Source organism: Gracilibacillus sp. HCP3S3_G5_2, from assembly GCF_052063305.1.
Taxonomy (GTDB): Bacteria; Bacillota; Bacilli; order Bacillales; family Amphibacillaceae; genus Gracilibacillus.
Genome location: NZ_JBQHXU010000008.1, coordinates 115,343 through 230,685, shown reverse-complemented (window position 1 = coordinate 230,685; position 115,343 = coordinate 115,343). Strand labels below are relative to the sequence as shown.

At 35.1% G+C, this 115,343-nt stretch carries 132 protein-coding genes, 1 other RNA gene and 1 riboswitch (1 of these 134 cut by a window edge); of the genes, 118 read left to right on the top strand and 15 right to left on the bottom strand.

The window, feature by feature from the left end:
• Positions 1-286 precede the first annotated feature (286 nt).
• The 3 genes from ACTNEP_RS13725 (at position 287) to ACTNEP_RS13715 (ending at position 3,616) form a co-directional block, all read left to right on the top strand.
• Positions 287-1,270 carry a BMP family ABC transporter substrate-binding protein gene (locus tag ACTNEP_RS13725; protein ID WP_441162584.1) on the top strand — a complete coding sequence of 328 codons (984 nt, stop codon included), beginning with the start codon at positions 287-289 and terminating at the stop codon, positions 1,268-1,270.
• 151 nt (positions 1,271-1,421) lie between these two features.
• Positions 1,422-3,119, top strand: a complete 1,698-nt coding sequence (locus tag ACTNEP_RS13720; protein WP_441162583.1) for an ATP-binding protein — start codon at positions 1,422-1,424, stop codon at positions 3,117-3,119.
• Positions 3,120-3,184: 65 nt separating this feature from the next.
• Positions 3,185-3,616, top strand: a complete 432-nt coding sequence (locus tag ACTNEP_RS13715) for a BrxA/BrxB family bacilliredoxin (protein ID WP_441162582.1) — start codon at positions 3,185-3,187, stop codon at positions 3,614-3,616.
• Positions 3,617-3,748: 132 nt separating this feature from the next.
• Here the strand turns inward: ACTNEP_RS13715 and prli42 are convergent, their stop codons facing one another.
• Positions 3,749-3,853, bottom strand: a complete 105-nt coding sequence (gene prli42 / locus ACTNEP_RS13710; RefSeq protein WP_441162581.1) for a stressosome-associated protein Prli42 — start codon at positions 3,851-3,853, stop codon at positions 3,749-3,751.
• A 91-nt stretch (positions 3,854-3,944) separates the two neighbouring features.
• Here prli42 and ACTNEP_RS13705 point away from each other — a divergent pair, with 91 nt between their 5' ends.
• Together ACTNEP_RS13705 and ACTNEP_RS13700 are read left to right on the top strand one after the other, a co-directional pair.
• The gene (locus ACTNEP_RS13705; RefSeq protein ID WP_441162580.1) at positions 3,945-5,063 is read left to right on the top strand and encodes a M20/M25/M40 family metallo-hydrolase; all 1,119 of its coding nucleotides are present in this window, start codon (positions 3,945-3,947) and stop codon (positions 5,061-5,063) included.
• Between the two features lie 10 nt (positions 5,064-5,073).
• Positions 5,074-6,180: a DNA polymerase IV gene (locus ACTNEP_RS13700; RefSeq protein WP_441162579.1), complete on the top strand. Its 1,107-nt coding sequence runs from the start codon at positions 5,074-5,076 to the stop codon at positions 6,178-6,180.
• Positions 6,181-6,510: 330 nt separating this feature from the next.
• Here ACTNEP_RS13700 and rnz read toward each other — a convergent pair whose 3' ends face one another.
• Both rnz and ACTNEP_RS13690 read right to left on the bottom strand, forming a co-directional pair.
• Positions 6,511-7,428 (bottom strand): ribonuclease Z, encoded by a 918-nt coding sequence (gene rnz, locus ACTNEP_RS13695; RefSeq protein ID WP_441162578.1) that lies wholly within the window; start codon positions 7,426-7,428, stop codon positions 6,511-6,513.
• Positions 7,429-7,431: 3 nt separating this feature from the next.
• The gene (locus ACTNEP_RS13690; RefSeq protein WP_441162577.1) at positions 7,432-8,175 is read right to left on the bottom strand and encodes a glycerophosphodiester phosphodiesterase; all 744 of its coding nucleotides are present in this window, start codon (positions 8,173-8,175) and stop codon (positions 7,432-7,434) included.
• A gap of 180 nt (positions 8,176-8,355) precedes the next feature.
• Here ACTNEP_RS13690 and ACTNEP_RS13685 point away from each other — a divergent pair, with 180 nt between their 5' ends.
• Positions 8,356-9,144 carry an SDR family NAD(P)-dependent oxidoreductase gene (locus tag ACTNEP_RS13685; protein WP_441162576.1) on the top strand — a complete coding sequence of 263 codons (789 nt, stop codon included), beginning with the start codon at positions 8,356-8,358 and terminating at the stop codon, positions 9,142-9,144.
• Between the two features lie 20 nt (positions 9,145-9,164).
• A complete protein-coding gene (locus ACTNEP_RS13680) occupies positions 9,165-9,503 on the top strand; it encodes an iron-sulfur cluster biosynthesis family protein (protein ID WP_441162575.1) in 339 nt (112 codons plus the stop codon).
• Between the two features lie 318 nt (positions 9,504-9,821).
• Here ACTNEP_RS13680 and ACTNEP_RS13675 read toward each other — a convergent pair whose 3' ends face one another.
• Positions 9,822-10,736, bottom strand: a complete 915-nt coding sequence (locus ACTNEP_RS13675; RefSeq protein WP_441162574.1) for an aldo/keto reductase — start codon at positions 10,734-10,736, stop codon at positions 9,822-9,824.
• A gap of 98 nt (positions 10,737-10,834) precedes the next feature.
• Here ACTNEP_RS13675 and ACTNEP_RS13670 point away from each other — a divergent pair, with 98 nt between their 5' ends.
• The 16 genes from ACTNEP_RS13670 to ACTNEP_RS13595 all read left to right on the top strand — a co-directional run bounded on the left by ACTNEP_RS13670 (position 10,835) and on the right by ACTNEP_RS13595 (position 23,528).
• A complete protein-coding gene (locus ACTNEP_RS13670; protein ID WP_441162573.1) occupies positions 10,835-11,380 on the top strand; it encodes an NUDIX hydrolase in 546 nt (181 codons plus the stop codon).
• Positions 11,381-11,382: 2 nt separating this feature from the next.
• On the top strand, positions 11,383-12,543 hold the full coding sequence (locus ACTNEP_RS13665; protein ID WP_441162572.1) for an endonuclease Q family protein: 1,161 nt from the start codon (positions 11,383-11,385) through the stop codon (positions 12,541-12,543).
• Positions 12,544-12,648: 105 nt separating this feature from the next.
• Entirely contained in the window at positions 12,649-13,293 is a 645-nt protein-coding gene (gene spoIIM / locus ACTNEP_RS13660; protein ID WP_441162571.1) for a stage II sporulation protein M, read from the top strand.
• Between the two features lie 106 nt (positions 13,294-13,399).
• Positions 13,400-13,879, top strand: a complete 480-nt coding sequence (gene fur, locus ACTNEP_RS13655; RefSeq protein WP_441162570.1) for a ferric iron uptake transcriptional regulator — start codon at positions 13,400-13,402, stop codon at positions 13,877-13,879.
• Positions 13,880-13,946: 67 nt separating this feature from the next.
• On the top strand, positions 13,947-14,165 hold the full coding sequence (locus tag ACTNEP_RS13650) for a DUF4227 family protein (RefSeq protein WP_441162569.1): 219 nt from the start codon (positions 13,947-13,949) through the stop codon (positions 14,163-14,165).
• Between the two features lie 12 nt (positions 14,166-14,177).
• Positions 14,178-15,065 carry a site-specific tyrosine recombinase XerD gene (gene xerD, locus ACTNEP_RS13645; RefSeq protein ID WP_441162606.1) on the top strand — a complete coding sequence of 296 codons (888 nt, stop codon included), beginning with the start codon at positions 14,178-14,180 and terminating at the stop codon, positions 15,063-15,065.
• Between the two features lie 191 nt (positions 15,066-15,256).
• Positions 15,257-16,447 (top strand): D-alanyl-D-alanine carboxypeptidase family protein, encoded by a 1,191-nt coding sequence (locus ACTNEP_RS13640; RefSeq protein WP_441162568.1) that lies wholly within the window; start codon positions 15,257-15,259, stop codon positions 16,445-16,447.
• 122 nt (positions 16,448-16,569) lie between these two features.
• Positions 16,570-16,923: an anti-sigma F factor antagonist gene (spoIIAA, locus tag ACTNEP_RS13635; RefSeq protein WP_441162567.1), complete on the top strand. Its 354-nt coding sequence runs from the start codon at positions 16,570-16,572 to the stop codon at positions 16,921-16,923.
• Entirely contained in the window at positions 16,920-17,360 is a 441-nt protein-coding gene (spoIIAB, locus tag ACTNEP_RS13630) for an anti-sigma F factor (protein WP_441162566.1), read from the top strand. The genes spoIIAA and spoIIAB overlap by 4 nt, the downstream gene beginning before the upstream one ends.
• Before the next feature lie 3 nt (positions 17,361-17,363).
• A complete protein-coding gene (gene sigF / locus ACTNEP_RS13625; protein WP_441162565.1) occupies positions 17,364-18,116 on the top strand; it encodes an RNA polymerase sporulation sigma factor SigF in 753 nt (250 codons plus the stop codon).
• 304 nt (positions 18,117-18,420) lie between these two features.
• On the top strand, positions 18,421-19,038 hold the full coding sequence (locus tag ACTNEP_RS13620; protein ID WP_441162564.1) for a stage V sporulation protein AA: 618 nt from the start codon (positions 18,421-18,423) through the stop codon (positions 19,036-19,038).
• Positions 19,028-19,462, top strand: a complete 435-nt coding sequence (locus ACTNEP_RS13615; RefSeq protein WP_441162563.1) for a stage V sporulation protein AB — start codon at positions 19,028-19,030, stop codon at positions 19,460-19,462. Before ACTNEP_RS13620 ends, ACTNEP_RS13615 begins: the two co-directional genes overlap by 11 nt.
• 13 nt (positions 19,463-19,475) lie before the next feature.
• Complete coding sequence (locus ACTNEP_RS13610) at positions 19,476-20,948, top strand: spore germination protein (RefSeq protein WP_441162562.1); 1,473 nt, start codon at positions 19,476-19,478, stop codon at positions 20,946-20,948.
• Between the two features lie 178 nt (positions 20,949-21,126).
• The gene (gene lysA / locus ACTNEP_RS13605; protein ID WP_441162561.1) at positions 21,127-22,425 is read left to right on the top strand and encodes a diaminopimelate decarboxylase; all 1,299 of its coding nucleotides are present in this window, start codon (positions 21,127-21,129) and stop codon (positions 22,423-22,425) included.
• A gap of 11 nt (positions 22,426-22,436) precedes the next feature.
• A complete protein-coding gene (locus tag ACTNEP_RS13600; RefSeq protein ID WP_441162560.1) occupies positions 22,437-22,871 on the top strand; it encodes a peptidylprolyl isomerase in 435 nt (144 codons plus the stop codon).
• A 291-nt stretch (positions 22,872-23,162) separates the two neighbouring features.
• Positions 23,163-23,528 (top strand): GNAT family N-acetyltransferase, encoded by a 366-nt coding sequence (locus ACTNEP_RS13595; RefSeq protein WP_441162559.1) that lies wholly within the window; start codon positions 23,163-23,165, stop codon positions 23,526-23,528.
• A gap of 109 nt (positions 23,529-23,637) precedes the next feature.
• Here the strand turns inward: ACTNEP_RS13595 and ACTNEP_RS13590 are convergent, their stop codons facing one another.
• The gene (locus ACTNEP_RS13590; RefSeq protein WP_100360315.1) at positions 23,638-23,721 is read right to left on the bottom strand and encodes a YjcZ family sporulation protein; all 84 of its coding nucleotides are present in this window, start codon (positions 23,719-23,721) and stop codon (positions 23,638-23,640) included.
• Between the two features lie 136 nt (positions 23,722-23,857).
• Between ACTNEP_RS13590 and ACTNEP_RS13585 the strand changes: the two genes are divergently transcribed.
• From ACTNEP_RS13585 to ACTNEP_RS13520, 14 genes are all read left to right on the top strand, one after another.
• Positions 23,858-24,586 carry a segregation/condensation protein A gene (locus ACTNEP_RS13585; RefSeq protein WP_441162558.1) on the top strand — a complete coding sequence of 243 codons (729 nt, stop codon included), beginning with the start codon at positions 23,858-23,860 and terminating at the stop codon, positions 24,584-24,586.
• 21 nt (positions 24,587-24,607) lie between these two features.
• On the top strand, positions 24,608-25,189 hold the full coding sequence (gene scpB / locus ACTNEP_RS13580) for an SMC-Scp complex subunit ScpB (protein WP_441162557.1): 582 nt from the start codon (positions 24,608-24,610) through the stop codon (positions 25,187-25,189).
• Between the two features lie 179 nt (positions 25,190-25,368).
• Complete coding sequence (locus ACTNEP_RS13575; RefSeq protein WP_441162556.1) at positions 25,369-26,472, top strand: D-alanyl-D-alanine carboxypeptidase family protein; 1,104 nt, start codon at positions 25,369-25,371, stop codon at positions 26,470-26,472.
• Positions 26,465-27,043 (top strand): nucleoside recognition domain-containing protein, encoded by a 579-nt coding sequence (locus tag ACTNEP_RS13570; RefSeq protein WP_441162555.1) that lies wholly within the window; start codon positions 26,465-26,467, stop codon positions 27,041-27,043. The genes ACTNEP_RS13575 and ACTNEP_RS13570 overlap by 8 nt, the downstream gene beginning before the upstream one ends.
• A 36-nt stretch (positions 27,044-27,079) precedes the next feature.
• On the top strand, positions 27,080-27,613 hold the full coding sequence (locus ACTNEP_RS13565; RefSeq protein WP_441162554.1) for a spore maturation protein: 534 nt from the start codon (positions 27,080-27,082) through the stop codon (positions 27,611-27,613).
• 102 nt (positions 27,614-27,715) lie between these two features.
• Positions 27,716-28,432 (top strand): pseudouridine synthase, encoded by a 717-nt coding sequence (locus tag ACTNEP_RS13560; RefSeq protein WP_441162553.1) that lies wholly within the window; start codon positions 27,716-27,718, stop codon positions 28,430-28,432.
• A gap of 68 nt (positions 28,433-28,500) precedes the next feature.
• Positions 28,501-29,091, top strand: a complete 591-nt coding sequence (resA, locus tag ACTNEP_RS13555) for a thiol-disulfide oxidoreductase ResA (RefSeq protein WP_441162552.1) — start codon at positions 28,501-28,503, stop codon at positions 29,089-29,091.
• Positions 29,092-29,101: 10 nt separating this feature from the next.
• Positions 29,102-30,724: a cytochrome c biogenesis protein ResB gene (gene resB, locus ACTNEP_RS13550; RefSeq protein WP_441162551.1), complete on the top strand. Its 1,623-nt coding sequence runs from the start codon at positions 29,102-29,104 to the stop codon at positions 30,722-30,724.
• 46 nt (positions 30,725-30,770) lie between these two features.
• Positions 30,771-31,958 carry a c-type cytochrome biogenesis protein CcsB gene (ccsB, locus tag ACTNEP_RS13545; RefSeq protein ID WP_441162550.1) on the top strand — a complete coding sequence of 396 codons (1,188 nt, stop codon included), beginning with the start codon at positions 30,771-30,773 and terminating at the stop codon, positions 31,956-31,958.
• Between the two features lie 81 nt (positions 31,959-32,039).
• Entirely contained in the window at positions 32,040-32,759 is a 720-nt protein-coding gene (locus ACTNEP_RS13540) for a response regulator transcription factor (protein WP_441162549.1), read from the top strand.
• 3 nt (positions 32,760-32,762) lie between these two features.
• Positions 32,763-32,941: riboswitch (cobalamin riboswitch) on the top strand.
• 94 nt (positions 32,942-33,035) lie between these two features.
• Positions 33,036-33,410, top strand: a complete 375-nt coding sequence (locus ACTNEP_RS13535; protein ID WP_441162548.1) for a DUF4430 domain-containing protein — start codon at positions 33,036-33,038, stop codon at positions 33,408-33,410.
• A 4-nt stretch (positions 33,411-33,414) separates the two neighbouring features.
• Positions 33,415-33,909: an ECF transporter S component gene (locus ACTNEP_RS13530; RefSeq protein WP_441162547.1), complete on the top strand. Its 495-nt coding sequence runs from the start codon at positions 33,415-33,417 to the stop codon at positions 33,907-33,909.
• Positions 33,910-34,026: 117 nt separating this feature from the next.
• Positions 34,027-34,572 carry a sigma-70 family RNA polymerase sigma factor gene (locus ACTNEP_RS13525; protein ID WP_441162546.1) on the top strand — a complete coding sequence of 182 codons (546 nt, stop codon included), beginning with the start codon at positions 34,027-34,029 and terminating at the stop codon, positions 34,570-34,572.
• Positions 34,559-35,698, top strand: a complete 1,140-nt coding sequence (locus ACTNEP_RS13520) for a hypothetical protein (RefSeq protein ID WP_441162545.1) — start codon at positions 34,559-34,561, stop codon at positions 35,696-35,698. Before ACTNEP_RS13525 ends, ACTNEP_RS13520 begins: the two co-directional genes overlap by 14 nt.
• Positions 35,699-35,776: 78 nt before the next feature.
• On the opposite strand, the gene ACTNEP_RS13515 is transcribed toward ACTNEP_RS13520, so the two are convergent.
• The gene (locus ACTNEP_RS13515; RefSeq protein ID WP_441162544.1) at positions 35,777-36,028 is read right to left on the bottom strand and encodes a ferredoxin; all 252 of its coding nucleotides are present in this window, start codon (positions 36,026-36,028) and stop codon (positions 35,777-35,779) included.
• Positions 36,029-36,160: 132 nt separating this feature from the next.
• Between ACTNEP_RS13515 and ACTNEP_RS13510 the strand changes: the two genes are divergently transcribed.
• From ACTNEP_RS13510 to ACTNEP_RS13495, 4 genes are all read left to right on the top strand, one after another.
• The gene (locus tag ACTNEP_RS13510; protein WP_441162543.1) at positions 36,161-37,234 is read left to right on the top strand and encodes a helix-turn-helix domain-containing protein; all 1,074 of its coding nucleotides are present in this window, start codon (positions 36,161-36,163) and stop codon (positions 37,232-37,234) included.
• Entirely contained in the window at positions 37,227-38,738 is a 1,512-nt protein-coding gene (locus tag ACTNEP_RS13505) for a RecQ family ATP-dependent DNA helicase (RefSeq protein WP_441162542.1), read from the top strand. The genes ACTNEP_RS13510 and ACTNEP_RS13505 overlap by 8 nt, the downstream gene beginning before the upstream one ends.
• 1 nt (position 38,739) lies before the next feature.
• Positions 38,740-39,327, top strand: a complete 588-nt coding sequence (locus ACTNEP_RS13500; RefSeq protein WP_441162541.1) for a lysostaphin resistance A-like protein — start codon at positions 38,740-38,742, stop codon at positions 39,325-39,327.
• A 585-nt stretch (positions 39,328-39,912) separates the two neighbouring features.
• Complete coding sequence (locus ACTNEP_RS13495; RefSeq protein ID WP_441162540.1) at positions 39,913-40,896, top strand: YpdA family putative bacillithiol disulfide reductase; 984 nt, start codon at positions 39,913-39,915, stop codon at positions 40,894-40,896.
• 47 nt (positions 40,897-40,943) lie between these two features.
• Here the strand turns inward: ACTNEP_RS13495 and ACTNEP_RS13490 are convergent, their stop codons facing one another.
• Positions 40,944-41,906 (bottom strand): asparaginase, encoded by a 963-nt coding sequence (locus ACTNEP_RS13490; RefSeq protein ID WP_441162539.1) that lies wholly within the window; start codon positions 41,904-41,906, stop codon positions 40,944-40,946.
• A 103-nt stretch (positions 41,907-42,009) separates the two neighbouring features.
• Here ACTNEP_RS13490 and prsW point away from each other — a divergent pair, with 103 nt between their 5' ends.
• The 54 genes from prsW to nth all read left to right on the top strand — a co-directional run bounded on the left by prsW (position 42,010) and on the right by nth (position 90,060).
• Positions 42,010-42,666, top strand: a complete 657-nt coding sequence (prsW, locus tag ACTNEP_RS13485; protein ID WP_441162538.1) for a glutamic-type intramembrane protease PrsW — start codon at positions 42,010-42,012, stop codon at positions 42,664-42,666.
• Positions 42,667-42,899: 233 nt separating this feature from the next.
• On the top strand, positions 42,900-43,772 hold the full coding sequence (sleB, locus tag ACTNEP_RS13480; RefSeq protein WP_441162605.1) for a spore cortex-lytic enzyme: 873 nt from the start codon (positions 42,900-42,902) through the stop codon (positions 43,770-43,772).
• Positions 43,773-43,790: 18 nt separating this feature from the next.
• Entirely contained in the window at positions 43,791-45,125 is a 1,335-nt protein-coding gene (gene ypeB / locus ACTNEP_RS13475) for a germination protein YpeB (protein ID WP_441162537.1), read from the top strand.
• A gap of 109 nt (positions 45,126-45,234) precedes the next feature.
• The gene (locus ACTNEP_RS13470; protein WP_441162536.1) at positions 45,235-45,882 is read left to right on the top strand and encodes a flagellar brake protein; all 648 of its coding nucleotides are present in this window, start codon (positions 45,235-45,237) and stop codon (positions 45,880-45,882) included.
• 21 nt (positions 45,883-45,903) lie between these two features.
• On the top strand, positions 45,904-46,575 hold the full coding sequence (gene cmk / locus ACTNEP_RS13465; RefSeq protein WP_441162535.1) for a (d)CMP kinase: 672 nt from the start codon (positions 45,904-45,906) through the stop codon (positions 46,573-46,575).
• 4 nt (positions 46,576-46,579) lie between these two features.
• Positions 46,580-47,173 carry a lysophospholipid acyltransferase family protein gene (locus ACTNEP_RS13460; RefSeq protein WP_441162534.1) on the top strand — a complete coding sequence of 198 codons (594 nt, stop codon included), beginning with the start codon at positions 46,580-46,582 and terminating at the stop codon, positions 47,171-47,173.
• An 83-nt stretch (positions 47,174-47,256) separates the two neighbouring features.
• Positions 47,257-48,402, top strand: coding sequence for a 30S ribosomal protein S1 (rpsA, locus tag ACTNEP_RS13455; protein ID WP_441162533.1), 1,146 nt, complete (start codon positions 47,257-47,259; stop codon positions 48,400-48,402).
• Positions 48,403-48,566: 164 nt separating this feature from the next.
• The gene (locus tag ACTNEP_RS13450) at positions 48,567-49,166 is read left to right on the top strand and encodes a YphA family membrane protein (protein ID WP_441162532.1); all 600 of its coding nucleotides are present in this window, start codon (positions 48,567-48,569) and stop codon (positions 49,164-49,166) included.
• A complete protein-coding gene (locus tag ACTNEP_RS13445; protein WP_441162531.1) occupies positions 49,163-50,047 on the top strand; it encodes a YIEGIA family protein in 885 nt (294 codons plus the stop codon). Before ACTNEP_RS13450 ends, ACTNEP_RS13445 begins: the two co-directional genes overlap by 4 nt.
• 5 nt (positions 50,048-50,052) lie before the next feature.
• Positions 50,053-50,238: a capping complex subunit for YIEGIA gene (locus ACTNEP_RS13440; protein WP_441162530.1), complete on the top strand. Its 186-nt coding sequence runs from the start codon at positions 50,053-50,055 to the stop codon at positions 50,236-50,238.
• A gap of 133 nt (positions 50,239-50,371) precedes the next feature.
• Positions 50,372-51,682 (top strand): ribosome biogenesis GTPase Der, encoded by a 1,311-nt coding sequence (gene der / locus ACTNEP_RS13435; RefSeq protein ID WP_441162529.1) that lies wholly within the window; start codon positions 50,372-50,374, stop codon positions 51,680-51,682.
• Positions 51,683-51,693: 11 nt separating this feature from the next.
• The gene (locus ACTNEP_RS13430) at positions 51,694-52,734 is read left to right on the top strand and encodes an NAD(P)H-dependent glycerol-3-phosphate dehydrogenase (protein WP_441162528.1); all 1,041 of its coding nucleotides are present in this window, start codon (positions 51,694-51,696) and stop codon (positions 52,732-52,734) included.
• Between the two features lie 58 nt (positions 52,735-52,792).
• Positions 52,793-53,053 carry a stage VI sporulation protein F gene (locus ACTNEP_RS13425; protein ID WP_441162527.1) on the top strand — a complete coding sequence of 87 codons (261 nt, stop codon included), beginning with the start codon at positions 52,793-52,795 and terminating at the stop codon, positions 53,051-53,053.
• A gap of 356 nt (positions 53,054-53,409) precedes the next feature.
• Positions 53,410-53,610 (top strand): DUF2768 domain-containing protein, encoded by a 201-nt coding sequence (locus tag ACTNEP_RS13420; protein WP_441162526.1) that lies wholly within the window; start codon positions 53,410-53,412, stop codon positions 53,608-53,610.
• A gap of 22 nt (positions 53,611-53,632) precedes the next feature.
• Positions 53,633-54,361, top strand: coding sequence for a hypothetical protein (locus ACTNEP_RS13415; protein WP_441162525.1), 729 nt, complete (start codon positions 53,633-53,635; stop codon positions 54,359-54,361).
• A 373-nt stretch (positions 54,362-54,734) separates the two neighbouring features.
• The gene (spoIVA, locus tag ACTNEP_RS13410; protein ID WP_441162524.1) at positions 54,735-56,213 is read left to right on the top strand and encodes a stage IV sporulation protein A; all 1,479 of its coding nucleotides are present in this window, start codon (positions 54,735-54,737) and stop codon (positions 56,211-56,213) included.
• Positions 56,214-56,568: 355 nt separating this feature from the next.
• Positions 56,569-56,841, top strand: coding sequence for an HU family DNA-binding protein (locus ACTNEP_RS13405; RefSeq protein ID WP_033405291.1), 273 nt, complete (start codon positions 56,569-56,571; stop codon positions 56,839-56,841).
• Between the two features lie 181 nt (positions 56,842-57,022).
• Positions 57,023-57,805 (top strand): heptaprenyl diphosphate synthase component 1, encoded by a 783-nt coding sequence (locus ACTNEP_RS13400; protein ID WP_441162523.1) that lies wholly within the window; start codon positions 57,023-57,025, stop codon positions 57,803-57,805.
• A complete protein-coding gene (locus ACTNEP_RS13395) occupies positions 57,802-58,518 on the top strand; it encodes a demethylmenaquinone methyltransferase (RefSeq protein WP_441162522.1) in 717 nt (238 codons plus the stop codon). Before ACTNEP_RS13400 ends, ACTNEP_RS13395 begins: the two co-directional genes overlap by 4 nt.
• Before the next feature lie 12 nt (positions 58,519-58,530).
• On the top strand, positions 58,531-59,502 hold the full coding sequence (gene hepT, locus ACTNEP_RS13390) for a heptaprenyl diphosphate synthase component II (protein WP_441162521.1): 972 nt from the start codon (positions 58,531-58,533) through the stop codon (positions 59,500-59,502).
• Positions 59,503-59,516: 14 nt separating this feature from the next.
• A complete protein-coding gene (gene ndk / locus ACTNEP_RS13385; protein WP_441162520.1) occupies positions 59,517-59,963 on the top strand; it encodes a nucleoside-diphosphate kinase in 447 nt (148 codons plus the stop codon).
• Positions 59,964-60,001: 38 nt separating this feature from the next.
• Positions 60,002-60,772, top strand: a complete 771-nt coding sequence (locus ACTNEP_RS13380; RefSeq protein ID WP_441162519.1) for a CheR family methyltransferase — start codon at positions 60,002-60,004, stop codon at positions 60,770-60,772.
• Positions 60,773-60,858: 86 nt separating this feature from the next.
• The gene (gene aroC / locus ACTNEP_RS13375; protein ID WP_441162518.1) at positions 60,859-62,025 is read left to right on the top strand and encodes a chorismate synthase; all 1,167 of its coding nucleotides are present in this window, start codon (positions 60,859-60,861) and stop codon (positions 62,023-62,025) included.
• A gap of 1 nt (position 62,026) precedes the next feature.
• Entirely contained in the window at positions 62,027-63,103 is a 1,077-nt protein-coding gene (gene aroB / locus ACTNEP_RS13370; protein WP_441162517.1) for a 3-dehydroquinate synthase, read from the top strand.
• The gene (gene aroH, locus ACTNEP_RS13365) at positions 63,103-63,477 is read left to right on the top strand and encodes a chorismate mutase (protein ID WP_441162516.1); all 375 of its coding nucleotides are present in this window, start codon (positions 63,103-63,105) and stop codon (positions 63,475-63,477) included. The genes aroB and aroH overlap by 1 nt, the downstream gene beginning before the upstream one ends.
• A 19-nt stretch (positions 63,478-63,496) precedes the next feature.
• Positions 63,497-64,585: a histidinol-phosphate transaminase gene (gene hisC, locus ACTNEP_RS13360; protein ID WP_441162515.1), complete on the top strand. Its 1,089-nt coding sequence runs from the start codon at positions 63,497-63,499 to the stop codon at positions 64,583-64,585.
• A gap of 14 nt (positions 64,586-64,599) precedes the next feature.
• Positions 64,600-65,700, top strand: a complete 1,101-nt coding sequence (locus tag ACTNEP_RS13355; RefSeq protein WP_441162514.1) for a prephenate dehydrogenase — start codon at positions 64,600-64,602, stop codon at positions 65,698-65,700.
• 12 nt (positions 65,701-65,712) lie between these two features.
• Positions 65,713-67,002, top strand: a complete 1,290-nt coding sequence (gene aroA, locus ACTNEP_RS13350; RefSeq protein ID WP_441162513.1) for a 3-phosphoshikimate 1-carboxyvinyltransferase — start codon at positions 65,713-65,715, stop codon at positions 67,000-67,002.
• A gap of 302 nt (positions 67,003-67,304) precedes the next feature.
• On the top strand, positions 67,305-68,576 hold the full coding sequence (locus ACTNEP_RS13345) for a tetratricopeptide repeat protein (protein ID WP_441162512.1): 1,272 nt from the start codon (positions 67,305-67,307) through the stop codon (positions 68,574-68,576).
• Between the two features lie 17 nt (positions 68,577-68,593).
• A complete protein-coding gene (locus ACTNEP_RS13340) occupies positions 68,594-69,157 on the top strand; it encodes a ReoY family proteolytic degradation factor (RefSeq protein ID WP_441162511.1) in 564 nt (187 codons plus the stop codon).
• 114 nt (positions 69,158-69,271) lie between these two features.
• Positions 69,272-69,730 carry a DUF2487 family protein gene (locus tag ACTNEP_RS13335; protein WP_441162510.1) on the top strand — a complete coding sequence of 153 codons (459 nt, stop codon included), beginning with the start codon at positions 69,272-69,274 and terminating at the stop codon, positions 69,728-69,730.
• A gap of 142 nt (positions 69,731-69,872) precedes the next feature.
• Entirely contained in the window at positions 69,873-70,394 is a 522-nt protein-coding gene (locus ACTNEP_RS13330) for a ubiquinol-cytochrome c reductase iron-sulfur subunit (RefSeq protein WP_441162509.1), read from the top strand.
• A 3-nt stretch (positions 70,395-70,397) separates the two neighbouring features.
• Positions 70,398-71,072: a menaquinol-cytochrome c reductase cytochrome b subunit gene (gene qcrB / locus ACTNEP_RS13325; RefSeq protein WP_441162508.1), complete on the top strand. Its 675-nt coding sequence runs from the start codon at positions 70,398-70,400 to the stop codon at positions 71,070-71,072.
• A 27-nt stretch (positions 71,073-71,099) separates the two neighbouring features.
• Positions 71,100-71,897: a c-type cytochrome gene (locus tag ACTNEP_RS13320; RefSeq protein WP_441162507.1), complete on the top strand. Its 798-nt coding sequence runs from the start codon at positions 71,100-71,102 to the stop codon at positions 71,895-71,897.
• Between the two features lie 173 nt (positions 71,898-72,070).
• Positions 72,071-72,649, top strand: a complete 579-nt coding sequence (locus ACTNEP_RS13315) for a DUF1405 domain-containing protein (RefSeq protein ID WP_441162506.1) — start codon at positions 72,071-72,073, stop codon at positions 72,647-72,649.
• Between the two features lie 92 nt (positions 72,650-72,741).
• Positions 72,742-73,458, top strand: a complete 717-nt coding sequence (locus ACTNEP_RS13310; protein WP_441162505.1) for a sporulation protein YpjB — start codon at positions 72,742-72,744, stop codon at positions 73,456-73,458.
• A 77-nt stretch (positions 73,459-73,535) separates the two neighbouring features.
• Positions 73,536-74,213 carry a zinc metallopeptidase gene (locus tag ACTNEP_RS13305; RefSeq protein ID WP_441162504.1) on the top strand — a complete coding sequence of 226 codons (678 nt, stop codon included), beginning with the start codon at positions 73,536-73,538 and terminating at the stop codon, positions 74,211-74,213.
• A gap of 70 nt (positions 74,214-74,283) precedes the next feature.
• Entirely contained in the window at positions 74,284-74,634 is a 351-nt protein-coding gene (locus ACTNEP_RS13300; protein ID WP_441162503.1) for a nucleotide pyrophosphohydrolase, read from the top strand.
• Positions 74,627-75,427: a 4-hydroxy-tetrahydrodipicolinate reductase gene (gene dapB / locus ACTNEP_RS13295; RefSeq protein ID WP_441162502.1), complete on the top strand. Its 801-nt coding sequence runs from the start codon at positions 74,627-74,629 to the stop codon at positions 75,425-75,427. Before ACTNEP_RS13300 ends, dapB begins: the two co-directional genes overlap by 8 nt.
• A gap of 12 nt (positions 75,428-75,439) precedes the next feature.
• Positions 75,440-75,829 carry a methylglyoxal synthase gene (mgsA, locus tag ACTNEP_RS13290; RefSeq protein ID WP_441162501.1) on the top strand — a complete coding sequence of 130 codons (390 nt, stop codon included), beginning with the start codon at positions 75,440-75,442 and terminating at the stop codon, positions 75,827-75,829.
• A gap of 31 nt (positions 75,830-75,860) precedes the next feature.
• Complete coding sequence (bshA, locus tag ACTNEP_RS13285) at positions 75,861-76,985, top strand: N-acetyl-alpha-D-glucosaminyl L-malate synthase BshA (RefSeq protein ID WP_441162500.1); 1,125 nt, start codon at positions 75,861-75,863, stop codon at positions 76,983-76,985.
• A gap of 1 nt (position 76,986) precedes the next feature.
• A complete protein-coding gene (locus ACTNEP_RS13280; RefSeq protein WP_441162604.1) occupies positions 76,987-78,174 on the top strand; it encodes a CCA tRNA nucleotidyltransferase in 1,188 nt (395 codons plus the stop codon).
• Entirely contained in the window at positions 78,161-79,138 is a 978-nt protein-coding gene (locus ACTNEP_RS13275) for a biotin--[acetyl-CoA-carboxylase] ligase (protein ID WP_441162499.1), read from the top strand. The genes ACTNEP_RS13280 and ACTNEP_RS13275 overlap by 14 nt, the downstream gene beginning before the upstream one ends.
• Before the next feature lie 12 nt (positions 79,139-79,150).
• Positions 79,151-79,987, top strand: a complete 837-nt coding sequence (gene panB / locus ACTNEP_RS13270) for a 3-methyl-2-oxobutanoate hydroxymethyltransferase (protein WP_441162498.1) — start codon at positions 79,151-79,153, stop codon at positions 79,985-79,987.
• Between the two features lie 2 nt (positions 79,988-79,989).
• On the top strand, positions 79,990-80,862 hold the full coding sequence (panC, locus tag ACTNEP_RS13265) for a pantoate--beta-alanine ligase (protein WP_441162497.1): 873 nt from the start codon (positions 79,990-79,992) through the stop codon (positions 80,860-80,862).
• 11 nt (positions 80,863-80,873) lie between these two features.
• Positions 80,874-81,260, top strand: a complete 387-nt coding sequence (panD, locus tag ACTNEP_RS13260; protein ID WP_441162496.1) for an aspartate 1-decarboxylase — start codon at positions 80,874-80,876, stop codon at positions 81,258-81,260.
• A 172-nt stretch (positions 81,261-81,432) separates the two neighbouring features.
• On the top strand, positions 81,433-84,075 hold the full coding sequence (gene dinG, locus ACTNEP_RS13255) for an ATP-dependent DNA helicase DinG (protein WP_441162495.1): 2,643 nt from the start codon (positions 81,433-81,435) through the stop codon (positions 84,073-84,075).
• Between the two features lie 70 nt (positions 84,076-84,145).
• Positions 84,146-84,940, top strand: a complete 795-nt coding sequence (locus ACTNEP_RS13250) for a ComEC/Rec2 family competence protein (protein ID WP_441162494.1) — start codon at positions 84,146-84,148, stop codon at positions 84,938-84,940.
• Positions 84,941-85,051: 111 nt separating this feature from the next.
• Positions 85,052-85,267: a YpmA family protein gene (locus ACTNEP_RS13245; protein ID WP_441162493.1), complete on the top strand. Its 216-nt coding sequence runs from the start codon at positions 85,052-85,054 to the stop codon at positions 85,265-85,267.
• Positions 85,230-85,760, top strand: a complete 531-nt coding sequence (locus tag ACTNEP_RS13240; protein WP_441162492.1) for a cell wall elongation regulator TseB-like domain-containing protein — start codon at positions 85,230-85,232, stop codon at positions 85,758-85,760. Before ACTNEP_RS13245 ends, ACTNEP_RS13240 begins: the two co-directional genes overlap by 38 nt.
• An 18-nt stretch (positions 85,761-85,778) precedes the next feature.
• On the top strand, positions 85,779-86,960 hold the full coding sequence (locus tag ACTNEP_RS13235; RefSeq protein ID WP_441162491.1) for a pyridoxal phosphate-dependent aminotransferase: 1,182 nt from the start codon (positions 85,779-85,781) through the stop codon (positions 86,958-86,960).
• A 27-nt stretch (positions 86,961-86,987) separates the two neighbouring features.
• Positions 86,988-88,280, top strand: coding sequence for an asparagine--tRNA ligase (gene asnS, locus ACTNEP_RS13230; RefSeq protein ID WP_441162490.1), 1,293 nt, complete (start codon positions 86,988-86,990; stop codon positions 88,278-88,280).
• 439 nt (positions 88,281-88,719) lie between these two features.
• A complete protein-coding gene (locus ACTNEP_RS13225; RefSeq protein ID WP_441162489.1) occupies positions 88,720-89,394 on the top strand; it encodes a DnaD domain protein in 675 nt (224 codons plus the stop codon).
• Positions 89,395-89,403: 9 nt separating this feature from the next.
• The gene (gene nth / locus ACTNEP_RS13220) at positions 89,404-90,060 is read left to right on the top strand and encodes an endonuclease III (RefSeq protein ID WP_441162488.1); all 657 of its coding nucleotides are present in this window, start codon (positions 89,404-89,406) and stop codon (positions 90,058-90,060) included.
• 146 nt (positions 90,061-90,206) lie between these two features.
• Here the strand turns inward: nth and ACTNEP_RS13215 are convergent, their stop codons facing one another.
• Positions 90,207-92,933 (bottom strand): PBP1A family penicillin-binding protein, encoded by a 2,727-nt coding sequence (locus tag ACTNEP_RS13215; RefSeq protein ID WP_441162487.1) that lies wholly within the window; start codon positions 92,931-92,933, stop codon positions 90,207-90,209.
• Positions 92,923-93,537: a Holliday junction resolvase RecU gene (recU, locus tag ACTNEP_RS13210; RefSeq protein ID WP_441162486.1), complete on the bottom strand. Its 615-nt coding sequence runs from the start codon at positions 93,535-93,537 to the stop codon at positions 92,923-92,925. The genes ACTNEP_RS13215 and recU overlap by 11 nt, the downstream gene beginning before the upstream one ends.
• Positions 93,538-94,039: 502 nt before the next feature.
• Between recU and ACTNEP_RS13205 the strand changes: the two genes are divergently transcribed.
• The 8 genes from ACTNEP_RS13205 (at position 94,040) to ACTNEP_RS13170 (ending at position 99,421) form a co-directional block, all read left to right on the top strand.
• Positions 94,040-94,207, top strand: a complete 168-nt coding sequence (locus tag ACTNEP_RS13205; protein ID WP_441162485.1) for a hypothetical protein — start codon at positions 94,040-94,042, stop codon at positions 94,205-94,207.
• 67 nt (positions 94,208-94,274) lie between these two features.
• Positions 94,275-94,640: a DUF1798 family protein gene (locus tag ACTNEP_RS13200; RefSeq protein ID WP_441162484.1), complete on the top strand. Its 366-nt coding sequence runs from the start codon at positions 94,275-94,277 to the stop codon at positions 94,638-94,640.
• An 83-nt stretch (positions 94,641-94,723) separates the two neighbouring features.
• The gene (locus ACTNEP_RS13195; RefSeq protein ID WP_441162483.1) at positions 94,724-94,999 is read left to right on the top strand and encodes a CotD family spore coat protein; all 276 of its coding nucleotides are present in this window, start codon (positions 94,724-94,726) and stop codon (positions 94,997-94,999) included.
• 325 nt (positions 95,000-95,324) lie between these two features.
• Entirely contained in the window at positions 95,325-95,690 is a 366-nt protein-coding gene (locus tag ACTNEP_RS13190) for a DUF1360 domain-containing protein (protein WP_441162482.1), read from the top strand.
• 47 nt (positions 95,691-95,737) lie between these two features.
• Positions 95,738-96,352, top strand: coding sequence for a TVP38/TMEM64 family protein (locus ACTNEP_RS13185; protein WP_441162481.1), 615 nt, complete (start codon positions 95,738-95,740; stop codon positions 96,350-96,352).
• A 42-nt stretch (positions 96,353-96,394) separates the two neighbouring features.
• Positions 96,395-97,978 (top strand): alkaline phosphatase family protein, encoded by a 1,584-nt coding sequence (locus ACTNEP_RS13180; protein WP_441162480.1) that lies wholly within the window; start codon positions 96,395-96,397, stop codon positions 97,976-97,978.
• 45 nt (positions 97,979-98,023) lie between these two features.
• A complete protein-coding gene (locus ACTNEP_RS13175; protein WP_441162479.1) occupies positions 98,024-98,740 on the top strand; it encodes an endonuclease/exonuclease/phosphatase family protein in 717 nt (238 codons plus the stop codon).
• A gap of 108 nt (positions 98,741-98,848) precedes the next feature.
• Positions 98,849-99,421, top strand: a complete 573-nt coding sequence (locus ACTNEP_RS13170; protein ID WP_441162478.1) for a YkoP family protein — start codon at positions 98,849-98,851, stop codon at positions 99,419-99,421.
• 137 nt (positions 99,422-99,558) lie between these two features.
• Here ACTNEP_RS13170 and ACTNEP_RS13165 read toward each other — a convergent pair whose 3' ends face one another.
• Positions 99,559-100,410 carry a metallophosphoesterase gene (locus ACTNEP_RS13165; protein WP_441162477.1) on the bottom strand — a complete coding sequence of 284 codons (852 nt, stop codon included), beginning with the start codon at positions 100,408-100,410 and terminating at the stop codon, positions 99,559-99,561.
• A 101-nt stretch (positions 100,411-100,511) separates the two neighbouring features.
• Between ACTNEP_RS13165 and ACTNEP_RS13160 the strand changes: the two genes are divergently transcribed.
• The 6 genes from ACTNEP_RS13160 to ACTNEP_RS13135 all read left to right on the top strand — a co-directional run bounded on the left by ACTNEP_RS13160 (position 100,512) and on the right by ACTNEP_RS13135 (position 105,276).
• On the top strand, positions 100,512-101,624 hold the full coding sequence (locus ACTNEP_RS13160) for an MGDG synthase family glycosyltransferase (RefSeq protein ID WP_441162603.1): 1,113 nt from the start codon (positions 100,512-100,514) through the stop codon (positions 101,622-101,624).
• A gap of 428 nt (positions 101,625-102,052) precedes the next feature.
• Positions 102,053-102,598, top strand: coding sequence for an SLOG family protein (locus ACTNEP_RS13155; protein WP_441162476.1), 546 nt, complete (start codon positions 102,053-102,055; stop codon positions 102,596-102,598).
• Between the two features lie 76 nt (positions 102,599-102,674).
• Complete coding sequence (gene gpsB, locus ACTNEP_RS13150; RefSeq protein ID WP_441162475.1) at positions 102,675-102,962, top strand: cell division regulator GpsB; 288 nt, start codon at positions 102,675-102,677, stop codon at positions 102,960-102,962.
• An 81-nt stretch (positions 102,963-103,043) separates the two neighbouring features.
• Positions 103,044-103,431: RNase P RNA component class B (gene rnpB, locus ACTNEP_RS13145), an RNA gene on the top strand.
• Positions 103,432-103,653: 222 nt separating this feature from the next.
• Complete coding sequence (locus tag ACTNEP_RS13140; protein WP_441162474.1) at positions 103,654-104,787, top strand: THUMP domain-containing class I SAM-dependent RNA methyltransferase; 1,134 nt, start codon at positions 103,654-103,656, stop codon at positions 104,785-104,787.
• 213 nt (positions 104,788-105,000) lie between these two features.
• A complete protein-coding gene (locus ACTNEP_RS13135) occupies positions 105,001-105,276 on the top strand; it encodes a DUF6123 family protein (protein ID WP_441162473.1) in 276 nt (91 codons plus the stop codon).
• Here ACTNEP_RS13135 and ACTNEP_RS13130 read toward each other — a convergent pair whose 3' ends face one another.
• The 3 genes from ACTNEP_RS13130 to ACTNEP_RS13120 all read right to left on the bottom strand — a co-directional run bounded on the left by ACTNEP_RS13130 (position 105,277) and on the right by ACTNEP_RS13120 (position 106,709).
• Positions 105,277-105,669 carry a ribonuclease HI family protein gene (locus tag ACTNEP_RS13130; protein ID WP_441162472.1) on the bottom strand — a complete coding sequence of 131 codons (393 nt, stop codon included), beginning with the start codon at positions 105,667-105,669 and terminating at the stop codon, positions 105,277-105,279.
• 18 nt (positions 105,670-105,687) lie between these two features.
• A complete protein-coding gene (locus tag ACTNEP_RS13125; RefSeq protein WP_441162471.1) occupies positions 105,688-106,377 on the bottom strand; it encodes a queuosine precursor transporter in 690 nt (229 codons plus the stop codon).
• A 131-nt stretch (positions 106,378-106,508) separates the two neighbouring features.
• Complete coding sequence (locus ACTNEP_RS13120) at positions 106,509-106,709, bottom strand: cold-shock protein (protein ID WP_058307618.1); 201 nt, start codon at positions 106,707-106,709, stop codon at positions 106,509-106,511.
• Positions 106,710-107,045: 336 nt separating this feature from the next.
• On the opposite strand from ACTNEP_RS13120, the gene ACTNEP_RS13115 reads away from it, so the two are divergent.
• Positions 107,046-107,897: a DUF72 domain-containing protein gene (locus ACTNEP_RS13115; RefSeq protein ID WP_441162470.1), complete on the top strand. Its 852-nt coding sequence runs from the start codon at positions 107,046-107,048 to the stop codon at positions 107,895-107,897.
• On the opposite strand, the gene ACTNEP_RS13110 is transcribed toward ACTNEP_RS13115, so the two are convergent.
• On the bottom strand, positions 107,889-108,938 hold the full coding sequence (locus ACTNEP_RS13110; RefSeq protein WP_441162469.1) for a C40 family peptidase: 1,050 nt from the start codon (positions 108,936-108,938) through the stop codon (positions 107,889-107,891). The two genes, ACTNEP_RS13115 and ACTNEP_RS13110, sit on opposite strands and share 9 nt — an antisense overlap.
• A 121-nt stretch (positions 108,939-109,059) precedes the next feature.
• Between ACTNEP_RS13110 and ACTNEP_RS13105 the strand changes: the two genes are divergently transcribed.
• The 6 genes from ACTNEP_RS13105 (at position 109,060) to ACTNEP_RS13080 (ending at position 112,072) form a co-directional block, all read left to right on the top strand.
• Positions 109,060-110,013: a thymidylate synthase gene (locus ACTNEP_RS13105; protein WP_441162468.1), complete on the top strand. Its 954-nt coding sequence runs from the start codon at positions 109,060-109,062 to the stop codon at positions 110,011-110,013.
• Between the two features lie 13 nt (positions 110,014-110,026).
• Positions 110,027-110,521, top strand: a complete 495-nt coding sequence (locus tag ACTNEP_RS13100) for a dihydrofolate reductase (protein WP_441162467.1) — start codon at positions 110,027-110,029, stop codon at positions 110,519-110,521.
• A 90-nt stretch (positions 110,522-110,611) separates the two neighbouring features.
• Positions 110,612-110,791: a twin-arginine translocase TatA/TatE family subunit gene (gene tatA / locus ACTNEP_RS13095; RefSeq protein ID WP_441162466.1), complete on the top strand. Its 180-nt coding sequence runs from the start codon at positions 110,612-110,614 to the stop codon at positions 110,789-110,791.
• Between the two features lie 34 nt (positions 110,792-110,825).
• A complete protein-coding gene (gene tatA / locus ACTNEP_RS13090) occupies positions 110,826-110,999 on the top strand; it encodes a twin-arginine translocase TatA/TatE family subunit (RefSeq protein WP_441162465.1) in 174 nt (57 codons plus the stop codon).
• A gap of 79 nt (positions 111,000-111,078) precedes the next feature.
• Positions 111,079-111,831 (top strand): twin-arginine translocase subunit TatC, encoded by a 753-nt coding sequence (tatC, locus tag ACTNEP_RS13085; RefSeq protein WP_441162464.1) that lies wholly within the window; start codon positions 111,079-111,081, stop codon positions 111,829-111,831.
• Positions 111,832-111,850: 19 nt separating this feature from the next.
• Positions 111,851-112,072: a YozE family protein gene (locus tag ACTNEP_RS13080; RefSeq protein WP_441162463.1), complete on the top strand. Its 222-nt coding sequence runs from the start codon at positions 111,851-111,853 to the stop codon at positions 112,070-112,072.
• Between the two features lie 31 nt (positions 112,073-112,103).
• Here ACTNEP_RS13080 and ACTNEP_RS13075 read toward each other — a convergent pair whose 3' ends face one another.
• Complete coding sequence (locus ACTNEP_RS13075; protein WP_441162462.1) at positions 112,104-112,439, bottom strand: YolD-like family protein; 336 nt, start codon at positions 112,437-112,439, stop codon at positions 112,104-112,106.
• Between the two features lie 113 nt (positions 112,440-112,552).
• Here ACTNEP_RS13075 and ACTNEP_RS13070 point away from each other — a divergent pair, with 113 nt between their 5' ends.
• The gene (locus tag ACTNEP_RS13070; protein ID WP_441162461.1) at positions 112,553-113,704 is read left to right on the top strand and encodes an exonuclease SbcCD subunit D; all 1,152 of its coding nucleotides are present in this window, start codon (positions 112,553-112,555) and stop codon (positions 113,702-113,704) included.
• Between the two features lies 1 nt (position 113,705).
• Positions 113,706-115,343, top strand: the 5' portion of a protein-coding gene (locus tag ACTNEP_RS13065) for an AAA family ATPase (protein ID WP_441162460.1). The gene runs 1,467 nt beyond the window's last position; 1,638 of the gene's 3,105 nt are visible here — the first part of the coding sequence; it begins with the start codon at positions 113,706-113,708; its stop codon lies beyond the right edge, outside the window.

The following is a 115,343-nucleotide window of genomic DNA, read 5'->3' as shown; positions in this document are numbered from 1 at the left end:
AGAAAAGCAGTAGACCACAAGACAAAAGATAGGGAAAAATCTAATGAATGATTGTGGTCTTCAAGAAAAAGTTACTATTCACTATTTTTAGTAGGTGGGCACTGTATTGCGAGAAGCAAAATAGATGGTTTTATATAGAAATAATGGAAAATTATCTATTTCCACTGGAATACTTGGGTTATAATGAAAAAAATGTCGAAAATAGCTGAAAAATGTAAAAGTGTGTTCAAAACTTGTCTTTTTATGTATAATAGTATTTGTTACTATCAATTAAGGGAGAAGGCGTATGGAAACAAAAAGGCAAGTTAAATACATATTGGGAATTACATTGATTGTTGTATCTATCCTTGTTGTTTTCTTAGTTGTCAAGTCTAATCAAATTTTAAGTAATATGAATACGCCTGCAACAGAACCTGTAAAAGTATTAATCCTAACTACCGATGAATTGACTGATCAAAGCTGGGGAAGTTTGGCTTACAAAGGGAAGCTTCTTATAGAAGAAGAGTATAATGTGATTGCAGAAGTTAATGGGCATGTTAATATAGAAGATGATATGTCTTCGATTGTGTACGATTATGTTAATCAAGGATATGAACTAATTATTGGACATGGTAGAGAATTTTCTGAACCATTCTACCGTATTAGCAATAATTATGCGAATGTTCAGTTTGTAACAGTACATGGCGACTATATGGCTAATAATCTTGCTGTTTACACGTTCAATCAAAATGAAATAGAAGTTGTCGCAGGTGTAGCAGCTGGATTAAAAACAAAATCCAAAAAAGTAGGATTAATTGATGCTGTTGACAACAAAGATAAGGACTGGGGATTTCAGCAAGGTATTCAATTAATTGATGAAACAATTGAATTAATATATAAGGTAGTCCCTGAGAGAACGAGTAAAACAGAAGCGAGATCAGTTGCTAGTAATTTGATTGAGCAAGGCGTAGATGTTATCTATACGAAAGGAAATAGTTACAATCAAGAAGTGATAAATTATGCAAAAGAACAAGATATATATACGATAGGATACTTGGAGGATCAGTCCTATATGGCTAATGATAAAGTACTAACTAGTGTTTTAAATGACGTACCAATGGCTTACAATGCTATTTTAAAAGATTATTTAAGTAAAGATGGAATTAATTTTCGAAAAAAATACTTAAATGACAACGATGGTGTGTATGGGGTAGCACCGTTTGGCTCTATGTTCTCTCAAGAAGAATTAAAAACAATCGAAGAATTGACAAATCACTATATACAGCATTAATTTTATTGGATGATAGGAGAAATGCCGGATGATTTCCTTTTTTCATAAGTTCTCATTGCGTAATAAATTATTATGCATTCTCCTTGTAGTTATGGTTATATTTAGTGGCTTTTCTCTATTACTAATTCAATATATAGAGGAAGTAAGTAAAGTGACAAATACCATCAAGGATCGTAATATCCCTGAAATAGTATGGTTGAACCAGTGGGAGAAAGAGTTAGAAGTAAAAAAACAACTAGTACAGCACCATTCGATAACTGACTTTGAAAACAACTTTCAACAAGAATTTGAAGAGAATAGTCATACAACCAGTAGCCTTGATTTAAAAGAGGAAATTCCGATACCTGAAAGTATTGAAAGTATTTACAATCAGTTAATGTTATTAGATTTTACTGTAACTAATAAAGTTTTTGGTTTACTTAAATATGATGAAGTAGATGCGGCAAGAAATATTATTGAAACAGAATACTTGCCTGAATTGGACTCGATACAACAAACAATTGTAAGGAATAGAAATGAAGAGATTCAATCTTTACGACAAAACACCAATATATATCCTGAAATAATTGAAAATTCATTATTTTTTTTACTTATGATAACCGTCGTAGGGATGTTAATTTCTTTATATTTTTCATTTAAAATGAGTAAAAGTATTACAAAACCTATTGAGTCTATGGTGACGAAAGTAAACAAGATTGCAAATGGCCAATATGGAGAAACGGTACCTAGTACTAGCCAGCTAGAACTGGAAAGTTTGGCTAAATCAATTAATCAAATGTCCATTCGTTTACAGCAATCTTTTCAACAAATTATTTCAGATAAATTGAAGCATGAGCAGATTTTGAACTCTTTACCTGTTGGAATTATCACGTATGACAATCATTCCAAGTTATATTTGGCAAATTCTTATGTTCGTGACTTATTAGAATTACGTAATGAAATGATTACAGCTAGCGATATTTCGTCAAAGCAAGAAAAATATCCTCTTTTAAAATTACTTATCTCTAACAAGTCTTTCCAAAATAAAAAACTGATTTTTACGATTGATTATAGAGAATATGTCTTACTAGTTTCGCAGGCAGAACTAAAAGATCACGATCAAATCACAACAGGAAAAATCCTTTTCTTTGTTGATATAACAGAATCTGCTAAACTTGAAAACCGTATTATTCAATCGGAGAAGCTAGCTCTAGTTGGTGAAATGGCTGCAAGTTCAGCTCATGAAATAAGAAATCCGTTATCAGTTATACATGGATTTTTATCTTTAATGAAAGAATCGATGACAAAAGAGGAAATGGAGAAATATAATTTTCATTTAATCATGAAAGAACTAGATCGCCTGTACTCGATTGTAGAACAAATGTTATTGATGTCCAATCATAAAAAACCTGAGAAAGATATCGTTTCATTAAAGGATATGTTAAATGACTTGCTGCCACTTATGTATAGTTCTTTGGATGCGAAAAATATTGATGTTGTTACCGATATTAGTGAACAAGCCATTCTGGCTGATCAAAAACAGTTAAAACAGGTCTTTTTAAATCTTTTGCGTAATAGTAAAGATGCTATTGGAGATAATGGTACAATAAAAATTGAGAGCAAGGTTAAAAATGACAAATATATCATTTATTTCAGTGATACGGGAGCTGGTATACCAGCTAACATTAAAGACGTATTATTTGAACCTTTCTCAACATCCAAACCTACTGGAACAGGCTTAGGTTTAAATGTTGTTTCGAGAATTATTAAAAATCATGATGGTGAAATCAAACTAGCTGCTAGTGATCACTCCGGTACAACATTTAAGATAACATTACCTCTTGTACAAAAGAAAAGTGCAGTTAATTGAAAAAATTACGTTGAATTGTTACTATTTAAGAAGATACTTATCATGTAGAGAGAGGGTCATTTAACATGGAATTTAATTTGTTTATGGGAGATATAGTGGAATCTGCAAGAAAAGAAATTACACAAGCTGGTTTTGAAGAATTAAGAACTCCTGAAGAAGTAAAAGAAGCACTTTCTAAAAGTGGCACCACATTAGTAATGGTAAACTCCACATGCGGTTGTGCGGGTGGTGTTGCAAGACCTGCAGCAGCTAGCGCTATTCATTATGATAAAAGGCCTGATCAATTAGTTACCGTTTTTGCAGGTCAAGATCGTGAAGCTACTGAAGTAGCACGTCAATATTTTGAAGGATATGAGCCTTCCTCACCTTCTTTTGCTTTATTAAAAGATGGGCAAATTCTCCAAATGGTAGAAAGACATGAAATTGAAGGACATAGCCCTGTAGAAGTCGTAAATAAACTGCAAGGATTATTTGATCAATATTGTGATGAAGTATAATTATTTAGATTGCTTCTATAATCTGATAAGTTTTAAACCCGTTTCAATGACTATGAAACGGGTTTAAATTTGTATCATCTGATAAAATAAGATGGATTGTATATGGAATATTTTTGTACCGTATAGACAAACTTAGTTCACAAACATTGCTAATCCTGCTGTTAGAGTAGATAATACCATTGCAATGATCATTATATATATAACAAGTTTCATTCGTTTTTCTCGCTTAGATGCCATTTTAAATCCTCCTTTGTGAACAATACTAAAATATATTTTACAACTAAATAAAAAATTGGACAAGTAAATATCAAGAAAAGGGGTATCCACAATGATTAATCAAGAACGTGTCATTAACCAATTTATCGAACTAATTAAAATTGATTCAGAAACAGGAAAGGAAAGAAAAATAGCTGATTATTTAATGAAACTTTTTCAGGAGCTAGCGTTAGAAGTGAAGGAAGACCGTACTAACCAAATAACAGGGCATGAGGCAGGCAATATCGTTGCACGACTTAAAGGAACAAATCCTAACATACCGGCAATTTATTTCACTGCACACATGGATACGGTTGTTCCTGGTGAAGGGATTCAACCAGAAATCCGGGATGGTGTTATCTATTCGAACGGGACAACTATTTTAGGTGCAGATGATAAAGCTGGAATATCAGCGATATTGGAGCTTATCCATATTCTAAAGGAGAATCCGATACAATATGGTGATATTTATTTTGCGATTATGAGTGGAGAAGAAGCTGGATTAGTAGGTTCTCAACAGTTTGATATTACACAATTACCCGTTAAATACGGTTATGCACTTGATAGTGATGGAGATGTCGGAACTATAATTACAGCAGCTCCTGCTCAGGCAAAGCTATATGCGACGATCTATGGAAAAGCTGCACATGCAGGAGTAAGTCCTGAAAAGGGTATTTCTGCAATAAGTCTAACAGCAAAAGCTATTACGAAAATGCCATTAGGTAGGATTGATGAGGAAACGACTGCTAACATCGGCAGCTTCGAAGGTAAGGGACCTACAAATGTAGTATGTGAAAGAGTACTATTAGTAGCAGAAGCAAGATCATTAGTAAAAGAAAAATTAGATCGACAAGTACAAGCAATGTGTGATGCACTGGAACAAACTGCTTCCCAAATGGGAGGATCTGTTGATATAGAGGTTAAACACACCTATCCTAATTACAAATTTTCGGAGAATGATCTAGTAGTTCAAGTGGCACAAAATGCCATCAAAGCACTAGGAAAAACGCCAAGATTAAAGGTTAGTGGTGGAGGAAGTGATGCTAACCACCTATCTGGTAAAGGTATTCCGACCGTTAACTTAGCGGTTGGATATGAACATATTCATACAAAAAATGAGCAAATAAAAATAGCTGATTTAACAGAACTCCCTGTTTTATTATATAAAATTGTAGAAGAATCAGCCAAATGAGCGTGGTTAAATGAAGGCATGGTATCCAAAAAATGGGCGAGTAATATTACATGTAGATATGAATAGTTTTTATGCCTCGGTCGAAATTGCTGATAATCCAGAATTAAAAGGGAAGCCACTAGCGATTGCGGGTAATCCAGATGAACGGAAGGGCATCATTGTAACAAGTAGTTACGAAGCAAGGCGTAAAGGGGTACAAACAACGATGTCCCTGTGGGAAGCAAAAAGATTATGTCCCGAATTGATAGTGAAAAGACCCAATTTCGAACGGTATCGTGAAGTTTCCAATCAAATCTTTCGTATATTTGAAGACTATACACCGTATGTGGAGCCTGTATCGATTGATGAAGCGTTCCTTGATATAACGGAAAGTTATGATTTAGGTAAACCAGTTGATATTGCAGTCGCGATTCAACAACATGTGGCAAGTGATTTGCATTTACCTTGCAGTATCGGAATTGCACCAAATAAGTTTTTAGCAAAAATGGCTTCAGACATGAAAAAGCCTAATGGTATTACAATTTTAAGAAAAAGAGATGTCGCTTCAAAGCTATGGCCATTACCGATAGAGGAAATGTACGGTATAGGTAGAAAAACTGCAGATAAATTAAAGAAATATCAGATTGAAACAATTGAGGATTTAGTGGAAACAGATACGATCTTTCTTAAGGGATTGTTAGGCGTAAATGGAGAAAGGTTAAAAACTAGAGCGTTAGGGGAAGACCCACGTCCTGTTGATCCAGAAAGAGCAAGTAGTTTTAAAAGTATTGGAAGCTCGCAGACTTTTCCAGTTGATGTCGCTGACTATGACCAATTACTGGCACAATTACGTGTTCTTTCCGAGAGTGTCGAAAAGCGGCTGCAACGAAAAGCAGCTGTAGGGGATACCCTTCAATTGACAATTCGATACAGTGATAGAAAGACAATCACTAGGAGAATGAAGCTAGACAATTATATTGATAAAGCATCTGATATTTATTTTTACAGCGAGCAGTTATTAGAAGAGCATTGGAACACAGATCCAGTCCGATTATTAGGAATTACTGTTCAAAACGCGGTGAAGAAGAACGATATTACCTATCAGTTAGATCTGTTTCAATATTTAAAGGAGCAATAATAGGGGATTGGACAAAACGAAATAGGGAGAAGGAGGGTCCGAACAATTTCATTCAGGGTAGGCAATATAGGAAGACTCCCTGTGGGTCGAGTAACAACGGTCACCTCTGTGGCCAACGCCGGACCTTGCTCATCCTGATCGAAAATCACACGAGCTTAAAATCCACTTTGCAATGTGAGCTTAAGCAGTTCTCGACGGCTTAGAAAAAACAGTGTGACAGCGTTGTGCACTTGTATCCTGAGGTGAAAGCGAAGTATTTTACCAAAGCGGTAAGAGTGTACAAATATAGTTCGGATTTTTCCTTTTTCACAACTCTGTTGTCTCAACCTTCTAGTTCACCTCTGCTGAATAAAAGTCTTGTGCAATAACCGTATTTTCAAAATGTTGTTTTGCTTCAATTAACAATTGATCGACCTGATCTGGTTGATATCGTGACGATAAATGTGTGAGTATTAATTTCTTCACATTTGCCTTATTAGCGATCTTTGCAGCCTGTGTCGTTGTGGAGTGAAAATAATCATATGCTAGCTGCTCCTGCTCATGGCTAAAAGTAGCTTCGTGAATTAACAAATTCACGTCTTTAACGAAAGCTACATGTTCTTTCTTAAACCGCGTATCACCAAGAATAGCAATGCTTTTACCTTGCTTTGGTTCGCCAATATAGTCCTTAGATTGGACTATTCTTCCATTAGGTAGCTCGACGGTTTCATTCTCCTTAAATTGCTTGTAAATAGGACCAGGCGCAATACCTTCCGCTTTTAGTTTATCTACCAGTAATGGTCCTGGACTGTCTTTTTCATCAATTCGAAAGCCAAAGCTGTCAATTGCATGATCTAATTTTTTGACCGAGACGATAAAGCGATCATCACTAAAAAGTACCCCTTCCTTTAGTTCTTTCACAATAATAGGGTAGGATAATTTCGATTCACTAATACTTAGTGTAATTTCAATAAACTGTTTGATACCGGTAGGTCCATAAATGATAACTGGATTTTTTCCTCCTTGAAATGACCTGCTACTTAACAAACCTGGCAAACCAAAAATATGGTCTCCATGCAAATGGGTAATGAATATTTTTTCTATTTTTCTTGGTTTGATAGAAGTATGTAATATCTGGTGTTGTGTTGCCTCACCACAGTCAAACATCCAAAGTTCATTTCGCTCCTGTAATAGCTCCAATATAACGGATGTAACGTTGCGGTTTTTACTCGGCAAACCTGCACCAGTTCCTAAAAAGTGTACTTGCATCGATTATTTCCTTTCCATTGACCTTCTTTTTTTTATGTCAACCGCTAGTTTTGGTATGTCGGTAAAAAGTGCATGGCATCCCATCCGAATCGCATTGTTAATAGTAATGGGTGAATTAACTGTATATACTGCTACATATAATCCATGATCATTTGCCTGTCTGATAAGTATGTGTGATAGCAGACGATACCTGATATGGATACCTTTTGCTTTAATTTTTTTACTGTAAGGTATTAATTTCTTATTTCGTCTGCCGGTTAATAATGCATAGTCAATATCTTCTTTCCTCTTACTAATCCTTGCTATACTTTCATGGTTAAAACTAGAGATAACCGTGTGTGCTGTCATATTATATTCATGTAACTTTTGGCAGACAATATCCTCTATTTGCTGATATGGAATAATATTATTTTTTAGTTCTATATTTAATTGTAATTGCTTATCCGCATTCCATGCAAGTAAGTCATCTAAGGTTGGAATTTTGGTGTCCTTATAAAAGGGAGATTTCCAACTTCCTGCATCTAATTGTTTTATCTCTTCATAGGTGAAGTCCTTTACATATCCGATCCCATTTGTTGTTCTATTCAATTGTTCATCATGGATTAAAATCGGAATATTGTCTTTCGTTAACTGTACATCTGTTTCAATACCATCTGCTCCGTGTTCAAAAGCAAGTTCAAATGCCGGCATTGTATTTTCGGGTGCATGCTTACTTGCACCTCGATGTGCATAAATAATTGTAGACATCTTTTCACCTCTATAAATATAAGTTTGACTTCTTGATTGTCTGTAATTTAGGAAGAAAAGTCAATGCTTTCATTATTTGATTGATTCATTTTAACAAAAATTAACATTCATTCCAAGCTCAGTTCATATTACTCTATTCCTCTTTATTGAATATGATATGATAGAAGTGGAGTTGATAGAATGAAGAAGTTAAAAGGAAAACATGTTCTCGTAACGGGTGCATCAAGTGGTATTGGTGAAGCTCTAGCTTTTCAGTTGGCAGAGCAACAAGCAATTCCAGTACTTGTCGCCAGAACAGAAAGTAAATTAATAGAAATTGCTAAACAAATAGATGAATTGTATGCTGTCAAACCGATTGTCTTTCCAGTTGATATAACGGATCGGGAAAAGTGGCAAAAGGGAATAGATAATATACTTCGAGAAGCCGGGAAAATAGATGTTCTTATTAATAATGCTGGTGTAGGATATTTTGAAAGATTTGATCAAACAAATTGGGAAAGTATCGAAAGAATGGTCCGATTAAATCTGGATAGTTTGTTTTTTACTACTTACTATTTATTACCTGTACTTTTAAAACAGCCAGCTGCTCATATTGTGAATATCGGGTCGCAAGCAGGAAAAATAGCAACACCTAAATCTGCTGTATACAGTGCTACAAAATCAGGTGTTATCAGTTTTTCGAATGCTTTACGAATGGAATTGGAAGGAAAGCTCCCTGTTACTACAGTAAATATAGGACCAGTCAAAACTTCCTTTTTTGATATAGCGGATCCAAAAGGTCACTATCAAAAAAATATGGGAAAATACATGTTAGACCCACAAAGTCTAGCGAAACAAATTGTAAAATCACTATTCACCAATAAGCGAGAAATAAATTTACCATATTGGATGCATATAGGAAGTAAGATGTATCAAAATTTTCCGCGTATAATGGAATCAATTTTGAAACCGGCATTCAGGAAAAAATAGTAATAGTGGAGGGGATCATAGTGGAACTAATTATAACGAATAATGCTTTAGAGAAGATTAAGTCGTTAACAGAAAATAGGTCAGGTATTTTGGCTTTAACTTATGATACAGATGGGTGTGGGTGTGGCGTAAATGGTATGCCCACTATTTCGCTTATTGCTACAGTAGAAGAATATCATAAAAGGATAGAATGTCATCAATATGATGTAGTCGTTCATAAACAAGAGGCTGTATTTTTTAGTGAGAAAATGACACTAGACTATAATGGTAGTACTTTTCGATTAACAAGTCCTAATGAAATGTTAAATCCGTTTATCCATGTAAGCACGGTAACATCCCCGTTAACAAACAATCGATAAACTGCGATATAACTTCCTTATTGGTTGTGATAGTAAGAGAATTGAGTAGTTTTCTGATAAAATCAATAGATCCTCTGATAATAATTTCCATGCGTTTTGAATCTATATTATCAGTATAATAGTATATCTTGCTCCTTTTTGATTTAAAATAAGTATCGGGTGTGTTTCACCCGTTTTTTCTTTTTGTTGAAGGAAAATTAAATTTGACCTTCGACAATAAAATGAAGGGTTTTGAGCCACGTCCAGGACTCGCTCAAAACCCTCACTGATGGAAGTCTCACCTGACTCTTCGTATTTAACCTGCTTTATCTTTTGGTCTTAGCGGTGTTGCTGATACGTATTTGCTTTCGTTATTTTTTTAACTTTTGCAAATTGCTCTGGCTCAAAATCTTGGTTTAATGCATAGACATTTTCCTTTATTTGATCAATCGAACTTGCGCCAGTAACAACAGATGCAACAGCTTTTTCTTCTAACACGTATTGTAATGCCAGACCATTTAATGTTTGGTCATCCCGTAGAATGTCTTGTAACTGTTTCACCGTATTTGTTAACGTGTTTGCATCATAATCTAAATAACCTTTTTCGCCTTTTTTAGCTACAACTTCTACTCCCTTGGAACTTAACATTCCCTTTGCAAGCGATCCTCGCGTAACGACACTTATTTCGTAAGTTGCAAGTTGTTTTAGCGTTTCTTCTTCAGGTCGACGGTCGAGCATACTATATTGCATCATGACACTTGTGATATTAGATTTACCAATATATTCTCTAATTACATTTGGTCTAATCGAAGAAATACCGTAATACCGAATTACTCCTTCCTCGATTAATTCTTCAAATGCTTCAATTGTTTCATCAATCGGGTCTTCGATTGTCCCACCATGTAATTGATATAAATCAATATAATCAGTTTTCATTCTTCTTAAACTTTCTTTTATCTGTTGTTTAATATAAGCTTTGCTTGGATCCCAAAACCAGCTACCATCTTTTTTTAAATGATTACCTACTTTAGTTGCTAAAACAATTTGATCACGTTTGTGTTTAATCGCTTGACCGACGATTTCTTCATTCATCCCTTGATCATATAAATCTGCTGTATCTAAATAATTAATGCCGAGTTCCAATGCTTCATCAATAATTTCAATAGCTTTTGCTGATTTAGTACCTAAAGACATACAACCAAGTGAAATTTGAGAAACTTCTAAATCAGACTTTCCAAGCTTTGTTTTTTTCATATAATTCATCCTTTCTCCTTTATCTAGATAAATTCATTGTACAAACCGTAAGAAAGAAATACAATGAAAGGGACTTTGAGAAGAAAGGATGTTATTTTATGAGCAATTTTGAAGAAAAAACAATACAAGTAAAATCTATTTTTGATGGTAAAGTAATAAGCGTTCAGGTGGATGATGTCACTTTACCAAATGGTAAAACATCCAAACGAGAAATTGTAAAGCATCCAGGAGCTGTTGCCATTATTCCGATAACTGAGGATAATAAAATAGTTTTTGTTAAACAATATCGAAAACCGCTAGAAAAAACGTTAGTGGAGATTCCGGCAGGTAAGTTAGAAAAAGGAGAAAAACCTGAAGTTACAGCTTTAAGAGAATTGGAAGAAGAAACAGGATATACAACAGATCAATTAACATATGTAACTTCTTTTTACACATCTCCAGGTTTTGCTAATGAAATAATGTATATTTACAAAACCAATGCGTTAAAAAGAGTAGATCAACCAAAAGCATTGGACGAAGATGAATTTGTCGAATTAATCGAATTGTCTCTAGAAGAGGCAGAACAATTAATTGTTGAAGAAGAGATTCATGATGCAAAAACAATTTACGCGATTCTTTACTTAAAATATAAAGGTTTGAATTAAACATGCTAAACAAATATTTTGCGGACTTACATATTCACATCGGGCGTAATTCAAAAGGGAAGCCAGTGAAAATCACTGCTTCTAAAGATTTAACTTTATTAAATATTTTACAAGAGGCAAGTGAACGAAAAGGAATTGACATTGTTGGTATTATTGATTGCCACGCGCCTACAGTGATAAATGAGTTAGAGAAAGCAATCAATCAGGGTGCTGCTTTTGAACTTGCAGACGGAGGTATTCAATTTAAGCAAACGACTTTAATCTTGGGCAGTGAAATAGAAGTATATGATCAAAATTGCAAAGGTCCAATACATGTATTATGTTTCTTTCCGTATCTTCACAATATGAAGGTGTTTTCCGGATGGCTTACTACCCATATGAAAAACGTTGAATTAAGTTCACAACGTTATTATGGAGATGCGCTAACTCTTCAAACAAAAACGCATGAACTTGGAGGCTTATTTATTCCTGCTCATGTGTTTACACCATTTAAAAGTCTGTTTGGAAAAGGAGTATCCCGTTCGTTAACAGAAGTACTTGACGCTGAACAAGTAGATGCTATTGAACTTGGGTTAAGTTCTGATACTAGGATGGCCGATCAGATTCAGGAGTTACACCAGTTTCCGTTCTTAACTAACTCAGACGCCCATTCGTTGGCAAAAATCGCAAGAGAATACCAACAAATCCTATTAGCAGAACCTAACTTTCAGGAGTTGAAAATGGCATTAAATAATGAAGAAGAACGTAAAATAATCCGAAATTTCGGAATGAATCCCAAATTAGGAAAGTACTATGCAACAGTTTGTGCAAATTGTTTAGCTCCATTCCTGGGAAATATCTGTACAAATTGCGGTTCTGCCAAATATATTAAGGGAGTGTCAGAGCGAATACAAGAATTAGCTTGCGATCAAGATAGCAGGGTGAAGAGGCCAGATTATATTTATCAAGTTCCGCTTGAATATCTACCTAAGCTCGGTCCCAAAACGTTGGACAAGTTATTAGCTCATTACGGTACGGAAATGAATATTATTCATTATGTATCTAAGGAAGACTTGACAAAAATTGTAGGAGAGAACCTTGCGAATATGATTATTCAATTACGTGAAGGTAAGCTGCAATTTGATGAGGGAGGAGGAGGTCGTTATGGCAGAATCAAAAGTTAACCATTTAAATATTATGTAACGTATAAAACCTTTTCTAGTTATGTTCTATTTCTATCAATTCATTCATAGATTGAAACGAGAACATAATTAGAGGGTGTGAATAAATTGAAGTTAGCAAAAAATAGAAAGCCAATTTCCAATCATTTTTCAAAATATCATACTATTTATATATTTACCATTATCCTTTTTATTACAGGGATTATTTTTGGTGCGATCATTGTTAATAGTATTACGTTTGTGCAAAAACAGGATTTATTTTTCTATTTAGAACGTTTCTTTCTTGGTTATTTACAAGATGAAGATATATCCAAACAAGCTTTATTTACAAATGCTACATTTTATCATATCCAATTTTTGGCATTGCTTTTTTTTCTAGGATTAGCTGTTATTGGACTACCTATTATTTGGGTCCTGTTATTTGTTAAAGGAATAGCTATCGGATTTACAGTAGGATTTTTTGTTAATCAGTTAGGTTTTTCGGGTTTATTGTTTTCATTTTCAGCTATTGCTCCACAAAACCTGATTATCATTCCAATTTATATAATGGCTAGCTGCTTTGCGATGATATTCTCATTAACATTATTGCAAAGTATCTTTTCCAAACGTTATAAGCAACCGATTTTACAAATTTTCTATCGGTATACAGTAGTTTTTATCGGCTTAATGATCGTAGTAGGCTTAGCTGCTTTATTAGAATCTGTCGTTTCCTTTGAAATGATGCGCTTAATATCAGATAGAGTTATTAAATAATAATTATTATTAATAAAAAATGTATTTTTACTGTTTTTTATAATTATTTTAATTGACACCTTACATAGGACTATTTATAATAAAACTATGTAAGGAGGTCTATGTTATGGAACTTCGTTTAGACCGTATTAAGAAGGAACTTCACGCACAAAGTTATAAATTAACACCGCAGCGTGAAGCAACTGTTCGTGTATTATTGGAAAGAGAAGAAGACCATCTTAGTGCGGAAGATGTTTATTTATTAGTAAAAGATAAAGCACCCGAAATCGGATTAGCAACAGTATATAGAACATTGGAATTATTAACGGAACTAGAAATAGTGGATAAAATTAATTTTGGTGATGGAGTTTCTCGCTACGATCTCAGAAAAGAAGGAGCAAAGCATTTCCATCATCATTTAGTTTGTACGGAATGTGGTTCTGTTGAGGAGATAATGGATGATTTATTAGAAGAGGTTGAACAAATTGTTCAGAGTGACTGGGGATTTATTGTGAAAGATCATCGATTAACGTTCCATGGAATATGTCAAAAATGCCAAGATCGGATTTGCCAAAATTGTGAAGCAAAAAAATTATCTGTTAAATAGGTATATTTTTAAATATTATCGGTATAAATTCTAATAGAGTATATCTATTCTATTAGGAGAATGCCAAATGTCATCCGTTATAAAGATTTTTTTGGAAATGATGAAGTTTTTTATTATTTTTGTACTATGTACCATTTTATTTTACTATGTGATAAAAGCATTGCATCAAGAATATGAAAAATTAGATCGTTACGAATATCCTCAAGGTAATGCAGTGAAAGTATTTCAACAGGAAGAAGCAGATGTTTGGGAGCGGTTAAGTATCTTTTTTCGATTGGGAGAATAAAAAATGGATGAAATGCAATATCCAATAGAAGAGTTTTTTCACTTTTTGAAAATAGAAAGAGGATTGTCAGATAATACATTACAAGCATACAAACGCGATTTGTTAAAGTATTATCAATTTCTTCAAGGTGAAAGGCATTTAACAGAATGGAAACAAGCTGGTCGTCATGATATTATGCAATTTCTATATTTTATGAACGACCAGGGTAAATCATCCGCCACCATAGCAAGAATGCTGTCTACTTTAAGATTATTTCATCAATTTTTAATAAGAGAATATCAATTGAAAGAAGACCCTAGTCTACATATTGAAACCCCTAAAGCTAACAGAAAATTGCCGAAAGTATTATCTACAAAGGATATTGATAAGTTATTGGATATCCCGACTAAAGATAAATACTCAATTCGCAATAAAGCAATGTTAGAAACACTTTATGCGACAGGATTGCGTGTATCTGAATTAATTAATTTGAAAATGAGTGATTTGCATTTAGCTATGGGGTTTGTACGCTGTTTTGGAAAAGGCTCGAAAGAACGGATTGTTCCATTAGGCGAGATTGCTAAAGATGCTCTTGAGTTATATATCCAATCTGCCAGAAATGAATTAGTGAAAAAGAAACAAACGGAAACCGTATTTGTCAACCATCATGGTAATCCATTATCACGTCAAGGTTTTTGGAAAATCATTAAAGATATTGCTAAATCAGCAGGAATTGAAAAGGAACTGTCTCCACATACGTTGAGACATTCTTTTGCAACCCATCTGTTAGAAAATGGTGCTGACCTAAGGGCTGTTCAAGAAATGCTCGGGCACGCTGATATATCTACCACTCAAATTTACACGCACGTTTCTAAAACGAGATTAAAAGATATTTATAAAACTAGTCATCCGAGAGCATAAGACGTCACGATTATTATCGTGACGTTTTTTAAATTACTACTAATATTTCTTCAAGCTTTTCCTCTTATATCACGCCGCCATATTCCAGTTAGTAAGCTACATCTAGTTGTTTGAAAGAAATTTCATTTACTAGTTATACTTTTAGTTTATTTTGGAAAAAATAGAAATGTTATTAATCGGAGGTGACCGTGTTGAAAAAAATAGGCTTAACTTTATTCGCTGTTATAATGATGTTGGGGATTAACCAAGGTAGTGTATTTGCTCATCATGAAGAAAATCATGTTGCAATCGAAGTAAATGAAGCTGAATCATTGGAATTAGCTCCAAATTCAGAGTCAGCAATACTCATTGAGCGTGATACAGGGAATATATTATTTGATAAAAATTCTAATGAGAAATTACCACCAGCAAGTATGACGAAAATTATGACGATGTTATTAATTATGGAAGCAATAGAAAAAGGAGAATTATCTCTTAATGAACAAGTCAGAGTCAGCGAGACTGCAGCATCAATGGGGGGATCGCAAATCTTTTTAGAAGCCGGAGAAGAGATGACAGTTGATGATTTGATGAAGGGAATTGCTATTGCATCCGCTAATGATGCAAGTGTGGCTTTAGCTGAAAGAATTGCTGGCAGTGAGCAGGCCTTTGTGAAAATGATGAACAATAAAGTGGAAGAATTAGGACTTAAATCTACTAATTTCCAAAATTCCACTGGATTACCTGCAAAAGACCATTATAGCACAGCACATGATATGGCGTTGATGGCAAAGGAGTTACTGAAACACGAGGATATTACAAAATACACAAGCATTTACGAAGATTATTTGCGCAAAGGTTCAAAGAATGAATTTTGGTTAGTTAATACCAATAAACTAGTTCGATTCTATGATGGTGTAGATGGGCTAAAAACTGGATACACAAGTGAAGCTAAATATTGCTTAACTGCAACTGCAGAAAAAGCTGGGATGAGAACAATAGCTGTTGTGATGGGAGCAGAAAATACAAAAGCTCGTAATAGTGATGTGACACAGCTATTAGATTATGCATATACAAAATTTGAGACAAAACCATTATACGATAAAAATCAGTCCGTAACTTCGTTTGAATGGTTAAAAGCGGATAAACAAAAGGTAGATGTGGTCACAAGTGATTCTGTTTCTGTTCTTTATCCTAAAGGAACTGATACAAGTCAATTTGATACTAAAATAACTATTAATCAGGATATTACCTTACCACTTGAAAAAGGGACAATGGTTGGTAAGCTGCAAGTGGTAGAAGGAGAAGATATTATTAGCGAGACTGATTTAATTGTGTTAGAGGATATTAATCATGCTAATATATTTCAACTATTTAAAAGGACATTTCAATCTTTCTTTTAGGCCATAGTATTGGTCGAATAAGTGTTTTTTTTAACGATTTAGTTCTAGTTTTGTCAACAAGCAGGATTTAGTAGATGAGATATAGAAAAATGTATTACAGAAATTAACTGGGAGGGATCGATATGCAATTACAGACACAATTTACTGTTGTCGAAGATGTATTAATTGTCCGGTTGGATGGTGAATTGGATCACCATTCTGCTGCCAGATTAAAGATAGAATGGCAGGAAAAACTCCAACAAAAAGGAATCAAACATGTCATTTTAAACCTCGATGCCTTACATTTTATGGATAGTTCTGGTCTCGGGGTTGTCTTAGGAAGGTATAAAGAAGTGAAACAACTAGGTGGAGAAATGATTGTTTGTTCCGTAAACCCTGCCGTTAAAAGGCTGTTTAATATGTCGGGATTATTTAAAATTGTTAGATTAGAGTTAAATGAGGATTATGCGCTATCTAGTTTGGGGGTGGCATCATGAATAATGCAATGGAGTTAAAATTCAAAAGTGTTAGTGAAAATGAAGCTTTTGCTAGAGTAGCAGTTGCGTCATTTGTATCTCAAATTGATCCGAACATGGATGAATTGACAGAAATAAAAACAGTTGTTTCGGAAGCAGTAACGAATGCTATTATTCATGGTTATGAGGAAGATCCCAACCACTACGTCTATATCTCTTGTACATTAACCGATCAAACCTTATCGATTTTAATTGAAGATGAAGGAATGGGAATTGATAATATTGATTTAGCGAAAGAACCACTATATACCTCGAAGCCTGAACTTGAACGATCAGGAATGGGATTTACCATAATGGAAAATTTCATGGACAAAGTTGAAATTATTTCCTATCCAGGAGAAGGCACTAAGGTGAAAATGACAAAAGATTTTCAAACTAGCAAGACCATGTGTAATTAGGTGATGTCTATGAAAACAAAAATGACTCAAGCATCGCCATTAGATGATAAAGATGTAAAGAGGTATATTCGGTTAAGCCAGCAAGGTGATGAAGAAGCAAGATCGTTATTAGTAGAGAAAAACATTCGTCTCGTCTGGTCTGTAGTCCAGCGTTTTCTGAATAGAGGCTATGATCAAGATGATTTGTTTCAGATTGGTTGTATTGGATTATTAAAATCGATTGACAAGTTTGATTTAGAGTACGATGTAAAATTCTCTACTTATGCAGTCCCGATGATAATCGGTGAAATACAACGGTTTATACGGGATGACGGTACGGTAAAAGTTAGCAGATCATTAAAAGAAACAGGTAATAAAATTAGACGAGTAACAGATGAACTGACAAAAGAACTTGCAAGAGCACCAACTGTACAAGAAATTGCCGATAAACTGGATCTAACTCCAGAGGACATTATCCATGCTCAGGAAGCAACGAAGAAACCACAGTCGATCCATGAAACAGTTTATGAAAATGATGGTGATCCTATTACATTATTGGATCAAATTGCAGACGTTAATGATAATTGGTTTGACAAATTAACCATGGAACAAGTTATTAAAGATTTGGATGAAAGAGAACGATTGATTGTTTACTTAAGATATTATAAGGATAAAACACAAACAGAGGTTGCAAACCGACTGGGAATTTCACAAGTGCAAGTTTCTCGAATTGAAAAGAAAATACTAGAGAAAATAAAAGAAGAAATCACCAATTAAGATTATCCTGTGGGGTAGTCTTTTTTTTTATGCTATGTAACTTGGGCTTCGACTGTTCTTAATTGTAGAGAGGCAGTAATACCCTTTTCGGCAGAATAAAATGCTTGGAATAATGGAAATGTTGATTCGTCAACGCTGATTTATCCTCCACTACATCTGTTAGAGTAAAAGTCCACTTCACACTAAGCAATCGATATTTGTTCAGCTTTAAGCGGGTTTTTCGATCTTATGAATGAATATATAAAATCAACTAATACTAAGAACACTATTTTCCTCACAAGTTAATAATAAAGGATGATGTAATGTGCAGGAAGAAAAAGTATATATTCGTCTTAAAAAGAAAATTGCTGTGGAAAAAAATCACTTGATAACGCTCCAAGACATTGCGTTTGTCACAGGGAATATTGATTATTTGAAACAATTAGAAACTTTAAAAATTTATCAAATCAAAGAGGAAGATAATAATGTTTCTGTTATTGACGGTTTCCATTTGTTAGATAAGTTAGTAGCCGCTTATCCCTTTTTGTCTGTTGAATTATTAGGAGGAAATCAAGTTATTGTCGAAATAAAAAAAGATAACAAAAAAGCAAACATATTTTTAATTCTACTCATTTGGCTACTTCTCTGTATCGGCTCGGCAATGGCAATCATGAATTTCCATTATGATGTCAGCATGGAAGAAGTACACCAGGGATTGTATTATCTGTTAACAGGGGAACGAGTGAATAAGCCTCTTTGGATTCAAATCCCGTATTCGATCGGTTTAGGATTAGGGATGATCCTGTTTTTTAATCATATTTTCAAAAAACGTTTTAATGAAGAGCCTAGCCCATTAGAAGTTGAAATGTTTAACTATCAGCAGGACCTTGATCAATATTTAATCTATCATGAGAATGTTTTAAATAAACCGAATGATTCGTGAATTAACATATATCGTAACGGAGGTAGCAATTGGATTCGGATCAGGGTTAATGGTAGGGGCAGGTTTTGTTGCTTTCTTAACCGTATTAGGAATCATCCCGAGATTGGTTCAGTTAAGTAAATCGATTGAATCGATGAACCATTATCAAGCAAGTGTTATTGTAGGTGCCTTGCTTGGAACATATCTAACTTTCACAGACTGGACAGTATACTTGCCTGCTTTAATACTTGGTTTTTGGGGCTTATTGCATGGGATTTTTGTCGGGATGTTAGCAGCCGCATTAACAGAAGTATTGAATGTATTTCCGATATTGATGAAAAGATTAGGGATCGATAAAGAACTACTATGGTTACTAATGGCAATAGTTATTGGCAAAATAGCTGGATCATTATTTCAATGGATTATCTTTGTAGATATTATATAAGAAGGAGTTCATTATGGTTAAAAAAAAGAAGAAAAAAACCCCCGTTAACCGCATATTATTGAAAAATCAACAATACATGGAAACAAAATTAGGTATCGATGTATCTTTCGATGTTGGCTTTCGTGAATTAACGATTTTTGAGAAAAAAATCCAGTTATATTATGTGACAGGATTAGTCGATACAGATTTCGTTATTGAAGTAATAAAAAAATTAATTTCGATCAATGATGAAGAAAAACCAAATCATCAAATATATGATGTGATCAATAACCGCATCGTTCATCAGCAAGTAGAAAAGGCAAAAACAATGGATGAAGCGGTTGATCAGATGTTATCGGGCCTTCTCGTTATTTTTGTAGATGGCAAAGAAGAGTGTTTTATTATTGATGTTCGTAACTATCCTGGAAGAGCACCTGAAGAGCCAGATACTGAGAAGGTTATCAGAGGTTCAAGAGATGGTTATACGGAAAATATTATTGAAAATACAGCTCTTACAAGAAGACGAATTAGAGATGAAAGATTACGCCATGAAATGATTCAAGTTGGCGAGCGTTCTAAAACAGATATATGTATATCTTATTTACAAGATGTCGCAGATACAGGACTTGTAGAGCTAATAAAAGATGAGTTGGACCAAATAGAAGTAGATGGACTTTCAATGGCTGATAAGACGATTGAAGAATACCTGGTTCATCAAGGAATCAATCCCTATCCACTAGTTAGATATACAGAAAGGCCAGATGTAGCCGCGACACATCTATTTGAAGGGCATGTTCTCATCATGGTTGATACTTCACCAAGCATGATTATTATGCCAACTACCTATTTTCATCATGTTCAACATGCGGAGGAATACAGAGAATCTCCAGCCGTAGGTACATTTGTCCGATGGGTAAGGTTTATCGGCATTGTTGCTTCTTTATTTCTATTACCATTATGGTTACTTTTTGTAATTGAGCCTGAATTATTACCTGAAAATCTACAATTTATTGGACCAAATGAAACAGGAAATGTTCCGATAATCGTCCAAATTTTATTAGCAGATATCGGAATTGAATTTCTACGGATGGCTGCCATTCATACACCTACACCACTTTCCACTGCTATGGGGTTAATTGCTGCTGTGTTAATTGGGGAAATAGCTATTGAAGTCGGATTGTTTAGTGCAGAAGTAATTCTCTATGTTGCTATTAGCGCTGTTGGATCATTTGCTACACCTAGTTATGAGTTAAGTGTGGCTAATAAGATCGCTAGGATTGCTCTGATCATTGTAACTTTCTTATTTCAAGTAAAAGGGCTAGTAATCGGAATGACTGTTCTGCTGTTACTATTACTAGCAACAAGGTCCTTGCAAACTCCGTATTTGTGGCCATTAATACCATTTAATGAGAAAGCACTATGGCAAATTTTATTCCGTTTATCCATGCCGTTGTCTAAGACAAGACCTAGTATTGTTAAACCTAAAAATAATCAAAATCAAGGATAATCCGATATAAACACTTGAACTGGAGATTAGCCTGTGATAAATTATCTTTATACTTTGTTAGAGCTTGAGAAATGGGAAATCAATTATCCCTTGTCTGCCCTTCTAATTAAAAATGAAGGGGATAAGGGATTTTTGTTTGATGAATTGCAGCAATAAGGGAGAAGGTGAGGGTCAATAGATGTTACATCCGTATGTGGTAAATAAGGATGGCCATTTAACGATTGGTGGTATGGATGCGGTTGATTTAGCGCAAAAATACGGTACCCCATTATTCGTTTATGACGTCAACAAAATTCGCGAAAATGCTCGAGCATTTGTCGACACTTTTAGAGAGCATGGTATACAAGCACAAGTTGCATATGCAAGTAAAGCATTTTCTTCGATCGCTATGTTACAAGTTGCCAAACAAGAAAAATTAAGCTTGGATGTTGTTTCTCAAGGTGAATTATATACAGCGTTACAGGCAAATTTTCCTGTCGATAAAATTCACATGCACGGCAATAATAAAAGTATGGAAGAAATATCCATGGCAGTAGAGCATGATATCGGCTGTATTGTGGTGGATAACTTTTATGAGATAGATTTATTAGCGCATGTATTAGAAGAGCAGAAGAAAGAAATGGATGTCTTAATAAGAGTGACTCCTGGAATTGAAGCACATACACATGATTATATTTTAACAGGTAATGAGGATTCGAAATTTGGTTTCGATCTAGCTAACGGACAAGCGGAAGAAGCTTTACAGAAACTGATGAAGTATGATCAGATTCATGTAAAAGGCCTGCATTGTCATATCGGTTCTCAAATATTTGAAACCGGGGGATTCATATTAGCAATTGAAAGGCTTTTTCAAACATTGAACGTTTGGGCAGATCGCTATCAATTTGAGTCCGAAGTGTTAAATGTTGGTGGCGGATTTGGAATCCGGTATACTAAGGAAGACGAACCCTTACCATTGTCAGCTTATGTAAAAGCTTTAATTGACAAAATCAGTGAGCAGGTAAAGCAATATGAGATGACATTTCCTGAAATATGGGTGGAGCCTGGCAGGTCGATTGTCGGGGATGCAGGAATAACTTTATATTCGATTGGTTCTATAAAGGAAATACCAAATGTGAGAAAGTATGTATCAATAGACGGTGGGATGACGGATAATATCCGTCCAGCATTATATAATGCCAAGTATGATGCCGTCATTGCAAATAATGTGCATGGAGGCGATAATGAAGAAATATCACTTGCTGGTAAATGTTGTGAGTCAGGTGATATGCTGATTTGGGATATTAAGTTGCCAAAAGTTCGTCATAACGATATTATAGCTGTGTTCTCTACAGGGGCTTACGGTTACTCTATGTCTAATCATTATAATCGATTCCCTAAAGCTGCTGTTGTATTTGTTGAAGACGGGCAAGATAAATTGGTTATAAAACGAGAATCATTTGAAGATATGGTTAAAAATGACTTATCTTATGAATAGGAGGAATAAAAATGAAACAAGCAGTAATCGAATTTGAAAATGGAGAAAGAATTGTTTTGGAGTTATTTGAAGATGCAGCTCCTAACACGGTTGCTAACTTTGAAAAATTAGCTAATGATCAATTTTATGATGGTGTTATCTTTCATCGTGTAATCCCTGGATTTGTTGCACAAGGTGGAGATCCAACAGGTACTGGAATGGGAGGACCTGGTTATACGATAAAATGCGAAACAGAAGGAAATCCGCATAAGCATGTTGCTGGATCACTATCCATGGCACATGCGGGTAAAGACACTGGTGGCAGCCAATTTTTCTTAGTACATGAACCACAACCACATCTTGATGGCGTTCATACTGTTTTTGGTCAAGTGATTGAAGGAATGGATACGGTGCTTCGTATTCGTCAAGGTGATGCAATGAAAACTGTACGAGTATCTGAAGTTTAAAAACGATGTAAATAGCTATGGTTAGATAGGGATTGACATCGAAAAGGGAATATAATATTGTAAGTGAAGGAAAGCTCATATTCTATGAACGCGAAGGAACGATAGAGATGCGCAAAAAAAATAGTTTATTATTTCTTGTTTTATTAGTGTTAGGAATTGTATGGGGTTGTTATTATTGGTTTGGAATTGTATTTTCTTCCTAGTAATTGGAAATAATTAAATAGTAACGACTTTTGGATGAAAACATAACATATCAATATATGAATTGTTATGAATAATGAGGGGTTCAATATGTTAATTCGCTTTAAGAAAAGATTTGAAAAAATAGCTATGGGATTACTTTCCTTTATGCCCGATGAAAAAGAAGTAACAAAGCTTCAAGATACAATAAAAGAATATGAAACGAATGAGGACTGGCAATTATTTCTATGGAAAGAAGAGGAAGATGTGCTAGGAGCGATTGGCGTTTATCTGGATAAATTATCTCAATCTGCTGTTGTCCAGCATATATCAGTTAATCCATCACATCGAAATATGGGAATTGGAAAGAAAATGGTTAATGCTCTGAAAAATCATTATGGTACATCTTATAAAGTGATTGCAAATAAACAGACGGAAAAATTTCTAGAAAAATGCACTGAAAATACGGATGAATAAAAGCGTAAAGAACCTTTGCTAATCATGAAATAGCAAAGGTTCTTTTAAGTAACCATTTACTGAATAAGCTTATCGTCATAAAGTAGCGATAAGCTATGTTGCATTTATTCTAGCACCAAGCAGCACCAACAATGATTAAAAGAATGAACAACACAACGATTAAAGCAAAGCCACCGCCGTATGAGTAACCCATTTTCAAACCTCCTAAAAATTTTTTATCGATTATAAATTGACTTCTCGAGATTAATGTATGCATTTTTAAACATATGGTATAGGCATTTGTATTAATTAGCCTATAAATCTGTTATTTTATTGTGGGAGGTATCTGTATGCCTGATCATTATCAAGTTAAGTTAGATACATTTGAAGGACCTCTAGACTTGTTACTACACCTAATCAATAAGTACGAAATCGATATTTACGATATTCCGGTAAAAGAAATAACTGCACAGTATATGGCATATATCCATACGATGCAACAATTAGAACTTAATATAGCAAGTGAGTACTTGGTGATGGCAGCTACATTATTGGAAATTAAGAGTAAGCTGTTATTACCAAATCCTACTGTTGAAATAGAAGAGGAATATGAAGAAGATCCACGTGAAGAATTGATGCGTCGACTGATAGAATACCGAAAGTATAAAGAAGCGGCAGAGCATCTTAAAGAAAGAGAAGTGGAACAGAGCCAAGTTCATACTAGGCCACCTGTGCAGATGGAGGAAGAAGATCGATACCATTTACCTGAAGGGGCCGCAAACATTTATGATATGATCGAGGCAATTGGAAAAGTGATGGAAAGAAAAAAATGGAACCGTCCTATGGAGACTTCTGTTCAACGTCAAGAAATACCTATAGATCAGCGTATGGATGAAATTATGGAGACTGTCTCTCAAATAGATAAACCAATTTCTTTTTATCAGCTTTTTCCGGTGACATCCAGAACATATATAGTAGCTACATTTATTGCAATATTGGAATTAATGAAACAGAAAAAGATTGATTGTAAACAGGAAAAACAGTTGGATGAATTAATTGTATTTCGTTACCAGTCTTAATGATTGATGGAGGTTATCAAGTTGGATATTAATGATATTAAAGCAATCATGGAAGGTTTAATATTTGCTGCAGGAGATGAAGGGATACATAAAAAAGATTTACGTAAAGTGCTGGATTTAGAGAAAGATATGGCGGATCATTTAATCAGCGAATTAAAATTTGAATATGAACACGCCAAGCGAGGCATTATGCTAGTGGAATCACAACAAGTACTATTTTTAACTACAAAGCCTGAGCATAGTGAATATTTTACCAAATTCAAAGAAGCTAAAGTTCATGCTAAGTTATCTCAAGCTGCATTAGAAACATTAGCAATAATCGCCTATTTACAGCCAATCACCAGAACGGAAATTGAGCAGATTAGAGGTGTCAAAAGTGAACGCCCTTTGCAGACTCTTATTTCCAGAGCTTTAATCGAGGAAGTAGGACGAAAAGAAGGAGTTGGAAGACCGATTTTGTTTGGCACTACTGTGGAGTTCTTAACATACTTTGGCTTAAGTTCAATTGAAGATTTACCACCACTACCTGAAGATATTAACGAAATCGATGTAGAACAAGAAGCTGATCTATTTTTCGATCGATTACAACATATTGAGGACTGACCCTGTAGCTTAGCCAAGTTACAGGGTTTTTACTTGGTACACAAAATCTTCCATCATAAACTGCGATATGATTGGAAAAGTGAGCAACACATATTGGTTTTACATGTTTTCTAGTCATATGCACTGCTTGTCTGCATAGAATGGTACAAACGTATCTGTAAAGTGAGATGAGGTGTGTCATGCGACCGGTTATTTACAGTATTTGTCTTGTTATTATATTTGTCTTCATACCACAGACAGAGATAAAAGCAAACGTAGAGGTTTCGGCAGAGAGTGCCATTTTAATGGATCAAGAGACAGGCAGAGTATTATACGAAAAAAATGCAGATAATCCAACACTTATTGCGAGTATAACGAAAATTTTAACCGCAATAATCGCTATTGAGTCAGGTGAATTGGATGAGTATGTGAAAATTTCCGATAATGCTATATCAGTCGAAGGATCGTCCATTTATTTGAAAAAAGAAGATAAAATAACTTTAGAAGACCTGGTCTATGGGTTAATGTTGAGATCAGGAAATGATGCAGCAATAGCTATCAGTGAACATATTGCTGGTAGTCAGGAAGGTTTTTCCTACTTGATGAATGAAAAAGCGAGGTGGATCGGTATGACAAATAGTCATTTTGATAACCCTCACGGATTAGACTCTGAAACGCATTACTCGACTGCGTATGACATGGCACTTTTAATGAAATATGCGATGGAGAATGAAACGTTTCGGAAAATTTCGGCTACCTCATCCTATCAATCATCAGCTCGTGATTATGCTTGGATAAATAAAAATAAATTACTTACTCAATTATATAAGTACAGTAATGGAGGTAAAACTGGTTATACAAGAGCGGCTGGTAGAACACTTGTATCAACAGCTGAAAAGAATGGACAAACCTTAATAGTTGTGACTCTAAACGCACCTAGTGATTGGCAAGATCATATGCAGTTATTTGAATGGGGATTTGAACAGTTTCCATTAAAGAAATTACAGGATAAAGCGAAACTAACCTTACAAACAGATGAGCAGGTAACAATAACTGCAGAGATCAAGCAACCCGTTTATTATCCCTTAGCAGAAAATGAACAGAGAAATGTTAGCTTTAAAAATTATGTAAGTTCAACTCCGTCAAACTATGACATTATTGGAAAACGAGTTTATTACCTAGGTGATGAAGCAATTACTGCTGCTTCACTTTACCTCTTTTCCGGTAAAGAAACGGAAGATAAAACGTTCTGGGCTACTTTTTGGGAACAAGTGAAACGATTGTTTGGTGATACGCGTGATTAATATTATATGGGCATTAATGGCTATAATAGGCATTGTTTATGCAATGTTTAATGGAACTATGGAACAGGTAAATGAAGCCCTGTTTAACGGAGCTAGTGATGCTGTAACGTTGGTGATCAGTTTATCTAGTGTATTAGTATTTTGGCTTGGGATGATGAGGATTGCCGAGCAAGCAGGAATATTAAGAGGATTCGCTAAACTTTTCAGACCAATTGTGAGGCGCTTATTCCCTGAAATTCCGGATGGACATCCTGCAATGGGCTACATTCTTGCTAATTTTTCTGCCAATTTATTTGGCTTAGGTAATGCAGCTACACCGATGGGGATTAAAGCGATGGAAGAGATGAAAAAAATAAACAAATCTGATCGTGCAAGTAATTCCATGATTACCTTTCTAGTCATTAATACATCTAGCATAACGCTCGTACCAACAACAGTAATTGCCATTCGGATGGAATATGGATCAGCTGCACCGACAGAAATTGTCGCAAGTACGATACTAGCTACAGTTATCACAACCATTACAGCTATAACCATTGATCGCATATTTCAAAAAACTCGACAACAATGAACATCTCCGTGCTATTAGCAGGAAAGGAGTCTAAGAATGGTCGAATGGATGACGGTTATTAGTATTTGGTTAGTTCCAGTTACGGTGATGTTGATACTATTAGTAGCTCTGATAAAGAAAGTTCCAGCATATGAGGTGTTTGTGGAAGGCGGGAAAGAAGGGTTGAAAATGTCTATTTCTCTTCTTCCTTTTTTATTAGGTATGCTGGTTGCTATCGCAATCTTAAGAAGCTCAGGAGCTTTAGATGCTTTTATCGGTTTATTACAACCAATACTTTCGAAGGTTGGATTTCCTGCAGAGATTGCTCCATTAGCGATATTACGACCAATCTCCGGAACAGCTGCTTTAAGTGTAACATCCGAAATCATACAAACGTATGGACCGGATTCGTTCTTAGGTAGACTGGCATCTACCATGCAAGGGAGCACAGATACTACTCTCTATATATTAACAGTATATTTTGGAGCAGTTGGAATTAAAAAAATGGGGGCGGCTTTAAAAGTTGGACTGATTGCAGATTTTATTGGTATAATAGTTTCAGTAATAATTGTTTCCTGGTTATTTTTGTAGTAGCGCTTTAGATAAAGCGCTACTGCTTTTCATGTATAGGAAATAAAAGACATGGTAAACAATGATAACATAAATCTGTAAAGAAAGTGTGTGGGGTATAATATGGAAAGGCTGCAAAAAGTAATTGCAAAAAGTGGTATCACTTCTAGAAGAAAAGCAGAGAAATTAATCGTGGATGGCCTCGTCGAAGTAAATGGGAAAGTTGTTACGGAATTAGGAACTAAAGTAACCGAACAAGACGAAGTAAAGGTAGAGGGAGTGCCTATCGAAAAAGAGAGATTACGTTACTTTCTTTTTTATAAACCACGTGGTGTAATTACGAGTGTTTCCGATGAAAAAAACCGAAAGACTGTAACGGATTTTTTTGAAGGATATGATGAAAGACTATATCCTGTTGGAAGACTTGACTATGATACTTCAGGTATATTAATTGTGACGAATGATGGGGAGTTTACCAATTTATTATTACACCCAAGTCACCAGATTAATAAAGAATACATCGTCAAAACGGAAGGAATCCCATCTAAAGAAAGATTACAGTTATTCAAGAAGGGTATCCGTTCTGAAGGGGATATACTTAAAGCAAAACAAGTAAAAATAATGTCAACTGACCCAAAGAAAAAAACCGCCATTGTTAAAATCGTTTTACATCAAGGAAAGAACCGTCAAATAAGAAGAATGTTTGAAGCAATTGGCACACCAGTTCAGAAGTTGAAAAGGGAAAAATTTGGCTTTTTAACGTTAGATGGGTTAAATGCAGGAGAACATCGAGAATTAACACCATTAGAAGTTGCCGAACTAAAAAAGATAGCCAAGTAATTGTTAAATAACTGTCACAATTTTTGCTCATCGTAAATGGTACAATGTTCGAAGGGAGTGGGGAAGCTATGAATAAGATTGAACAGGCAAAACAGCAGAAACAAGTTAAAAAGCGAAATCGCTTTATTTTTCGGTCTGTAATATTAATCATACTTTTTGGAGCTTTGGTGTTTGCAATAGTTTCTAATTTAACAGCTGAAGAAGACGCTACGGTAGATATAGATGACAAAGCACCAGATTTTCAACTAAACTCTGTTGCGAACTATGATGTTGGTGGTGAATCATCCTTACAATTATCAGATCTTGAGGGAAAAGGTGTCATGTTAAACTTCTGGGCTACATACTGTGAGCCGTGTGAAAGAGAAATGCCTTATATGGAGGAATTATATCCAAAGTATAAAGAACAGGGAGTGGAAATGGTAGCTGTTAGTGTTGATGCAACAGAATTAGTAATTGATAAGTTTGTAGATCACTATAATTTGTCATTCCCGATACTTCATGATAAAAATAGTCAAGTTTTGGATGCTTATGGTATAAGACCATTACCTACTACGTATTTTATTGACGAAAATGGAGTAGTCGTTGAACGAGTATTAGGCGAACTTTCACTAGAACGATTAGAAGGCTATTTACAACAGATAGTACCAAAGGGAACGTGAGGGGTTTTTTATGAACACAATAAAATGTAGTACATGTGCTCATCAGAACAAAGAAGGGACTACCATTTGCGAAAAATGTGGAAAACCGTTAGATAATGACAAGCAAGGTACTTTATTGAATATGCGATATGACGGAAGTGCTATTCGCTCAAAAACAAGAAACCGTTCGATCGTGGATAAAATTTGGAATTTCTTTTCTTCGGTAAGAGTTGGCGTAACACTAATTGCTATCGCGTTAATTGCATCTGCCATTGGAACTATTTATCCTCAGCAAATGTATATACCACAAAATGTTGATCCGGCTATACACTATCGGGATCAATACGGAATAACTGGGCAAATCTATTATCAATTAGGATTTCACAATTTATACAGCTCATGGTGGTATATGGTGTTGATTGCCTTAATCGGAATATCGATTTTTATTGTCAGCATTGACAGGGGAGTCCCACTATATAAAGCATTAAAAAATCAACCTGTTAAGAGACATGCAAATTTTATAAAAAGGCAAAAATTTTTTGGAGAATATACAGATTATCAGGTAGAAGATAAAAATAAATTGATTGAAAATCTAAAAAAACAACGATATAAAATAACAGAGAGTGATGGACATATTCTAGCGGAAAAAGGCAGATTTTCCCGATGGGGCCCATATGTGAATCATTTAGGATTGATTATTTTCTTATTAGGTACATTATGTCGATTTATTCCATTTATGTACGTCGATGACTTTGTTTGGGTTCGAGAAGGTGAGACGGAAGTTATACCAAGCACTAATCAACAGTATTACATAAAAAATGAAGAGTTTATCTTCGAAACGTATGGAAATGATGACGAAGATGCCATCTTTGAAGCAGCATTACAAAATACAAGTGGACCAGTACCGAAACATTTTGAAACACGGGCAGTAATTTATGAAGATGTATCAAGAGATGTTGTAGGTGCAGAGCCAGAATTAACAGAAGTTAAAAGTGGTGAAATCATTGTAAATAATCCAATGAAAATAGATGGCTTATCTCTCTACCAAGATAGTTATCAATTAAATGAATTTCAGACGATGTCCTTTAAGTTACACGAGGTGGATGATGAAAGCGAAGAAGCAATTGTGGAATTTACCGTAGATTTAACCGATCCAGAAAGTGAATATGTATTTGATAATGGCTATCGTATTGAGCTTAATAGATATTATCCAGATTATGAATTGAGTGATGGTCAGCCAAGGTCGATATCTAATTATCCTCGTAATCCAGGCTTTGTCTTCTTTGTTCATGCACCTGACATAGAAGAAAGTGAAGCAAGCTTTTTAGCGATTGGTCAAAACATACCTTCAGGTGATAATCAGTACAAGCTTGGTTTAACAGATTTTAGCGTAAGAGATGTAAGTGGATTAAAGGTTAGGAAAGATCTTACGCTACCGATAATTGGCTTAGGTGCTTTTATTTTTATGATCGGCGTCGTACAAGGTATGTACTGGCAACATCGTAGAATATGGCTTCACCAGGGTGAAAAAAGTATTCTTATTGCATGTCATACGAATAAGAATTGGTATGGACTAACAAGAGAATTCGAAAGAGTAATAGATGGTACTTCTTTCACGATGGTGCAAGATCAGGAAAAAAAGAATGATCTATAATGAGTTATTGTTGCCCCGCTGATGGCAAGGAGGAGGAGATAGAAAGATGGATATATTAGCGTTAAGTAATGGCTTATTGTATACTGCTTTTGTCATTTATTTAATTGCTGTCATCTTGTTTGCTGCCACAATTAAAGACAAACGACATGAAAAGCAGTTTACATTATTGAATAAATTAGCAATTGGTACCACTATACTAGGTTTTATTGCACAAGTTGGTTACTTTATTACAAGGTGGATGGTGAGTGGACATGCACCTGTAAGTAATATGTTTGAATTTGTAACCTTTTTCGGTATGATGCTTATATTAGCGTTTATCATTTTATATTTTATCTACCGAATTGAATTATTAGGGTTATTTGCTTTACCAGTAGCACTGCTAATCATTGGATATGCAAGTATGTTTCCGACAGAAGTATCGCCACTAGTACCTTCATTAAAAAGCCACTGGTTATATATCCATGTTACAACAGTTGCTTTAGGAGAAGCGATATTAGCAGTAAGTTTTGTAGCAGGAATGATCTACTTAATCCATCAAATTGATCAATCCAAATCAACTGCTAGAACGAGATGGTTGGAAGTTATTATGTATTCCATTTTTGCGACACTAGGTTTTGTGATCATTACCACGATTTTCTCAGCAATGGATTATAACGCTTCTTTTTCTTATGTTGTAGATGAAGAAGAAGCGACTTTAGACTATCATTTACCTGCACTATTTGGACCTGAAAATGGTGAATTACTGTCAGAAGATAAAATGGATGCTATTTTTACTGCGCCAGGATGGATGCATGGAGCAGAAGCACCACGAAAGTTTAATACATTAATGTGGTCACTAACAGTTGGTTTAATATTATATTTGCTGGCTAGAGTAATCTTAAGAAAGAGAGTGGCTGCGTCTATCCAGCCTTTATTAAAAAAGGCCAACCCGGAATTATTAGATGAAGTATGTTATCGTGCCGTTGCTATCGGATTTCCGATATTTACTTTAGGGGGATTAATCTTTGCAGCGATTTGGGCACAGGAAGCATGGAATCGATATTGGGGCTGGGACCCGAAGGAAGTTTGGGCACTGATCACATGGTTCTTTTATGCAATTTTCTTACATCTTCGCCTGTCTCGAGGTTGGCATGGTGAAAGATCAGCGTGGTTAGCAGTAATAGGATTTGCTATCATAATGTTTAATTTAATTGTAGTTAACTTAGTATTAGCTGGGTTACACTCTTATGCGTAAACATCTTGACAGAAAGTACAAGTGATATTTGTCTCTTGTGCTTTTTGCCTATATACTATAAAGAGATAAGGGGGGAGAAGAATGGAGCAAGAAAGCAAGAAAATTCTTGTTGTAGATGATGAAGAAAGAATTCGACGTCTATTAAAAATGTATCTTGAACGTGAAGGCTTTGAGATTGAGGAAGCTGCTGACGGTGAAGAGGCTCTGAAATTAGCTCTTACAGAAGATTATGAAGTAATCTTACTTGATTTAATGATGCCAGAAAAAGATGGATTGGAAGTTTGTAAAGAGCTGAGAACTAAAAAGACAACACCTGTGATTATGCTTACAGCTAAAGGTGAAGAGTTAAATAGAATTCATGGATTTGAAGCTGGGACAGATGACTATATCGTCAAACCATTTAGTCCAAGAGAAGTAGTTTTGCGGGTGAAAGCCTTATTAAGAAGATCCTCCAGTGCTAACTCGGCAAACACATCCAATAGGTCAAAAGATTTGATCGAATTTCCACATCTATTGATTGATAATGATGCACATCGTGTGTTAGCGGATAACAAGGAAGTTAATTTAACACCTAAAGAATACGAGTTGCTTTTATTTTTGGCAAAATCACCTGATAAAGTTTTTGAAAGAGAAGAATTACTTAAAGAGGTTTGGAAATATGAATTTTTTGGTGATTTACGAACTGTAGATACGCATGTGAAGCGATTAAGAGAAAAACTTAGCAAAGTCTCACCAGAGGCAGCGAAAATGATCGTAACCGTATGGGGTGTAGGTTATAAATTTGAAGTAACACAAAACTAAAAACATTATTATGTGTTTAATGGTGTTTTGCTTAATAGGGAATCTGGTGAAAGTCCAGGACTGTCCTCGCAACTGTAAGTGCAACGAAATAGCTAATGTCACTGTACGGATAAACGTATGGGAAGGCGCTAAAGTAGATGAATGCACAAAGTCAGGAGACCTGCCATTAAACATCCATTCATGCTTCGGGGATTAAGCATGTAGAGTAGTATCACCATTATACATACTTTAACTAGCTTTTTTCCTCAGGCCAAATTAAATTGAGGAGAATGAAAGATGAAACAATTACAACAGTTTTTTATTATGATAACTTTAGCGATAATAATCGCTGGTTGCGGAAATACGTCGACTACAAATGAGGAAATCTCGATCATGTTAACTATCACAGACCATACATCACAGACAACGATCAGTGAAGATGAAATAACGTTGCAAGCAGGAACAACTTTATTATCTGTTTTAGAGGATAATTACAATGTGGAAGTAACGGATGAAGGATTTCTTACCGCTATTGAGGAATATGAACAAGATCCGGGAGCAAATATGTATTGGACATATGAAGTGAATGGTGAAATGGTAAATGAAGGAATCGCTAATTATCAAGTAGAAGATGAAGATCATATAACATTTGATCTTCAAGTAATTGAGTGAGACTTTGAATACCTATAAACTTACACTCATATCATTGTTGGCAGCTGTATGTATTGTAGGAAGGTTAGCATTTCAATTTTTACCGAATATACAACCTGTTACTGCAATTATTATTATTTCTGGAGCTATGCTAGGCGTTTTACCAGCTATATGCATTGCCATCATCACAACCTATATCACAAATCTTTTTTTGGGAATGGGGATTTGGACTATCTGGCAAATGATAGGTTGGGTAGTAATAGGTATTTTCGCTGGAATTATCGGTAAATATACAAGAGAAAAGCAAATGATGTATTTAACTATTTTTGCGTTTGTTGCAGCCTTTATTTATGGCTTGATTGTTAATCTAGGTACTTTTACTTTTGCAGGAAATTTTATTGCCTATTACTTAGCAGGTTTATCGTTTGATCTGATCCATGCCGTAGGAAATGTCATTTTTATGCTCCTTTTGTACCCGGTATTAAATAGAATATTCCAACAGACGAATCGTTTGTTTTAATACAATTACTACCACAGTATTACATACTGTGGTATTTTAGTTTTAATGATTTCGTTAGTATGTAACTTTTTCGATCATCATTTCGACAAATAGTATATAGGGTGAGGGGGTCTTGAAGTGAAGACCACTTTTGAAGATTTTTATCAGAAATATCATCAGGATTTATTTCAGTTTATATTTTATATGGTAAAAGATAAACAACAAACAGAGGATATCATTCAAGAAGTCTATATTAAAGTGCTTAAATCTTATGAGCATTTCAAGGGAGAAAGTTCAGAAAAGACATGGCTTTTCTCTATTGCAAGGCACGTCACATTTGATCATTTTCGCAAATTAAAAAGAAGAAGAAATAAGTTCTTAGATTTTTTTAATTGGGAAGAAGAAGGAGAACTTATTAAATCCAAACAAAAAAAGCCCGAAGAATATGTCGTGTTAGATGACCAATTGAAACAGCTCTATCATTGCTTGGATCATTGTACAAAAGATCAAAAACAAGTCATTATTTTACGTTTTATGCAAGATTTTAATTTGAAAGAAACAGCTGAAATTTTAAATTGGTCGATAAGTAAAGTGAAGACTACTCAACACCGTGCACTGAAAGTTCTACAACAATGTATGATGGCCTCATATAGAGAGGAGGAAGATTCACATGAAGAAAAATAATCAACATCAAGAGCATTTAAAAGAACAACTACGAAAATTACCTAAAATAGAAGATACGCGTAGTAAAGAGGAAATTTATCAGCAGATTGAAACAAAAATGCATGAAGACAGATTACCTTCTCGTAAAAAAAGGTTCCCTGTGTGGATTCCAGTTATTGCTTCAGCTTGTGCCGCTTTAGTAATTTTCATTGTTATACAAGGCCAAGATTTCTCTAATAATTTTGAGCAATCTGCTTCCGAAACGGCGGAGGATTCTGACATGGAGCCCTTACAAAAATTTGATAGTAATGATGATAGCTTTGCTACAAAAGAAGCAGAAATGTATCCTGAAAATGAAATACACAACAAATCTATCGATGAATTCCATTATCTAATTGATATTGAAAATATACATCCAGCAAGTTATATGGCATTTTTAACTGAGAAAGCTCAACATATTGTCCCCATTACCGTTTTGGATAGTACATTTACGTATAGTAAAATGAACGAAGTTATTAACTTAGAGGAAAACGGCTTATATGATATTGGAATACGTGATATACATTTTGAAAGAGAAAATCAAGAGGTTGCTGCGACTTTTTCTGACTCATTTGAATTGCCACCTAGTGAAAGAAATAGTAGGAATTTTGATAACATATTGTCTTTTATGTTTCAACCATTAGGTATTGAAGAGATAAAGTTTGAAAATCATGCTCCGATTTTGAACGAAGTTACGACTAGTGATAACTTATATCCAATAAGTCAATATGAGCAGATTCCTTATAAATTATATTACAACAATGGAGAAGAATGGTTTGCTGCAAAAATGGATGGTACCTTTAAAACCTTCACTGAAGCTTTGGAGGAGATGAAAAAAGCAGAGGTTAACTTTCATGTTCAGCCTTCGATACCTGAAGACGCGGAGATTGGAATAGAAGATCTTACGGAAGGTCAAGTACTTGTTTCCTTAGCTTCTGATCAAATTGGTGAAAATCAAATAACCATTCAAATGATTGAGGCAATTCTTGCCACTGCTTTCACATATGGATATCAAGAAGTAAATTTTGATATCGGCATCGATCAAGTTGGCAGATATGATTTAACAGAGCCACTTCCAACTACCGACCGAATTAATATCGTCCAATAGATTAATTGTAGACAAGAAAATCCGGGTGAGTCACCCGGTTTCCTTCAAAAAGTGAAAGAATTGAAAGGATAGGACACTTTACAAAGAAAAGGGTGTGCATGATGAAGACCTTGCTTTGTAAAGTATCTTGACTGATTCTGTAGGACAGCCTTCATGTGCATCCAAAAGATCTTCTTCCCATTCTGTTGGCACTTCTCTTTCACCTTTATTATTATCGAGCTTACTGTAGGCAACTCCTTCGTCGTCATAATCGAATAGATCTGGAGCAGTTGCGCCACAGACTCCGCATGCAATACAAGTTTCCTTATCTATCCACGTATAATATGGCATTAATAGCTACTTCCTTTTCATTCTTATTATATAGCTATTACATTATCAAATACTTTCTTAAGTTACAATAATCTTGTATTCAAATTCCACAATAATTGTTAAAATATGAATATCATAAATTGAGGTGTTTGTATGTTTGAATATATATTATTGGATAGTATTATAAAGTTAAATGGTGAACGTACAATTTATAATATATTTCATCTTTTATCTGCTAAAAAATCAACGCAAACGATCCAAGACAGCAACTTATTTGGTTTAACTAACTATTTCGGGGTGTATAAATCTTTACACAGACAAGAATTCACGATAGAAATTCACCGATTAAGGGAAAATCAATTAGTTAGCTTCCATCATGATCAACAAATTGTAGTTGTGACAGACAAAGGAAAAGCGTATTATAACGAACTTCATGAAAAGTATGGTACTTATTTTTATCTGAATGGTGCGGATTATCATCACACTGCAGAGCATTTTCAAAAACATCTGTTGCTATTTATTCAAACCTTGACACACTTACATATAAAAGAGCATCGTTTTATACCTATTATAGAGGACGTTGAAAGCCAGAAGTTTGTAAAGAGATTATGGAAAAACATACAACAGCATGGTACTGAAAAATTATTGAAATATGTATATCAAGATTTGCATTTCATTTTAAGGAATTTTCCGGACACTCATGCAGGTGTATTTGTTGATAGTTTAACAACGTATAAAAAAGTAGGTCTAAGTAGATATCAACTTGCTAATAAATATCACAAATCATATCACGATATGTATTTGATATTCACGAATATGATTCATGCAATATGTAAAACAATTGAATTAAAACAACCATTAACAATTCTTTCGCAATTATATCCAGTTCATAAAAAGAATCCGTTATTAAGTGATTCGGCAAATCAAACCTATTACTATATACAACAAGGTCTAACAATTGAGGAAATAGCCAATCTTCGTCATTTAAAAGAAAATACCATCAAAGACCATATTGTGGAGATCGCCTATTTAGATAAGACTCTAGATTGGTCGCCATATATGACAAGACAACAGTATGTATTAATTAAAGAGATCTTTACAAAGCTAAAATCCAAAAAATTAAAGGATATTAAAAAGCAATTACCAGATGCGATTAGTTACTTTCAAATTAAACTTGTTATGGCCTTAGGTCAACGAGAGAGTACGGGAGAGCATTATTATGTCTGAAAAACAATTAGAACACTATTTACAAGCCTATTTTGGTTATTCGACCTTCCGACAAGGGCAAAAGAATATAATCGAAGCAGTGCTGAAAAAACGAAATGTCTTTGCTGTCCTGCCTACTGGTACTGGGAAATCTATTTGCTACCAATTGCCTGCTATGCTATTAACAGGAACTGTTCTAGTTATATCACCTTTACTCTCATTAATGACAGATCAGGTAAAACAGTTAAGAGCTACCGGTTTTAAGAAAGTAGCTGCATTAAATAGTATGCTTTCTTACCAGGAGCGTGAAACGTTAGTACAAGAGCTGGCTTCCTATAAATTAATCTATTTATCACCTGAAATGCTTCAAAATAAACGAATTTTAGATCGAATAACATCATTGAAAATAAGTTTGTTTGTAGTAGATGAAGCACATTGTATATCACAATGGGGACACGAATTCCGCCCTGATTACCTAAGGATAAAGGATATTCATCAGCTAGTAGATAAGCCTCCATTATTAGCATTGACAGCAACAGCTACTCCAGACGTCCAAGAAGATATTATAGAAGCATTACAATTATCTAAAGTTGAAAAATATATCTATCCAATGGATCGCCCTAACATTTCGCTCGTAATGGAACAAGTGAATCATATGAAGGAAAAGGAAGAGAAGCTTTTAGAGCTAACCCAAAATTATCCGGTACCAACCTTGATTTACTTTTCCAGCAGAGAAGAAGCAGAGAGGGTAGCACTCATATTACAATCCAAAGTACGTCATCGTCATATTGCCTATTATCATGGTGGTTTAGATAATCAGGATCGATTGTTGATTCAACAACAATTCATGAATCAACAATTGGATGTAATTTGTTGTACAAATGCTTTTGGTATGGGGATTAATAAAAAAGACATCCAATTAATTATTCATTATCATTTACCATCACAAATTGAATCATTTATCCAAGAAATCGGAAGGGCAGGAAGAAATGGCCAAGAATCTGTTAGTGTCACACTTTATCATGAGCACGATCGGATTATTCCACAACGGCTAATAGAAATGGAATTACCTGATATGGAAGTTATTAAGCAAACACTCCAGCTCATTTACAATAATGGTAAATCTATTGAAGAAATAAAAGAAGAATTTTTAATCAAATCAAATGGTGTGGAATCTCACTGGAGATTTCTAAGGTATCAGTTAGAAAAACTTCAACTATTAAAACATGACTTAATAAGCATTTCCTATGAGGAGGCTATTCATACCATTAAAAAAACGATAGAACAGCGTTATCAATACAAATTTAATAAATTAACTGAAATGTTAAAGTGGGTTCATACAAAAGAGTGTAGAAGAAGAGGGTTATTTACGCATTTTCAGGATACTATTCAAAAACCTACACATATGTGCTGTGATATTTGTGATTTTAAATGGGAGAACTGGCAACCAGTTTTTGATAAAAACAATAACATCGAGCAAAACTGGCAAACAACGTTGAAAGAAATACTATATCAAGGAGAATGACATGCAAAAAAGCCAAGCAGAAATCATCCAATACCTATCCAGTAAACAATTGAAACAACAAGTATGGATCTCTCAATCGATACTTGCAGTAATTACTGTCATTTTAGCATTTTTCTTATTTGAGGATTGGCACACTATTTCTTCGTTGTTTTATTTCAATTGGTTCGATTGGGTTATTTTTGGTGTTATTTCTCCTTTTATAATTGTTTTTCTTGATCTACTGCTTATGAAAGTATTTCCGGAAAAATGGTTGGATGATGGAGGTATTAATCAAAAAATTTTTCAGGAAGGATCTTATATAGAAATTATTCTATTATGTTTTTTTATTGCTTCTATTGAGGAATGGTTATTCAGGGGCGTCATTCAAACAAATTTTGGAATTGTAGTTGCAAGCTTACTTTTTGCCATTGTTCATATAAGGTATTTATCGAAGGTAGTACTTTTTGTTTCGATTATTGCTTTAAGTTTTTGGATAGGTCTAATTTATCATTGGACCAGCAGTATTATTGTTGTAATCACACTCCATTTTCTAGTAGATGTTATATTGGCATTGCTTATAAGATCAAGGAGGTTTCTTTATGCAAGATGAAAATAGATTTGACCAGGCAACATCTCTTAGAAATCAAATTAAACATCAACAAATGAGAACTAGTCATGAACACTCATTACCTCCAAGAAGTAGGACACATCAAAGTAGAAAATCGAAGCGGAAATGGAAATTTCCCCTCCTTTTTGTATGGTTTATGTTAGTAGTTCTTGTGGTGGTATTAGTCTGGTTATCAATGTCTCAATGGTGAGAGAACTCTGAATAGAAAACTTTTTTAGACATGAAAATTCGGCTCACCAACCTCTGCCCTTTTCCACTAAATTGTTCTGTTAGTATAAATACATTCATTAACAATCGATAATCCAATTGGATCACAAGCAATATCTTATATATGGTAAAAAAGCATAAATGATTCTAGCGTGAAACTAGAAGCAAGTAGTGATCAACTAATTAATCATTATCCATCAAGCAATTAAACAAGTTTGCTATATTTCTGTAAGTAAAAATGTTAATATTATATATGACAAACTGCCTAATAGTTTAAAAATTCAAGCCGAAGTTAACCGTTTCAGGCTGAATTTACAATATACATATTTAACGAAGTGTTGAAGGAGAGTGTCTTGCTTTATGCAACAAGAAAAAGCGATTGTAATTGGTGCAGGACCATGTGGTATGTCTGCAGCAATTGAATTACAAAAAATCGGTATCGATCCATTAATTATCGAAAAAGGCAACATTGTTGACTCTATTTATCAATATCCGACTCACCAAACCTTTTTTAGTTCAAGTGATAAATTAGAAATCGGTGATGTAGCCTTTGTTACCGAGAAAAATAAACCTGTTAGAAACCAAGCATTAGCTTATTATCGCACAGTAGCAATTCGAAAAAAATTACGGATTAAGAGCTTTGAAGAAGTAGTAAAAGTGAAACCAACAAAGGAAGGTTTTCTTTTAGAGACGAAAAACCAATGGAAGGAAACGCAACACTATCAATCAAAGTACTGTATTATTGCAACAGGATATTATGGACAACCGAATTATATGGGAATTAAGGGAGAAGATTTAGAGAAGGTTTTTCATTATTTCAAGGAAGCACATCCTTTTTACCAACAAGACGTAGCGGTGATTGGTGGGAAAAATTCTGCAGTAGACGCAACAATCGAATTACATAAAGCTGGGGCAAATGTAACGGTTCTCTATCGTGGAAGTGATTATTCTTCAAGCGTTAAACCTTGGATATTACCTGAATTTGCTTCGCTTGTTAAGCATGGAAAAGTAAAAATGGAGTTCAATGCAACAATAGAAGAAATAACAAGTGATAAAGTGATTTATCTGGTAAATGGAGAGAGGAAATCAATCAAGAATGATTTTGTATTTGCTATGACAGGTTATCAACCCGATCAAAACTTCCTAAAACAGATAGGAATCACGATCGAAAAAGAAACAGGAAGACCAACTTTTGCAAGAGAGAGCATGGAAACAAATATTAAAAATGTTTATATTGCAGGTGTTATTGCTGCTGGATATGATAATAACGAAATTTTTATTGAAAATGGTCGTTTCCATGGAGGATTAATTGCTAAATCGATTAAAACTAAAGAGGAAATGTAAAAAAGTAATACTCTCCACAAAATTCATGTGGAGAGTAAAAAAGATAACTAATCTCTAAATGCTTTCATTAATTCTTGGTGGGACGCACCATTCTCTAATAAAAGCATTAGCTTCAAACGCGCTTTAGGCCCATTTAAGTGATTAGCAAAAATGACTCCTTCTTCAAGCAATGTACGTCCTCCACCTTCATATTGATAAGTAGGTTGTACAATCCCTTTATAGCAACGGGATACAAATAAAACCGTTACATCCTGTTTAATCAAGCTCTTGATAGAAGGGACAATTGCAGGAGGGACATTTCCTTGCCCTAATGCTTCAATAATAAGTCCGTCAATCTTAGATGGTTGAATACATGCTAAAATCTCGTTAGACATACCAGCATACGCTTTTAAAAGTAGGACATTTTTAGTTATATGCTGAGTGGGGATTGTTTCATGGTGATATGTTTTTTGATAAAAGTAAACATCTTGTTTTGTTAGCATTCCAATAGGTCCAAATTGTGGACTTTGAAAGGTTGCAATATTACTAGTAGAAGTTTTTGTAACATATTGAGCTGTGTGTACTTCATCATTCATAACAACTAATACACCACGATTAGAAGACTTTGGATTTGATGCTACACGAATCGCACAGATCAAATTATATAATCCATCTGAACCAATTTCGTTACTTGATCTCATCGCACCTGTAAACACAATAGGGATACTTGTTTTGACACACAAATCAACAAAATACGACGTTTCTTCTAATGTATCTGTACCATGTGTTACAACAATTCCATTATAGCGATTAGTCTCGATTTTTTCCTTAATAAATTCCGCTAATGTCAGCATATGTTTTGGTGTGATATGTGGTGATGGTAAGTGAAACAAGTTCACTTCTTCTATAGGAAAAGAGTATAATGGTTCCATTTTAGACAGTGGATGTGTTTCTGTCTCTACAACACTTCCATCTTGATTCTCTCTCATAGAAATAGTGCCACCTGTGTGGATAATTAACGTTTTTTTCATTATGTTTCCAACTTTCTTTCGATATAAGTTTTACAACATTAATTAAAAATTTCACTTGATATTATGCCATAATTTCTGGGAGATAGAAAGTAGGTGATAGCTGTTGTTTGCTCTAATATCCGTTTCCATTGCTCCGGCATTTGCTTTATTATCGTTTTTTTATTTGAAAGATGAATATGAACTTGAGCCGATTTATGCCATTTTTCGTACATTTTTATATGGAGCATTACTAGTGTTTCCAATTATGTTTATTCAATATGCATTTCAAGAAGAGGGCATCGCACAATCCGCTTTTTTACAATCTTATTTTGTCTATGGATTATTTGAAGAATTTTTTAAGTGGTTTATCTTTATTTTTACAACCTATAAGTATTCGAAATTTAATACTGTATATGATGGAATAGTTTACGGCGTATCCATTAGCTTAGGTTTTGCAACAGTTGAAAACATTCTTTATTTATTTGCCCATGGGATTGAATATGCATTTAGTCGAGCAATTTTTCCTGTATCCTCTCATGCGTTATTCGGAGTAATAATGGGTTATTATTTAGGGAGAGCAAAATTCTCCAAGAACAATGAACGCTTATCACTTATGTTAGCTCTTTTATTACCTACTTTTTTACATGGGACATATGATTTTATATTGGAATCTATTGAGAAACAATGGGTATACGGGCTTATTCCATTTATGGTTGTATTATGGTTACTGAGTCTTAGAAAAGTAAAAGTTGCCAATGAAATGAGCCAGCACCAAGTTTGAAAATAGATAGGCAGAACCTCCTTACTCGCACCGAGTAAGGAGGTTTTTCCTTTTGTAATGTGGAAATCAAGAGAGTACCACATTCCTGCTAAGGAAATTTCGCTTTCTGGAATTTAACATTTTAAAATGAATAAATTTCAATTTTTATTAAAAGCTATCCATAACAATATGTTACTTAGATATTATTTTTGGAGGTAGCTTTGATGAAAAAAAAGATAACAGTTTGTTTGATTATGTTCACAATAGGTTCTTTTTTCTTCATTGACGAAAAAGACAATATATTACATGGTTTTTCCGATCAAGTAGTCCAGCATGGTGCTACAGGAGATGACGTCATTGAATTACAAGCAAGGCTTCAATACTTAGGATTTTATAATGGAAAGATTGATGGGGTATTCGGCTGGGGTACCTATTGGGCATTACGTAATTTTCAATACGAATTCGGTTTGGAAATAGATGGATTACTTGGTGAGGAAGCCAAACAAAAGCTCGAAAAGGCAAGTGAATTTGACAAAGCCTATGTGCACGAGCAAATTCAGAAAGGAAAGAAATTCACACACTATGGCGGAATGGACAATGCCAAGCAAACCGAACCAGATCCAGGAAACCAAGGTTCGCAAGCTGAGGGTGGCCAGCAAGGTCAAACTCAACAGGAGCAGCAACAACAGGCTGATAATCAACAAGCTCAAGATCAGCCAGAAGCAACGGAGGAAGATTTAGAACCAACTGCTGTAAATGTACCTCAAGGTTTTTCTCAAAATGATATACAAATCATGGCCAATGCAGTATATGGTGAAGCTCGAGGTGAACCATATGAAGGTCAAGTTGCTGTTGCAGCGGTAATTTTAAATCGGGTCGAGAGTTCTACTTTTCCAAATACGGTATCGGGGGTTATATTTGAACCTCGTGCCTTCACAGCTGTGAGCGATGGACAAATTTGGTTAACACCAAATGAAAGAGCTAGAAATGCAGTATTAGATGCAATAAATGGTTGGGATCCTACTGGGGAGGCACTTTATTATTTCAATCCTGATACTGCTACCTCAGGATGGATTTGGTCACGACCACAAATAAAGCGAATAGGTAAACATGTATTCTGTATGTAATTTTTTGGAGGTGAAAATATGTTCCGTTGGACACTTATTACTGTCTTAAGTATAGCAATCATTGGTGTCTCCGTATGGGGATATCAAGAACATCAAGAGAAAAATGCCATCTTGATTCAAGCTGAAAATAATTATCAACGATCTTTTCATGATTTAGCCTATAATATAGACCTTCTACATGATAAAATTGGTTCTACTTTAGCAATGAACACTAGAAAACAACTATCACCCCAACTGGCTGAAATCTGGAGATTAACATCTATGGCTCACAACGATGTTGGGCAATTACCACTAACTTTATTGCCATTTAATAAAACGGAAGAATTCTTGCAACAAATGGGTGACTTTAGTTATCGTACAGCAGTAAGAGATTTGGATCAAGAACCATTATCTGATGATGAGGTTGAAACTTTACAGTCTCTTTATGAAATGTCGGGAGATATAGAATATGAATTACGCAAAGTTCAAAACATGGTGTTAAATGATAATTTAAGATGGATGGATGTACAATTGGCCTTAGTAAATAATGACGAGCAGGCCGATAACACCATAATTGATGGCTTCCAGACAGTTGAAAAAACAGTCGAAGGATATTCAGAAGGTAAACTGAATGCAAGCTTGATGGGGACATCTAGTAAAAAGGATGGTTACGCCATACTAGGCGATGAAAAAATCTCTGAAGAGGAAGCCAAGGAAAAAATGAGATCATTGCTTAGAATTGATGAGGATACAGAATTAAATGTTGCAACAACAGGTGATGGTGCTAATGTTCCCTTATTTAGCGGATCTTTTAAACAAGATGAAAAAACAGGGTATATTGATGTAACACAAAATGGTGGCTATCCAATTACTTTAATGATTAATCGCGAGGTAAATGAGTCAAAGATTAGTTTGCATGACGCCATGCAAGAAGCGAAAGATTATTTAGCTGAGCTAGATTATACCTCTGAGCTCGCATTAATTGAGAGTAACCAATATGACCATGTCGGTGTCTTTCAATTTGTACCTCAATATGATGATGTCTGGATCTATCCTGATGCCATCCAAATCAAGGTCGCATTAGATAATGGTGAAGTACTTGGTTTTGTTTCAAAGGATTACCTAGAGAATTATCATGAGAGAGAAATACCAGAACCTGAGCTTTCAGAAGAAGAAGCACGCGACAATGTTAATCCTAATTTGGAAATCCAAGAACATCATCTTGCAATAATCGAAGATGATATAGGAGAAGAAGTGCTAACATATGTATTTTTAGGAACGTTAAATCAAGACACTTACAAAATCTTCATTGATGCATCTGATGGAAATGAAGTGAGAGTGGATAAACTGAAACAAGCAGAAATTAAATATTAAAAAGTAAGAAAGAAGGACTTTTCCTTCTTTCTTTTTTTTGCGATAATAAGGAATGAACTAATCCCCTATTTTCATTTTCCAAAAATAAAGCAGAGAAAGAGGATGTACATTGATTAAAATCGGCACATTTTTGCAGGTGGAACAGGTTGAAAAAGAGAGTAGAACCTACAAATGTAGGATAATTGATACAAAAAAAGGTAAAGTTTATATTGATTACCCAATTGATGAAGGAGCAAAGCATCCAGATATTTTCCGTGTTGGCACACCATTACATATTCACTTTATTGAAAATAATTCTTTATTTAGTTTTCCAAGCGAAATCATTGGTAAAGCAAAGTTAAATAATATACCAACACTTATTCTTTCGTTTGAATTAAACAACTTAAAGCAAATTCAACGTCGAGAATTTGTTCGAGTGGAAACGTTATTGGATGTATCCGTACAAAGTATAGAAAATAAGTTTACGCCCATTACGACAGTGACCCATGATATTAGTGGTGGAGGATTAGCCATATTAGTAGGAAAAGACGATAATGTAAATCAGGGCGATTTACTTGATATAATGTTAGTATTACCATTGGATAACAAGCTAGAATATATTCATATCATTGGGAAAGCTGTCCGAATACAAGGGAAAAAAAAGGAAAAAGATATTCTGTCTGTGAAATTTGATGATATTGATCTGCGCGACCAGCAATTAATTGTCCAATACTGTTTCACAAGGCAATTAGAAGATCGCAAAAAAGGTTATTTGTAAAGAGAAGGGTAGGTAATGATAATGCATAACAGAAAGTTAGCCATTGCAATAGATGGCCCAGCAGCAGCAGGAAAAAGCACTGTAGCAAAAATAGTTGCTAAAAAATTAGGTTACATTTACATTGATACAGGTGCAATGTACAGGTCGTTAACCTATTCTGTACTAGACAATCAGATCGATATAAATAATACTGAATTGGTTATTGGACATCTCCATGACATTATTATTGATATTAATGCTGATCAACAAGTATTTATTAATCATCAGAATGTAACAGATGCTATTAGAACAGAAGAGGTTTCAAAAAACGTCTCTGCTATTGCTTCTATACCTGAAGTAAGAGAAGAAATGGTTAAAAGACAGAAAAAACTTGCAGAAAAGCGAGCCGTTGTTATGGATGGAAGAGATATTGGAACCCATGTCATTCCAGATGCGGAAGTAAAAGTTTTTCTAATCGCTAGTGTGGAAGAAAGGGCAAAAAGAAGACATACAGAAAACGTCCAAAAAGGTTTTCCTTCTGACTTGGAGCAAATAAAGCAAGACATTGAAAAGCGAGATAAAATGGATTCAGAAAGAAAAGTATCACCGCTAAAAAAAGCAGATGGTGCTGTCGAAATTGATACAACTTCTTTATCGATAGAAGAAGTCGCAGAAAAAATATTATCTTTAGTAAATAACAAGATGAGGAGTTAGAAACATGAGTTTTTATCAATTTGCAAAATTTGTAGTGAAAGCTTATTTAAAACCAAAGTATAAAGTGAAAGAAATAGGTACCGATAATATTCCAACAGAAGGACCTGTTATTATTTGTGCTAATCATATTTCCAACTACGACCCACCTATCGTTGGTATTACCTGTCCCAGACCTATCCATTTTCTTGCTAAAGAAGAATTATTTAAAAATAAAATTTTTGGATTTATCTTAAAGCATGTTAATGCAATAGTATTAAAACGTGGAATGAACGATCGTAATGCGTTAAGAAAAGGACTTGAAGTATTAAAAGAAGGAAATGTTTTAGGACTTTTCCCAGAGGGAACGAGAAGTAAGACCGGGGAATTAAAAAAAGGTATGGCAGGAGCAGGATTTTTTGCATTGCGTTCAAAAGCAACCGTAATTCCTTGTGCGATTGTTGGTAGCTATGAAAGTAAAGAACCGCTTAAGGTTATCTATGGTAAACCAGTAGAAATGGATACTTTGAGACAAAATAAGGCATCAGCGCAGGAAGTGACGGATGTAATAATGAATGAGATTAGGAATATTAAAGAAAATCATGAAGATTTGAATATATAACTTGACAAATCACGCTAAATGTTAGAAGTTAGAAAAAAGCACATTTTATGTTTTTGTGTTGGAAATCGAAGGAGGTCTTTGTCATGGATGAAATCAATCAAGAAATTTCTGAGATTAAGGAACTTTCAGTAGGTGATATTGTACAAGGTAAAGTGGTCAAGGTAGAAGATAAACACGTACTTGTCGATATCGGATATAAAGTAGAAGGGATAGTTCCAATTAGTGAACTCTCGGCACTTCGTATAGAAACAGCTAGTGACGCAGTTAGTGAAGGTGAACAACTTGAATTACAAGTAAAAAAAGTAGAAGACGAAGAAGTTGTGTTATCGAAAAAAGCAGTAATTGCTGACAAAGCTTGGGAAGACTTACAGGAAAAGTTTGAAAATAATGAAATTATTGAAGCTACAGTCCGTGACGTTGTCAAAGGTGGCCTTGTAGTAGATGTTGGTGTCAGAGGTTTTATTCCGGCTTCATTAGTGGAAACCCACTATGTTGAAGATTTTGCAGACTACCAGGATAAATCGCTAACATTAAAAATTGTAGAATTAGATAAGGAACAGAACAGAATTATTTTATCTCACCGTGCTGTTATTGAAGAAGAAGAACAAAGGAAAAAAAGTGAATTACTTGATTCTCTTCACGAAGGTCAGGAAATCGAAGGGACAGTTCAACGAATTACCGACTTTGGTGTGTTTGTAGATATTGGTGGATTGGACGGTTTAGTACATATTTCACAACTTGCACATACACATGTAGAAAAAGCTTCCGACGTTGTCTCTGAAGGTGATACGCTCAAAGTGAAGGTGCTATCAGTTGATAAAGAAAATGAGAGAGTTTCATTGTCTCATAAAGCAACGCTACCTGGTCCTTGGGATGATATTCAAGAGAAAATTTCCGTTAATGATGTTGTAGAAGGTACTGTAAAACGGTTAGTTAACTTTGGAGCTTTCGTAGAAGTATTGCCAGGGGTGGAAGGTCTCGTTCATATTTCACAAATCTCTACAGAGCATATCGGAACACCGGGTGAAGTGTTGGAGGTTGGACAGACCGTCAATGTGAAAGTACTTGATGTCAGTGAAGAAGATAAACGTATCTCACTAAGCATTAAAGAAATTGAAGAAGAGAAAAACCAGCAAGAAATAAAGCAATATGAAAGTGATGATGACCAATCAGGCTTCCAATTAGGGGATATGATTGGAGATAAATTGAATAAATATAAGGAAGATTAATTATTAAAAAACATGCTACGATTAGTAGCATGTTTTTTAATTTGCTGAAGTGAAAAGTCGTAACAACAAGCTAATCATCCTTAATAGTTCTCACCTTCTTTTCTTCCTATCAAATAAAAGGTTTAAAAGCGGGAAAATCGTCCATACTGTTAAAGGTGATGTCTATGTATCAATATTTAACCATCTATTTATGTTGGGTATTGTGGTGTTTTGTTACTTTTTTTATGTCCGAACCACGTAAGCGGTATACATATTCGGTCGTATTACTCTTGTTTTTAATATTACTACCTCATGAACTCATCATCATTGATTTGCCTATGAATGTCGCATTTCTTTTCCTATTAGCTTTTAGTGTGTTGGCAACTATCCAAAGCAAACTGACAATTAAGCAGTATTTTTCTATTTTGTTGATAAGTTATTTGTATGCTATTTATTTCATTTGGCGGATTACATCTCCAATTCTGAATGATTTTTCATTTGTGGTTATGGCTGTTATTTGTGGTTTCTTAATGTTGCAAATTTGCTCAAGAATGATACATCAGCAAATGATCATAATAATTGCAGGATTAAGCTTTGGTCAACTTCTGTACAGTATTATCTGTAGAAGTTATCACTTACAATATACGATTAATGATACGTATTTTTTTAGTATCTTATTTTCGATCTTATTGCTAGTTGCTATCCAGCATAGTTGGGAGTTTATCATATCCAAAATAGAGAATGTTGTTAAAATGGTAGAATTTAAAAAGAGGTGGAACTGGTGAATGAATACACTTATCCTATTCTATTTGGAATTATTATAGGTACCGTTGCACGTTTTGTTATGTTAAAAACGGATTATCGTCAGTACCCAACCTATTTACATGGGAAAATTATTCATTTGGCTCTAGGTTTTATTGCAGCAAGTCTTGGGGCAGTTGCTGTACCAGCGTTAATGGAGAAAGAATTCACAGCTGTTACTTTCTTAACAATTGCAGCGTCTCAATTTAGAGAAGTTCGAAACATGGAAAGAGAGACACTGACAGAAATGGACAGCTATGAATTAGTCCCGAGAGGTAATACATATATTGAGGGTATCGCTATTGCTTTTGAGAGTAGAAATTATTTAGTGATCTTCACATCGCTATTAGGAACGTTAACTTACTTAGTGTGGAATATTTATGTAGCAATAGTAATTACAATAATTTGTTATCTCATCATTCGTAAATATATGAGTGGATCTACTCTTGGAGAGATTGTAGAAATTGAACATGCACCGGTATCATTTGATGGAGCAGGTCTATACGTGGACAATATTTATATTATGAATATCGGTTTACCGGAACGACAAGAAGAAATCTTGAAGTATGGAATGGGTTTTGTACTAAAACCAAAAACCTTCGATGTCCGCTCTTCGATTGCAAATTTAGGTCAAAGACAGGCTATTTTGCACGATATTTCTGTTTCGCTGGGGGTATTTAGAGATTCTGGAACCCCTGCGTTAGTGCCTCTTATTAAACGTGACTTAGATGACGGCCGTATAGGGGTATTTATCTTACCACAAAATAAGGATTTAAATCAGGCAATACAAGTTCTTAAATCAGTGCCAGTCTTAGAAAATGCTGTTCGAATGCCATCAGAATCTAATTCGAAAAATAAGGAGTGAGATTGATGGAATTAGAAAAAGCCATTCTGGCTACCATAACTACCAATGCTAATAAGGTAACAGCAGGCGCATCCATTTTTATCTGTGACGATAAGGAAGAAATGGACAAAGTCGCTGCTAACTTAGAAGCTATATTAGATGGAATCAGTCATGCCCTTAGTGATGAGTTATATATTATTGTTAAACATTAGATAGTATACAATAATAATATTATGTTAACTTTTTATAAATTAACTTGTTTTATTTATCTTAATTGTGGTAATTTAGTAAAGTAAAACAAACAGGAACAACTTAGTAAATTAATTTTAGGAAGGATGTGCCTTCATGAGAAGTTCAGTTGTAGCAATAGTTGGAAGGCCAAACGTAGGAAAATCAACTATTTTTAATCGGCTTGTAGGGGAAAGAATATCTATTGTGGAAGATATTCCAGGAGTAACCCGAGATCGAATTTATGCAGAAGCAGAGTGGTTAAATACCACTTTTCGTTTAATAGATACTGGTGGAATTGAAATCGGTGATGAGCCGTTATTAATTCAAATGCGAGAACAAGCAGAAGTTGCTATTAGAGAGGCTGACGTCATTATTTTTCTCGCAAATGGAAGAGAAGGGATTACTGCGGCTGATGAAGAAGTTGCTAAAATATTATACAAGTCAAATAAGCCTGTAGTATTAGCCGTAAATAAGGTTGATAATCCGGAAATGCGTGAGCAGATTTATGAATTTTATGCTTTAGGTTTTGGAGAACCTCATCCTATCTCAGGTACCCACGGTCTTGGATTAGGTGATTTATTGGATAGTGTGGTCGAACTTTTTCCAGAGAGAGAGAATCAACCAGTAGATGAAGATGTTATTCATTTTAGTCTGATTGGGCGACCAAATGTCGGTAAATCCTCTTTAGTTAATGCAATTTTGAATGAAGAACGAGTAATTGTCAGTGATATTGCAGGAACAACACGTGATGCTATAGATACGAATTTCAGTAAAGATGATCGTGATTATGTCATAATTGATACTGCTGGTATGAGAAAAAGAGGAAAAATCTATGAAACTACCGAAAAATACAGCATATTAAGAGCGCTAAAAGCAATTGAGCGATCTGATGTTGTCCTTACATTAATTGATGCAGAAACAGGTATTATTGAACAAGATAAAAAGATTGCTGGTTATGCTCACGATGCAGGTAAAGCTGTTGTAATTGTTGTCAATAAGTGGGATACTATTGAGCAACATGACCAAGCAATAAAAGAATTTGAGGATAATGTGAGAGCCCACTTCCAGTTTTTGGATTATGCACCTATTGTATACTTATCTGCTAAAACGAAAAAGCGAATTCACACACTTTTACCGAAAGTAGTACAAGCAAGTGAGAATCACACGAAGCGGGTTGAAACAAACGTGTTAAATGATGTAATAATGGATGCTCTAGCAGTTAATCCGGCACCTACAAAGCATGGTAATAAACTAAAAGTGTTATACGCAACACAAGTGGCAGTTAAACCACCAACATTTGTAGTGTTTGTTAATGATCCGGAGCTAATGCATTTTTCATACGAACGGTTCCTTGAAAATCAAATACGTGAGGCTTTTGGTTTTGAAGGTACACCAATTAAAATATATGCTCGGAAGCGAAGTTAGAGGTGATAGGTATGTCAAAAGTAGCTGTTCTGGGGGCAGGTAGTTGGGGCACAGCACTTGCAATGGTTTTATGTGATAATAATCACGATGTAAGACTGTGGACGCATAACCAGGATCAACAGCAAGCGATGGAAGTGGAGAAAAAAAATCAAAAATATTTACCTGATATTCTACTTCCCGACTCATTAGCCATTTATGCTGACCTGAGTGAGGCTGTTGAACAAGTAGATGCCGTAGTGTTAGTCGTCCCAACAAAAGCAATAAGAGAAATCTGTCAAAAATTGAATAGGGTCTTGGATCATAAAGTGGTTATTATTCACGGCAGTAAAGGGATTGAAACCGACAGTCATTATCGTATTTCAGAAATGATCCAAGAGGAATTATTAGGGCATTTATATGAAGATGTTGTTGTTTTATCGGGTCCGAGTCATGCAGAAGAAGTTAGTGTTAAGCATCCTACAACATTAACAGCTGCCTCTGAAAATACTGAATTAGCAGCTTATTGTCAAGATTTATTCATGAATCATTATTTCCGTGTTTATACAAGTAAGGATATTATTGGCGTAGAATTAGGAGGAGCTCTTAAAAACATTATCGCCCTAGGAGCAGGTATTTCGGATGGATTAGGTTATGGTGATAATGCAAAAGCAGCTCTTATTACAAGAGGTTTAGCTGAAATTTCCCGCCTGGCAACGATCAAAGGTGCTAATCCTTTAACCTTTATCGGTCTGTCTGGAGTTGGAGATCTAATTGTTACCTGTACAAGTGTTCACAGCCGTAACTGGCGTGCGGGTAACCTATTAGGAAAAGGGATGCCTTTACGTGATGTTCTTGATAAAATGGGGATGATTGTAGAAGGTATAAGTACAACAGAGGCAGTATATCAATTATCCAAAAAAGAGAATATTGAGATGCCGATTACTACCGGAATATATGATGTTATTTATGAAATAAGATCTCCAAAAGAAGTAGTGGACGACCTAATGACAAGAAACCGAACGAATGAAGTGGACGACATTTCATCATTACTTATAAATAGGCGTACGGATTAACTGTTTAACTCCTCCATGCATACTATAAAAATGACTATAGTAGTTAGGAGGAGTTAATTTGAGTGATTTTAAACAAAATATGTTTGATCAGATCCAGAAAAAATCAAATGTCCAGCCTGATCAAATTATGAAGGTAGCACAATCTGTACAGAACGCCGATTTTTCTGATGAAAAAACAGTGAGACAATTAGTCAAGCAATTATCCAAGCTTGCTGGAAAACCAGTTTCCAAACAAAAAGAAGATAAAATTGTGAAAGCAATTACGAATAATAATATGCCTAAGGATATGAATACATTAAGTAAATTATTTAAAAACTAACATTATAGGCACATGAGGATGCAAGGGTACATTGCTTCGCATACAATAAATCGCACAAGCATTCACTTTCAGGGTGATGATGGGTATTTATTTAGTCAAAACCGGAGTAGATTTTGCCCCTACTACTTCGGTCTTTTTTATTTTGTTCTAAACTTTATAATAGCATTCCTGTATAAGCACAGGCTAATTGATTTCTGCTTCTTTATAACTTTTTTGAGTTGGTCGATGCATGCCTGACTTTCGCATGCACTGTAGAAATAAAAACAATTTCCTGCTCTTCTAGACAAAAAAATTTATGTTATAATATGTAACGGTATATTTCTTTTTATAGAATTGTTAGAAAGGGTGAATGTCAGTTGTCAGATCCGTTGATGAAAATGTGGATATCATTTGGAGGCATGGGTGCTCTTATACTATCCATGGTTTTAATTTTACTTAGTAGATATAAATTAAAAGGAATTCTATCAGGTATTGTGGCATTTGTTGCCTATATCTGTTTAGTTATAGGTGGTATTATAATCGCTTTAGTGGTTATTAGTGGACCATCAACAGCCTGATAAGGAGGATAGCCAAAACGTAATGTTACATAAATTAATTGTATGCACCTTTAGTATTATTTTATTGACAGGTTGTATGTACCCATCTGATAATCTCAGTCAAAATCAAATTGATCATGATACACAGTTACAAGTAGTCCAAAATAGTATTGATCAATATGCAGAGCAAAATAACGGTATGCTGCCGATTATAACGAAGGATAGTGATACACCTTTATATCAAAAGTATGTCATTGATTTTAGTATACTCAAGCAGGCAGGGTTTATTCAAACGATTCCTGGTACAGCTTTTGAAAGTGGAGGTAGTTATCAATATGTACTGGTTGATGTCGAAGAAAATCCAACAGTTAAAGTCATTGACTTGCATTTGGCAGACGAGCTTAGGAGCATTCAGCAACGATTAACGATCTATCGTGATGAACACACATACCCTCCATTTGGCGATAAAGTGGAAGACAGGGTTTATGAACTAGATTATCAGGAGCTTAATTTAGATGCACCTCCAACAGTAAACAGTCCATATTCTGATAATAATTTGCCTGTTTATATTAGTAGTGATGGTCAATTATTGGTCGATTATCGAATAGAACTTTATCAAGCTTTACAGGCTAAAGACCACTCCTATATTAATGGAGAGGATATCAGACCTTTATTAATAGAGGAGCATCCAGTTGTTCCTGCATATAGTATTCCTTACACCGTAGAAGACAATGAACCGGTCTTTGCACCTGATATTGAAGAAGGATGGTAATACAATCATCTAGCTAAAAAACTTATCCTTATGAGGGTAAGTTTTTTATTTTACTATAAAAATGTACAAAAATAGAACTGTGAATTAGCCCTTTTGCATATTAACTACTTTTTTCATTTAGATAGGAAGTGTCGTATTTGTTGATCCCCATATATTCGGCTTAGCATAAAAAAGCTTTTCTAATTTTTTGAGAATAAACAATTTACTTACATCATATGTTGGAGATAGAACTGGATAATCCATATGGCGTATATACCAGGAAAGTTTATTTAATATGCGAATATTTAGCATAAATTAGTAGGACAACATCATAGAATAGAATTGTCAAAGATTCGAAGAAATGATGAAGTCGAATAGATCGGGAGGGGATCATTTGGAAAGGGTAGATATCTTCAAGGATATTTCAAAACGGACGAATGGTGATATTTATTTAGGTGTAGTTGGAGCAGTTCGGACCGGTAAGTCTACATTTATCAAAAAGTTTATGGAAAAGATGGTCTTACCTAATATGACGAACGAAAGTGACCGATTGCGTGCACAAGATGAATTACCACAAAGTGCTGCAGGAAAAACAATCATGACCACTGAACCAAAATTTGTGCCCAATCAAGCCGTGTCATTAACAGTTGAAGAAGGGTTAGATGTAAATGTCCGATTAGTCGATTGTGTCGGCTATACTGTTAACGGTGCCCAAGGCTTTGAAGATGAAAATGGACCGCGTATGATTCATACTCCTTGGTATGAAGAACCAATTCCATTTCATGATGCTGCAGAAATTGGCACGAGAAAAGTAATTCAAGAGCATTCGACAATGGGTATTGTAGTTACGACAGATGGAAGTATTGGAGAAATACCTAGAGAAGATTATGAAGATGCTGAATCACGCATTGTAGATGAATTAAAAGAAGTTGGTAAACCTTTTATCATGATTATCAATTCTGTACAGCCTTATAATCAGGAAACGGAACTATTAAGGCAAGATCTTTCGGAAAAATATGATATTCCAGTACTGTCGATGAGTGTCGAGAGCATGACTGAACACGATGTTAACAATGTACTAAGAGAAGTACTATATGAATTCCCAGTACTTGAAGTAAATGTAAATTTACCAAGCTGGGTGCTAGTTTTAGATGAATCGCATTGGTTAAGACAAAATTATCAAATTGCTATTGAAGAGACTGTTAAAGATATTCGCAGATTAAGAGATGTAGACCATGTAATAGGTCAATTTGATCAATTTGATTATATTCAGCAGGCATCACTTGCAGGGATTGAAATGGGTGAAGGTATAGCGGATATTGATCTGCATGCACCTGATCAGTTATATGACCAAGTATTAAAAGAAATTGTTGGTGAGGAAATCAGAGGCAAAGATCATTTACTTCAATTGATGCAGGAGTTTACAAACGCTAAAAAAGAGTATGATCAAATTGCTGATGCTTTAAAAATGGTAAAACAAACAGGATATGGTGTAGCTGCTCCAGCATTAACTGATATGGCATTAGAGGAACCAGAAATTATCAGACAGGGATCGAGGTTTGGGGTTCGATTAAAAGCCGTGGCACCATCCATCCACATGATAAAAGTAGACGTTGAATCTGAGTTTGCACCAATTATTGGTACTGAAAAGCAAAGTGAAGAATTAGTCCGATATTTAATGCAAGATTTTGAAGAGGATCCATTGTCCATTTGGCAATCAGACATTTTTGGAAGGTCGTTAAGCTCAATTGTAAGAGAAGGAATTCAAGCGAAGCTGTCTCTCATGCCTGAAAATGCTAGATTCAAACTTAAAGAGACCTTAGAGCGAATCATCAATGAAGGATCAGGTGGATTGATTGCAATCATTTTATAAAAAAAGATTGAAAAAGCGTTAATGTATCAACATTACGCTTTTTTATTTTGCATAAATCGTTAAATATTTGGCAATAATAGGTAATAGTTATAAATCTTATGACCTAATTACTAAAAATATCATGAAATCAACGTTTGAAAACACTTGCATCCCTATTTAACATGTGATAACATTCATGATAACTTATCAGTAATTGGAGAAAAAAATAATTTTTTCTCTATGAAAAGCGAATAATTGTTGAATTATCTTTCATTCTCAGTTATTATAAGCCTTGTCCATAATTTATGGACGGCATTTAGCTATAAGTTTTTCTCTTTTATGAAAATTATAGCTTTATTGGGAGGAGGTGAATATCATGAACAAGACAGATCTAATTAATGCAGTTGCAGAAAAAAGTGAACTTTCTAAAAAAGATGCAACAAAAGCTGTAGATGCAGTTTTTGAATCTATCATGGATTCACTTAAAGATGGAGACAAAGTTCAATTAATTGGTTTTGGTAATTTTGAGGTACGCGAGCGTGCTGCACGTAAAGGGCGTAATCCACAAACTGGGGATGAAATCGAAATTCCAGCAAGCAAAGTGCCTGCTTTTAAACCAGGTAAAGCCCTTAAAGATATCGTAAAATAATATGGTATTACATATGGGCAAAAAAGGGTGCAATCCGCACCCTTTTTTCATACCATCTAATCCTAATACTCCTCTTGAAATTTTCCTCCTAAAAAGACAAGTTTATCTAGCGTGTAAGATGTAAACTTATGCTATACTATGTTAATATAGAGTAGGATTTTGAAGAATTGCGGTGAGTTTGATGACATACATAAAAACGATTAATTATTATACTAACTTAATAACACAAACAATTAACCAACAGTTCTTGGATAAGCATTTAGAAGAACCTGAATTAGATATACATAAACTGATTGCTCTTCACCAATTGGTTCAGGATAAACCTGATGAAGAAGCATTAGTTCAGACTACTATGTTAGTACAAATTGCGCTTAATACTCATGATAAAATAGGCAGTAATTTAGAAGATGAGAATGTAAAAAAACAGCAATTAACAGTATTGGCTGGAGATTATTATTCAGGTATTTATTATTATTTATTAGCTAACCATAATAACTTATCCTTTATTCGTTTGCTTGCAGATGGGATAAATGAAATGACTCAAGCAAAAATGAGTATTTATTATTCCAGTTATGATGATTTTGATAGTTTTCTGAGTGATTATAAAGAAATTGAATGTAAACTAATAGAGAAAGTAGCCGGTTTTGTTGAAAAAACAGATCAACTACCATATCTAACTACATGGCTTTTAGCTAAACGCCTGGAATATGAATTAGTACAGCTGCGTGGAGGTAAGCAAACTTTTTTTCGTCAATTAATATTAGAAAATGTTCGAAGCATACATGATCATCAGCAATTCGAGAAAAAGGTGAAAAAGTATTTATTGCAAACCCATCTGGACTTAGATCAAATCACTGCAAAAAGTAAAGAAGATATAGTAATACCAAAAGATTTAGATATATTTAATTACCATTCGTTAAAGAAAAAGTGGAATATGGTGTTGGAAGAAGGATTATCACAATGACAAAGCAATCAAAAGAAGAAAAAGTACATCAAGTATTTGAGAAAATTTATAATAACTACGATTTTATGAATTCCATTATCTCCTTCCAAAGACATAAAAAATGGAGAACAGACGTGATGAAACGGATGCAAGTACAACCCGGTGCCAAAGCATTAGATGTGTGCTGTGGTACAGGGGATTGGACTTTTTCATTATCTGAAGCTGTAGGAGAAAGCGGAGCTGTAATCGGACTTGACTTTAGTCAAAATATGCTTTCAGTTGCAAAAGAAAGACAAACCGATCATCATGTACAAAATCTCCAGTTTATTCACGGAAATGCAATGGACTTACCATTTGAGGATAACTATTTTGATTATGTGACGATAGGTTTTGGTTTAAGAAATGTGCCAGATTATTTACAAACTTTGAAGGAAATGTATCGGGTAGTTAAACCGGGAGGAATTGTAGTGTGCCTTGAAACCTCACAGCCCACAGGAGCTGTATTCCGAAAATTATACTATTTTTATTTTAAGAATATTATGCCTGTATTTGGTAAGATTTTCGCGAAAAGTTATCAAGAATATGTTTGGCTGCACGAGTCAGCGAAAGATTTTCCAGGAAAAGAAGCATTAAAACATTTATTTGAAGATGCTGGATTTGTTAATGTCCGATTTAAAAGTTATACAGGTGGAGTAGCTGCTATGCATCTAGGTGAAAAACAAGTGGAGAAATAAAGGTGAAGATAAATGAAGCTTGCTAAAACATACGCATTTTTAAAAAAAGATTTATCATTAATTGAAGATGCATTAGAAGAAACAGTTTATGCTGACCAACCAATTTTACACGAAGCATCTACGCAATTATTAAAAGCTGGGGGTAAGAGGCTGAGGCCAGTTTTTGTACTGCTGGCTTCTCAATTTGGAGATTACAACCTTAATAGAATCAAAAATGTCGCGAGTTCATTAGAACTAATCCATATGGCATCGCTAGTACATGATGATGTAATCGATGATTCAGATATAAGGCGTGGCAAACCAACTGTAAAAGCTAAATGGGACAATCAAGTAGCCATGTTAACTGGTGACTATATATTTGCTAAAGCACTACAGCAGTTTACAGAAATAGATAAACCCCGAGCACATCAAATATTAGCTAAAACAATGATGGAGTTAACAATTGGTGAAATTGAACAAATTAAAGATAAATACAACTTAGAGCAGAATTTAAGGGTATATCTAAGAAGGATAAAAAGGAAGACAGCACTGTTAATTTCATCCAGTTGTCAATTAGGAGCTATTGCTGCTGACGCAGACCATGAAACAGAAAAAGCTTTAGTCAGATATGGCTACTATATGGGGATGTCCTATCAAATTATTGATGATATATTAGACTTTACTGCTTCAGAAAAAGAACTGGGTAAACCAGCTGGAAGTGATCTGATTCAAGGAAACATTACTTTACCTGTATTGTATGCTATGGAAAACCATTCCATCCGACAAGAGTTGGAAAAGGCTTTTGTAGATAATAGGAATATCAGCCAAAATCAGTTGCAGCCTATTATTAACAAAATAGCAAAGTCAGATGCCATAACAAAAGCTAGAAAAGTTAGTGATCAATATTTGCAGAAAGCATATGAATCACTTAATATATTGCCAAATATTCAAGCAAAAGAAGCTTTAGCTAATATTGCTAATTACATAGGAAATAGAAAAATATAACGAGGTGAAATAGTATGGAGCAGACATTCATTATGATAAAACCAGATGCTGTACAACGTAATTTAATCGGTGAAATTATTGCTAGGTTTGAAAGAAAAGGTTTTAAATTAGTAGCAGCAAAACTTATGACTATTTCTGAAACATTGGCAAAGCAGCATTATGCGGAACATGACGGAAAGTCTTTTTTTAATGACTTAGTATCGTTTATTACTTCTGGTCCTGTATTTGCAATGGTATGGCAGGGTGAAAATGTAATTGCAACGTCTAGAAAAATGATGGGAAAAACAAATCCTCAGGAAGCAGAAACGGGTACAATCAGAGGAGATTATGGAATGGTTACCCATCGAAATATCATTCATGGGTCGGATTCCCCTGAAAGTGCAGCAAGAGAAATTAATCTGTTTTTCAACAAAGAAGAAATACAAAGCTATGAGAAGAATGTAGACAAATGGCTCTCATAAGTTATATAGGATATCTGATATTATAAGGGAGAAGAGACATGACAGATTATCAGACTTTTATCGGTCAAATATACAAAAAGACCGGCCTCGATTTAGCCTTGTACAAAGAAGTCCAAATGAAAAGGCGTTTAACTTCATTACGGAATAAACGAGGCTATGATTCCTTTGATAAATACTTTAAGGCAATCAATAATGATCAACAATTACTCCAGGAATTTTTAGATAAAGTAACGATAAATGTATCAGAATTTTATCGCAATCCAACAAGGTGGAAAGTTCTTCAAAATAAAATTTTGCCGGCATTAAAAGAATCGAAGTGTAGAATAAAGATTTGGAGTGCTGCATGTTCAACAGGTGAGGAGCCATACACTTTAGCAATTATCGCTCATCAATTCTGGAATTTAAAATCCATCGACATCTTAGCAACAGATATAGATCCTAATGTGTTAGCTAGAGCACAGCAAGGCATTTATAATGAGAGAGCGTTACAAGAAGTACCTGCTGATATTAAGCAGAAATATTTTCACCGAGAAGGTGATACATATAAAGTTGATGAACAATTAAAACAAACGATCACTTTTAAAGAACATAATTTGCTAGCAGATAAGTACCCATCCAATATAGATTTAATCGTTTGTCGAAATGTGCTTATCTATTTTACAGAAGATGCAAAAAGTATGATTTATCATAAATTTAGTGAAGCTCTAGCAGATGACGGCGTATTTTTCGTTGGAAGTACCGAGCAAATATTTTCACCCGAAAAATATGGACTAGAAGTGATGGATACTTTTTTTTATGGAAAAAAATAAATTGCAAAAAATCAGAAAATTTCTGCGCACAAATCTTCCATGCTGTGTTATAGTATTACAAAAATGAATTATCAAGGGGGATAACAATGCGATATTTAACAGCAGGTGAATCGCATGGTAAACAACAAACAACAATAATCGAAGGATTACCAGCAAGAATGCCAATTACGCAAGATGATATTAATGATTCGCTTCTGCGTCGTCAGAAAGGACACGGAAGAGGGAAGCGAATGCAAATAGAGAAAGATTTAGTAGATATAGTAGGTGGTGTCCGTCATGGTTATACATTAGGATCACCGATCGCACTAGTCGTGCATAATGATGATTTTAAGCATTGGATCGATGTAATGGGAGAAGATCCCGTACCTGAGGATCAAAATATCCGTCGTGTTGTAACTCGTCCACGACCTGGACATGCTGATCTAAATGGCGCACTAAAATATGGACACCGGGATATGCGCAATATTTTAGAACGTTCATCTGCAAGGGAAACTACAGCACGAGTTGCTGCAGGTGCTGTTGCAAAGACATTATTAAAACAACTAGATATAAAAATCGTCGGATATGTAAAGGAAATTGCCGGAATTAAAGCAGAAGAAAAGCCGGATTTATCAATAGATGAGAAGATTCGCATTTCAGAAGATTCTCCTGTTCGGAGTTTAGATGAGGTAGCTGGAAAACAAATGATGGATGCGATTGATCAAGCAAAGAAAGACGGGGATTCCATCGGTGGTGTCTGTGAGGTGGCAGTTGAAGGACTTCCAGCAGGGATTGGGTCCTATGTGCACTATGATCGGAAATTAGATGGTCGTATTGCTGGAGCAGTGCAAAGTATTAACGCGTTTAAAGGTGTGGAATTTGGTATTGGTTTCGAAGCAGCTCGTAAAAATGGCAGTGAGGTACACGATGAAATCCTCTGGTCTGAAGAACGAGGTTACTACCGAAGAACAAATCGTCTAGGTGGATTTGAAGGTGGTATGACAACGGGGATGCCAATCATTGTTAAAGGTGTTATGAAGCCTATCCCTACACTATACAAGCCATTACAAAGTGTCGATATTGAAACGAAAGATCCTTTTAATGCTAGTATTGAAAGATCTGACTCATGTGCTGTTCCTGCTGCAGCTGTTGTAATGGAGCATGTAGTAGCTTTCGAAATTGCTAAAGCAATTTTAGAACAATTTCCGAATGATCAATTTCCAAAATTAAAGGATGCGATAGAGCAATACCGTGAGGAAATAAGGTGCTTCTAACATGCATAAGCAGACGATAACTACTAGTACCAATCAATATGACGTTATTGTTGGAATGGGTATTTTGGAAAATTTGAAAGAGTATTTACCGAAAGACTACCAAAATATTTTAGTTATTACCGATTCAATTGTAAACGACCTTTATACAGAGAAAGTAACCACTAATTTGCCAAAGAAAGCTAAAGTATTTATAAGTGTAGTTCCTTCTGGTGAAGCTTCGAAAAGCATTGAGCAATATTATCAATTATTAACAGATGCCATTCACTATCAACTGGATCGAAAATCACTAATTATTGCACTTGGTGGAGGCATGATCGGGGATTTAGCAGGTTTTGTTGCAGCGACTTATATGAGAGGGATTGACTATATACAAATACCGACAACCATTTTAGCTCATGATAGTAGCGTTGGTGGTAAAGTAGCGATTAATCATCCTGAAGGTAAAAATTTAATCGGAAACTTTTATCCACCCCAAGCAGTACTTTACGATATCGATACGTTACATTCATTACCCGATAAAGAATTACGGTCAGGATATGCCGAAGTAGTCAAACACGGTTTTATTAGTGACGTAGCTTACTTGGAGGATATATTGGAAGTAGACCTTACTGAAGAGATAAACCCAAAAAAAATGACAGATCATCTACAAAAAGGGATCTCCGTAAAAGCAAAAATAGTGGAACAAGATGAGAAGGAATCGAACATTCGCAAATATTTGAATTTTGGTCACACTTTAGGTCACGCGATTGAAGCAGAGCTTGGATATGGGAAGATTACGCATGGTGAAGCAGTTGCAATAGGGATGCTATTTGCCATAAGAGTAAGTGAACAACAATTAAAAAGTAAATTACCGTATACACCATTTTATAACTGGTTATCAATTAATCACTACCCTTTAGATTTACCATCCATGCCTGTTGAAAAACTTATTGAACGTATGAAAAAAGATAAAAAATCAGAGAATTCAACCGTTCAAATGGTATTGTTACAAGAAATAGGAGAGCCTGTAACTAAAAATATATCAGATCGAGACCTCACCAATCTTCTAGAAAACTTTATGAGAGAGTTGGGTTCATAATGATAAGAGGGATACGGGGAGCAACTACTGTAAAGAACAATGATGCGGATGAAATGGTCCAAGCTACAAAAGAAATGATGGAGGCAATGGCAAAAGAGAATGATATCGATCCAGAAATGATTGCTTCTGTGATGATTTCCGTAACACCTGATTTAAACGCCACTTTTCCAGCAAAAGCTCTAAGACTTATTGATGGATGGAAGTATGTTCCAGTAATGTGCATGCCGGAGATCAATGTTCCTGGTAGTCTACCTAAATGCATTCGGGTGATGATGACGGTTAATACATCTAAATCGCAAAAGGAAATCGAACATATATATTTAAACGACGCAGTTAAACTAAGGCCAGACCTACTAGAAGAGAAAAATAAGTAAATTGGGAGGAGTTAAACCATTGCAAGCAAAACAAGTATTTCAAACTATGTCACCATATACACCAGGTAAACAAATAGAAGATGTAAAAAAAGAATATGGTTTATCTAAGATAGTGAAGCTAGCTTCAAATGAGAACCCATTTGGTTATTCTGAAAAAGTAAAAGAAGCTATCCCAAGTATGATCGATCACTTGGAAATTTATCCAGATGGACATGCGACTGCATTGAGAGAAACATTATCTCGTAAATTAAAGGTTGGAGAGAAGCAATTAATTTTTGGTTGTGGTTCTGATGAAGTAGTCGATCTTATTTGCCGCACTTATTTAGAAAAAGGATCGAATACAGTAATGGCAACTCCAACATTCCCACAATATAAACATAACGCATTAATTCAAGGGGCAGAAATTGTCGAAGTTCCTCTAATTAATGGCTATCATGATTTAGAAGCAATGCTTGAGAAAATCAATCGAGAAACCAAAGTGGTATGGCTTTGCTCACCTAATAATCCAACAGGTTCATTAATTAGTCGTAATAAGTTAGTGAATTTTTTAGACAGATGTCCATCAGAGGTAATGGTTGTTTTAGATGAGGCCTATTATGAGTATATAGAAGCAAATAAAAATCCAGATAGTATTAGCTTATTAACTGAATATCCGAATTTAGTAATATTAAGGACATTTTCAAAAGCATATGGTCTTGCTAATTTACGTGTAGGCTATGGGGTCGCATCAGAGGAGATTGCGACTTATTTAAATATAACACGTGGGCCATTTAATACAACGTCCATTTCACAATTATCTGCTCTCATAGCGCTTGAAGATGAAGAATTTTTACAAAATACTTACAATCAAAATATTGCTAATAAAAGAGAATTTATGAGAAGCTGTGATGCGTTAGGTTTAAGCTATTATGATTCAGAGGCAAATTTCCTCTTTGTGAAATTACCGACATCTGGTGATGCATTATTTGAATACTTATTGAAAAAAGGATTCATCATTCGCTCAGGTGAAGCATTAGGGCACCCTGATGGTGTTCGGATTACGATCGGTTCTAAAGAACAAATGAGTGAATTAGTAACCAACATAAGAGAATATTTAGCATCAATATAAAAGGAGAATAAATCGTGAAGCAAACGGTTTTAATAGCGGGTCTCGGCTTAATTGGAGGCTCGCTTGCTTTAAGTATACGAGAAAACAAAGAATTACAATTAATAGGGTATGACTCTAACTATAGTACGCTTGAATATGCCAAAATGAATAAAATGGTTGATGAGGTTTATAGTGATTTTGCAGAAGCAGTTGTGAAGGCGGATGTTTGTATCTTAGCTGCACCAGTTTCTGTGACAGTGGAGCTAATTAACCAGTTAAATCATATTCCGTTTAAAAAGCCGATTATTATAACAGATGTTGGGTCTGTCAAAGGTCCTATTATGGAGGCGTCAAGTAAAATTAACTCCCCTCAAATAGCGTTTATAGGTGGACATCCAATGGCGGGTTCGCATAAGAAAGGAATACAAGCTGCGAAGAAACATTTATTTGAGAATGCAATTTATGTTCTATCTCCAACTAGAAGTTCTTCAGATGAGGATGTGGACAGATTACAGGCACTTTTAATGCCAACCAAATCTATATTTCTTATTTTAGAGCCAGAAGAACACGATGAGATGACAAGTGTCATTTCACATTTCCCACATTTGATTGCATCATCACTAGTTCATCAGGCAAGAAGGTGGCAAAAAACCCATCCATATATATATAAGCTCGCTGCTGGAGGCTTTCGTGATATTACACGGATTGCTTCTAGTAATCCTACAATGTGGAAAGATATCTTCTTTCAAAACCGATCGAAAATGAGTCGTCTTTTGGAAGATTGGATAGAAGAAATGAGACATTTAAAAGAATTGATTGACACTGGAGAGCAAACACAGATTCAGCAATATCTAGAACAAGCACGAGAGTATCGTGATGGCCTAGATACTCGCAAGCAAGGAGCTATTCCATCCTATTACGATGTATATGTTGATATCTTTGACCAACCTGGTGCGATCTTAAAAGTAATCGAAATATTGGCAAAGCACGAGATTAGTATTAAGAATATTGAAATACTGGAGATTAGGGAAGGAATTACTGGTGTTTTACGATTAAGCTTCCAAAACAAAAATGATCAGGAATTAAGTCAAGCCATCTTAAAGAAAAATCACTATGATACGGTGATTGAAGAATAGGAGAGGTCTATCTTGTCGCAAAAAGTATTAGCATTTGAAAATAAGACACTATCAGGTAATATGGTGGTGCCAGGAGATAAGTCGATATCTCATCGAGCAGTAATGTTTGGTTCTTTAGCGGAAGGAAAAACCAAGATCACGAACTTTTTAGCTGGTGAAGACTGTTTGTCAACCATAAGTGCTTTTCAAGCGATGGGGGTTTCGATTAAGCGTGAAAAAAGTACTGTATGGATCGAGTCAAGAGGAATTAACGGATTAAAAGAACCAGTTCAACCGATTGACTTAGGTAACTCCGGTACAACTGCTCGACTTCTGATGGGTATTTTAGCCGGATTACCATATCATTTTACATTATACGGCGATGCTTCTCTTTCTCAACGGCCAATGGATCGTATTGCCAAACCTCTACGAGAGATGGGTGCAAAAATTGATGGCCGTGAGAACGGAAGGTTACTTCCAATGGCTGTAAGAGGTGGTCATTTATCACCTATACATTTCAAGCCACCTGTAAAAAGTGCTCAAGTAAAGTCAGGTGTCTTATTAGCTGGTCTTTTAACAGATGGAGTGACGACAGTTGAAGAAGTGACGAAAACGCGGGATCACACGGAAAATATGTTAAAGGCGTTCGGTGCTGATATAGAGGTAGAGGGTACAAAAGTAAAAATAGCTGGTAATAAAAAATTAACCGGCTGTGATATTGAAGTGCCAGGTGATATTTCTTCTGCAGCCTTTTTCTTGGTAGCAGCTGCTATAACGGAAGGAAGCCGTGTTACTATTAAAAATGTTGGCTTGAACCCAACTCGAACAGGGATCATAGATGTGCTGAAGCTGATGGAGGTTACGATTAATGTCACAGAAACTAGAACAATTGGTGGGGAACCGATAGGTGATATTACGGTAGAAGCTTCCGAGCCAAAAGGTGCCCTAATCGAAGGGGACATTATTCCAAGAATTATTGATGAAATTCCGATTATTGCGTTACTTGCAACGCAAGCATCCGGTCAAACGGTTATCAAGGATGCAGAAGAATTGCGTTTTAAAGAAACAGATCGAATAGAATCAGTAGTTCAAACATTAGCGAAACTAGGTGCAACTATTACTAGTACAAAAGATGGTATGGTCATTGAAGGGAACACACAGCTTCATGGCGGTGTAACGGAGTCATACGGTGATCATAGGATTGGAATGATGATTGCGATTGCGTCTCTGTTAACGGATGAAAAAGTAGAATTACATGATGCTGAATGTATTGCCGTCTCCTATCCAAATTTTTTCGAAGATTTACATTCCTTGTTAAACTAAATAAGTAAAACTTCCATCAACAGGGGTTTTGAATTCCTACTAATGGATAGCAAAATTTATCAGGAAGTTAGCGTCCGCATATTTTCTACTTTGTTTTTTGTTATTACGCAAAACATAAAGTAGGGTTTCCGGATAAGTTAACGTAGTGATAGATCCACGTTCAACTAAAATGAAACGTGGATCTTTTTTAGTTGTGTATCAAGTAAAGCTTGCTATTAATAATTTGTCTTAGTTGCTGTATTGGGTGTTATCCGATAAGATGTAAGGAGAGATGGATACGTTATAAAGAAAGGTTGAAAACATTGAATACTATTGAACAAGCAATTGAAATGATTCATGCTGGAGAAGTCGAGAAGGCTCTATCGTTACTTAACGAAACCGCTTCTTCAGCAGATATAGATACTAAGCTGGAAATTTCACAAATTTTCATGGAATTAGGTAATCATGATTTAGCACAATCTCTTTTAGAAGAAATCGTTGATACAGAACCAGGTAATAGTGAGGCAAAATTATTTTTAGCAGATATTATGATTGACGATAATAAGGATGAACAAGCAATTGAGTTATTGAATGAGATAGAAGAAGGTGACGATAATTACCTTCAAGCATTAGTCCAACTTGCAGACCTATATCAAGCACAAGGTTTGTTTGAAGTGGCAGAAAGAAAATTACTTATTGCAAAAAATATGGCACCTGAAGAAACAATCATCGATTTTGCTCTCGGTGAATTATTATTTTCCTCCGGTGAATACCATAAATCAATTATCTATTATGAGAAAATCAAGGAAAAAAACGAAGAATTTGCTGGGGTTAATATTGCCAGTCGATTAGCAGAAGCATATGCTTTAAACGGCGAGTTTGAAGCGTCCCTCGATTACTATCAAACCCTTGATACTGGAGATCCGGAAACACTCTTTCGCTACGGATTTTTAGCGTATAAGTCCGAGAGATTTGAAATAGCCATTCATGCTTGGGAAAAACTGTTGGAAGAAGAGTTAGAATATCCTTCTGTGTATTTGTATTTAGCTAAAGCATATGAAGAAGAAGGAATGATACAAGAAGCCTATCAAACAGCTAATCAAGGTGTAGAAATGGACCCGTTTAATAAGGAAATGTGGTTTACAGCAGGCAGAATCACATTTAAGACTGGAGAGGCTGACAAAGCATTTGAGTTAGTGAAAAAGGCGATAGCGTTAGATAATGAATATCAGGAAGCACTCTTATTCCTAGTAGAGACATATAAGAAGCAAGGAAATCATTCGGAAATTATTGACCTTCTTACTGAACAAATTACTATCGAACCGTTAGATGGTATTTTTTATTGGGAGCTTGCTAAAGCCTTTCATGAGGAAGAAGAGTATAAACAGGCATTAAATGCGTACCAAAATGCATACAATAAAATTAAGGAAGATACCGACTTCTTAAAGGATTATGGATATTTTTTAGTAGAGGAAGGGAGGATCAGTACAGCGGTGCAGGTCTTTGAAGAATATATGGTTTTAGAACCATCTGATTTTGATATACGACAATATACTGAACGGTTGAAAGATCAAAATAATGATACTCTCTTTTAAATGGAGGGGAAGTGAAATTGGAAACTTCAATTCGTGTAGAGGATAAAAAATCATTTATTCAATGGTTTTTAGGAAATTATCAGTTGAAAAAAAGAGAAAGTGTTTGGATTCTAAATTATTTATTGAATCATGAACAGTTATTGAAGCATGTTCACTTTGTTTTGGAAGCTCGTTTTTGTCCAAGAGCCATGATCATTTCTACACATTGTTCAAAAGAGATAGCTTTTCGTTTTTATAAAAAACACATTGTGACAACAGATGCTGATAAGTCGTTCCATGATATACGGTTGCACGCTAAAGAGCCAATATATGTACAACTCAACTTTAAAGACTCCAAACAATGTATCCCTTATATGAAAGTATTAGAGGATAATCCGTTTATTCCAGATGACTATTTCTTGACCAAAAGTGATAAGAAACTAGCGGAAGAGTGGTTGGAGTATTCGTTATATGAATATAAAAAAGAAATGTTACTCCAAAATATTAATAAAGCTTTAGATCAAAAAAATCAACAATTATTTGAACAATATTCTGAACAATTGAAAAAATTGGAAGCATCCTATATTATTAAGAGTGAATAATTGCTAAACGGGAGACCCATTTGGGGATATTCCGTTTCTTTTTGTGAATGCTTGTCTACTTAACATCCGTCTAAATATTTCATGTTCTAACAGTCATAGCAGGGAGGATAATAGATGCAGTGGAAAAAGAAAGATCTTGAACTTTTTTTTCAATCAAAAGAGTATATTGATACTCTTTGTATACCACTAGTACCTTTAGATTTACAAACAGAATCAGAAGCAATAAAATTAGCAGATCAAACGAAGACGTTACAGATTATATCAGATGAATTAGAACGAAATTATACGGGTAGAATAATGTTAAGTCCACCTTATACATATATACGTTGTACAAAATATGAACAAGAAAGTGCGATGCTTAATCAGTGGACAAGCATGCTTTCTAATAATCATTTCAAACATGTATTTCTACTTACCTATGATGTAAACTGGAAGAAGCATGAGCATCTTCTAGAGCATCATTTGATATGGTTAACTGCAACTACTATTGAAGACTATCAAACCAAGCAAACCAAAAAATGGGTGGATGAGCAAGTAAATCAGATCAGTGAGTTAATTAGAAGTTATTGGTAAGAGAACTTCTTAATAGAAAATAGCTATTTATAGATGACATTTTATTGACCATAACTTTAGTTTGCGCTATCATAGTAATGTCCTAGTAATGTTAAGAGATTATAATCCATGAAGTCGGAATATGTGTAGAGGGGGGTAAATAATGTCAGAGAAAAAACAACAAGTGTCCCGTCGTCAATTTCTTAATTATTCATTAACAGGTGTTGGCGGATTTATGGCTGCTAGTATGCTTGCACCAATGGTTCGTTTTGCCATTGATCCAGTTTTGCAAGCTACAGGTGGTAGTGATATGCAGGCAGTCGCTGATGTATCGGAAATAACAGAAGAGCCTCAACGGTTTGACTGGACTGTTGAACAAGTCGATGCTTGGTACACGTCAGACGTAACACACAGTGCATGGGTTTATATAGATGAAAATGATGAAATTGTAGCGTTATCACCAACATGTAAACACTTAGGCTGTGCCGTAAACTGGGCTGGGAATCCAGACTATCCTGACCAATTCTTCTGTCCATGTCATGATGGACGATATTACAAAAATGGTTTGAATGTTCCAGATACACCACCGAATGCAGCATTAGATTTATTTGAACATGAAGTGAGAGACGGAACATTATATCTTGGAAATATTATCGAGAATACGGTTCAGGAAGGAGGGGCTTAATAGATGCTACAGAAGATTTATGATTGGATAGATGAACGTGTGGATATAACCCCACTCTGGCGTGACATTGCGGATCACGAAGTACCAGAGCATGTGAATCCTGCGCATCATTTTTCCGCGTTCGTATATTGCTTTGGTGGCTTAACATTCTTTGTTACAGTCATTCAAATTTTATCAGGGATGTTTCTAACGATGTACTACGTGCCTGATATTGAAAATGCATGGCGTTCTGTTTATTATTTACAAACAGAAGTCGCGCACGGTCAAATTGTAAGGGGTATGCACCACTGGGGAGCCAGTGTGGTTATTGTGATGTTATTTTTACATACGTTACGTGTTTTCTTCCAAGGTGCTTATAAGAAGCCACGTGAGTTAAACTGGATGGTAGGTGTTCTTCTTTTCTTCGTAATGCTTGCACTAGGTTTAACCGGTTACTTATTACCGTGGGATAATAAAGCATATTTTGCTACAGTAGTAACACTTGAAATTGCAGAAGGTGTACCTGTTATTGGTGAAATGGCTAAAACACTACTAAATGGGGATCCATCTATTGTAGGGGCCCAAACATTAGCTAGATTCTTTGCGATTCACGTGTTCTTCTTACCAGCAGCACTATTTGTGTTGATGGCTATTCACTTTATCATGATTCGTAAACAAGGGATTTCTGGTCCGCTATAGAATACAGCTAACGAAGGAGGGATAGCAGTGAAACGAGGAAAAGGGATGAAGTTTGTCGGTGATTCGCGTGTTACAGCTGACAAACAAAAGTTTATTCCGAAAGATTATTCGGAATATCCTGGTAGAACGGAAGCGTTTTGGCCTAATTACTTGTTAAAAGAATGGTTAGTAGGGGCAGTATTTTTAGTAGGTTTCTTGTGCTTAACTATTGCACACCCTGCACCATTAGAGAAGATGGCCGATCCAACTGATACTAGTTATTTACCATTGCCAGACTGGTATTTCTTATTTTTATATCAATTATTGAAGTATAAATTTGCGAGTGCAGAATTTTTTGTATTAGGTGCCATTGTTATGCCAGGACTAGCATTTGGAGCACTTTTCTTAGCACCTTTCCTAGATAGAGGGAAAGAACGTCGACCACATAAACGTCCAATCGCGACCGGGTTAATGCTTCTTAGTTTTGCGGCTGTATTTTGGTTAACTTATGAAGCAGCAGCACACGTTGACTGGGAAGAAAAAGCAGAAAACAATAGACCGGAGTGGCCAGATAGTCAACCAACTGTTGAAATAGATGAGTCTGATCCTGGATATGCCCTGTATGAAGAGAACAGCTGTCTTAATTGTCACGGTGGAGATTTAACAGGCGGGGGAGCTGCACCGGGGTTAATTGGTATCGATTTAGATGTGGAAGAAATTAAAGATATCGCAGTTAATGGTATCGGTACGATGCCTGCTGATCAATTTCAAGGTACTGAGGAAGAATTACAGCAACTTGCAGAGTTTATTGTTTCAGTAAACGAACAAGCAGCAGAAGAAGAATAGATCAAAACCCTCGCTCGTCATCAAACATGAGCGAGGGTTTTGTATTGGATTTTATTTTGGAGTGCTGAGTTGTAACACCAGCAAACTATTTTTTCATGGTGCTAAATGTCTGTAAAACCCCCACTGATCATCGTCTCACTTTATACATCGTTAAAATAGAGAGGAAATTTATTATGCTGCAAAAAATAGTGTACCATCCTTATTTTATTGCTCTTTTATTTATTGTAAATTTAGTCGGAACTATCTATGGTTATTTCTGGTATGGGAACCAGTTAAGAGATACACCCATTCAGTTTCTTGCTTTTGTACCTGACAGTCCAACAGCAAGTTTGTTTTTCACTGTATTTTTGTTCTTTATTTTAAAAGGAAAAAGTGTACCTGTTATTGAAGCTTTAGCATTTACGTCACTTGTAAAATACGGAGTATGGGCAGTTGTAATGAATCTTCTGACACTCTACATAAATGGGGATTTAAGCTGGCAAGGTTATATGTTGATTGCTTCTCACGGTGCGATGGCAATTCAAGCCTTTTTGTATGCCCCTCTATATAATATTAAATTGAAGCATTTAGCGATTGCAGCAGTTTGGTTACTACATAATGAATTGATTGACTATGTGTATGGTATGATGCCAGTTTATGGAAGCTTAACTGAATATCAACAGCATATTGGCTACCTTACTTTTTGGTTATCGATTATAACTATCTTTACCGTTTATCAGATATCGGTAAAGAAAAACATAAGAGAATTATAGAATCATTTTGATTGATTGGTTTTCATTCGAATGCATAACTAGACAGGGTCTTTCATACATTTTAGAAAAGAAAGATGGGAGAAGGGGTAGTTGTGCGAATTCTATATTTTTTTTCGTTTTTTTTCACCTTCATACTAATACAAGCTTTTTATTCATTCGATCTTTCAGCTCAAAGTGATGATCATTATATGTATACCTTTGAACGACTTGTTCAAGAGCAGCGCTATCATGTGGCGGAACAACTTATCGAAAATAATCAAATAACTATTTTGGAGAGAGTTGCCGAAGAAAAAGCTACATACGAACCGATAATGAGAGAATACCTTGAGAATTGTCTAAAAACACTTCGAGATGACCAAGCAACAGCTTCTGATAAATCTTTAGCAGCTCAACAGACGATAATTTTATGGGATGCTATGACATCAGAGGATGCGCCTTTATGGACAACTTGGAAAACTGAATTAGAACAAAAGATGAATAAGCTTCTCGAGCAAAAAGAGGTTAATCAAGCTGAAATGGAGGAGGTTATTTACTACGTGGAAGCAATCTCTCCGGTTGTTAAATTACACTTAAATGACAAACAATATCAAGATTATCAAAATTCCATACACTTACTAATTAATAATGAACCATCTTATGATAATATCGTATTAGAGGAAACCTTTTCACAAATATCAAAGCTTAATATCGATACGATGAATAATGCAAATGCCCATTACACAAAGTGGTTGATATTTATCGTATTCGGTTTTATTTTCCTGAGTTTATCTTATGTTGCCTGGGCAAAATACAGAGGAGAATCTACGTAATCTTTTTAATTGACATAATGTTATTGTTTGACTAAAATTGACCTTAGAAAGATGTTTGATAATGGAGGAATGAAAAAATGTTCGGGTATTTAATTTATATTGCTATTTTAATTCTGGTCCCACTCTGGGCACAGTCTAAAGTGAAAAACACGTATAAAAAATATTCGCAAGTAATGAATTCAAATATGGTAACAGGGGCGCAAGTTGCAAGAAAAATCTTAGACGATAATGGCTTGTATCATGTATCGATTGAAGAAACAAAAGGTGTGTTATCTGATCATTATGATCCTCGAAAGAAAGTTGTACGTCTATCCAGTAATAATTACCATGGCTATTCTGCAGCTGCCGCAGCGATCGCTGCTCATGAGGTAGGTCATGCTATCCAGGATGCAGAAGCCTATGCCTTCTTACGCTTTCGTCATGCACTAGTTCCGATCGCTGGGCTAGGAGACAGAATGTCGTTTATCTTTATACTTGCAGGTATATTCCTTGGACTAATGGATTTGGTTCTTGTAGGGGTAATTTTCATGTCATTCGCAGTATTGTTCCAGCTTGTCACATTACCAGTTGAATTTGATGCATCTAATCGTGCAATGAGTCAACTCGTCTCTTCAGGAATTATCCGTAATAATGAAGAGCGACAAACGAAAAAAGTTTTAAATGCAGCTGCTTTAACATATGTTGCAGCAGCACTAGTTGCGGTGGCAGAGTTGATTCGCTTTGCTTCGATGTTTTTACTTGCAAATAATGATTAAGATTAAATATGATGAAAGACAGATGTATTTTATACATCTGTCTTTTTACTTTATCTCTGGAGGGTGTTAAATGTATAATAAAGAAAGTATGCAAGATATGCAAAATAGAGTGGATCAATACATTTCACAGTTTAAAGAAGGGTACTTTTCTCCACTAAGTATGCTTGCCCGCTTTACAGAAGAAATTGGTGAATTAGCACGTGAAGTGAACCATCATTATGGGGAAAAACCTAAAAAGAGTTCTGAAGATGATAATACCATTGAGGCTGAACTCGGTGATCTTCTCTTTGTAATGATTTGTTTCGCTAATTCACAAAATATTAGTTTAACTGAAGCTTTTGAAAAAACAATGCAGAAAATTGAATCACGGGACAAAGACCGTTGGACAAGAATAGAGAAACAGGAGGATAACAATGACTAAAGTAAAAGTAATTGTAGCTGGCCCCAGAGGGAAGATGGGCAGTGAAGCTTTAAGAATGATAGAGCAACAAGCAGACCTGGAATTAGTTGCTTGTTTAGATCATAAATTTGAAGGTAAACGAATTAAAGAGTTTGACGAGTTGCCAAATTTTGATGCTACTATCTATACCGATATCGAAACATGTTTTCAATCTGTAGAAGCAGACGTATTAGTCGATCTGACTACACCAGAATTTGGGTACATACATACAAAGACAGCGATAAATTATGGAATAAGACCAGTTGTCGGAACAACTGGGTTTACAGAAGAACAATTAGAAGAGCTTACCGATTTAGCAGAAGAGAAAGAGATCGGTGTGATCATTGCACCAAATTTTGCTTTAGGTGCGGTACTGATGATGCAATTTGCGAAATGGGCAGCAAAATACTTTCCAGATGTAGAAATTATTGAGAAACACCATGATAATAAATTAGATGCCCCATCTGGAACAGCAGTAAAGACAGCTTCCTTAATAAAAGAAGTAAGAGAAGCAAAAATACAGGGACATCCCGAGGAAAAAGAAACAATTCCAGGTGCAAGAGGTGCAGATGTGGATGGTATGAAGATCCATAGCATGCGCTTGCCAGGACTTGTCGCACACCAGGAAGTAATCTTCGGTTCCACAGGAGAAAACCTTACAATAAAACATGATTCATTTCATCGTCAGTCCTTTATGACCGGGGTAAAACTAGCAATTGATCAAGTAATGAAGCTAGATATTTTAGTTTATGGATTAGAAAATATACTTGAATAGGGAGAGAGACGAATGAATATAGCTTTAATAGCACACGACAAGAAGAAAACGGATATGGTAAATTTCACAGTGGCTTATACAACCATTTTAAAAAATCATACTCTTTATGCAACGGGTACTACTGGCAAAAAAATTAACGAAGCAACAGGTTTAACTATCCAACGTTTTGAATCGGGCCCTTTAGGTGGAGATCAGCAAATAGGTGCAAAAATAGCCACTAATGAAATTGATCTGGTCATTTTTTTCCGTGATCCGTTAACAGCACAGCCTCATGAGCCAGATATTAGTGCTTTGATGCGCTTATGTGACGTTTATCAAATTCCTCTCGTTACAAACTTAGGTGGGGCAGAGGTTATGATAAGAGCGCTTGACGCAGGCTTTTTTGAATGGCGCAATCTATAGTCATAAAATTTAGAATAGGTGGGGTTGCCACATGCTAAAAATAGGCATTATTTGTTACCCATCAGTGGGTGGATCGGGAATAATAGCCACTGAGCTAGGAAAAATGCTTGCAAAACAAGGACATGAAATTCATTTTATTACATCTAGTGTTCCATTTCGTTTGAACTCATTTAATCCTAATATATATTTTCATGAAGTAGAGTTAAATCATTATCCTGTTTTTCAATATCCACCTTACGATTTAGCTTTGGCAACGAAAGTAGCAGAAGTCATTGATACGAAACAATTAGATATTATTCATGCCCATTATGCAGTACCACATGCTATTTGTGCTATTTTAGCTAAACAGATGGCACAGCATCCGGTCAAAATTGTTACCACTCTGCATGGAACAGATATTACGATTCTTGGTATTGACCATAGCTTGAAAAAAATGATCCAATTTGGAATTGAACATTCTGATGCTATTACAGCTGTCTCACATAGTCTGGTCAACCAAACAAAAGAAATGTTAGAGATCAGGCGCCCTATTCATGTCATCTATAACTTTGTTAATGAACAGGAGTATCAAGCACAAAATAAAACGGAGTTGAAGGAAAAGTGTGGAATCCATCAAGATGAGAAAGTATTAATCCATATTTCAAACTTCCGTAAAGTGAAGAGATTAGAAGATGTGATTTATACCTTTGCAAGAGTACATAAAAAAGTCCCTTCTAAACTTCTGTTAATTGGAGATGGCCCTGAATATGGAAGAATCTACGACCTTGTCCAAGAATTACAATTGGAAAATGCTGTTCAATTTCTTGGCAAACAAAAAAATATCCCTTCTTTACTTTCGATGGCAGATATTAAACTGTTGTTATCTGAAAAAGAAAGCTTTGGGTTAGTTTTATTAGAAGCAATGGCTTGTGGTGTACCTTGTATTGGTTCCAATGTTGGTGGAATACCAGAAGTGATCAATGATGGTGTAACTGGTTATGTCGAAGAGGTTGGAAATATCGAGGCATTTGCAGCGAGAACAATAGAACTGCTAAACGACTCTGCGAAGTGGCAAAATTTCTCTATTAATGCCCAAAACAGAGTACTACAGCATTTTTCTTCAGACAACATTAAGAAGCAATATGAAGATGTCTATGCAGAAGTGTTAGGTGAATAAAATGGTATTTGATCTATTTAATTTAGCACAGCAAGTTGTCCAAAAGATACAAGAACAAGGATTCCAAGCTTATATTGTAGGTGGAGCAGTTAGGGATTCGATATTAGGAAGAAATGTAGAAGATATAGATATTACTACATCTGCATATCCGGAACAAATTCAGGATATATTTCTGAAAGTTATTCCTACCGGTATCGAACATGGTACTGTCATAGTACGTTATCATGGTGTATCTTTTGAGGTGACGACTTTTCGAAGTGAATCAGGCTACAGTGATTTCAGAAGGCCCGATAATGTTGATTTTGTCTCAGACTTAAAGGAAGATCTTGCGAGAAGAGATTTTACCATGAATGCAATCGCAATGGATCAATCATTACAATTGATTGACCCCTATCACGGTCAGCATGATATTCATAATAAGTTAATTCGTACAGTTGGAAATGCAAGCGAACGGTTTTTAGAGGATCCGTTAAGAATGATGCGAGCAATTCGTTTTCAAGGGCAATTAGGTTTTGCATTAGACCATGAAGCGTTACATGCTATTACTGATAACAGAAAATGGTTAGAAAAGATTGCAGTCGAAAGAATTTCCATTGAATGGGAAAAAACGTTAAAAGGAACCTATTTTAATCAAGCAAAACAATCTTTATTCCACACCAATATCATTAACCATTTACCGATTTTTTCTGAAAATAAGACTATACAAAAAGTGTTTGAGGGAATAAATAGCTCCTTGCCAGGTTTTGCAGCTTTTATCGCGTATATGAACCTAAACGTTTCAGATGTAACAGTATCTACCTGGATAAGAGAATGGAAATTATCCAACCGAATAAAAAAAGATAGTCATCTGTTGATACAACTTATGCAAGATTATGCTAAAGAACCGATAGAATGGATTATATATCGTCTGCCTGAAAACTTAGTGGAAGCCTTCTCTAGTTTATGTTTATTGCTTCACAATAAAAGAATTAAAAGTGAAGAAATCATAACAATTAAACAAAGCTTGATTATCCAAAACAGAGAGGAATTAGTGATTAATGGGAACGATATTATTTCCTTTTTTCCAGATTGTAAGAAAGGACCCTGGATACAAGAAATGCTAGTGGAAACGGAGAAGGCTGTTGTTTCAAAGAAAATAAAGAATGATATAAATGAGATAAGAGAGTGGTTACAATATGACAACAAATAAACGCCACGAATTAATTGCTATTTTAGCCGAACAAGATAATCAATACATTTCTGGACAAGCTTTATCAGAGAAATTGGAAGTTTCACGTACCGCAATATGGAAACACATCAATGAATTAAAAAAAGATGGTTATCAATTTGAATCGGTTCCAAAGAAAGGGTACCGATTAATAGCCAAACCAAAAAAGCTCAATGAAAGCACGATAAAATGGGGATTAAATACAAAGTGGCTTGGTAGACGTATTGAGTTTAGACAAGAAGTGGCATCTACACAAGATTTAGCTCATGAATTGGCTAGAAAAGGTGCAGAACATGGTACCATTGTGACTGCCAATCGACAGTTGTCAGGTCGTGGACGAATGGATCGGAGTTGGGTATCTGATCACGACGGCGGAATATGGATGAGCCTCATCCTTCGTCCTAATATACCCCCACACCAAGCATCACAGATGACCTTGTTTGTTGCAGTAACCTTGGTAGAAACACTGGAGCGCATAACAGGGCTAAAAATTCAAATTAAATGGCCAAATGATTTATTTATAAAGGATAAGAAAATTTCGGGTATTTTAACAGAAATGCAAGCAGAATTAGAAGCTATTCAATATTTAATCATTGGCTTCGGTATTAATGTCAACCAATCCATTGAAGATTTTCCGGAAGACCTTGAAAAAAAATCTACTTCGCTCAACATTGAAGCTGGACAGGATTGGAATAGGCTGGAAATTATTCAAGAGGTTTTGCGTGATTTCGAGACCGCTTATGAAACATATCTAGCTACAGGCTTTGAACCAATTAAAGAAAAATGGTTAGCACATGCATATAAATTAAATGAAAAAATTCATGTTAAAACAACAAAAGAAGAGTATATTGCGACGGTGAAAGGCATCACAGATGATGGTGCACTGATTATTCTCAACGATAATAGTGTGGAAAAAATTATTTACAGTGCAGAAATTAAATGGTGAGGGTGTATAAGGGTGAAGAAAACGATTCAATTTCAAAAAATGAAACAAAACGGCGAGAAAATTTCCATGGTTACTGCATATGATTATCCTGCTGCAAAATTAGCAGAAGAAGCAGAGGTTGACATGATTTTAGTGGGTGATTCGTTAGGGATGGTTGTATTAGGTTATAACTCAACGATTGAAGTTACGGTAGACGACATGATCCATCATGGTAAAGCTGTTACTCGTGGTGCATCTAATACATTTACTGTTGTAGATATGCCATTTATGTCTTATCATCTATCATTAGAGAAAGCAATGGAAAATGCACAAAAAATTATGCAACAAACGAATGCCCAAGCCCTTAAAGTCGAAGGAGCGTCTGAAGATACGATAAAACTTATTCAAAAACTGACTGAAGCTGGAGTCCCTGTAGTCGGTCATTTAGGATTAACTCCGCAATCAGTAAATGTATTAGGCGGATATCGTATCCAAGGCAAAGACAGAGTTACAGCTGAACAGTTAATTGCAGATGCAAAAAATATTGAAGGTAGTGGGGCATTCAGTGTTGTATTAGAATGTGTGCCAGATCGATTAGCAAAGCACATAACTAATCATATATCGATCCCTACTATTGGTATTGGGGCTGGTAAAGATTGTGACGGGCAAGTTCTAGTTTATCATGACATTCTTCAATATGGAGTAGGGTTCAAACCTTCCTTCGTAAAAGTCTATCGTGAAGTTGGAAGTGAAATTAAAAACGCTATTCAACAGTATCATCAGCAAGTTAAGGCAGGAGAATTCCCAGATGAAGAGCATACGTTTAGAATGGATGAGCAACTTGCGAATGATCTGAATTTGGAGGAATAGATGTGAAAATAGTACGTACTGTTAACGAATTAGTATCCATTACAAATACGTTAAAAGAGAATAATAATACAATCGGTTTTGTACCTACTATGGGTTATTTACATGAAGGTCATACTACACTTATGGATGAGAGTAAAAAATATGTGGACGTATTAATTGCTAGTATATTTGTCAATCCCCTGCAATTCGGTCCTGATGAAGACTTCGAACGTTATCCAAGGGATGCAGAACGGGATCAGAAAATCGCAGAAGAACACCGAGTAGACATTCTGTTTATGCCTCCTGTTGAGGAAATGTATCCTCAAGAAGCTACTGTTACTATCCAAGTTAAGAAACGAACAGATGTGCTTTGTGGAAACAGCAGACCAGGACATTTCGATGGTGTTGCTACTGTATTAACCAAGCTTTTTCATATGACAAAAGCTGATTTTGCCTTTTTTGGTCTTAAAGATGCACAGCAAGTAGCGGTTGTTAAAGGACTTATTGATGATTTTAATTTTTCTACAAAGTTGATTGCTGTGCCGACAGTTAGAGAAGCAGATGGTTTAGCCAAGAGCAGTCGTAATGTCTACCTCTCCAAACAAGAAAGAGAAGAGGCGAACCATTTATATAAAGCATTAAAATTTGGTCAACAATTAATTATTGACGGTGAAAAAAATCCTGTTATGATTATAGAGAAAGTAAAAAAATATATAGAGGCACATACAAACGGTGAAATTGATTATGTTGATCTATTATCATTTCCTACTCTAAAGAAAGTGGATTATATTGACCAACAAATAATTATTGCCGTCGCTGTTCAATTTACAAAAGCAAGACTAATTGACAATATTATTGTAAGTGAGAACGGGACTGTACCTAAAGCAATTGTTTAGGGGGAACAATGATGTTACGTACCATGATGAAATCGAAAATTCATCGAGCACGTGTAACAGAGGCGAACTTAAATTATGTAGGTAGTATTACAATTGATGAAGATATTTTAGATAAAGTAGGTATTTTACCGCATGAAAAAGTGCAAATTGTAAACAACAATAATGGAGCACGATTAGAAACATATGTGATTGCTGGAGAAAGAGGCAGTAAAGTAGTTTGTTTAAATGGTGCAGCTGCTCGTCTGGTTCAGCCTGAAGATATTATTATTATTGTTTCTTATGGTATTTTATCTGATGAAGAGTTAAAAGAATTTAAACCAAAAGTGGCTGTAATGGATGAAAATAATAATATAAAAGAGATTATTGAGCAAGAACCACCATTATCAAGCCTTAAATGACTACAAACTCTTATCCACAATGATAAGAGTTTGTTTTTTACAGTTTTATCAGATTCCAATCAGTTACTTAAAGGATGGAATAGAAGAGTATCAGTTTAAATATATAAAAGCATGTACCGTTTGACAACAAACTACGAATTTTATTGAATTATCAAGAATCGGGGATGGTCTTTTGCAAAAATTTGTTGTAATAGATGTGGAAACTACTGGGCAATCGGCATCAAAGGGTGACCGTATTATAGAGATTGCCTTAGTAGTCATTGAAAACAACCAAATAACAGAACAGTATAATCAATTAATTAATCCCGAACAGCCTATTCCAACTTTTATCTCTCAATTAACATCGATAACGGATGCTGATGTAAAATCACAACCGGTCTTTGACGAAATCGTACCAGAGTTTAAATATTTATTAGATAATGCCATTTTAGTTGCGCACAATGTTCCTTTTGATTTAACTTTTCTGAATGAGGAACTAGAACGAGTTGGTGAACAAAAAATTCAACCTTATGTGGTGGATACGGTTGAACTGGCACGAATTTTATTGCCCAAAGCACCCAGTTATAAATTAAATGAATTAGCTGAATATTTAAAGATTAGTCATGATAATCCACATAGAGCAATTTCTGATGCCCTAGTAACGGCAGATCTATTGATATTACTTATGAATAAATTTCAATCCTTGCCCAAAAATGTTATTGATCAGCTGTTATCCATTTCTCAACCGTTACGTACAGATTTCTATAGATTATGTGAGACACTAGAATTTAATGCTATTCGAACGGATCTAGAGGAAGTTAGAGGTTTCGCAATAAAGAAACAAGCTGAAACAAGTATTGTAGAGACAAGGATCCCATATGACTTCTCCAAATACTTGGATGAAATGTATGAAGAAAATGGCAAACTAGTTCAAGTCTTTGAACGCTATGAAAAACGAAAAGCTCAAGTAATAATTAGTGAGAAGGTTTATGATCATTTTCGAATGAAGGAGCATGCTCTCATTGAAGCAGAGACAGGACTTGGTAAAACTATTGGCTATTTAATACCGGCTATTTATGAAGTGTTAAATCATCAAAATAAAGTAGTGATTAGTACTACTAATACGAATTTACAATCACAATTAATTGATCAGGATTTAGCAAAGCTAGGTATACCTGTTCAAACAGCAATGATAAAAGGAAAAAACCATTATTTAAGTCTGCAAAATTTCGAGCAGTTTTTTCACGATTCAAATTATCGCTCTTATCAGGATATTTTATTAAAAGCAATGATTATCGTATGGTTAACAGAAACGACTACTGGAGATTTTGATGAAATACAATTTCCTGTAGAGAAGTATCCTATATTTTATCAAATAGTAGTAAATAATGAAAAAACAGATAACGTCTGGAAAAATTATTGCTTTTACCAGAGAATGAAAAATAAAGCAAAAAATGCTTCCATTATAGTTACCAACCATTCTTTGTTAACGATAGACATGTTAGCAGAAAAGTCCATTCTTCCTGAATATCAAAGGTTAATTATTGATGAAGCACATCAATTAGAACAAATGGCAACCAATTATCTGGGAGATTCTTTAAGTTACTTTGAGTTAACAGCCTTTTATCAACAATTGGAGAAGAGCTATGCCCATAGCGTACCATTTCAACAACAATTAGACACGGTCAAATTTGAAACAGATATGGTATTCCGTCAATTGTATCAATTTGTAAAAGGACAAAGTAAACAACAGAAGTCAGTTACAGACGTCGGACGACTAAAATCTGTCTGGAATCATAACAATCAAACAGAACTTGTTGATGGTATTTACCGGATACTGATGATGCTAACAGAATTGGCACAGCTGTTAGCAGATGAAAGAGCTGAGGATAAAACACAAATCTTATCTATCAAAGAACAGCTTCGACAGCTTTTAGTAGAAGACAACATGGAAGCTGTCACATGGCTGGAAATTGATCAACAAGGCGCTGAAAATGCGGTTTTTATTCAGCATGAACCATTTTCCGTAAAAGAAACCTTACATGAACATTTGTTTTCTAAAAGAGAATCGATTATTTTAATTAGTGCAACTTTAACGATGAATCATTCTTTTCATTACATCAAGGACAGGTTAGGGCTTGATCCAGAGAGAACAAAAGAATATATCATAGAAGATCATTTTGATTATCGTAACAATGCACAGCTTTTAATACCTAATGATCTGCCTGCCATTCAATACCCTAATAATGATGATTTTATATTTGCTATCAATGAAGCGATCATTTCAATTGCTGAAAAAACAAAGGGCAGAATGTTAATTCTATTTACCTCATATGAGATGTTACGTAAAAGTTACTATATACTAAAAGAAACGGACCTCTTAATGGAATATATGATAATTGGGCAAGGTGTCTCGACCGGTAGCAGAAATCGATTAATTAAACAATTTCAAGCGTTTGACAAATCCATTCTTTTAGGAACAAACGCTTATTGGCAGGGGATTGATATACCGGGGAATGATTTATCCTGTTTAGTAATTGTAAAGTTACCTTTTCAATCTCCGCAAGATCCTGTGTATGTGAAAAAAGCAGATTATTTTAAACATAAAGGGATGAATCCCTTTATGGAACTTGCTTTGCCGCAAGCTGTTTTGCAATTTAAACAAGGATTCGGGAGATTAATACGGAAGGATACTGATCATGGCATGATATTTGTGTTCGATGACAGAATAATGACAAAACGGTATGGTAAAACATTTATTCAATCTATTCCTGAAATACCAGTGCATTATGAAAGCATGCAAAACTTACTAAATCGTGTAAGTAAATGGTTTTGATAAACATCCGTACTTTGTGAAAACCTACCTATATCTAATATTAAATAAGTAAAAGAGGTAGGTTTCCCTGATGAAAATACGCCTGATAAGTTGTTTAATACTTTCAATTATTATTTGCTCTCCGTTACTTGCGATTACGGATGTACCGGAATTAAATACCGATGAATTAGATGTTATTTTTTTCAATGTGCCGCATGGCGAAGCAAGCTTAATAACCAATCACCACGGGCAGCATATTTTAATAAATACAGCTTCGAAACGTAGTCAAAAAAAATTATATGAGCAATTAAGCCAATTGCAAGTTGATAAAATAGAAACAATTGTGATTACGAATCAATCTGAAGAATATACAGGTAATTTATTATATTTTTTGGAACATTATCAGGTCGAAAAGTTAATTATACCTTCTAACATGAATGTTGGATTTGAAGATATTGAAATGGATACCTGGAAACTCAACGATGAATTTATATTATGGGAACAACTAAAGATATGGCCATTGGATCAAACAAAGGATGGCGATATTTCATTTTTGATGCAATTTGGTAATGAATCGATTTTATTTTTAAATGACAAAGAAACGGCCATCGAACAAAAACTAATACAAAAAACAGCCGATGTAGATATTTTAAAAGTAGCAGCTTTCGGCAGTGGCCATTCACCGTCACAAAGCTTTCTTGAACAAATTGATCCTTATATGAGTATTATTTTTCCTAGTCAAACACATAAAATTAATGAATCATTAATTGAGCGCCTAAACGCAACTTGGATTGATGTTTATTTTTTGAAACAGACAGGCACTGTCTTCGTACGCTTAAGTATGGATGATTACGAAATTCTTAGCGAAAATAGCTCAGTCAGTTGATGAAAGACCAAGTATATTTTAAATTCTACCATGTTTTCAGTTGAAAAATTAACCGAAGTCTATCAAAATGAAAAGAGGAATGTCTATATTATAAAGTAAGCAAAGTTATCCATGCTTTTCTTACGGTATTATCAGTCGGAGGTGTCTCAAATAAGCCATTCAAAAATTACCACACTGTCTACAGTACAACTTGCTTATTCAGATGATTTGTATAAAGTTGTCGACAGTTTAAATCGTACATTAAAAGAAGATAATCTTATGTTTGGATTAACTTTAAGTGAGGATAACAATGAAAAAGCAATATTTACCATTTATCGAACTCAATAAATTTTGGATTACAGTTACATTAGCTATTATCGTCATCCTGCTTGCTTTCGTTTATTTCATTAATCTTTATCAAGATGCAACAAATAGTAAGACAGAGCATTTTGACGAAGTGAGGAATTTAGCGATTGAGAACACCTCACTTGATGTCATACATAGCATTGAACGATACCATGGTGACAGGTTATACTATGTTGTAGATGGTGAAACGGACGATAATCAGGAAACGTTAATATATATGTATCAGTCAGAAGAAGAAGAATGGGAATACGACGTTTATAATAAAGAATCCTTTTATTCAGAAGAAGTGCTTTTATCAGAATGGCGAAATCGATGTGACGCCTGTGAATATTTGGGATCTGATATTGGCATAGATAACGGCTTTCCTGTTCTTGAAATTAAGTATTTTGATACTTCAGATAGACTGGTGTATGAACATGTATTATTAGAAGACAAATCACATTATCGCTTAACATTAAACCCATCATTTCAATAAGAAAGGTGATAAAAAAGTATGGAATTTGCAAACAGAGTACAAACTTTAACCCCATCATCAACGCTTGCCATTACAGCAAAAGCGAAGGAATTAAAACAAGCAGGTCATGATGTTATAGGTTTAGGGGCAGGTGAGCCTGATTTTAATACACCAGAACATATATTGGAGGCCGCATCAAAAGCAATGTATGATGGTTTTACTAAATATACCCCTGCTGGAGGAACGGTTGAATTAAAACAAGCAATTCAATCTAAAATGAAACAAGATCAGGGCTTAGATTATGATCTTGATCAAATAATCGTAACAATAGGCGCAAAGCATGGTCTTTATACATTGTTTCAAGTGTTGCTTAATAAAGGCGACGAAGTAATTGTACCGGCTCCATACTGGGTAAGCTATCCTGAACAAATAAAATTAGCTGAAGGAAAACCAGTCGTTGTTGATGCAAAAGAAGAAAATGAATTTAAATTAACACCGGAACAATTAGAAAATGCGATCACTGACAAAACAAAAGCCGTAATTATTAATTCACCGAGTAACCCAACAGGTGTAATGTATGAAAAAGAAGAATTAGAGGCTTTGGGAGAAGTATGTCTCAAACACGATATTTTAATTGTTTCTGACGAAATCTATGAAAAATTAACGTACACTTCAACAAAACATGTTTCAATTGCAGAAATTTCTCCCTTGTTAAAGGAACAGACTGTTATCATCAATGGTGTATCAAAGTCACATTCGATGACAGGTTGGAGAATTGGTTATGCTATTGGTAGCAAACAAATGATAAAAGCTATGTCTAATTTAGCATCACACTCAACCTCTAACCCGACTTCTATTGCACAGGTGGCAGCAGAAGCAGCATATAAAGGAACACAACAACCTGTTAGCGAAATGAGAGAAGCCTTTGGTGAACGATTAGAAAAATTATACGAATGGCTGGTTGCTATTCCTGGTATTGAATGTGTAAAACCTAAAGGTGCATTCTATCTTTTTCCAAATGTATCAAAAGCAGTTGAAATGAATGGTTTCAAAACGGTGGATGAATGGGTAACAGCTTTATTAGAAGAGGAAAAAGTAGCAGTTGTACCAGGTTCCGGGTTTGGAGCACCGAATAATGTACGACTTTCCTATGCTATTTCATTAGAGCAACTGGAAGAAGCAGCAAAACGAATTAAACGATTTGTTGAAAATCATCGCTAAGTAACGAAGGATAGTGGAGGAACTATTATGAAAACAACAATTAATCAAGTAGCAAATTATCTTAACCAGGAGGTTACATTAGGTGTTTGGCTTGCTAATAAACGTTCAAGTGGTAAAATAGCATTTCTGCAACTACGTGACGGTACAGGTTTTATCCAAGGAGTGGTAGTGAAAGCTGATGTATCGGAAGAAACGTTTCAATTAGCAAAATCGATTACACAGGAATCATCTATGTATGTCACTGGAACAATCGTAGAGGATACTAGGTCGCCTTTCGGCTATGAAATGCAGGTGAAGGATATGGAAATTATCCATGAAGCAACCGACTATCCTATCACTCCAAAAGAACATGGTACGGAATTTTTAATGGACCATCGTCATTTATGGTTACGATCTAAAAAACAGCATGCCATTATGAAAATCAGAAATCAAATTATCCAGTCTACCTATCAATTTTTCCAAAAGGAAGGTTTTGTCAAAGTAGATCCACCAATTTTAACCGGTGCAGCCGCTGAAGGAACTACAGAACTATTCCATACTAAATATTTTGACGAAGAGGCTTATTTATCGCAAAGTGGTCAATTATATATGGAAGCTGCTGCGATGGCACTTGGGCGTGTGTTTTCTTTCGGTCCAACCTTTAGAGCAGAAAAATCAAAGACAAGAAGACACTTAATCGAGTTTTGGATGATTGAACCCGAGATGGCTTTTGTGACGCATGAAGAGAGTCTGGAAATACAGGAAAATTATGTGCAGTACATGGTGGAATCTGTCTTAAAAAATTGTCAATTAGAGCTTAAAACATTAGATAGGGACCTAGAAGCATTAGAAAAAATTAAAGCACCTTTCCCGCGTATTACGTATGATAAAGCAATTGACATGTTAAAAGAAAAAGGATTTACAGATATTGAATGGGGAGAAGACTTTGGAGCTCCGCAGGAAACCGCAATTGCTGAAAGCTTTGATCAACCAGTGTTTATTACTCATTACCCGAAAGATATTAAAGCATTCTACATGAAACCCGATCCGGAACGTGATGATGTTGTATTATGTGCTGACTTGATTGCACCAGAAGGTTATGGTGAAATAATAGGTGGCTCTGCAAGAATTGATGATCTAACCTTAATGGAGCAGCGTTACAAAGAGCATAATCTCTCAGGTGATGCATATCAATGGTATTTAGAATTACGAAAGTACGGTAGTGTACCACATGCTGGTTTCGGATTAGGATTAGAACGGACTGTCGCATGGATCAGTGGAGTGGAACATGTTAGAGAAACTATTCCGTTCCCAAGATTATTGAATCGATTATACCCATAAGTGTAGATAGGGTTAGGATATAATTAAATGAAGGAACTGAAAATCCGAACAATCTGACTTAGCACAGTCAAAATACGGAGACTCCTGTTGGTAAGGCTAGTTGCGTTCACGTCTTGTGACCAACACCAACAATTGATGGTCTTGCTCTTCTAAACAGCACGAGCTGAAGCCATGCTGATGGAAAGCGAAGTATTTTGACGGAGCAGTTATAGAGTCCAGATATAAATGTTCGGATTTTTCTTTGGCATCATCTATTTTATAATGTATTCACTTACTTCGATGATGAACATATGATCGCGAAGAATATCTCCATGGGAACGTCTTAGTTTCCTCACCAAATTCACCGTTTTTATCTATGAAAATTTAGATAATCAGTGCAGAGGAATGGGTGATTTTTTTAATACGTGTTATTATATAGGGTGAAGGTGGGTTATAAACTATGAAACAAAATATTCAATTCATTTTACATGATCAAATCAATTTTCCTACATTATTAATCGAAAAATTTGCTGCTCTTGGTTTGAATGAAACGCAATTAGTTATTATTTTACAAATCTATAGGGCACAACGAAAGGGAAATAACTTCCCAACCCCTCAAGAAATCGCCCAACATCTAACGATTTCAAACGAAATGTGTACCAATCAATTACGCCAATTGATACAGAAAGACATTTTATCGATAGAAGAGGATAAAGAGGACGATCAAGTGATAAAAGAAGCTTATTCATTAGATCCGCTCTGGAAAAAATTATATGCTGTTGAAAAGAAAGTCGAAAATATTGATAATAAAGTTGGAGAAGTATTTCAGAAATTTGAGCGGGAGTTTGGCAGACCATTATCACCATTTGAAATTGAAATGATCAATAATTGGTTAGATGAAGATAACCATGATATTTCCCTTATATATGCTGCTTTAAGAGAAGCAGTTTTAATGGGGAAAATTAATTTTAAATATATTGATAGGATTTTGATCGAATGGCAAAAGAAAGGAATAAAATCTTCTCATGAAGCACAGCAATCAAGTAAATCCTTTCATTCTAGTCAGCAAAACACAACTACTAAGAAAGACCATCCATATGATAAATCTTTATATTATAATTGGTTAGAGGAATAGGGGAGAGCTATGCTTACAAAAAAAGAAATAGAATTTGCATTGGATAAAATTGAAGAAATGTTCCCTGATGCTGAATGTGAATTAGTACATGATAACCCTTTTGAGTTATTAATCGCAGTGGTGTTATCAGCTCAATGTACAGATGCATTAGTAAATAAAGTGACAAAGGATCTTTTTAAGAAATATAAAACGCCTGAAGATTATGTAAGTGTCCCTTTGGAGGAGCTACAACATGATATTCGTTCAATCGGCTTATATCGAAATAAATCTAAGAACATTCGTAAACTTTGTACAACATTAATCGAGAATTATGATGGAGTAGTTCCTAACACAAAAGAAGAATTGGAAAAGCTAGCAGGAGTTGGTCGTAAAACAGCAAATGTGGTAGCTTCTGTTGCGTTTGGTGAGCCGGCAATTGCAGTAGATACACATGTTGAAAGGGTATCTAAGCGATTAGGGATCTGTCGGTGGAAAGATAGTGTGTTAGAAGTAGAAAAAACACTGATGAGAAAAGTGCCAAGAGAAGAGTGGAGTAACACACATCATCGGTTAATTTTCTTTGGAAGATATCATTGTAAAGCAAAGAGTCCACAATGTGAAATTTGCCCACTTTTAGATATATGTCGAGAAGGGAAAAAGAGAATGAGAAAAAGCAGCACGGTATAACCTACCATGCTGCTTTTTTTATAACGTATTTGAGTTTTTCGAAAAGCAATATTTCAATTGAGCTTCATTATAGTTTTTAAATATATTGGGATCGATGCAGTATTTACAACATCGATCCCGTAATGACAAAGGAGCACTAATACTTTTTAATCATCTTCTTCGTTATCTTGTTGATCGGATGGATCTTCTTCCGTTTGTTGATCCTCTTCATTAGGTTGTTCACCTTGCTCACCATTTTGCTGTTCTTCTTGACCTGGTTCTTGCTCTTGTTGCTGTTCTTCATTCTCCATTCCTTGAGTTGATACCTGAACACTTGCAGATGGGCCACGAACATCTCGATTTTTTAGGAATGGCGTAACATGAATCGTATAGTTCTTATTTGGTTCAAGCTGCGTTATATTAACAGACTTACTATTCGTGTTAAACTGATCGATCGTTTGGCCGCCGTCCTGGACGACAACTTCAAATTCAATTGGCCCATTCTGATCATATTGCCAACTTATTAACGCTGAGCGATTGGCAGGATCAAATGATTGACTTAATTGACTGACCTGTGGAAGCTCTTCTGATTCCTCTTCAGGTACTTCAACTGTTACCGTTACAGGATCACTTTCCATATCATCATTTACTGCAATGACTTCAATGGTATAAGTTACCCCTTTATCGACATTCGAAATTTCTATTTCTTTATTTTCGGTTGTGGTTAAATCATTAAGTGAACCATCTGTACCTGCTGATACTTTAAATTGGACATCATCCTCACTATGATCCCAATTCGCTGTAATAATTTCATTTTCTTCATCATATGAAGCACTTAAATCACTAACTGGTTCAAGCTCATCAAATTTCTCAGAAATGGCATCAGGTTCTGTCCCTCTAACAAACAACTCTGTAACAATCTCAGAAGAAGGTGTGAATTCGCTCGGTCTTTTAGCAGGATTGGAACCTTTTTCTACGTCTACTTCGACAACAGAATCAGGTTTTACGAAATCGTCTGTTTCCACACCCTCTGAAATGTGCGACATGGTTTCTCTAAACAGCAATTTTGCAATATCGGTATTTTGAATAGCTCTCCGTTCATCATAGCCAGTCCATACTGAAATGGTATAGTTAGTAGTATATCCAACAAACCAGGAGTCTGGACTTCCTGATCCATCTTCAAGGTTGGTGGTTCCTGTCTTTCCTGCTACTGGAAGTCCTGAAACATTTGCCATTGTCCCAGTTCCTCTTTGGACTACAGACTTCAACATGTCTGTAATCATATATGCAGTACTATCTGCCATCGCGACGGTAGATTCAGGTTCCAGCTCCTCAGAACGGCGATCAGGATAATCAATACGGATGACAGAATATGGCTCATGATAAATACCCTCATTACCAAAGGCAGCATAGGCTCCAGCCATCTCCACCGGAGTAACACCATTTGCTGTTCCTCCGATCGTATCACCTATAGTGACTTCTTGTTTAAAATTAATACCCAAACCTTCAGCAAATGATCTAGCATCACTTGCTCCGACTTCTTCAAAGGTTTTTACTGCAGGTACGTTCAATGATTGCTCCAAGGCATACCTTGCACTCATCCAACCTTGATATTGTCCATTCCAATTTCCTATTTCTCGGTCTGTTCCTGCAATTGGATATGGTTTATCATCGTTTATTTGATGGTAAGTAGACCATTGTAAATTTTCAATTGCTGGTCCGTACGCCAATAGAGGCTTCATGACAGAACCGCCTTGTTGTCCATCACCATGTATCGCATAGTTCCACCCGTCATTTTCACGATGTCTACCACCACCAATTGCACGAATAGCACCTGTTTGTGTATCTAGAACTGTTAGACCCGCTTGCAGATCTTCATCAGTGCTGAATGGGATTGGATTTTCTGGATCATCACTCAATAAAAATTCAACATGTTCTTGTGCGCTTGGATCGAGAGTTGTATAAACTTCTAAACTATCTTTATAAATATCAGCGCCAGTTTTTTCATGTACTTCTTGGCGGACTTGTTGGATAAATCCTTCATATTTCACAAACTCAGGTTTCTTTTCGGTTAGTAATTCCTCAATATTTACCTCTCTTGCTTCATCTGCTTCCTCTTCACTAATTTTGTTATGTTGTACCATTAAGTTAAGCACAGTGTTCATTCTTTCTTCTGTTAGATCAGGATTAACAAACGGATCATAAGCAGATGGGCGCTGAGGCAGTCCGGCTAGGATTGCTGCTTCTGCAAGAGTTAAATCATTAAGGTCTGTCTTGCCAAAGTATATTTCCGCTGCCATTGCTACACCATAAGCACCAGAACCATAATATATTTTATTAAGATACATTTCCATGATCTCTTCTTTTGTATACTCCCGATCGAGTTTTAATGCCAACCATTGTTCTTGTACTTTACGTTTTAATTTTTTGTCATTGGTCAGGAAGGAGTCCTTGACAACCTGCTGTGTAATGGTACTTGCTCCTTGAGCTCCAAACCCATCCCTGATGTTAGCAATTACAGCCCCGCCGATACGTCTGAAATCAATCCCGATATGATCGTGGAACCGGACATCTTCTGTTGCTAATACTGCATCTAATAAAATTGGTGGAATGTCATCATAAGCTATTTTCGTTCTTTTTTCGGCTCCTAGTTTTGCAAAGACCTCACCATTAATGTCGTAAAGATTGGTTAGTGCAGGATCAGCTAATAATTCAGAATCCAAATCTGGAGCTGTAGCAATGTAATACGTAAACAATACACCGACTCCTAAACCAACCGCTAATACTGCAATGAGCGCATATCTCATTATCTTTTTCCACATGGGTTTGTTTTTAGACTTCATTTGTTTTAATTGTTTTCTTTTTTCTATTCTTGATTGGCTTTTATCTGCCATTGGTTGTTCCTCCGTTCTCCATATAATACTTATCAATAACGGCTAGGTAGTCTACTTTCGCTTGATATCGAATCGGTATTATATAACCTTTCTTTTTCACAGTTTCATAACGAATGGATTTCCTGCCACCATTATACTGATTATTCCAGTATTGAAATAACATTTCAGCAGGGAAAAGGAATGTTTCATTACTTACACTGAAACGAATTAATAGAAAGCAAATGCCGCCATGCTCTATAATCTGTTTCATATGATCAATCTGATGTTGATGAATGTTATGAAGCGGAAACGAATGTCTATTCTTTGTTTCCTTTGCTTCAAAATCGATATACCTTCCTTTATATATTCCATTATAGTCCGTTGTCGATGCCTGTTTAAAATAAGCCTCTTTTATTACTGCTGCACTTCTTCTCGGATAATCTACATGGACAATTTGAACAGGTGTTGGTTTCTTATGAATAATGGCAATATTATGAGTTAAATAATATTGATTAGTATCATTTATATCATCTTCAAGTGACATCCCCCGGTTACTGTACACAGTTTTGTTAGTACTATTAGTTTTGGTGAAAGCTGATGACTTTTTTCCATTCGGATATTGCATAAACTCCCTCCTATATCATCAACACATCCATAGACCATGGATAGATACATCATACGCTAAGCTACTGAAATCTTCAATTAAAATGTATAATAAACGCCTTAAATAACAGCAAATTCCCAACCTAAAATTTCGAAAATCGTAACATTTATATGGGGGCAATTAAATAAATCTATATATTTATATTTCGTTCACAAAAAGTCGACATTACGAGAAGCAATGTCGACTCTTGTGCTAGGTTGATGGACGGTTAGGTCCATTTAATTTTTTGTCATTTTGCGTCGGTATTTCTTTGTTCTGTTGCTTTTCCCGGACATTATTCATCTTTCGCTTCTTATTTACACGCAATCACAATCCCTCCTTTGTTAATAGTTTGGCTCATTTTGTATAAAAAATACATATGTTGGCAGGTTATTGTCATCTTCTTTCTAGTTTTGTCAATAACAAGGGATTTCAAACATGTATCACGAATACAAGTTAGTAAATAATTTAGGAGGGGTAGAGTATGGAAACCAATCATGCTATCTTTACGAAAGAAGTTTGTGAGAACAAGTTAGATAAACTAATCACCGTCATGGAAAATATCGAAAAAGAATGGAACTTAACATCCAATAATCGGAATAAAGAGCAATATTGGTCACTTAGTGATATTTATAAAAAAGAGGGGGCATAAATAGAATTATTAAAAAAATCATGTTACAGTAATGAGGATGATAGTTATAGAAGGGCGGTCCACAAGTTTGTTACTGTTAACATATATAGAGGATTTAGAAAAAGAGTTATTAAGCTTAAAAGAGTATTATCTTACACATGAAAGACCGGAAAATAAACGTGACCCGGAATTATTTCTGTTTGTAAAGGAAAACACGGAACCTGTTTTTAACATGGTAGATAAATGGTATGAAGAAGCATTAAGCTTCGTGAAGGATCGAAGTGTAAATGTACACCCCCAACAGATCGAGTCAACGGAAGAAAACATTAAATTATTATTACTCCATAGCTATTATGTGGATGTCAGAAGAAAAAGATATATGGAATTATATCAATCAGTTATATATGTTTTCGATATATTAAAAAATGATATCAAAAATTACAAAAAAAAATAGTCACCTTAGGTTGATGCCTTAGACAAACATCATTGGCATGACATACGCTAGTATAGAATAAATAATTAGTGAGGTGACTATAAATGAGACATCGGAGACCTTTTGGCTGTGGAATGCCAACTAAAAAAATTGTATATCCAACTAAGTATAATGAAGTGCATACTTGTAGTGAAAGTGAGGTACAGCACATTCACCCTTCACATACTACATGTGTCAATCACCATTTAGTCAAAAACACCCATTTCTTCCCACATACAACTTCTTATCAAAATACAGTTGACCAAGTTAATGTATATGGTGGTCCCATGCAATCACCATTGGCTGGTCAATGGAACCAACAAAATAATTGGTCAAGATAACAAAAGTAGAAAAAATAACTAGCTGGAGGAATAATCGATACGAACACAAAGTAAGAGGTGTTACGATAAGGATATGATGATAACCGAAGAATGTGTCCGTTAACTGTCATGAAGATATTTCATGGCAGTTTTTTTGTTGTTAGCATCAAATGGAATTATTGGTTCGAAGGCACAAAAAGGAATACTAGGTTGATAACCAGAGAAGTGAATATTCTTCCTATTATGTTTCATACTATCACCATAATGAATTGCTAGTTCATCTAAAAATTACAATAATATTATTATGTAAACAAAATTTATGAGCGTACATACAGGGAGGTAAACGTTGGATAACTTAGATTGGTTAACATATTTCATTATCATTTTAGCGAGTTACCGTCTAACACATTTGATTGTATTTGACAAAATAACCGAATTTATTAGAAAACCATTTTTAGAAAAGAAAAGAATTATCGATGATAAGGGAGAGGAACATCTGAAAAATGTCCCTACTTCTAAATTTGGTTATCTCCTCAACTGCTATTGGTGTGCAGGTGTGTGGAGCGCTTTGCTTATCGTGTTAGCTTATATGTTTGTACCGGAAATTTCCTGGCCGATTATTTTTATTTTATCGATAGCTGGAGCACAAGCTATCATTGAAACGTTTGTTGGAGTAGGTTCAAAGGTTACAAAGTGGTTCAGTGATCAATAAAATTATGCACGGTATCAGGTGAATAGAGCACTTAGGGGAGCTTATATATGAAGAAAGTAATCATTGTTATTATTTCGTATGGTGTTACGTTGATCATAGCGTTCTTTTATCATGAATCCTTACTAAATTGGCTTAATCGCAGTGAACCATCACAGTTCCCCTTGATGTGCTTTCTTGCTGTTTTAATTGGGATTATACCTGTTGTTCCTTTTTCCGTATTTGCTGCATTAATGGGAGTAAAATATGGTGTTTGGTTAGGAGCAACAATAAACTGGATAGGATCAATAGGGGCTTCTGCTATTTTATTCATATTTGCTCGTTTTGTCTTTGTAAGAGAATTTCAGCAGCTTATTAGCAATTTTAAAAAGATTAAAAAGTTTGATGATTTAATAAATAAGAATGCGTTTATAGCTGTTTTATTCAGTCGAATTATACCAATTATTCCACCACCTGTTATCAATATTTATTCCGGTTTAAGTTCCATGCGATTTAAACCATTTATTCTAGCAACCGCAATCGGACAATGCCCGGGTATGATTGTTTATGCATACATTGGCAATCAATTATTTCAATCGATACCTCATTTATTGATGGGAATTTGTATTTATTTAGGCATTCTTATCATCGTAATTCCTTTTTATCGATGGTGGAGAACTTGTTAATTCCAAGATTCGTAATGACGAAATGAATGGAGGATACATACTATGCAAGAAGGGAGATCGAATAAATTGATCAAATTAATGATTGTCCTTTTAATTATTTTGATAGTATTTCTCTTGCTTTATTTATATTTAATTCAGCCAATGGTGAAAACAGAGAAATTACATCAACCAATAAACAATTCATCTAGACCTGTTGTTATGATAATTATTGATTCATTAATGGATCAAGCGCTACAAGATACAATAAAGGAAGGGAAAGCACCTGCATTAGAATTTTTGATGAATAACGGTAACTACTATCCTGATATAGTTTCCAGCTACCCTACTATGTCCGTGACGATAGACAGCACATTGTTGACCGGAACATATCCTGATCAGCATAAGATTCCAGGGCTCGTTTGGTATGATGAATCAAATAAACAATTTATTAGCTATGGTAGTGCTCGAAAGGAAATCATGAGAATGGGAGTAAGGGAAGTTTTTACCAATAGTTTGTTTGACCTTAATCACCATCATTTAAGTAAAGATGTAAAAACAATTCATGAAGAATTAGATGGACAATCTGCATCGATTAACACACTTGTATTTAGGGGAAACCATGAGAAATTATTAAGTGTACCTAGAATTTTAAATATGAATGGTTTTTTAGAAAAGGGCGACTCCATTAATGGACCTCAATATTTTTCGTATGGTTTATTATCAAAACTGAATCCTACTAATAACCATACGCATTTTTGGCAAGCATTTGGTTTTAATGACAAGTTTGCTACAGAAGAACTTAAATACTTAATGGAGGAAAACTATTTACCCTCTTATTCACTTGTTTATTTCTCTGATAATGACAAGCTAGTTCATAAAAACGGAGTAAATGAGCGGAAAGGAATTGAAAAATCAGATAAACAGTTGCAAGAACTACTGAATACTTATCCATCTTGGGAAGATGCTATTCGGCAAAATATATGGGTGGTAATGGGGGATAGTGGCCAAAGTGATATCGACAATGATAAACAACAAGCATTAATTGATTTAAGAAAATTGTTAGAAGACTATTATATCCATCAAATAAGTGGTCCTATTCAAGAGCAGGATCAAATCGTTCTTGGATTAAATGAGCGTATGTCTTTTATCTATTTATTGGATAACCAACTAAAACAGAAGGATATTGCTATACAATTACAAAAAGATAACCGTATCCATTTCATAGCATGGAAATATGGTGACATGGTCCATGTTATTTCAGGAGATGAAGAAGGTCTACTCTCTTTTAAACCTGATGGCCCATTTACAGATTTATATGGACAGAAATGGCAAATAGAAGGAAACGAAAGAATTTTAGATCTGACACTTTCAGAGGATAAGATAATTTATCGAGATTTCCCAGATGGTCTAGCACGGTTATATAGTTCTTTTTATTCGCATTCAGGAAGGTATTTAATTGTGGATGCAAAGCCAGGTTTTGAATTTGTAGGGGAAGGTTCACCTACACATGTAGGTGGTGCTAGTCATGGTTCTCTTTATAAAGATGATTCTCATTTTCCAATGATCGTTACTGGAACTGAACTAGAACCGGAACATAAGCGGATAGTAGATCTAAAGGATTGGATTTTAAGATTAGTAAAACAGTAATTAACATTCGTTTAAAATGTAAGTATTATAACGGGGGACAACTTCATGCGTTTCAGAGTAATGACTTATAATATTCATCACGGCAAAGGTTTAGATAAGAAAGCTGATCTTAATCGGATTTGTAGCATAATAGCTGATTGCGATGCTGATGTGATCGGTCTTAATGAAGTAGATAGATATTTTTCAAAACGAAGTAATTTTCAGGATCAAATGGACTACCTTGCAAAAGAACTAAATTTATATGGTGCCTTTAGCCCTTCATTATCATTAAAACCAAGGAAGAACCCTTTAGCAAGGCAATATGGGAACGGTATTTTATCACGTTTTCCTTTGGCTACATCCAAAAGTTTTTCGTTTAGCAGTCGATTTTGCTTTATTGAGGATAGATCGATATTAGAGGTGGCCATTCCGTTAAATGGTAAGCTCGTCTATTTTTATGTAACACATTTAAGTTTAAACCCTTACCTTCATGTTAAACAAATTGATTTCTTTATAAACGATGCGAAAAAACCTACCGTTATTATAGGAGATTGGAATATGAAAGAACAATCCGACAACTGGAAAAGAATGGTTGAAGTCTATCGAGATGTATGGTATTCAGTGGAAGATCAACCTGGATTTACTTATCCATCGATTAACCCTAGAAAACGATTGGATTATATTTTTGTCAGTAAAGATTTTGAAATTTTGGATGTAAAGATTAATCATTCTAACCCGATCGCCTCCGATCATTTACCAATCGTAACTACTTTATCTGTTTAAACATCACTTTTCTCACTAAATATAGTTTTTATGGCAATATATTACAGAATAATCATTTGTACATATGCCAAAATAGTATTGCTATAACTTTATGAGAGGAAAGGGATAATGAAAATCAAGCTATATGTGCTTACATTATGGTCAGTAATAGATCCTATTTATTTTATGTTTACTCGCCTTACCTACATTGATGATCTGAAAGACAGTGATCGAAATATTTTTAGAGTTCGTTTAACTCGCTATAAAGGAAAAGAATCCATCTTATCTGATGGCACTGTCATCCGAAAGAATGATGTATTAATAAAAATCCACCTTCATAACACACGATTAATGAAACGTGTTAAAAGTATAAATAGCGATGTTAGAAAGGCTATGGTTATCCATAAAAGTGTAGAAAAGTCGTTGCCGCAACTTGCAGAATATATTAATAATCATGCCAACTTCCATGAAATAAAAGGAATAATTGGAATAACGATGCTCAACCGTGGTAGTTCTAAATTAGGTTTTGACGCTGTCGAGATAAATAATCGTTTTTATAGATATTTTAAATGTATTGCTTTATTACCTATATATTGGCTATCGGTTACGTCAATTTCTATACACAACCTGAAAAAACATACTCCATGTTATTTATTTATGTCGAAAGAAAAATTGTTAGAGAAGTATTTCCATCAATCCTAGTTCATGACTAGTCTTTTTGTAAATAAAAAGAACTCCTGTCAAAATCACAGGAGTTCTTTTGCTATACATAAACCCAAATTTAGGAATGTATAGTCACAGAGAAACACTAAATAATAAGTTTATCATCGTTATTTACATTAGCTAGCAGGAAACAAATCAGCATGATTATTTTGGGCAATCACTAATTGATGAAGTGTTATCTCTGGTAAGCTTCCGACTCTGATGTTTACACCTGTTTGTCCAATTCCTTCACTGATATAGAAAGGACGACCATCGTGGGAATGAAGACCTTTAATCACGTTCATTTTTGCAAGTTTTCCCATCTTTGCAAGGTGGTATGCCTTAGGATAACAAATCTGCCCACCATGGAAATGACCTGCTAACAAGTAATCAAAATGATACTTATTCATTTCAAGTACAATATTTGGATCATGTGTTAACACCAAGTTTGTTCCTTTTTGAATAGAAGTGAATGATTGCTGTAAATCACTGCGATTTGTACTGAAATCATCAATTCCAATAATGTTCAGCGGATGATTTTCAATATATATTGTTTCATTACTATTTTGCATTACACGGCAATTATAGTCCGTTAGCGTATCTATTAAAGTTTGCAGATCTGCACCCTTTAGAACATAATCATGATTTCCTAAAACAGCATAAATACCGTGCGTAGGATTTAATTTATTTAAAACCTGTAAATAGGGAATAAGCTTTGGGAGTGTTCGCTTACGATCAAGAAAATCACCAGTAAGGGCGATTAAATCTATATTCACATCTTTTAACTTGTCATATAGCTGTGCAGAGGAAATCGATATGTTTTCCAAATGCATATCTGAAAGGTGCAAGATATTTAACGTTGAAACTGATTCTGTTTGAGTGTTATCAATCTTAACATTTCTCACCACAATATTTTCTGTATTTTTGTAAGCTTTGAATAGAAAAATCGTCACTAGGATAATCAAACTAATAAAAACTAACAAGTACATATTTATCACTCCTCCATTCCCGATTATACAGGTTATTTCACTTGATTGTTACGGTAATTCATGGATGGATTTCCAATCTATATTCATTCAATCTGACGTTTATGAGGTGCATCATGAAGAAGATCTTATTTCTACCATTTTTAAACATACCTTCTGGTCATCATCAAGTTGCAGATTCCCTTATTCATGAAATAGAATTAAATGAACCTCGAATGATATGTGAAAAAGCAGAGATCCTTTCCTATAGTTATGGAAAAATAGAAAGGGTAGTATCTAGTGTTTACCTTAAATGGATTCATTTGTTTCCTAAACTATATAATTGGATTTATCAGCAAAGTGTGTATAAAGATATAGAACAACCTAAAAATTTCCGCTTATATAAACTTCTTTTCTTATCACAAATGAAACAATTAATTAAAGAGAAACAACCCGATTGCATCATTTGTACACATGCATTACCTTCCTATATGTTAAATGTGATGAAAGAAAAAGGAATGATAAACATTCCGGTGGTGAATGTTTACACTGACTTTTTCATTCACCGCTTTTGGGGAACGAAGCAAATCGATTTTCATTTTGTTTCCTCTCCTATTATGAAAGAACTATTAATGAAAAAAGGCATACCGGAAGAACGAATATGGTTTACAGGTATTCCCGTCCATCGTGAGATTAAGCCAAACAGTGAGCCTATAATAAAGGGTGATTCCTCTTTACTTTCGATCATGGTGACCGGTGGCAACTTAGGAGTTGGCGCGATAGAGGAACTATTAAATCACGTCCAAACAAGTGGGAAAATAACGTATTATGTTTTGTGTGGTAAAAACAATCAGCTATACCGGAAACTGATAAGTCTCAATAATGAAAATATCATCCCACTAAAATATATTGCATGCAGAAAACAAATGAATGAGCTTTATGATTCGATTGACGGTATTCTAACCAAACCAGGAGGAGTGACGATCAGTGAATGTTTAAGAAAAAGAAAACCAACTTTTATCTACCACGCGCTTCCTGGCCAAGAGGTTATCAACTTGCAGCAATTACAGCAGTTAGGAGTGGTTTTCTATCTTGATAACTGGAAGGATATTGAGAATCAACTCTTCACTTTTTTCGAGAATACAGAACATCTTGAAAAAATAAACGCGAATTTAGAGAAGTATCACAACCAACTAACGAATCAAAGGTTTTATGAGCTCATTAAGGAAATATTGTAAATAAAGGGAGACGATGATTAGGGTTTTACCGGGTTGGAAGTATTTTGAGGATAAGCAACGGGGATTATGCTCATAATTAACTGCCGAACCCGATTATCGAGTGCTAACCAAATGTTTCGGAGTGAACGTTCTCTCTGCACAGTTTTCTAAAAAAGAGATGATCTGATTTAACATAAATTCTAAATCGGATACCCTAGCATACTTCGCTTCCATGCTAGGTTTTTTGATTTTTCCTATTTTGTACATAATTCTAGATTAAGTAGTCCGAAAGCTATATACGGATAAAAATGAAAGATTGGCAAGACTAGAATATCATGGTCATTTCCTTTATACTAATAAATACAGTTACCCTCGTTTAAAAAAGGGTTATCGCAAATGATTCATTAAATGATAAACAGTTTAATCGTTTTAAAAAGGTAGTGTCAAATGTGAAGGTCATTACGGTTACTGGTAACAAACCAATGGAATTAAATATTCGAAATGAAAAGGATCCACGAATCCATTTTATCAAGATTGCTTTAAAACAAAGATTGATTTCGTTAATCGATGAGGGATTAGAATGGGTGATTATGTCTGGTCAAATGGGAATCGAGTTGTGGGCAGCACAAGTTGTGCTCGAACTAAAAAAGGATTACCCGGTAAAATTAGGAATATTTCCGCCATTTTTAGAATATGAATCTAGATGGCCGGATATTTATCAGGAAGCATTTCTGCAAGTGATTGAGCAAGCTGATTTTTACCAACCGCTCTATAATGAGTCATATAAAGCACCTTATCAGTTTATAAATAAAGATAGGTGGCTGATAAATAAAACAGATGGTTGTTTAATCCTTGTCGATGAAGAATATCCAGGAAGTGCTGGTTATCTACTGGACAAGATGAAAAAGGCCGAAGCTGATTCCAGCTATAGTATTTTTTACATTACACCGAGCGATCTTGAGGAAATTGTAAGAGACCATCAGGAATATAGTTAAACTCCTTAGATTAAAAATTGACAACTTATATCTTTTTTGAAAAAATGATAAGTAATGATTAAATGAGGTGGAAATTATGGGAAATCAACTAAATGGAAAAGATATTCTAGAAAAAAATTTTAAAACAGCGATGAGAGGTTATAATCAAGAGGAAGTAGACGAGTATTTAGATGTCATTATTCAAGATTATGAATATTTCCAAGAGGAAATTACTCGATTACAACAAGAAAATGATCGATTAAGAAAACAATCTGATCAAACGCGCGTTCGGCCAAATACATCTAATCATCAAGTCAATTATGATATTTTAAAGCGACTTTCTAATTTAGAAAAAGCAGTCTTCGGAAAAAAATTCGAGGAATAATTCTCCATTCTATCATTAGATTTCCATTGACTATTCCTTTATACGTGTTACAATAATGAAGGCTTAAATAATTGAGGAATGAATGTTGAAGTAATCGCTGCACATTCTATATGTGTAGAGGAAAGTCCATGCTCACACAAGCTGAGATGCTTGTAGTGTTCGTGCTTGACGAAATCATAAGTCAAGGTAACCTTGTTTAGGTTAACGGCAGGGAAAACACCTAAGTCCTATGATATGGTGTGAATACCTTGAAAGTGCCACAGTGACGTAGCTAAATAGGAAACTATTTAGGTGGAACGCGGTAAACCCCTCGAGTGAGCAACCCAAATATTGGTAGGGGCATCTTCTAGTAGGGAATTCAACCGAATGAAGGACAAGCTTCGAGGAGCTTGTAGACAGATGATTACTCCTTAGGTACGAGGCTGACCACCGTTTGTAGTACGACAAGGACAGAACATGGCTTACGGACATTCATTCTGGTCTTGATCAAGATTGTAAACCCCTTTCCTAATGAAGGGGTTTTGTTGTACATACATAAGTATATACTCTATTACACAAAAAGCATGAATAATGGAATGGAATCGTATGGATTAGCTCATTCTAAATAAAAGATTATATTATCCAGCAAGTACCATAACGGAACGTTGGAAATAGGCGAAATGCTTAGAAAGCAAAAGAAAGGATATCACAGATGAAAAATAAAGTTACCTTAATTGCAACAGCAGCGATGGGATTAGAGGCGGTTGTAGCAAATGAAGTACGTCAATTAGGGTATGGAGATGTTATCGTCGAAAATGGTAAAGTAGTCTTTGAGGCAGATCATCAGGCAATTGCCCGTTGTAATCTTTGGTTACGAACTGCAGACAGGATAAAGTTATTAATAGGTGAATTTGAAGCAAGAACCTATGATGAGTTATTTGAAGGTACCAAAGCGTTAGCGTGGGAGCAGTTTATACCTGAAGATGGAAAGTTTCCTGTAATCGGGAAATCACATAAATCAACTTTATATAGTGTTTCAGATTGTCAGTCGATCGTCAAAAAAGCGATTGTGGAAAAATTAAAACAGAAACACGGCATTGCTAACTGGTTGGAAGAAACAGGTGCAGAATATAAAATTGAGGTAGCACTTTTAAAGGATAAAGTAACCTTAACATTAGATACCTCAGGTATTGGTTTACATAAAAGAGGGTATCGTGTTGGACAGGGAGATGCACCTTTAAAAGAAACACTTGCTGCAGCGTTAGTCCAATTAACGAATTGGCGTGTAGAGGACCCGTTTTATGATTTGTTCTGTGGTTCAGGTACGATACCGATTGAAGCAGCTCTAATAGGACAAAATATTGCACCTGGTTTTAATCGATCCTTCGCAGCAGAGGAATGGGAATTTATTCATGCTTCGGTGTGGGATCAAGCTTTAGAAGAAGCAGAAGATTTAGCCAACTATGACCAGCCACTTGCGATCTATGGCTCTGACCTGGATCCTAAAATGATTAATATTGCACGTGAGAATGCAATGGAAGCCGGACTTGCTGATTTAGTGCAATGGAAGCAAATGCAGGCGACAGACTTCCACTCAAAGGAAGAGAGAGGATACATAGTTAGTAACCCACCATACGGTGAACGTCTAGGAGATAAACAACAGGTAGAGGCAATGTATCAAAAGCTTGGAAAAGTGTTAAAAGATTATCCAACATGGAGTATTTACATTCTTACTGCAAATGAAAAATTCGAAGCGTTATTCGGTCAAAAGGCTTCTAAAAAGCGCAAACTGTTTAATGCATTTATTAAAACGGATTATTATCAATATTTTGGTAAGAAAAGATGAAGTAGTTTCCGTAAATTCTAAAGATCAAATGCTAATAACAACTCGTTTATGATCATGATAACGAGTTGTTATTAATTACTTTTATTGAATGATTTGAAAATTGAACAAGTGATAGAACTATAGACTTCTAACCTAAAAAAATCTATACTAGCGATAGAGTGATTTACATGTTTAAGAGACAGTATGTATTATAGTATAAGTGAGGGATTTCTAGTGAGAGACAGCGAAATATTAGCTTATTTCTTAGAAAATTTGTGGTCGAAAGGTTTTAAGTTATCAGATGAAGAAGTAAACTTTATCTATTTCGGCCATAAATATACAAATACTTCCGTAGAACACGTCAAATTGGCATTGTCATTTACCTTACAACTTCAAATGTCTTTTGATCGCAGTTTTTATATCAGTCTATTGGAGTTATTTAACCGCCATAAAGTACAAAATAAAAAGGAAGCCATCTTGCTTTTAAAACAAAATGGCTTAATGGAATGATCATTTATTTAGCTGTAGTGCCTTACGTGCTAATTCATCAGCATGTTGATTCTGTTTCTCAGGAATCCATTTAATAAAAAAATGGGGGAATGAACTTGATAACTGGTTAATTTGATTTAAGTAAGTATGAAATATAGCTTTCTTAACGTATTTTTTTTCTATTGCATCGACAACGACTTTGGCATCTGATCTACAAGAGATGATGTCATTTGGAAAACGTTCTTTACATATTTCTAATGCTTTAATAACCGCTATAAATTCCGCTTCATGGTTAGAATATTCTCCAATAAATTGATATTCTTCTATTTGCTCTCGGCCGGACTTTATATATATGCCAATAGCGCTCGGACCTGGATTACCTTGACTGGCACCATCCGTATAAACTTCAATCATTGTATTACTCCTAACATTTTATTCGTTATTTACAATTTTAGGTTTTATTTTCTTCGCAATGTATAAAAAAGGTGTGTCTAGTGCAGATACAATAAATTTAATCATATACGTTGTAAATAATATACTGAGCCACACATTGAATTCATGAACATTATAAAATGCTATAGAACAGAAAATAAGTGTATCAATAAACTGACTAATCATCGTACTGCCATTATTGCGAATCCATAAATACTTATTGGAAGGTAGCAACTGTTTTAACTTACCATAGATCCAGACATCCAGATACTGACTGACAACATATGCCAACATACTTCCAATAGCTATGTTTGGAATCAGTCCAAAGATAGTTTCTAGTGCATCTTGAGCAAAATCATCTTGATGTGGAGTGAATTGTAAAACAAACTGCATGACAATTGTCATTATAAGCAGTGAGGAGAACCCCATCCATACTGCTTTTTTCGCTTCTTTTTTTCCATGATTTTCGTTTAAAATGTCTGTAGCTAAAAATACTGTACCATAGGTAATATTCCCAAGTGTGGCAACTAATCCAAACATTTCTACCGTTTTTAATACCTGTATATTAGCAATGACAGTAGACATACCTATCCAGACAAATAATCCGGCTTTTCCAAATACACGATACATAAATAACAGTAACCCAAAATTAATGACTGCAAATATTATCCAAAGTAATTCGTTCGGCATTTTCGTTGCTTCCTTTCTTAACACACTACATTCAATAAATAACATTACCAAAGTTTTAGGATGGATGTAAAGCTAGATATAGTAAAGCATTATAAAAGGCGATGAGACAATCATCGCCTGGTTAATTTTATTTATTTTTTTTCTACATTAGCAGCTTGTGGGCCTCTTTCGCCTTCTACAATTTCAAATGTTACTTCTTGACCTTCTTCTAATGTTTTGAAGCCTTCTTGTTGAATAGCGGAATAATGTACAAAAACATCATTTCCTTCTTCCAATTGAATAAAACCATAACCCTTCTCTGCGTTAAACCATTTTACTACACCGTTTTCCATGTTATCTTTCCTCCTAAAACCTTTCACGCAAAAACGTGTTAATACAAACAAGATGACGGATAATGAAAAAGGTAGCAACCACAGAAGTATAGGATCACCATTCCATTTACTTCTATAGAAGCTACCTGATAATAATGAACCCCAAACATCTTCTTTGCTTGTAATTAATATAGCTTATTTTACCAAATACGTCAAGAAATTCATGTAATCTAAGTCCTTTGTTTACAATGATTAAAACCTTTTCAAAATGAAGGGAACATGTTATCGTAATAACAGTATTTTTTACAATAGGAAGATATAATATACATATAATTTCTACTTATTGAGGTGTAACAATTGTCAGTATTAATCGGATTAACAGGATGGGGAGACCATCCAACACTTTATACAAATGCTAAAGATAGACAACATAAATTATCAGCATATAGTGGGCATTTTCCCGTTGTAGAAATAGACAGTTCGTTTTATGCAATTCAGCCCACGGAAAATTACCAAAAATGGGTGAATGAAACACCCGATACTTTCTCATTCGTAATCAAGGCTTATCAAAGCTTAACAGGGCACGACAGAAAAACATTAACCAATCGCGAGGCGCAGGAATTAGTTCATACTTTTATCGAATCTATTCAACCGGTGATGAGAGCTAACAAATTAAATACTGTATTATTTCAGTTTCCACCATGGTTTGATTTAAAACAACGAAACATAAATAAAATCAAAAAAATTAAACAATGGATGGGAGACATTCCAATTGCTATTGAATTTAGAAATCGGACATGGTTTGAAGAACATCAGCATGAAACACTAGCATTTCTTCAAGAGCTTGGAGTAACACACGTTATTTGTGATGAACCTCAAGCAGGGGAAGGCTCTGTCCCGACTGTTTTAGAAACAACAAATGACCGTGTATTAATCCGGTTCCATGGTAGGAATATCCATGGATGGAATAATCACGGTCAAGAGAATTGGAGAGAGGTACGATTTTTATACCGTTACAATCAAACAGAATTACAGGAGTGGGTAAATCGAATAGATATTCTTAAAAAACAAGCAAAAGAGATAACGATATTATTTAATAATAATTCAGGTGGAGATGCAGCAGATAACGCGAAACAATTGATCGAATTATTAAATATTACGTACCAGGGCTTACACCCGAAACAAATTGATTTTTTTGACTTATTGTAAGTTGACTCGTTTGGCACCTAAGTATCTTTCTGACCAATAACTTTTGTTTAATTCTGTTATTTCTACTCCATTGGATTCGCCGGCATGAATAAATTTACCATCACCTAAGTATATACCAGCATGGGATGGACCAGGTTTATAGGTTTGGAAGAAAACTAAATCTCCCACAGAGGGCTTATCTACATGCTGGGTTACATTCCATATTTCACTTACTGTTCGGGGTAAACTAACCCCTAGTTGGTTGAAGACATACTGTAAGTAGCCGCTACAATCAAAACCAGCAGTCGTTGTACCTCCCCATTGATAGGGTGTGCCAATATATGCTTTAGCAGATGATATCACTTGATTGATACTTACTGAAGCTTTGGCAGATTCTTCCTCAGACTCAGGAGAATTTGTTTCTGTCTTAGCTTTAGGTTCTTCTTTGTTAGCATTTTCTTCTTGATTGTTCACCTCTACTGTTGCTACTAAAGGGGATTCGACTGTCTCTTCTTGTATTTCTGCTTCAACATGATGAATTTCCAAACCTGTATCCTGCTTATAGGCTTTTACTGCCTCATTTGATTTTTCCCCATAGATACCGTCGATAGTATCACGATAGTAGCCAAAGTAAAATAATGCTTCCTGTATTTCTTGGACATCATCTCCACGGTCACCAATTGAGAATTCTAGATCATGTTGCTTCAAAATCTTTTCATAATACTCTTCTTCTTTACTAATGATCGCTTTTATTGTCTCTTTATCTGCTTTCCCACTCTGTTCTAACAATTGGTCCTGCTGGAATTTCTTTAATGCATATTCTGTTAAAACACCAAACTCTCCATCAATAGAGGAATCATAGTAGGATAATCTTTGTAATTTATGTTGCAGCATCCGTACTGACTCATGCTGCATTCCGAATTTCAGTATGTTTGCTTGCTCTAATATTTCGTTCTGCATCATTGGATAGGCATCGACATAAAAAGAAAAAGGTTGGCTAAATGCAAAGCTGTAAGCGACGGAGTGTTTTACTACACGTGATATTTGATCTTGTAACAACATAAAACCACCCCTTACGAAATTATTACTTACAGAAAAATTTATGTTAAAATAGGGGAAATATGATTTTATGAGAACTTTGTTACGTATTTGTAATAAATGCTGCTAGGAAGGAAGATGAAGGATGTCAATAAGTGAAGAAAATTATTTAGCATTATGCAAAAAAGTACTAGAGGAAGGATCTAAAAAAGAGGATCGTACGAATACAGGTACTTTATCGATATTTGGTCATCAAATGCGTTTTGATTTACAGGAAGGATTTCCATTACTCACTACAAAAAAAGTTCCTTTCCGTTTAATTGTTAGCGAATTATTATGGTTTATTAAAGGTGACACGAATATTCGTTATTTATTAAAGCATAATAACAATATTTGGAACGAATGGGCTTTTAAAAATTGGGTGGAAAGTGATGAATATCAAGGACCGGATATGACGGATTTCGGACATCGTTCATTAAAGGATCCTGATTTTAAAAAAGATTATGATCAACAAATGGATTTTTTTAAAACAAAGATCTTAGAGGATGACGCGTTTGCTGCTAGGTTCGGTGATTTAGGCTCCGTATACGGTAAACAATGGCGTTCATGGAAAACGTCTCAAGGTGACACGATCGATCAGTTGAAGGGCGTTATAGAAGCAATAAAGCATCATCCATACTCAAGAAGACATATTGTTTCTGCCTGGAATCCAGAAGATGTTCCTAGTATGGCATTACCGCCATGTCATACACTTTTTCAATTTTATGTAACAGACGGCAAACTAAGCTGTCAGTTATATCAACGTAGTGGCGATATCTTTTTAGGTGTCCCATTTAATATTGCGAGTTATGCATTGCTGACATTACTTGTTGCCAATGAGTGTGGTTTAGAGCCTGGTGAATTTATCCATACATTTGGGGATGCTCATATTTACACCAATCATGTGGAGCAAGTACAAAAGCAATTAGAACGTGAACCTCGAGCATTACCAACTGTTTCGATCAAAGAAGGAGTATCTATTTTCGAGGTAGAGTTGGAAGACATTAAACTAGAAAATTACCAGCCACATCCCGCTATAAAAGCACCTGTAGCAGTATAAGAGGAGGATCTAAATGATTTCATTATTGTTTGCGATGGGAAAAAACCGAGTAATTGGTAAAGACAATACATTACCGTGGCATTTACCTAACGACTTAAAATTTTTCAAAGAGTTAACTACTTCTCATTCCATAATCATGGGACGGAAAACATTTGAGTCGATGAACGGACCGTTACCGAATCGTGAGAATATTGTATTAACCACCAACAAAGAGTTTGAGCATGAAAACTGTAAGGTCATTAATTCAATCGATGAAATAAAGGATATGAATAAAGCTCACCCTGACAAAGAGTGGTTTGTGATTGGCGGTGAAGAAATTTTTAAGCAAGTACTTGATTTTGCAGACAGAATATACATGACGTATATTGATGAAGTGTTTGAAGGTGATACCTTTTTCCCTGAATTTGATGAAACAGAATGGCATATTACCAAGAAAGAAAAAGGAATAAAAGATGAGAAAAACAGATACAATTATTACTTTATTCAATATGACCGGAAAAAGTATTAATATTTTTTTCGTTAATAAAGACAAGCATTGGAAATCATGGTAAGATAGGAGATAGTGAGAATCTGATTCTAGATAAAGGGGCGCATAAAGATGTTATCTTCTATTGGTATTCCTGGACTGATTTTAATATTAATCATTGCATTAGTGGTTTTCGGACCGAAAAAACTCCCGGAAATCGGTAAAGCAACAGGAGAAACGTTGCGTGAATTTAAAAAATCTACACGTGAATTAACAGATGATGAAAAAGAAGACAATGAACATAAATCGTAGTTTTTTGATTGAATGATTAAATGAGGTGAACGTCATGTTATCTAATATCGGCTTTCCAGGGTTAATTTTAATATTACTTATTGCATTGATTATCTTTGGTCCTTCTAAATTACCGGAGATTGGTAAAGCGGTTGGCAGTTCTTTACGTGAATTTAAAAAAGCTACCAACGACATTATCAATGAGGATAAAGATAAATCAGAAAAATAAGAGATGGTAAAGATGTAAAAGACATGCTTTTACATCTTTTTCGTGCATGTAACCGGCTTATGATGAAGGGACGTTTAAAATGGAGCAAGACAAATCAATACCAAACGAAAAAGAAATGGGGTATTTGGACCATTTCGCCGAATTACGCAACCGATTATTATGGACAGCACTTGTATTTGTGTTGTTCTTTATCGGTGGACTATATTTTGTAGAAGAGATCAGGGATTTCTTTTTAAACGATATTGACATTACGTTAAACCTTATCTCTCCAGAGGAAATTATCTGGATTATTTTTATGATTGCTTTTGTTGTAGCATTTGCTGCGACATTACCATTTCTATGTATACAATTATGGCTATTTGTTAAACCAGGATTGACAAAAAAAGAGCAACGAATTTCATTGGTATATATTCCAACCATTTTTATCTTATTTGTATCTGGACTTGCTTTTGGATACTTTATTTTTATTCAATTAATTCTTCCGTTTGTACTATCGCTGAATGATGGAATGTTTGATACCATGTTCACCGTTGAAAACTATTTTCGTTTTATATTCAGAGTAACAATTCCATTCGCTGTGTTCTTTGAAGTGCCTGTTATAACGATGTTTTTAACCAGCCTAGGGCTCGTTACGCCACAATTTTTAAGCAAAACCAGAAAGTACGGTTATTTTATCCTTATTATTATTGGGACAATGATTTCACCACCGGATTTCATTCTGCAAATTGTCGTTGCCATTCCATTAATCGTATTGTACGAAATTAGTATCCTATTATCGCGAATGGTTTACCGTAAAAAGCAAGAGAAACATCGAGAATTTATGGAAAATTAATACATGAAGGATTTGATCAATGAGTATGAAGTCTTTTTATCAATTTATGATGCGTTATCGTGGAAATAAACAGTTAGATAATGCTCGAAGGTTAGCTGATTGGATGTTTTATGAGCATGACTTTCCTAAGCACTCTCACGATTATTATGAAATTAGCAGTTATCTTGAATGGCATACTCCTTTTCCTGAAGCCATTGCAACATATGATCAGTTGTGGGAGGAGTATAAGGAAGAGAGATGAAGCCATGAGTGGGTTAGACCACTCATGGCTTTTACTGATCATTGAATAGCTCTATAGCTACGATATTTTCAAATGGAACCTGTCGTTGGAGCGTGGCTTCTTGAAGAGTTATCTTTTTCTCGATGGGATGTATTTTGCGGACATAACCAGCAACCAGTTCCAACGAACTATTCATGTAATAGCTTATTTTTATTTTCTGGTTAGTCTGTATTGCCTGATGTAATGTTAGTTCCATTTCATTTATATATTCTTCACTTAGGATAGGTTTTTCCTTAAGTGTATCCTCTAAAAAGAATTCTTGGAGCATTTCGACATGCTCAGGCAGCATTAAAGAAGCCCATTTTATTTTACCTCGATCGTTTATCAAACTAATCACCTCAATTTTTATTATACGCGAACATTAGTTCTGTATCAATAGACGTAGATCATTTGTTCGTGTATAATGATGATAAAAAATATGGAAAGGATGGTGGATATTAGATGAAGATTTTACATACAGCAGATTGGCATTTAGGAAAAATCATTCACGGTCTGCATATGACAGAAGATCAACGAATAGTGTTAGAGAATCTTATCGAAATTATTCAAACAGAAAAACCAGATGTTATCATCATTGCTGGTGACCTCTATGATAGAGCGGTTCCGCCACGAGAAGCTGTCGAATTATTAAATGCTTTTTTGACAACTGTATCAGTTGAAATGGAAATCCCGATTGTTGCTATTTCCGGTAATCATGACAGTCCTGACCGACTCGGCTTTGGTGCAAGTTTATTTCGCTCGAAACAATTATACTTGGCAACAACTATAGAAGATATATTTGAACCAATCCATTTTAGCGACGGACACAACGAAGTTTATTTTCATTTGATTCCTTATTTGGAACCGGAACAAGTGAAATATTATTTCCAGGAGGAGACAATCCACACACATCAAGATGCAATGAAGCGAATAGTAAAACAGATAAAAGAGAACTTAGTAGATCACGCACAGCACGTTTTAGTCGGACATGCCTTTATTGCAGGTGGAATGGAATCAGAGTCTGAAGAAAGGCTTACGATGATCGGTGGTACTCCCTACATTGATGCATCTTTATTTAAAGCATTCGATTATGTTGCCTTAGGTCATCTTCATCAACCTCAAAAAATTAAAAATGATTTTATTCGGTACAGTGGATCGATCTTGAAATATTCCTTTTCAGAAGCAAATCATAAAAAATCTGTTACCATCCTTGAATTAAATGAAAAGGATAAACAAGTTCGAACTGTTCCTTTAAGAGCAGCAAGAGACTTACGGGTTGTCGAAGGATATTTTGAGGATTTATTAGAAGGAAAGGGAGTGGAAGCAACGGAAGATTACTTGCAAATCCGCTTGTTAGATGATGGACAAATTATTGATCCTGTAACAAAACTTCGCAAGCTGTTTCCAAATATTTTACGTTTAGAGCGGAAACATCACTTAGTGCATCAATCACTAAAAGAGATACAATCGATCAAGGAAAAACAAGAAATGACTCATGAACAGCTATTTGCTTCTTTTTATAAAGAAATAAAAGGATCGGAACTTCCAGAAGAGCGTGCTAAGTATGTAAAAGATGTCATCCAAAAAGTGATGGTAGAAGAGAGGGGGAAATAATATGCGTGCTTTAAATCTTGAATTAACCGCATTTGGACCCTATCGAAAACAGCAACGAATTGATTTTACTGAATTAGGGGAAGAACCGATATTTTTGATTACCGGGCCAACAGGCGCAGGAAAAACAACCATTTTTGATGCAATTTGTTACAGCCTATACGGCAGAGCAAGCGGTGCCGACCGTGATCAAGATGCATTTCGTAGCCATTTTGCCAATCTTTCTGAAATAACCTCGGTCAGTTTTACGTTTGAATTGCATCAAAAAAAATACCGTATAGTACGCAGTCCTAAACAACAAAAGCCTAAAGCTCGCGGGGAAGGATTTACAGAAGAAGCGGCCAGTGCAAGTCTTTATGTTTTTAATCAAGATCAGCAATGGGAATTAATTGTTTCGAAAATTAAAGAAGTGAATGAAACTATCGAGGAAATGATCGGACTAGATTATGAACAATTTAAAAAGATGATGATGATTCCGCAAGGTGAATTTCGTAAATTAATCTCTGAAAACAGTAAAGAGCGAGAAGAAGTATTACAAAAAATATTCCGCACTTATTTCTATAAAAATATTACCGAGAAATTAAAAGAAGAAGCAAAATCATTAGAAGAGCAATTAAGTAAGCTAGAGTGGCAATACCAGCAGGAAATCGAAAAGCTTCCAGTTGATTCGATTGATCCTGATTCAGATAAAAAGATCATAGAACAGCTAGATGAGCGCTATTTACAACTAGAAGAAGAAAAAATAGCATGGAATAAAGAAGTAGAACAAATTAACAAGCAACTAACCTTATTACAGGAGCAAAACTACCAGCAAAAGAAACTGCTAGAATACTTTAATGAGTATGAACAGTTGCTAGAAAAGAACAAAGAATTGCAACAAAGGCAAAAAGAGATAGATATTTTACATGGAAAGCTTGAGTTGGCAAAAACAGCAGAAAAAATAAAACCATTAGAAGAATTAATGGAAACCCGGAAACTAGAGTGGAAGACTCAACAAGAAGAACTACAACAATTTGCTAATCAACAAAAAGAAAAAGAGAAAATATATGAACAAATTAACGAGAAATATGAGGAAGAGAAGAGTAAGGAAACAGAGCGTGAGTCTTTGCAATTTCAACTGAAAGAGCATCAACAATTACTAAGTAAGATGGATGAATTTGAAGCAGCAGAAAAAGAACTGAATAGTTTGGATAAAGCGATCAAAAAAACGCAGCAACATCAATCCAACTTAACAAACAAAATGAATGAACTGGAGAAAATAAAGGAAGACAGTTATCAAATTAAGGATAAAATCCATGAATCAAAAAGTAGCTTGCAACAGTTAAATCTTGAAATAGAGAAATTACAACGAAAAGCAACAGATATGAAAGATTTGCAGAAGGAATATAATAATCTATTAATATTAAGAAAAGATTATCAACAATATAAAAACGTAGTGAGCAAACTGCAAACAAAAGTGGAAGAACAAGTAAAAAGATGTGATCAGGTAGAGCAAGAAAGAAAAATACATTTTGCAAGTCATCTGGCTGCATCGTTAGAAAATGGCGATCCATGTCCTGTATGTGGTTCCATTCATCATCCAAATCCCGCTAAAACAGAGGATTCAAGCGTTTCAGATGAAGTGATAGAAAAAGAGGCCAAG

Excerpts from the sequence above, each read along its gene's own strand:
- ACTNEP_RS13725 (WP_441162584.1), top strand. The coding sequence starts at position 287 with ATGGAAACAAAAAGGCAAGTTAAATACATATTGGGAATTACATTGATT.
- ACTNEP_RS13715 (WP_441162582.1), top strand. The coding sequence starts at position 3,185 with ATGGAATTTAATTTGTTTATGGGAGATATAGTGGAATCTGCAAGAAAA.
- prli42 (WP_441162581.1), bottom strand. The coding sequence starts at position 3,853 with ATGGCATCTAAGCGAGAAAAACGAATGAAACTTGTTATATATATAATG.
- ACTNEP_RS13705 (WP_441162580.1), top strand. The coding sequence starts at position 3,945 with ATGATTAATCAAGAACGTGTCATTAACCAATTTATCGAACTAATTAAA.
- ACTNEP_RS13700 (WP_441162579.1), top strand. The coding sequence starts at position 5,074 with ATGAAGGCATGGTATCCAAAAAATGGGCGAGTAATATTACATGTAGAT.
- rnz (WP_441162578.1), bottom strand. The coding sequence starts at position 7,428 with ATGCAAGTACACTTTTTAGGAACTGGTGCAGGTTTGCCGAGTAAAAAC.
- ACTNEP_RS13690 (WP_441162577.1), bottom strand. The coding sequence starts at position 8,175 with ATGTCTACAATTATTTATGCACATCGAGGTGCAAGTAAGCATGCACCC.
- ACTNEP_RS13685 (WP_441162576.1), top strand. The coding sequence starts at position 8,356 with ATGAAGAAGTTAAAAGGAAAACATGTTCTCGTAACGGGTGCATCAAGT.
- ACTNEP_RS13675 (WP_441162574.1), bottom strand. The coding sequence starts at position 10,736 with ATGAAAAAAACAAAGCTTGGAAAGTCTGATTTAGAAGTTTCTCAAATT.
- ACTNEP_RS13670 (WP_441162573.1), top strand. The coding sequence starts at position 10,835 with ATGAGCAATTTTGAAGAAAAAACAATACAAGTAAAATCTATTTTTGAT.
- ACTNEP_RS13665 (WP_441162572.1), top strand. The coding sequence starts at position 11,383 with ATGCTAAACAAATATTTTGCGGACTTACATATTCACATCGGGCGTAAT.
- fur (WP_441162570.1), top strand. The coding sequence starts at position 13,400 with ATGGAACTTCGTTTAGACCGTATTAAGAAGGAACTTCACGCACAAAGT.
- ACTNEP_RS13650 (WP_441162569.1), top strand. The coding sequence starts at position 13,947 with ATGTCATCCGTTATAAAGATTTTTTTGGAAATGATGAAGTTTTTTATT.
- xerD (WP_441162606.1), top strand. The coding sequence starts at position 14,178 with ATGCAATATCCAATAGAAGAGTTTTTTCACTTTTTGAAAATAGAAAGA.
- spoIIAA (WP_441162567.1), top strand. The coding sequence starts at position 16,570 with ATGCAATTACAGACACAATTTACTGTTGTCGAAGATGTATTAATTGTC.
- spoIIAB (WP_441162566.1), top strand. The coding sequence starts at position 16,920 with ATGAATAATGCAATGGAGTTAAAATTCAAAAGTGTTAGTGAAAATGAA.
- sigF (WP_441162565.1), top strand. The coding sequence starts at position 17,364 with ATGTCTATGAAAACAAAAATGACTCAAGCATCGCCATTAGATGATAAA.
- ACTNEP_RS13615 (WP_441162563.1), top strand. The coding sequence starts at position 19,028 with ATGATTCGTGAATTAACATATATCGTAACGGAGGTAGCAATTGGATTC.
- ACTNEP_RS13610 (WP_441162562.1), top strand. The coding sequence starts at position 19,476 with ATGGTTAAAAAAAAGAAGAAAAAAACCCCCGTTAACCGCATATTATTG.
- lysA (WP_441162561.1), top strand. The coding sequence starts at position 21,127 with ATGTTACATCCGTATGTGGTAAATAAGGATGGCCATTTAACGATTGGT.
- ACTNEP_RS13600 (WP_441162560.1), top strand. The coding sequence starts at position 22,437 with ATGAAACAAGCAGTAATCGAATTTGAAAATGGAGAAAGAATTGTTTTG.
- ACTNEP_RS13595 (WP_441162559.1), top strand. The coding sequence starts at position 23,163 with ATGTTAATTCGCTTTAAGAAAAGATTTGAAAAAATAGCTATGGGATTA.
- ACTNEP_RS13590 (WP_100360315.1), bottom strand. The coding sequence starts at position 23,721 with ATGGGTTACTCATACGGCGGTGGCTTTGCTTTAATCGTTGTGTTGTTC.
- ACTNEP_RS13585 (WP_441162558.1), top strand. The coding sequence starts at position 23,858 with ATGCCTGATCATTATCAAGTTAAGTTAGATACATTTGAAGGACCTCTA.
- ACTNEP_RS13575 (WP_441162556.1), top strand. The coding sequence starts at position 25,369 with ATGCGACCGGTTATTTACAGTATTTGTCTTGTTATTATATTTGTCTTC.
- ACTNEP_RS13565 (WP_441162554.1), top strand. The coding sequence starts at position 27,080 with ATGGTCGAATGGATGACGGTTATTAGTATTTGGTTAGTTCCAGTTACG.
- ACTNEP_RS13560 (WP_441162553.1), top strand. The coding sequence starts at position 27,716 with ATGGAAAGGCTGCAAAAAGTAATTGCAAAAAGTGGTATCACTTCTAGA.
- resA (WP_441162552.1), top strand. The coding sequence starts at position 28,501 with ATGAATAAGATTGAACAGGCAAAACAGCAGAAACAAGTTAAAAAGCGA.
- resB (WP_441162551.1), top strand. The coding sequence starts at position 29,102 with ATGAACACAATAAAATGTAGTACATGTGCTCATCAGAACAAAGAAGGG.
- ccsB (WP_441162550.1), top strand. The coding sequence starts at position 30,771 with ATGGATATATTAGCGTTAAGTAATGGCTTATTGTATACTGCTTTTGTC.
- ACTNEP_RS13540 (WP_441162549.1), top strand. The coding sequence starts at position 32,040 with ATGGAGCAAGAAAGCAAGAAAATTCTTGTTGTAGATGATGAAGAAAGA.
- ACTNEP_RS13535 (WP_441162548.1), top strand. The coding sequence starts at position 33,036 with ATGAAACAATTACAACAGTTTTTTATTATGATAACTTTAGCGATAATA.
- ACTNEP_RS13520 (WP_441162545.1), top strand. The coding sequence starts at position 34,559 with ATGAAGAAAAATAATCAACATCAAGAGCATTTAAAAGAACAACTACGA.
- ACTNEP_RS13515 (WP_441162544.1), bottom strand. The coding sequence starts at position 36,028 with ATGCCATATTATACGTGGATAGATAAGGAAACTTGTATTGCATGCGGA.
- ACTNEP_RS13510 (WP_441162543.1), top strand. The coding sequence starts at position 36,161 with ATGTTTGAATATATATTATTGGATAGTATTATAAAGTTAAATGGTGAA.
- ACTNEP_RS13505 (WP_441162542.1), top strand. The coding sequence starts at position 37,227 with ATGTCTGAAAAACAATTAGAACACTATTTACAAGCCTATTTTGGTTAT.
- ACTNEP_RS13500 (WP_441162541.1), top strand. The coding sequence starts at position 38,740 with ATGCAAAAAAGCCAAGCAGAAATCATCCAATACCTATCCAGTAAACAA.
- ACTNEP_RS13495 (WP_441162540.1), top strand. The coding sequence starts at position 39,913 with ATGCAACAAGAAAAAGCGATTGTAATTGGTGCAGGACCATGTGGTATG.
- ACTNEP_RS13490 (WP_441162539.1), bottom strand. The coding sequence starts at position 41,906 with ATGAAAAAAACGTTAATTATCCACACAGGTGGCACTATTTCTATGAGA.
- sleB (WP_441162605.1), top strand. The coding sequence starts at position 42,900 with ATGTTCACAATAGGTTCTTTTTTCTTCATTGACGAAAAAGACAATATA.
- ypeB (WP_441162537.1), top strand. The coding sequence starts at position 43,791 with ATGTTCCGTTGGACACTTATTACTGTCTTAAGTATAGCAATCATTGGT.
- cmk (WP_441162535.1), top strand. The coding sequence starts at position 45,904 with ATGCATAACAGAAAGTTAGCCATTGCAATAGATGGCCCAGCAGCAGCA.
- ACTNEP_RS13460 (WP_441162534.1), top strand. The coding sequence starts at position 46,580 with ATGAGTTTTTATCAATTTGCAAAATTTGTAGTGAAAGCTTATTTAAAA.
- rpsA (WP_441162533.1), top strand. The coding sequence starts at position 47,257 with ATGGATGAAATCAATCAAGAAATTTCTGAGATTAAGGAACTTTCAGTA.
- ACTNEP_RS13450 (WP_441162532.1), top strand. The coding sequence starts at position 48,567 with ATGTATCAATATTTAACCATCTATTTATGTTGGGTATTGTGGTGTTTT.
- ACTNEP_RS13440 (WP_441162530.1), top strand. The coding sequence starts at position 50,053 with ATGGAATTAGAAAAAGCCATTCTGGCTACCATAACTACCAATGCTAAT.
- der (WP_441162529.1), top strand. The coding sequence starts at position 50,372 with ATGAGAAGTTCAGTTGTAGCAATAGTTGGAAGGCCAAACGTAGGAAAA.
- ACTNEP_RS13430 (WP_441162528.1), top strand. The coding sequence starts at position 51,694 with ATGTCAAAAGTAGCTGTTCTGGGGGCAGGTAGTTGGGGCACAGCACTT.
- ACTNEP_RS13415 (WP_441162525.1), top strand. The coding sequence starts at position 53,633 with ATGTTACATAAATTAATTGTATGCACCTTTAGTATTATTTTATTGACA.
- ACTNEP_RS13405 (WP_033405291.1), top strand. The coding sequence starts at position 56,569 with ATGAACAAGACAGATCTAATTAATGCAGTTGCAGAAAAAAGTGAACTT.
- ACTNEP_RS13400 (WP_441162523.1), top strand. The coding sequence starts at position 57,023 with ATGACATACATAAAAACGATTAATTATTATACTAACTTAATAACACAA.
- ACTNEP_RS13395 (WP_441162522.1), top strand. The coding sequence starts at position 57,802 with ATGACAAAGCAATCAAAAGAAGAAAAAGTACATCAAGTATTTGAGAAA.
- hepT (WP_441162521.1), top strand. The coding sequence starts at position 58,531 with ATGAAGCTTGCTAAAACATACGCATTTTTAAAAAAAGATTTATCATTA.
- ndk (WP_441162520.1), top strand. The coding sequence starts at position 59,517 with ATGGAGCAGACATTCATTATGATAAAACCAGATGCTGTACAACGTAAT.
- ACTNEP_RS13380 (WP_441162519.1), top strand. The coding sequence starts at position 60,002 with ATGACAGATTATCAGACTTTTATCGGTCAAATATACAAAAAGACCGGC.
- aroC (WP_441162518.1), top strand. The coding sequence starts at position 60,859 with ATGCGATATTTAACAGCAGGTGAATCGCATGGTAAACAACAAACAACA.
- aroB (WP_441162517.1), top strand. The coding sequence starts at position 62,027 with ATGCATAAGCAGACGATAACTACTAGTACCAATCAATATGACGTTATT.
- aroH (WP_441162516.1), top strand. The coding sequence starts at position 63,103 with ATGATAAGAGGGATACGGGGAGCAACTACTGTAAAGAACAATGATGCG.
- ACTNEP_RS13335 (WP_441162510.1), top strand. The coding sequence starts at position 69,272 with ATGCAGTGGAAAAAGAAAGATCTTGAACTTTTTTTTCAATCAAAAGAG.
- ACTNEP_RS13330 (WP_441162509.1), top strand. The coding sequence starts at position 69,873 with ATGTCAGAGAAAAAACAACAAGTGTCCCGTCGTCAATTTCTTAATTAT.
- qcrB (WP_441162508.1), top strand. The coding sequence starts at position 70,398 with ATGCTACAGAAGATTTATGATTGGATAGATGAACGTGTGGATATAACC.
- ACTNEP_RS13315 (WP_441162506.1), top strand. The coding sequence starts at position 72,071 with ATGCTGCAAAAAATAGTGTACCATCCTTATTTTATTGCTCTTTTATTT.
- ACTNEP_RS13305 (WP_441162504.1), top strand. The coding sequence starts at position 73,536 with ATGTTCGGGTATTTAATTTATATTGCTATTTTAATTCTGGTCCCACTC.
- ACTNEP_RS13300 (WP_441162503.1), top strand. The coding sequence starts at position 74,284 with ATGTATAATAAAGAAAGTATGCAAGATATGCAAAATAGAGTGGATCAA.
- dapB (WP_441162502.1), top strand. The coding sequence starts at position 74,627 with ATGACTAAAGTAAAAGTAATTGTAGCTGGCCCCAGAGGGAAGATGGGC.
- mgsA (WP_441162501.1), top strand. The coding sequence starts at position 75,440 with ATGAATATAGCTTTAATAGCACACGACAAGAAGAAAACGGATATGGTA.
- bshA (WP_441162500.1), top strand. The coding sequence starts at position 75,861 with ATGCTAAAAATAGGCATTATTTGTTACCCATCAGTGGGTGGATCGGGA.
- ACTNEP_RS13280 (WP_441162604.1), top strand. The coding sequence starts at position 76,987 with ATGGTATTTGATCTATTTAATTTAGCACAGCAAGTTGTCCAAAAGATA.
- ACTNEP_RS13275 (WP_441162499.1), top strand. The coding sequence starts at position 78,161 with ATGACAACAAATAAACGCCACGAATTAATTGCTATTTTAGCCGAACAA.
- panD (WP_441162496.1), top strand. The coding sequence starts at position 80,874 with ATGTTACGTACCATGATGAAATCGAAAATTCATCGAGCACGTGTAACA.
- ACTNEP_RS13250 (WP_441162494.1), top strand. The coding sequence starts at position 84,146 with ATGAAAATACGCCTGATAAGTTGTTTAATACTTTCAATTATTATTTGC.
- ACTNEP_RS13245 (WP_441162493.1), top strand. The coding sequence starts at position 85,052 with ATGCTTTTCTTACGGTATTATCAGTCGGAGGTGTCTCAAATAAGCCAT.
- ACTNEP_RS13240 (WP_441162492.1), top strand. The coding sequence starts at position 85,230 with ATGAAAAAGCAATATTTACCATTTATCGAACTCAATAAATTTTGGATT.
- ACTNEP_RS13235 (WP_441162491.1), top strand. The coding sequence starts at position 85,779 with ATGGAATTTGCAAACAGAGTACAAACTTTAACCCCATCATCAACGCTT.
- asnS (WP_441162490.1), top strand. The coding sequence starts at position 86,988 with ATGAAAACAACAATTAATCAAGTAGCAAATTATCTTAACCAGGAGGTT.
- ACTNEP_RS13225 (WP_441162489.1), top strand. The coding sequence starts at position 88,720 with ATGAAACAAAATATTCAATTCATTTTACATGATCAAATCAATTTTCCT.
- nth (WP_441162488.1), top strand. The coding sequence starts at position 89,404 with ATGCTTACAAAAAAAGAAATAGAATTTGCATTGGATAAAATTGAAGAA.
- ACTNEP_RS13215 (WP_441162487.1), bottom strand. The coding sequence starts at position 92,933 with ATGGCAGATAAAAGCCAATCAAGAATAGAAAAAAGAAAACAATTAAAA.
- recU (WP_441162486.1), bottom strand. The coding sequence starts at position 93,537 with ATGCAATATCCGAATGGAAAAAAGTCATCAGCTTTCACCAAAACTAAT.
- ACTNEP_RS13205 (WP_441162485.1), top strand. The coding sequence starts at position 94,040 with ATGGAAACCAATCATGCTATCTTTACGAAAGAAGTTTGTGAGAACAAG.
- ACTNEP_RS13195 (WP_441162483.1), top strand. The coding sequence starts at position 94,724 with ATGAGACATCGGAGACCTTTTGGCTGTGGAATGCCAACTAAAAAAATT.
- ACTNEP_RS13185 (WP_441162481.1), top strand. The coding sequence starts at position 95,738 with ATGAAGAAAGTAATCATTGTTATTATTTCGTATGGTGTTACGTTGATC.
- ACTNEP_RS13180 (WP_441162480.1), top strand. The coding sequence starts at position 96,395 with ATGCAAGAAGGGAGATCGAATAAATTGATCAAATTAATGATTGTCCTT.
- ACTNEP_RS13175 (WP_441162479.1), top strand. The coding sequence starts at position 98,024 with ATGCGTTTCAGAGTAATGACTTATAATATTCATCACGGCAAAGGTTTA.
- ACTNEP_RS13170 (WP_441162478.1), top strand. The coding sequence starts at position 98,849 with ATGAAAATCAAGCTATATGTGCTTACATTATGGTCAGTAATAGATCCT.
- ACTNEP_RS13165 (WP_441162477.1), bottom strand. The coding sequence starts at position 100,410 with ATGTACTTGTTAGTTTTTATTAGTTTGATTATCCTAGTGACGATTTTT.
- ACTNEP_RS13160 (WP_441162603.1), top strand. The coding sequence starts at position 100,512 with ATGAGGTGCATCATGAAGAAGATCTTATTTCTACCATTTTTAAACATA.
- gpsB (WP_441162475.1), top strand. The coding sequence starts at position 102,675 with ATGGGAAATCAACTAAATGGAAAAGATATTCTAGAAAAAAATTTTAAA.
- ACTNEP_RS13140 (WP_441162474.1), top strand. The coding sequence starts at position 103,654 with ATGAAAAATAAAGTTACCTTAATTGCAACAGCAGCGATGGGATTAGAG.
- ACTNEP_RS13130 (WP_441162472.1), bottom strand. The coding sequence starts at position 105,669 with ATGATTGAAGTTTATACGGATGGTGCCAGTCAAGGTAATCCAGGTCCG.
- ACTNEP_RS13125 (WP_441162471.1), bottom strand. The coding sequence starts at position 106,377 with ATGCCGAACGAATTACTTTGGATAATATTTGCAGTCATTAATTTTGGG.
- ACTNEP_RS13120 (WP_058307618.1), bottom strand. The coding sequence starts at position 106,709 with ATGGAAAACGGTGTAGTAAAATGGTTTAACGCAGAGAAGGGTTATGGT.
- ACTNEP_RS13110 (WP_441162469.1), bottom strand. The coding sequence starts at position 108,938 with ATGTTGTTACAAGATCAAATATCACGTGTAGTAAAACACTCCGTCGCT.
- ACTNEP_RS13105 (WP_441162468.1), top strand. The coding sequence starts at position 109,060 with ATGTCAATAAGTGAAGAAAATTATTTAGCATTATGCAAAAAAGTACTA.
- ACTNEP_RS13100 (WP_441162467.1), top strand. The coding sequence starts at position 110,027 with ATGATTTCATTATTGTTTGCGATGGGAAAAAACCGAGTAATTGGTAAA.
- tatA (WP_441162466.1), top strand. The coding sequence starts at position 110,612 with ATGTTATCTTCTATTGGTATTCCTGGACTGATTTTAATATTAATCATT.
- tatA (WP_441162465.1), top strand. The coding sequence starts at position 110,826 with ATGTTATCTAATATCGGCTTTCCAGGGTTAATTTTAATATTACTTATT.
- tatC (WP_441162464.1), top strand. The coding sequence starts at position 111,079 with ATGGAGCAAGACAAATCAATACCAAACGAAAAAGAAATGGGGTATTTG.
- ACTNEP_RS13080 (WP_441162463.1), top strand. The coding sequence starts at position 111,851 with ATGAGTATGAAGTCTTTTTATCAATTTATGATGCGTTATCGTGGAAAT.
- ACTNEP_RS13070 (WP_441162461.1), top strand. The coding sequence starts at position 112,553 with ATGAAGATTTTACATACAGCAGATTGGCATTTAGGAAAAATCATTCAC.